The organism is Nitrospirota bacterium (genome assembly GCA_040755395.1).
GTDB lineage: Bacteria > Nitrospirota > Nitrospiria > Nitrospirales > Nitrospiraceae > DATLZU01.
The window spans coordinates 115344-228592 of the sequence record JBFMAX010000005.1 but is presented as its reverse complement, the minus strand read 5'-3'; the positions used below and the strand labels follow the sequence as shown (position 1 = coordinate 228592).

Annotated in this window: 111 protein-coding genes, 2 tRNA genes and 2 pseudogenes (2 of these 115 cut by a window edge); 51 read left to right on the top strand and 64 right to left on the bottom strand. The window is 62.0% G+C overall.

The genetic code is table 11. The features are described 5' to 3' along the window. The 5 genes from AB1555_10725 to AB1555_10705 all read right to left on the bottom strand — a co-directional run. Window positions 1–84, bottom strand: partial view of a hypothetical protein gene (locus tag AB1555_10725; GenBank protein ID MEW6247170.1) — the start only. Its footprint begins 144 nt before the window's first position; only the first 84 of its 228 coding nucleotides appear in the window; its start codon is at window positions 82–84; its stop codon lies off the left edge, out of view. Window positions 85–163: 79 nt separating this feature from the next. Continuing rightward, entirely contained in the window at window positions 164–1195 is a 1032-nt protein-coding gene (gene ltaE / locus AB1555_10720; protein MEW6247169.1) for a low-specificity L-threonine aldolase, read from the bottom strand. A gap of 137 nt (window positions 1196–1332) precedes the next feature. Further along, window positions 1333–2577, bottom strand: coding sequence for a hypothetical protein (locus AB1555_10715; GenBank protein MEW6247168.1), 1245 nt, complete (start codon window positions 2575–2577; stop codon window positions 1333–1335). Between the two features lie 212 nt (window positions 2578–2789). Then, complete coding sequence (locus AB1555_10710; protein ID MEW6247167.1) at window positions 2790–3686, bottom strand: formylglycine-generating enzyme family protein; 897 nt, start codon at window positions 3684–3686, stop codon at window positions 2790–2792. Then, on the bottom strand, window positions 3686–4435 hold the full coding sequence (locus AB1555_10705; GenBank protein MEW6247166.1) for an iron-containing redox enzyme family protein: 750 nt from the start codon (window positions 4433–4435) through the stop codon (window positions 3686–3688). The genes AB1555_10710 and AB1555_10705 overlap by 1 nt, the downstream gene beginning before the upstream one ends. A gap of 82 nt (window positions 4436–4517) precedes the next feature. On the opposite strand from AB1555_10705, the gene AB1555_10700 reads away from it, so the two are divergent. The 3 genes from AB1555_10700 to AB1555_10690 all read left to right on the top strand — a co-directional run bounded on the left by AB1555_10700 (window position 4518) and on the right by AB1555_10690 (window position 5758). After that, on the top strand, window positions 4518–4802 hold the full coding sequence (locus tag AB1555_10700) for a hypothetical protein (protein MEW6247165.1): 285 nt from the start codon (window positions 4518–4520) through the stop codon (window positions 4800–4802). A gap of 165 nt (window positions 4803–4967) precedes the next feature. Next, a complete protein-coding gene (locus AB1555_10695) occupies window positions 4968–5408 on the top strand; it encodes a DUF1499 domain-containing protein (protein MEW6247164.1) in 441 nt (146 codons plus the stop codon). A 110-nt stretch (window positions 5409–5518) separates the two neighbouring features. After that, complete coding sequence (locus AB1555_10690; GenBank protein ID MEW6247163.1) at window positions 5519–5758, top strand: DUF2007 domain-containing protein; 240 nt, start codon at window positions 5519–5521, stop codon at window positions 5756–5758. 12 nt (window positions 5759–5770) lie between these two features. Here AB1555_10690 and AB1555_10685 read toward each other — a convergent pair whose 3' ends face one another. Beyond that, a complete protein-coding gene (locus AB1555_10685) occupies window positions 5771–6271 on the bottom strand; it encodes a hypothetical protein (protein MEW6247162.1) in 501 nt (166 codons plus the stop codon). 55 nt (window positions 6272–6326) lie between these two features. Between AB1555_10685 and AB1555_10680 the strand changes: the two genes are divergently transcribed. Beyond that, on the top strand, window positions 6327–6686 hold the full coding sequence (locus AB1555_10680; GenBank protein ID MEW6247161.1) for a hypothetical protein: 360 nt from the start codon (window positions 6327–6329) through the stop codon (window positions 6684–6686). A 42-nt stretch (window positions 6687–6728) separates the two neighbouring features. On the opposite strand, the gene AB1555_10675 is transcribed toward AB1555_10680, so the two are convergent. The 6 genes from AB1555_10675 to AB1555_10650 form a co-directional block, all read right to left on the bottom strand. Beyond that, window positions 6729–7499 (bottom strand): hypothetical protein, encoded by a 771-nt coding sequence (locus AB1555_10675; protein ID MEW6247160.1) that lies wholly within the window; start codon window positions 7497–7499, stop codon window positions 6729–6731. Window positions 7500–7572: 73 nt separating this feature from the next. Continuing rightward, entirely contained in the window at window positions 7573–8988 is a 1416-nt protein-coding gene (locus AB1555_10670; protein MEW6247159.1) for an efflux transporter outer membrane subunit, read from the bottom strand. 2 nt (window positions 8989–8990) lie between these two features. After that, window positions 8991–12182 carry a multidrug efflux RND transporter permease subunit gene (locus AB1555_10665; GenBank protein ID MEW6247158.1) on the bottom strand — a complete coding sequence of 1064 codons (3192 nt, stop codon included), beginning with the start codon at window positions 12180–12182 and terminating at the stop codon, window positions 8991–8993. Then, on the bottom strand, window positions 12179–13390 hold the full coding sequence (locus tag AB1555_10660) for an efflux RND transporter periplasmic adaptor subunit (GenBank protein ID MEW6247157.1): 1212 nt from the start codon (window positions 13388–13390) through the stop codon (window positions 12179–12181). Before AB1555_10660 ends, AB1555_10665 begins: the two co-directional genes overlap by 4 nt. Window positions 13391–13572: 182 nt before the next feature. Further along, the gene (locus tag AB1555_10655) at window positions 13573–13884 is read right to left on the bottom strand and encodes a hypothetical protein (protein ID MEW6247156.1); all 312 of its coding nucleotides are present in this window, start codon (window positions 13882–13884) and stop codon (window positions 13573–13575) included. 220 nt (window positions 13885–14104) lie between these two features. Continuing rightward, window positions 14105–14473, bottom strand: a complete 369-nt coding sequence (locus AB1555_10650) for a hypothetical protein (GenBank protein MEW6247155.1) — start codon at window positions 14471–14473, stop codon at window positions 14105–14107. A 495-nt stretch (window positions 14474–14968) separates the two neighbouring features. Between AB1555_10650 and AB1555_10645 the strand changes: the two genes are divergently transcribed. After that, a complete protein-coding gene (locus AB1555_10645) occupies window positions 14969–15520 on the top strand; it encodes a hypothetical protein (GenBank protein MEW6247154.1) in 552 nt (183 codons plus the stop codon). A 435-nt stretch (window positions 15521–15955) separates the two neighbouring features. Next, window positions 15956–17593 (top strand): tetratricopeptide repeat protein, encoded by a 1638-nt coding sequence (locus AB1555_10640; protein MEW6247153.1) that lies wholly within the window; start codon window positions 15956–15958, stop codon window positions 17591–17593. Between the two features lie 45 nt (window positions 17594–17638). Here the strand turns inward: AB1555_10640 and AB1555_10635 are convergent, their stop codons facing one another. Then, on the bottom strand, window positions 17639–17896 hold the full coding sequence (locus AB1555_10635; GenBank protein MEW6247152.1) for a hypothetical protein: 258 nt from the start codon (window positions 17894–17896) through the stop codon (window positions 17639–17641). 68 nt (window positions 17897–17964) lie between these two features. On the opposite strand from AB1555_10635, the gene AB1555_10630 reads away from it, so the two are divergent. Next, complete coding sequence (locus tag AB1555_10630; GenBank protein MEW6247151.1) at window positions 17965–18435, top strand: DUF2269 family protein; 471 nt, start codon at window positions 17965–17967, stop codon at window positions 18433–18435. 210 nt (window positions 18436–18645) lie between these two features. Here AB1555_10630 and AB1555_10625 read toward each other — a convergent pair whose 3' ends face one another. From AB1555_10625 to AB1555_10550, 16 genes are all read right to left on the bottom strand, one after another. Further along, window positions 18646–19035: a DoxX family protein gene (locus AB1555_10625; protein ID MEW6247150.1), complete on the bottom strand. Its 390-nt coding sequence runs from the start codon at window positions 19033–19035 to the stop codon at window positions 18646–18648. Window positions 19036–19572: 537 nt separating this feature from the next. Further along, window positions 19573–19803 (bottom strand): BrnA antitoxin family protein, encoded by a 231-nt coding sequence (locus AB1555_10620; GenBank protein ID MEW6247149.1) that lies wholly within the window; start codon window positions 19801–19803, stop codon window positions 19573–19575. Window positions 19804–19873: 70 nt separating this feature from the next. After that, window positions 19874–20101: a type II toxin-antitoxin system MqsA family antitoxin gene (locus tag AB1555_10615; GenBank protein ID MEW6247148.1), complete on the bottom strand. Its 228-nt coding sequence runs from the start codon at window positions 20099–20101 to the stop codon at window positions 19874–19876. Next, window positions 20098–20370 carry a DUF4258 domain-containing protein gene (locus AB1555_10610; GenBank protein MEW6247147.1) on the bottom strand — a complete coding sequence of 91 codons (273 nt, stop codon included), beginning with the start codon at window positions 20368–20370 and terminating at the stop codon, window positions 20098–20100. Before AB1555_10610 ends, AB1555_10615 begins: the two co-directional genes overlap by 4 nt. A 654-nt stretch (window positions 20371–21024) precedes the next feature. Then, a complete protein-coding gene (locus AB1555_10605) occupies window positions 21025–22242 on the bottom strand; it encodes a Spy/CpxP family protein refolding chaperone (GenBank protein MEW6247146.1) in 1218 nt (405 codons plus the stop codon). Window positions 22243–22424: 182 nt separating this feature from the next. After that, window positions 22425–22796 (bottom strand): VOC family protein, encoded by a 372-nt coding sequence (locus AB1555_10600; GenBank protein MEW6247145.1) that lies wholly within the window; start codon window positions 22794–22796, stop codon window positions 22425–22427. A gap of 17 nt (window positions 22797–22813) precedes the next feature. After that, complete coding sequence (locus AB1555_10595) at window positions 22814–23338, bottom strand: dihydrofolate reductase family protein (protein ID MEW6247144.1); 525 nt, start codon at window positions 23336–23338, stop codon at window positions 22814–22816. A gap of 112 nt (window positions 23339–23450) precedes the next feature. Next, on the bottom strand, window positions 23451–24197 hold the full coding sequence (locus AB1555_10590) for an MBL fold metallo-hydrolase (protein MEW6247143.1): 747 nt from the start codon (window positions 24195–24197) through the stop codon (window positions 23451–23453). Between the two features lie 18 nt (window positions 24198–24215). Further along, a complete protein-coding gene (locus AB1555_10585) occupies window positions 24216–27296 on the bottom strand; it encodes an efflux RND transporter permease subunit (GenBank protein ID MEW6247142.1) in 3081 nt (1026 codons plus the stop codon). Window positions 27297–27328: 32 nt separating this feature from the next. Beyond that, the gene (locus AB1555_10580) at window positions 27329–28456 is read right to left on the bottom strand and encodes an efflux RND transporter periplasmic adaptor subunit (protein ID MEW6247141.1); all 1128 of its coding nucleotides are present in this window, start codon (window positions 28454–28456) and stop codon (window positions 27329–27331) included. Between the two features lie 361 nt (window positions 28457–28817). Further along, window positions 28818–29411 (bottom strand): DJ-1/PfpI family protein, encoded by a 594-nt coding sequence (locus AB1555_10575; GenBank protein MEW6247140.1) that lies wholly within the window; start codon window positions 29409–29411, stop codon window positions 28818–28820. 107 nt (window positions 29412–29518) lie between these two features. Then, the gene (locus tag AB1555_10570) at window positions 29519–30562 is read right to left on the bottom strand and encodes an NAD(P)-dependent alcohol dehydrogenase (GenBank protein ID MEW6247139.1); all 1044 of its coding nucleotides are present in this window, start codon (window positions 30560–30562) and stop codon (window positions 29519–29521) included. Between the two features lie 40 nt (window positions 30563–30602). Continuing rightward, window positions 30603–31466, bottom strand: a complete 864-nt coding sequence (locus AB1555_10565) for a pirin family protein (protein MEW6247138.1) — start codon at window positions 31464–31466, stop codon at window positions 30603–30605. Between the two features lie 24 nt (window positions 31467–31490). Next, the gene (locus AB1555_10560) at window positions 31491–31754 is read right to left on the bottom strand and encodes an SDR family oxidoreductase (protein ID MEW6247137.1); all 264 of its coding nucleotides are present in this window, start codon (window positions 31752–31754) and stop codon (window positions 31491–31493) included. A gap of 174 nt (window positions 31755–31928) precedes the next feature. After that, on the bottom strand, window positions 31929–32258 hold the full coding sequence (locus AB1555_10555) for a hypothetical protein (protein ID MEW6247136.1): 330 nt from the start codon (window positions 32256–32258) through the stop codon (window positions 31929–31931). A gap of 256 nt (window positions 32259–32514) precedes the next feature. After that, window positions 32515–34590, bottom strand: coding sequence for a sigma 54-interacting transcriptional regulator (locus AB1555_10550; GenBank protein MEW6247135.1), 2076 nt, complete (start codon window positions 34588–34590; stop codon window positions 32515–32517). 237 nt (window positions 34591–34827) lie between these two features. Here AB1555_10550 and metH point away from each other — a divergent pair, with 237 nt between their 5' ends. Further along, a complete protein-coding gene (gene metH, locus AB1555_10545; GenBank protein MEW6247134.1) occupies window positions 34828–38496 on the top strand; it encodes a methionine synthase in 3669 nt (1222 codons plus the stop codon). Window positions 38497–38624: 128 nt separating this feature from the next. On the opposite strand, the gene AB1555_10540 is transcribed toward metH, so the two are convergent. Continuing rightward, complete coding sequence (locus AB1555_10540; GenBank protein MEW6247133.1) at window positions 38625–39137, bottom strand: hypothetical protein; 513 nt, start codon at window positions 39135–39137, stop codon at window positions 38625–38627. 129 nt (window positions 39138–39266) lie between these two features. Then, window positions 39267–40406 carry an HD domain-containing phosphohydrolase gene (locus AB1555_10535; protein ID MEW6247132.1) on the bottom strand — a complete coding sequence of 380 codons (1140 nt, stop codon included), beginning with the start codon at window positions 40404–40406 and terminating at the stop codon, window positions 39267–39269. 500 nt (window positions 40407–40906) lie between these two features. On the opposite strand from AB1555_10535, the gene rph reads away from it, so the two are divergent. From rph to AB1555_10505, 6 genes are all read left to right on the top strand, one after another. Beyond that, the gene (rph, locus tag AB1555_10530) at window positions 40907–41632 is read left to right on the top strand and encodes a ribonuclease PH (GenBank protein MEW6247131.1); all 726 of its coding nucleotides are present in this window, start codon (window positions 40907–40909) and stop codon (window positions 41630–41632) included. Between the two features lie 91 nt (window positions 41633–41723). Further along, window positions 41724–42323: an XTP/dITP diphosphatase gene (locus AB1555_10525; protein MEW6247130.1), complete on the top strand. Its 600-nt coding sequence runs from the start codon at window positions 41724–41726 to the stop codon at window positions 42321–42323. A 90-nt stretch (window positions 42324–42413) separates the two neighbouring features. Further along, a tRNA-Pro gene (locus tag AB1555_10520) sits at window positions 42414–42490 on the top strand. Between the two features lie 318 nt (window positions 42491–42808). Then, window positions 42809–42885 (top strand) — tRNA-Arg (locus AB1555_10515). Window positions 42886–43058: 173 nt separating this feature from the next. Further along, window positions 43059–43418, top strand: a complete 360-nt coding sequence (locus AB1555_10510; GenBank protein MEW6247129.1) for a hypothetical protein — start codon at window positions 43059–43061, stop codon at window positions 43416–43418. Between the two features lie 381 nt (window positions 43419–43799). Then, on the top strand, window positions 43800–44435 hold the full coding sequence (locus tag AB1555_10505) for a peroxiredoxin (GenBank protein ID MEW6247128.1): 636 nt from the start codon (window positions 43800–43802) through the stop codon (window positions 44433–44435). Window positions 44436–44489: 54 nt separating this feature from the next. Here AB1555_10505 and AB1555_10500 read toward each other — a convergent pair whose 3' ends face one another. After that, window positions 44490–46688 carry a radical SAM protein gene (locus AB1555_10500; GenBank protein ID MEW6247127.1) on the bottom strand — a complete coding sequence of 733 codons (2199 nt, stop codon included), beginning with the start codon at window positions 46686–46688 and terminating at the stop codon, window positions 44490–44492. A 64-nt stretch (window positions 46689–46752) separates the two neighbouring features. Further along, entirely contained in the window at window positions 46753–47898 is a 1146-nt protein-coding gene (locus AB1555_10495; protein MEW6247126.1) for a RuBisCO large subunit C-terminal-like domain-containing protein, read from the bottom strand. Between the two features lie 142 nt (window positions 47899–48040). On the opposite strand from AB1555_10495, the gene AB1555_10490 reads away from it, so the two are divergent. Beyond that, window positions 48041–48454, top strand: a complete 414-nt coding sequence (locus tag AB1555_10490) for a response regulator (GenBank protein MEW6247125.1) — start codon at window positions 48041–48043, stop codon at window positions 48452–48454. A gap of 173 nt (window positions 48455–48627) precedes the next feature. After that, window positions 48628–49410: a cyclase family protein gene (locus AB1555_10485; GenBank protein MEW6247124.1), complete on the top strand. Its 783-nt coding sequence runs from the start codon at window positions 48628–48630 to the stop codon at window positions 49408–49410. Window positions 49411–49416: 6 nt separating this feature from the next. On the opposite strand, the gene AB1555_10480 is transcribed toward AB1555_10485, so the two are convergent. From AB1555_10480 to msrB, 3 genes are all read right to left on the bottom strand, one after another. Continuing rightward, window positions 49417–50103, bottom strand: coding sequence for a hypothetical protein (locus AB1555_10480; protein ID MEW6247123.1), 687 nt, complete (start codon window positions 50101–50103; stop codon window positions 49417–49419). A gap of 146 nt (window positions 50104–50249) precedes the next feature. After that, entirely contained in the window at window positions 50250–50633 is a 384-nt protein-coding gene (locus AB1555_10475) for a hypothetical protein (GenBank protein MEW6247122.1), read from the bottom strand. A gap of 127 nt (window positions 50634–50760) precedes the next feature. Further along, complete coding sequence (gene msrB / locus AB1555_10470) at window positions 50761–51198, bottom strand: peptide-methionine (R)-S-oxide reductase MsrB (protein ID MEW6247121.1); 438 nt, start codon at window positions 51196–51198, stop codon at window positions 50761–50763. Between the two features lie 549 nt (window positions 51199–51747). Between msrB and AB1555_10465 the strand changes: the two genes are divergently transcribed. Further along, entirely contained in the window at window positions 51748–52317 is a 570-nt protein-coding gene (locus AB1555_10465; protein ID MEW6247120.1) for a DNA-3-methyladenine glycosylase I, read from the top strand. A 73-nt stretch (window positions 52318–52390) separates the two neighbouring features. Here AB1555_10465 and lon read toward each other — a convergent pair whose 3' ends face one another. Both lon and AB1555_10455 read right to left on the bottom strand, forming a co-directional pair. Then, window positions 52391–54793 carry an endopeptidase La gene (gene lon / locus AB1555_10460; protein MEW6247119.1) on the bottom strand — a complete coding sequence of 801 codons (2403 nt, stop codon included), beginning with the start codon at window positions 54791–54793 and terminating at the stop codon, window positions 52391–52393. A gap of 186 nt (window positions 54794–54979) precedes the next feature. Further along, a complete protein-coding gene (locus tag AB1555_10455; GenBank protein ID MEW6247118.1) occupies window positions 54980–56992 on the bottom strand; it encodes a hypothetical protein in 2013 nt (670 codons plus the stop codon). A 243-nt stretch (window positions 56993–57235) separates the two neighbouring features. On the opposite strand from AB1555_10455, the gene AB1555_10450 reads away from it, so the two are divergent. Next, entirely contained in the window at window positions 57236–58093 is an 858-nt protein-coding gene (locus tag AB1555_10450) for an MBL fold metallo-hydrolase (GenBank protein MEW6247117.1), read from the top strand. 10 nt (window positions 58094–58103) lie between these two features. On the opposite strand, the gene AB1555_10445 is transcribed toward AB1555_10450, so the two are convergent. Then, window positions 58104–59276 (bottom strand): THUMP domain-containing protein, encoded by a 1173-nt coding sequence (locus AB1555_10445; GenBank protein MEW6247116.1) that lies wholly within the window; start codon window positions 59274–59276, stop codon window positions 58104–58106. A 124-nt stretch (window positions 59277–59400) separates the two neighbouring features. Here AB1555_10445 and AB1555_10440 point away from each other — a divergent pair, with 124 nt between their 5' ends. Then, on the top strand, window positions 59401–59940 hold the full coding sequence (locus AB1555_10440) for an NUDIX hydrolase (GenBank protein MEW6247115.1): 540 nt from the start codon (window positions 59401–59403) through the stop codon (window positions 59938–59940). A 16-nt stretch (window positions 59941–59956) separates the two neighbouring features. Here AB1555_10440 and AB1555_10435 read toward each other — a convergent pair whose 3' ends face one another. From AB1555_10435 to AB1555_10425, 3 genes are read right to left on the bottom strand one after another with little or no spacing between them, the layout of a single operon-like run. Next, window positions 59957–60268, bottom strand: a complete 312-nt coding sequence (locus AB1555_10435) for an iron-sulfur cluster biosynthesis family protein (protein ID MEW6247114.1) — start codon at window positions 60266–60268, stop codon at window positions 59957–59959. Window positions 60269–60302: 34 nt separating this feature from the next. Beyond that, window positions 60303–60569 (bottom strand): type II toxin-antitoxin system RelE/ParE family toxin, encoded by a 267-nt coding sequence (locus AB1555_10430; protein ID MEW6247113.1) that lies wholly within the window; start codon window positions 60567–60569, stop codon window positions 60303–60305. A 5-nt stretch (window positions 60570–60574) separates the two neighbouring features. Next, a complete protein-coding gene (locus AB1555_10425; GenBank protein MEW6247112.1) occupies window positions 60575–60793 on the bottom strand; it encodes a hypothetical protein in 219 nt (72 codons plus the stop codon). A 218-nt stretch (window positions 60794–61011) separates the two neighbouring features. Between AB1555_10425 and AB1555_10420 the strand changes: the two genes are divergently transcribed. From AB1555_10420 to AB1555_10410, 3 genes are all read left to right on the top strand, one after another. Continuing rightward, window positions 61012–61731: an SDR family oxidoreductase gene (locus AB1555_10420; protein ID MEW6247111.1), complete on the top strand. Its 720-nt coding sequence runs from the start codon at window positions 61012–61014 to the stop codon at window positions 61729–61731. Window positions 61732–61825: 94 nt separating this feature from the next. Then, entirely contained in the window at window positions 61826–62032 is a 207-nt protein-coding gene (locus AB1555_10415; GenBank protein MEW6247110.1) for a hypothetical protein, read from the top strand. Then, complete coding sequence (locus AB1555_10410; protein ID MEW6247109.1) at window positions 62013–62567, top strand: nucleotidyl transferase AbiEii/AbiGii toxin family protein; 555 nt, start codon at window positions 62013–62015, stop codon at window positions 62565–62567. The genes AB1555_10415 and AB1555_10410 overlap by 20 nt, the downstream gene beginning before the upstream one ends. 353 nt (window positions 62568–62920) lie before the next feature. Here the strand turns inward: AB1555_10410 and AB1555_10405 are convergent, their stop codons facing one another. Together AB1555_10405 and AB1555_10400 are read right to left on the bottom strand one after the other, a co-directional pair. Continuing rightward, window positions 62921–63688 (bottom strand): hypothetical protein, encoded by a 768-nt coding sequence (locus tag AB1555_10405; GenBank protein ID MEW6247108.1) that lies wholly within the window; start codon window positions 63686–63688, stop codon window positions 62921–62923. A gap of 216 nt (window positions 63689–63904) precedes the next feature. After that, entirely contained in the window at window positions 63905–64588 is a 684-nt protein-coding gene (locus AB1555_10400) for a site-specific DNA-methyltransferase (GenBank protein ID MEW6247107.1), read from the bottom strand. A gap of 115 nt (window positions 64589–64703) precedes the next feature. Between AB1555_10400 and AB1555_10395 the strand changes: the two are divergent. Continuing rightward, window positions 64704–65599, top strand: a pseudogene (locus AB1555_10395) (transposase). Here AB1555_10395 and AB1555_10390 read toward each other — a convergent pair. The 3 genes from AB1555_10390 to AB1555_10380 all read right to left on the bottom strand — a co-directional run bounded on the left by AB1555_10390 (window position 65515) and on the right by AB1555_10380 (window position 67681). Beyond that, window positions 65515–65832 (bottom strand): type II toxin-antitoxin system RelE/ParE family toxin, encoded by a 318-nt coding sequence (locus AB1555_10390; protein ID MEW6247106.1) that lies wholly within the window; start codon window positions 65830–65832, stop codon window positions 65515–65517. The pseudogene AB1555_10395 and the gene AB1555_10390 sit on opposite strands and share 85 nt — an antisense overlap. Next, window positions 65819–66091, bottom strand: coding sequence for a type II toxin-antitoxin system Phd/YefM family antitoxin (locus tag AB1555_10385; protein MEW6247105.1), 273 nt, complete (start codon window positions 66089–66091; stop codon window positions 65819–65821). Before AB1555_10385 ends, AB1555_10390 begins: the two co-directional genes overlap by 14 nt. A 300-nt stretch (window positions 66092–66391) precedes the next feature. After that, a complete protein-coding gene (locus AB1555_10380) occupies window positions 66392–67681 on the bottom strand; it encodes an NAD(P)/FAD-dependent oxidoreductase (GenBank protein MEW6247104.1) in 1290 nt (429 codons plus the stop codon). Between the two features lie 197 nt (window positions 67682–67878). Between AB1555_10380 and AB1555_10375 the strand changes: the two genes are divergently transcribed. The 4 genes from AB1555_10375 (at window position 67879) to AB1555_10360 (ending at window position 70320) form a co-directional block, all read left to right on the top strand. Further along, entirely contained in the window at window positions 67879–68505 is a 627-nt protein-coding gene (locus AB1555_10375) for an A/G-specific adenine glycosylase (GenBank protein ID MEW6247103.1), read from the top strand. Between the two features lie 36 nt (window positions 68506–68541). Beyond that, window positions 68542–68967, top strand: coding sequence for an 8-oxo-dGTP diphosphatase MutT (gene mutT / locus AB1555_10370; GenBank protein MEW6247102.1), 426 nt, complete (start codon window positions 68542–68544; stop codon window positions 68965–68967). Next, window positions 68964–69509 carry a GNAT family N-acetyltransferase gene (locus tag AB1555_10365; GenBank protein MEW6247101.1) on the top strand — a complete coding sequence of 182 codons (546 nt, stop codon included), beginning with the start codon at window positions 68964–68966 and terminating at the stop codon, window positions 69507–69509. The genes mutT and AB1555_10365 overlap by 4 nt, the downstream gene beginning before the upstream one ends. Window positions 69510–69603: 94 nt before the next feature. Continuing rightward, window positions 69604–70320, top strand: coding sequence for a 3'-5' exonuclease (locus AB1555_10360; GenBank protein MEW6247100.1), 717 nt, complete (start codon window positions 69604–69606; stop codon window positions 70318–70320). Window positions 70321–70345: 25 nt separating this feature from the next. On the opposite strand, the gene AB1555_10355 is transcribed toward AB1555_10360, so the two are convergent. The 4 genes from AB1555_10355 to mtaB all read right to left on the bottom strand — a co-directional run bounded on the left by AB1555_10355 (window position 70346) and on the right by mtaB (window position 74731). After that, a complete protein-coding gene (locus AB1555_10355; protein MEW6247099.1) occupies window positions 70346–71323 on the bottom strand; it encodes a hypothetical protein in 978 nt (325 codons plus the stop codon). 84 nt (window positions 71324–71407) lie between these two features. Next, entirely contained in the window at window positions 71408–71536 is a 129-nt protein-coding gene (locus tag AB1555_10350; protein ID MEW6247098.1) for a hypothetical protein, read from the bottom strand. Window positions 71537–72000: 464 nt separating this feature from the next. Then, a complete protein-coding gene (miaB, locus tag AB1555_10345) occupies window positions 72001–73371 on the bottom strand; it encodes a tRNA (N6-isopentenyl adenosine(37)-C2)-methylthiotransferase MiaB (protein ID MEW6247097.1) in 1371 nt (456 codons plus the stop codon). Beyond that, window positions 73364–74731, bottom strand: coding sequence for a tRNA (N(6)-L-threonylcarbamoyladenosine(37)-C(2))-methylthiotransferase MtaB (mtaB, locus tag AB1555_10340; GenBank protein MEW6247096.1), 1368 nt, complete (start codon window positions 74729–74731; stop codon window positions 73364–73366). Before mtaB ends, miaB begins: the two co-directional genes overlap by 8 nt. A 152-nt stretch (window positions 74732–74883) precedes the next feature. Between mtaB and AB1555_10335 the strand changes: the two genes are divergently transcribed. Together AB1555_10335 and AB1555_10330 are read left to right on the top strand one after the other, a co-directional pair. Next, window positions 74884–75291, top strand: coding sequence for a hypothetical protein (locus AB1555_10335; GenBank protein MEW6247095.1), 408 nt, complete (start codon window positions 74884–74886; stop codon window positions 75289–75291). A gap of 161 nt (window positions 75292–75452) precedes the next feature. After that, the gene (locus AB1555_10330; GenBank protein ID MEW6247094.1) at window positions 75453–76736 is read left to right on the top strand and encodes an MFS transporter; all 1284 of its coding nucleotides are present in this window, start codon (window positions 75453–75455) and stop codon (window positions 76734–76736) included. A gap of 3 nt (window positions 76737–76739) precedes the next feature. Here the strand turns inward: AB1555_10330 and AB1555_10325 are convergent, their stop codons facing one another. After that, window positions 76740–77033, bottom strand: coding sequence for a hypothetical protein (locus AB1555_10325; protein ID MEW6247093.1), 294 nt, complete (start codon window positions 77031–77033; stop codon window positions 76740–76742). A gap of 163 nt (window positions 77034–77196) precedes the next feature. On the opposite strand from AB1555_10325, the gene AB1555_10320 reads away from it, so the two are divergent. The 10 genes and pseudogenes from AB1555_10320 to AB1555_10275 all read left to right on the top strand — a co-directional run bounded on the left by AB1555_10320 (window position 77197) and on the right by AB1555_10275 (window position 87970). After that, complete coding sequence (locus AB1555_10320; protein ID MEW6247092.1) at window positions 77197–77577, top strand: DUF4359 domain-containing protein; 381 nt, start codon at window positions 77197–77199, stop codon at window positions 77575–77577. A gap of 373 nt (window positions 77578–77950) precedes the next feature. After that, window positions 77951–79363 (top strand): annotated as a pseudogene (locus AB1555_10315) (LAGLIDADG family homing endonuclease). Between the two features lie 120 nt (window positions 79364–79483). Further along, the gene (locus AB1555_10310; protein ID MEW6247091.1) at window positions 79484–82558 is read left to right on the top strand and encodes an adenosylcobalamin-dependent ribonucleoside-diphosphate reductase; all 3075 of its coding nucleotides are present in this window, start codon (window positions 79484–79486) and stop codon (window positions 82556–82558) included. A gap of 22 nt (window positions 82559–82580) precedes the next feature. Further along, window positions 82581–82988 carry a hypothetical protein gene (locus AB1555_10305; protein MEW6247090.1) on the top strand — a complete coding sequence of 136 codons (408 nt, stop codon included), beginning with the start codon at window positions 82581–82583 and terminating at the stop codon, window positions 82986–82988. A 22-nt stretch (window positions 82989–83010) separates the two neighbouring features. Next, entirely contained in the window at window positions 83011–83988 is a 978-nt protein-coding gene (locus AB1555_10300; protein ID MEW6247089.1) for a DNA methyltransferase, read from the top strand. 15 nt (window positions 83989–84003) lie between these two features. After that, window positions 84004–84615 carry a hypothetical protein gene (locus tag AB1555_10295; GenBank protein ID MEW6247088.1) on the top strand — a complete coding sequence of 204 codons (612 nt, stop codon included), beginning with the start codon at window positions 84004–84006 and terminating at the stop codon, window positions 84613–84615. Window positions 84616–84937: 322 nt separating this feature from the next. Beyond that, window positions 84938–85213 carry a cupin domain-containing protein gene (locus AB1555_10290; GenBank protein MEW6247087.1) on the top strand — a complete coding sequence of 92 codons (276 nt, stop codon included), beginning with the start codon at window positions 84938–84940 and terminating at the stop codon, window positions 85211–85213. Between the two features lie 105 nt (window positions 85214–85318). Further along, window positions 85319–85729: a hypothetical protein gene (locus tag AB1555_10285; protein ID MEW6247086.1), complete on the top strand. Its 411-nt coding sequence runs from the start codon at window positions 85319–85321 to the stop codon at window positions 85727–85729. 1 nt (window position 85730) lies between these two features. Continuing rightward, window positions 85731–86411 carry a septal ring lytic transglycosylase RlpA family protein gene (locus tag AB1555_10280; protein ID MEW6247085.1) on the top strand — a complete coding sequence of 227 codons (681 nt, stop codon included), beginning with the start codon at window positions 85731–85733 and terminating at the stop codon, window positions 86409–86411. A gap of 284 nt (window positions 86412–86695) precedes the next feature. Beyond that, complete coding sequence (locus AB1555_10275; GenBank protein ID MEW6247084.1) at window positions 86696–87970, top strand: hemolysin family protein; 1275 nt, start codon at window positions 86696–86698, stop codon at window positions 87968–87970. Here AB1555_10275 and ligA read toward each other — a convergent pair. From ligA to AB1555_10260, 3 genes are read right to left on the bottom strand one after another with little or no spacing between them, the layout of a single operon-like run. Further along, window positions 87967–90003: an NAD-dependent DNA ligase LigA gene (ligA, locus tag AB1555_10270; protein MEW6247083.1), complete on the bottom strand. Its 2037-nt coding sequence runs from the start codon at window positions 90001–90003 to the stop codon at window positions 87967–87969. The genes AB1555_10275 and ligA overlap by 4 nt on opposite strands. 9 nt (window positions 90004–90012) lie before the next feature. Further along, complete coding sequence (locus tag AB1555_10265; GenBank protein MEW6247082.1) at window positions 90013–91887, bottom strand: hypothetical protein; 1875 nt, start codon at window positions 91885–91887, stop codon at window positions 90013–90015. A 55-nt stretch (window positions 91888–91942) separates the two neighbouring features. Further along, window positions 91943–92896, bottom strand: a complete 954-nt coding sequence (locus tag AB1555_10260) for an AAA family ATPase (protein ID MEW6247081.1) — start codon at window positions 92894–92896, stop codon at window positions 91943–91945. Window positions 92897–93169: 273 nt separating this feature from the next. Between AB1555_10260 and AB1555_10255 the strand changes: the two genes are divergently transcribed. The 10 genes from AB1555_10255 (at window position 93170) to AB1555_10210 (ending at window position 102462) form a co-directional block, all read left to right on the top strand. Continuing rightward, window positions 93170–93748, top strand: a complete 579-nt coding sequence (locus AB1555_10255) for a LysM peptidoglycan-binding domain-containing protein (GenBank protein ID MEW6247080.1) — start codon at window positions 93170–93172, stop codon at window positions 93746–93748. 102 nt (window positions 93749–93850) lie between these two features. Continuing rightward, window positions 93851–95347: an anthranilate synthase component I gene (gene trpE, locus AB1555_10250; protein MEW6247079.1), complete on the top strand. Its 1497-nt coding sequence runs from the start codon at window positions 93851–93853 to the stop codon at window positions 95345–95347. Window positions 95348–95454: 107 nt separating this feature from the next. After that, window positions 95455–96018 (top strand): aminodeoxychorismate/anthranilate synthase component II, encoded by a 564-nt coding sequence (locus AB1555_10245; GenBank protein ID MEW6247078.1) that lies wholly within the window; start codon window positions 95455–95457, stop codon window positions 96016–96018. Between the two features lie 98 nt (window positions 96019–96116). Further along, a complete protein-coding gene (gene trpD / locus AB1555_10240) occupies window positions 96117–97136 on the top strand; it encodes an anthranilate phosphoribosyltransferase (protein ID MEW6247077.1) in 1020 nt (339 codons plus the stop codon). 100 nt (window positions 97137–97236) lie between these two features. Continuing rightward, window positions 97237–98058, top strand: coding sequence for an indole-3-glycerol phosphate synthase TrpC (trpC, locus tag AB1555_10235; GenBank protein ID MEW6247076.1), 822 nt, complete (start codon window positions 97237–97239; stop codon window positions 98056–98058). 40 nt (window positions 98059–98098) lie between these two features. Next, a complete protein-coding gene (locus AB1555_10230; GenBank protein MEW6247075.1) occupies window positions 98099–98410 on the top strand; it encodes a hypothetical protein in 312 nt (103 codons plus the stop codon). Window positions 98411–98433: 23 nt separating this feature from the next. Further along, a complete protein-coding gene (locus tag AB1555_10225) occupies window positions 98434–99066 on the top strand; it encodes a phosphoribosylanthranilate isomerase (protein ID MEW6247074.1) in 633 nt (210 codons plus the stop codon). 103 nt (window positions 99067–99169) lie between these two features. Then, window positions 99170–100363: a tryptophan synthase subunit beta gene (gene trpB, locus AB1555_10220; protein ID MEW6247073.1), complete on the top strand. Its 1194-nt coding sequence runs from the start codon at window positions 99170–99172 to the stop codon at window positions 100361–100363. Between the two features lie 135 nt (window positions 100364–100498). Beyond that, window positions 100499–101326 carry a tryptophan synthase subunit alpha gene (gene trpA / locus AB1555_10215; GenBank protein ID MEW6247072.1) on the top strand — a complete coding sequence of 276 codons (828 nt, stop codon included), beginning with the start codon at window positions 100499–100501 and terminating at the stop codon, window positions 101324–101326. 68 nt (window positions 101327–101394) lie between these two features. Further along, window positions 101395–102462: a GAF domain-containing protein gene (locus AB1555_10210; protein MEW6247071.1), complete on the top strand. Its 1068-nt coding sequence runs from the start codon at window positions 101395–101397 to the stop codon at window positions 102460–102462. A 9-nt stretch (window positions 102463–102471) separates the two neighbouring features. Here AB1555_10210 and AB1555_10205 read toward each other — a convergent pair whose 3' ends face one another. The 7 genes from AB1555_10205 to lnt all read right to left on the bottom strand — a co-directional run bounded on the left by AB1555_10205 (window position 102472) and on the right by lnt (window position 110666). Next, window positions 102472–103080 (bottom strand): hypothetical protein, encoded by a 609-nt coding sequence (locus tag AB1555_10205; protein ID MEW6247070.1) that lies wholly within the window; start codon window positions 103078–103080, stop codon window positions 102472–102474. Between the two features lie 22 nt (window positions 103081–103102). After that, on the bottom strand, window positions 103103–104245 hold the full coding sequence (traF, locus tag AB1555_10200) for a conjugal transfer protein TraF (GenBank protein MEW6247069.1): 1143 nt from the start codon (window positions 104243–104245) through the stop codon (window positions 103103–103105). Between the two features lie 21 nt (window positions 104246–104266). After that, entirely contained in the window at window positions 104267–104929 is a 663-nt protein-coding gene (locus AB1555_10195; protein MEW6247068.1) for an ABC transporter ATP-binding protein, read from the bottom strand. A gap of 114 nt (window positions 104930–105043) precedes the next feature. Beyond that, window positions 105044–106321: a lipoprotein-releasing ABC transporter permease subunit gene (locus tag AB1555_10190; protein ID MEW6247067.1), complete on the bottom strand. Its 1278-nt coding sequence runs from the start codon at window positions 106319–106321 to the stop codon at window positions 105044–105046. Window positions 106322–106323: 2 nt separating this feature from the next. Next, window positions 106324–107805 (bottom strand): lysine--tRNA ligase, encoded by a 1482-nt coding sequence (gene lysS, locus AB1555_10185; GenBank protein ID MEW6247066.1) that lies wholly within the window; start codon window positions 107803–107805, stop codon window positions 106324–106326. A gap of 88 nt (window positions 107806–107893) precedes the next feature. Further along, window positions 107894–109001 (bottom strand): peptide chain release factor 2 gene (gene prfB, locus AB1555_10180; protein MEW6247065.1). Its coding sequence is split into 2 segments (ribosomal slippage): window positions 107894–108931 and window positions 108933–109001, totalling 1107 coding nucleotides; the frame shifts between segments, so codons are not numbered across the junction. Between the two features lie 60 nt (window positions 109002–109061). After that, window positions 109062–110666, bottom strand: coding sequence for an apolipoprotein N-acyltransferase (gene lnt / locus AB1555_10175; GenBank protein MEW6247064.1), 1605 nt, complete (start codon window positions 110664–110666; stop codon window positions 109062–109064). A gap of 164 nt (window positions 110667–110830) precedes the next feature. Here lnt and AB1555_10170 point away from each other — a divergent pair, with 164 nt between their 5' ends. Further along, complete coding sequence (locus tag AB1555_10170; GenBank protein ID MEW6247063.1) at window positions 110831–111217, top strand: exosortase system-associated protein, TIGR04073 family; 387 nt, start codon at window positions 110831–110833, stop codon at window positions 111215–111217. 38 nt (window positions 111218–111255) lie between these two features. Here AB1555_10170 and def read toward each other — a convergent pair whose 3' ends face one another. Beyond that, window positions 111256–111756 (bottom strand): peptide deformylase, encoded by a 501-nt coding sequence (gene def, locus AB1555_10165; protein MEW6247062.1) that lies wholly within the window; start codon window positions 111754–111756, stop codon window positions 111256–111258. Window positions 111757–111762: 6 nt separating this feature from the next. Further along, the gene (locus AB1555_10160; protein MEW6247061.1) at window positions 111763–112311 is read right to left on the bottom strand and encodes an ACT domain-containing protein; all 549 of its coding nucleotides are present in this window, start codon (window positions 112309–112311) and stop codon (window positions 111763–111765) included. Window positions 112312–112670: 359 nt separating this feature from the next. Here AB1555_10160 and AB1555_10155 point away from each other — a divergent pair, with 359 nt between their 5' ends. Next, window positions 112671–113249, top strand: partial view of a WYL domain-containing protein gene (locus AB1555_10155; GenBank protein ID MEW6247060.1) — the 5' portion only. The gene runs 405 nt beyond the window's last position; only the first 579 of its 984 coding nucleotides appear in the window; it begins with the start codon at window positions 112671–112673; the stop codon falls past the right edge of the window.

Sequence of the window (113249 nt, the reverse complement as noted above, 5' to 3'; positions counted from 1 at the left end):
CACCCACTCTCGGCTCAATCCCAAACGGTCGGTCATCTCGAGAATCCGGCTGATCTGTTGAAAAGAAACGACATCCAGAGGCATTGCCCGGCTCTACGCAGCCAACAGCATATTCATCAGGGCATTCTAAAGAGCGCCGAAACGACCTGTCAACGACGTGAATTCAGCGCCCGAGGACGCGGGCAAAGATCTCGCCGGCGCGGTCGATGTCCTGAGCGCTCACGTCCAAATGGGTGACTGCGCGGAATGCGGTCCCTCCGACGGCGTTGATCAAGACGCCTTCGCGTTTCAGCGCCGCCACGATCTCCGCGGGTTGAAGGCGATGGCCGATCACGTCGAACATCACGATGTTGGTCTCGACGTGATCCGGGTTCAGAGTCACGGCGGGAATCCTCTGCAGGAGACGAGCCAGGCGCTTTGCGTTGTCGTGGTCCTCCTTCAGACGGGCGATGTTGTGTTCGAGCGCATAGATGCCGGCGGCGGCCAGGATGCCGGCCTGCCGCATGGCGCCGCCGTACATGCGGCGGAAGCGGCGCAGCTTGTCGAGCAAAGCCGTCTCGTTCGTGACGATCAGCGATCCGACCGGTGCGCCAAGGCCCTTGGAGAGACAAAAGGAGACGGTCTCGAAGTGTCTCGCGTAGTCGGCGGCCGAAACTCCAGTGGCGGCTACGGCGTTGAACAGCCGCGCGCCGTCCAGGTGCATCGGAATCCCGTGCTTCAGCGCGATGGCGCGGATCCGCTCGACCGTGCCGAGAGGATAGATCGACCCGCCGCCGCTGTTATGGGTGTTTTCCAGGCAGATCAGCGCGGTGGGAATGCTGTGAGGATCGTTCGGCCGGATGGCGGCCTCCACCTGCTCGGGCGTCATGATGCCGCGGTCGCCGACTACCCAGTGCAGTTGCACCCCGGACAAGGCGCCGGCCGCCCCTTGCTCGTACCGCACGATGTGGGACTTGCTTTCGACGATCACTTCCTGCCCCGGCTGCGTCAGGACGCGGATCGAGAGCTGATTGGCCATCGTGCCGGAAGGCACGAACAGCGCCGCGGCTTTGCCGAGCAGCGCCGCGGCCATCTCCTGCAGCCGGTTCACCGTCGGGTCTTCGCCGTACACGTCGTCGCCGACCGGCGCACAGGCCATGGCCTGGCGCATCGCCGGGGATGGTTGCGTGACGGTGTCGCTGCGGAGGTCGATCATAAAAACCGTGATGCGTCACACCCATTGCAATCTTCGGAGGGCATCCATTGCTCTTGGGGATGCAACGGGTCCCCGGGCCCGGTGACGCGTGACGAGTAACACCTCAGAATCATAGGCTATTCGCTGCCCGCTGTTGGCTATTGGCTGTTTGCTTGTAGCGTCCGGGCGTCTTCGAACCGATAGCTTTGTTTGTTCAGGACCGGATAGATGGAGAAAATCGGCGTATTGAACGGCACGAAGGCCGATTCCCTCCCTTCCGGAAGCTGCACATGCATGTTCACGAAATTGAAACTGAGTCCGTCCTGCCAGGGCTTGCGGTTGGACGGCGCGTAAGCGTGGATCTTCTCGGTGGCGTAGCTCCGCGTGAGCAGGCCGGCGCCGCCTTGCAATCCGTACTCGTGCAGATCGGGCGCGCCCTGGATCAGCAACGACATCGCATCCGCGTCGAACCAGACTTTGAAATTACAGACCAGTTGAATGAACGGCCCGAGGGCGTGGGACCCTTCAAGAAAGGCGCGCGGGAGGCCGACCTCCATCGGCACGTCGTTCGGCAGGGGACGCTCGACGACGCCCAAGTCTTTCTCTTTGACTTCCGAGACGGAGACGAACAGGAGGTGGGGATCATCCATCCGAATGTCCAACACCTGGTCGTCGTAGTAGCTGCACAGCTTGCCCAACTCGTACCGCAGCGGGAACGAATAGCCCATCTTGACGTACCAGATGCGCAGTCCCGCTTCCAGCGGGTCCTCCGGCGTCCGGCTGATCTTCAGATCGAACGGCAACATCAAATGGACGGCGGTGGTCCGAACCGCCATGAACGGGGCGCAGGCCCCGGCGAATTCCTTCTGCACGGCCGGATTGTCCGGTTCGAACTTGCGCGTCTGGCTCGAGAAATGCTGCGCAGCTTTGGCGTCTTTGGTCAGCTTGTACTTGTTCTGGTAGTACGCCGCCGCCCGCTGCTGCGCGGTCTTCAGAAAATAGTCGGGGAGGTCGGTTTCGACGATGATGCGATGCCGGTCCGCGGCCGGCGCCGGAGCGCGCTGAGGCCGCATGGCCTCGTTGTAGATCTCCATCTCCGCCGTCGTCTTTTGAATATCGCGCGCAATGTGCTGGGACAGGCCGGGATCATAAAACTGAGTCCGGCGCAAAATCTGTTGGGCCTTTTGCAGGCATTCCAACTTGTGGGTGTAGCGTTTCGGTTCGGCGGCGAAGACGTCGGCCGTCGCCATGTAGAGATTGAACTGCTCTTCCGGCGTGAGGCCGAGTTGGTCGAGGTTCTGTTCCTTGATAAAGGTATAGGCCAGCGGGCCGAACGCTTCTTCCTTCCTGATGCACAAGGTCAGCAGGTAGTTGTAATGGGCCCGCCCTTCCTGCGGCGTCACGAACAACCTCGTCGGTGAAAGGCATTCTAAGGGAGTGTGGTGGAGGGGAACAAGTCCCGCGGGAACGCTCCGGCCTCCTCCGCTCACACCCCTCGCGCCAAGCCAAGTCAGGCCATGGGGCGCAGACAGTTGTAATCCGGTGTATGCCGCGCCTGATCGCGGACGAGAAGGGAACGGTGAGCGGCGTCCGGAGTCCTCCGGCGGGTCCTGTTTTAGACTCCGTCTTTTGCGCAGCGAAATCCCGTCCCGCTGGGGCGGCTGTCGATGGTGCCCCAGTCGCGGTCGCTGGTGCGGAGGCTCTTCGCCGGCTTGAGCCAGGAGCCGCCGCGCATGGCTTTGATCGCGCCTCGGGACGGTCCGGGCGGATCGGACAGGGGCGCATGCCGGTAGTAGTTGGGATCGTACCAGTCCTGCACCCACTCCGCGGCGTTGCCGGCCATGTCGAGCAGACCGTAGGGGCTGGCGCCCTCGGGAAAGCTGCCGACGGGCAGCGTGAGCACCTCGCCCTGCACCCCTTTCTCCTGCGAGATTTTCGCGCCTTCGCCTCTGATCCAGAAGGCGTCCCATTCGGCGCCGCTGGCAAACTCAATGGTCCGTCCGGCCCAGTAGCTGGCGCTGTTGGCTTTCTTGAAATCCCAGTCGTTTCCCCAGGGGTAGCGGCGGCCGTCGGTCCCGCGCGCCGCTTTCTCCCACTCGGCTTCGGTGGGGAGTCGTTTGCCCTGCCAGCGGCAATACGCGAGGGCGTCTCCCCAACTGACGTTGACCACCGGATGCCGCTCGATTCCCGGGAGCGGTCTGTTTTGCTCCCACAACGTGACCGACGGTTTCCTGTTGGCCGGCGCGCGGTGTCCGGTGGCTTGGACGAAGCGTAGGTAGGCTTCGTTGGTCACTTCGAGGCGGTCGATCCAAAATGCGCTCACGTACACGCGCCGGAGGGGATGTTCGTCTTCGAAGCCGTCGCTTCCGGCCGGACTGCCCATGGTGAACTCCCCGGCCGGGATCAAGACCATGTCGTCCGAAAGAGTTTGGCTGATAGCTGATGGCTGATAGCTGATGGACAAGAACAGGCAGGCAAGGAAAAAAGCGACTGTGAACAGTCTGAACGCCATCAGATTTTCTTGAGCCCGCAGGCGCGCGCGACGGCGTCCCGATAGGATTGCCAAAGCCGGAGCGATTGCTTCAAACAGGCGAGCACGGCGTCCTGCCGTTTCCGTTCCGTAACATGGGCGAGGACCATCGCATAGGCGTCATGGCGGTGGCCGGCTTCGACCATTTGATGAGCCCGGATGAGGTTCATCTGCTCGGGGGACAGGCCGTGGTATTGCACCAGGGGATGCTGCCGGATGATTTCCTCGATCTCGGCCGCGCTCTTGGGCTTGGACGGTTCCAAAATCTCCTGCCGGTCCTTCACGCTGCCTTCGACGAAGATCGTGAGCGCGGCCGCGCCGATGACCCAATCGCGGTTCTTCGAGACCTGATCCAACCAACGCCGGTAAGTGCGGGCGGCCGGCAGCAGCCTGACGCGCTCGAAATCCCGGGCCTCGTATCCCAGCCCGCGCATCATGTCGTGAAACAACTCCGGATGTGAGCGGCCCAGCGAGAGCCCGCCGGTGTCTTCCTCGTAGATGTTCTCGGCCAACATTCTCCGGACGTCGGAGGGCGGGTTCTGGCCGTGGATGCGGGCGAGGAACACCGGGAAATCCCGCACGTACACGGCATATTCCTGCTGGAAATGGATTTTGAGCTGTTCCTTGGTGAGAGCGCCTCCGCTGAAATAGGGCCAGGCCCAGTGGTGCTTGCGGTCCATGAAGGCGAGCAACTGCTCGCGGAATTGGATCATCGTGAGCGCTTTTTTCACGGTCGCCTCATCTACGCGTTCCCGACACCTTGTCTTCCTCCGGTCCCGCCGTTAGAATCCGCCGCGGTAGGGAGGCCGCCGCATGGAACCGATCACGATTCAGAAAACCGACGACATCCTGAACCTGTTGGCCGAGGTCTCGCTCCGCGGCAAGGGGTTCACGAGCGAATGTCTGCTGGACTACGTGCTGGACGAAGGGTTCACCGAACCGATCTATCTCAACGCCAGCGGCGAAGACCCCGACGCCTTCTACAAAGGCCGGCCCAACGCCTGGGCCATCTATCAGGTTCGCGAATGGAAGCGCGTACTGACGATCTCGGGCGGTCCGGGCAAAGAGCGTCGCGTTCAGATCACAGAAACACCATAACGCGTGGCCGCAGCGGATTCCATTCGCGCCTTCCGTTCGCTTTCCGGCCTCAGTGTATGGGCCAACCGCGGAAAATGCAACGACCGGGACGAGTTCGGTTGCAGCCGTCACGACCGGCTTTTAAAATACGAGCGAGATTGTCGAGCGGAACGGACGGAGCGCGGGGTGTCCAAGCGCATGACCATGGCGGCGATCGGCGGTCTGGCGATCCTTGTGTTGGTCACGTTGCTGCGAACCTGGCCGATGATCAACGTCGTCGAGACCGGCCGGACGCCTGAATACCCGGACCTCCAGCCGCGTCGGTATGAGGCCGGCGGAGAGCGCGTCTTCGATGCCGCGATGCACGCCGTGAACCGGCTGCCGCGCTGGACGCTGATCTCCTATGAACCGGAGTCGGGCGAGATCAGGGCCGAGGCGAAGACGCCGGTGTTTCGATTCGTGGACGACGTCCGCATTCGCGTGGCCGGGCGGGACGGCGCGACCGTCGTGTCGGTGCGCTCCGCATCGCGGATCGGGCGCGGAGACTTTGGACAGAACGCGCGGAACATTCGGGCGTTCTTCGACGAACTGGATCGCCAGATCAAGCGGGATTCCGGACATGCATAACTGTAATCCATGGCATCCCCCTCACCCCAGCCCTCTCTCGCGAGGGGGGAGGGGATGAAAGGGCAAACTTTTCACACAAGGCGTGGACGAGCTTTTCGACAAGGATAGGCATGGCGCTGGTCAAATTGGCGGAGCCGACCGACATCGGGGAACTGGCCCTCATCAAGAGCCTGTTGGACGGAAACGGGATCGCCTACGTGGTGCATAACGAACACGTGAGCAGCCTGTATCCCGGCGTGCCGTTCCTGACCTGCTCGGTCATGGTGGAGGAAGCGGAGGCCCAGCGGGCGGAGACGTTGTTGAGCAAGTTGGCGTTGCCGGATCGCGGGGAAGGGCCGCGGCCTGCGTGAACCGGAGCCGCGTCAGAGCGGCCGTTGCGGGAACTGCGGAGGCCCGGCGGGCGGTTTGGTGGGAATCCGCTGGTCGGAGCCTTTGTACCAGCCGCCGACCAGCTTGCCTTCCTCGAAATAGAGATAGCGGTGTTTCACCACGGCCGCGCTTTCCCAGTCCTCAAAGATCCATTCCTCCCGCCGGATGCCGTCCTGTGTGAAGCTGACGTTGATCGTGTTGGGCGAGCCCCAGGCCTGCAGGACCTGTTCGCGGGACATCCCGACCATCACCCGGTGACTCTGGATGTGCTTCTCGAACGTCGGGTCCAGCAACGGCGGTACGAACTGAGAAGCGAGCAGCGCGGTCAGGAACAGCCCGAGAAACGCATAGATCGTGATGCGCACCGGCTTGCGGCAGAGGAAAGGTTTGGCCTCCGCCCGCTCCGGGGAAGCTGTCTCGACGGGGTCCGAACCCGGCGCCGCCGGCACGCGGGTGTACGCGGTCGATTGTGGGGTGGAGGGTTGTGAACTCATCGGCAAGGTTGCATGCTAACAACCGTCTTTCGGGCGAGTCAAGGGAGCCGCCGCGATGTTCGTAGAAGTGGAGAGCAATCCGAATTGCGAGACGAATGTGTTCGCCCGCTTCAAAGAGGCAGGACCGGCCAGGCGAGTGATCCAGCTCAAGGCCTACGAACGGACGTCCCGGGGGGAATGGTGTTGGGTCACCGGTTGGTCCGATGATCCGGAGCGGCCCTGCTGCCCCGCCTACGCGCAGCTCGTCGAGGATTCGGGCGCCGGGTTAGCGTATCTGGTCTTCGGGGGCATCTACGGAATCAGGCTGAAGCCGGTCGCGCTGCAAGAAGAATGGAGCCTCGAGAGCCGCAACCAATGGGGCGAGCCCTATCTCTCTCTGGCCGATGTGCGCGATATCCGCTTCGAGGATGAGTGACAGGCCGTCGACTTCCGGTCCTGCAAACGTACGGAGGGATGGTCAGTCGGCGTACTTCGGGACGGGGATCTTTTTGACAGGTTTCGGCGGAGGAACCTGCTGCGCGAATTCCTTGGAGAAGGGGTTGAGGATCGGCTCGTGCGTCAGGCGCTGGCGCTGTCTGACCAGTTGCAGGCTCTGCGCGCTGATTTCCATGCGATCCACCAGCGCCTGCGTCGTCAGCGGATCCGGCAGTCCCTGCAGCGAGAACATCTGAAAGGCGAGGGTCCAATCCATGCTCTCCTTGGCTTGCTCGCGGATGATGAAGCGGGCTTGCGAAGAAGGCTCGCCTTTGAACAGCAGGAGCCAGATGTTCGAGCGAAAGACCGGCGTGTTCGGATCTTCGGACGGTTTGAACTCGGGAACCAACTCAGGCACCTTGGCGATGGGAACCGGCGGCGAGAATTCCACGTCTACCAGACGCACATAGAGGGTCGGGAAATCGTTCTGGTCCCTGGGGTCCTGGATATAGCTGAACGAATAGCGGACGTTCACGCCGTCTCGCTTGTAGGTGTACACATCCTCGCCGTTCTGGGGCGCCACCAGTCCTTTGAAATATTTGTCCCAGTCCGCCAACGAGTAGTAGTTGAAGACGCGCAGGGCCGCTTTGCGGTCCCGCACGGCCTGCGGAGGGCCGAGTTTTTCGCGCAGCTCGGTTTGCGTCAGTCCGAGGAAGCCGTCTTCGAAATAGGGGGCGGCGGTCGCGGGGATCGGCGCAGAGAGAGTGAAGAAAGAGAAGAGCAGGAGAGCCAGGCGAGTAAAACGCTGTGCCATACGCAGGAACAACGTGCATCTCCGGCAAGTGGAATTTATCGTACTGAGCGGATAGGGCAATGTCAAGGCAAGTTCAGGACGGCGCCTGGCTCGCGTCGGGCATGCCCTTCGGCGACCAGCCTCCGCCCAGCGCTTTGTAGAGCTGGACGATTGAGACGAGATGCAATCGATGGGTTCCTGTGAGCGCCAGTTCGGCTTCGAAAAGATTCCGCTGGGCGATCAGCACGTCAAGATAGTTCGCGAGCCCGCCCTTATAGCGGAGGTTCGCCAGCCGCAGCGCCGACCGTAACGCTTCCACCTGCTGGGCCTGGGCCTCCCGCTGCTCGCGGGCCGTGCGGACCGCCACCAGCGCGTCCTCCACCTCCTTGAAGGCCACCAGGATCGCCTGCTCGTATTGCGCTAACGCCTGGCGGGCTTGGGCTTCGGCCGCCTCCTGTTGGAATCCCAGAATCTGCGCATTAAGCAAAGGAGCGGCGACGCCGGGACCGACGACGCCGAATGCCGTCTCGTTCGCCACCAGTCTGGACAACTGGGGACTGGCGACCCCGAGAATGCCGGTGATGCTGATCTTGGGGAACCGGTCCGCCTTGGCGACGCCGATGCGCGCGGTCGCCGCCGCCAGATCCTGCTCAGCCTGGACGATATCCGGACGTCGCTGGAGCAATTCCGACGGCAGGCCGGGCGGGACGTCGGGCGGCATCACCTGCTCGGTCAAAGAGCGCCCGCGCGGAATCCGGAATGGATGGCGCCCCAGCAACACGCTGAGCTGATTTTCTTTCTGAACCACCTGCCGTTCCAGTTCGGCGGCGCGCGCGGCCGCGTTCGCGCGTTCGGCTTCGAATTGATCCGCGTCCAGCTTGGAGATCACCCCCTGCCGCAGACGGGCTTGCGCGATCCGCACCGACTCCTCCCAGGACTTGAGCGTGCGTCTGGCGATGTCGAGCTGCATGTCGAACTGGAGCAGGTCGAAATAGGCTTCCGCCACGCCGCTCACGAGTTGCAACACCACCGCCCGCCGGTTTTCCTCGCGGGCCAGCAAGTCGGCCTGAGCCGCCTCGTTCGATCGACGGAGACGTCCCCACAGGTCAAGCTCCCACGCCAGGTTCCCCTGCAGGTAATAGTTGAACGGATTCGGAAAGCCGGGGAAGAGAAACTGGGCCTTCCGCCCGAAGGACGGGGCGTTGCCCGTCACCGTCATCTGAGGCGCAAAGTCCATTTTCGCGATCAACGCCCGGGCCCGAAACTCGTCGACCGCGGCCACGGCCCGCTGCAGATCCTTGTTCTCGTCCAAGGCGATGCGGATCAAATTTTGAAGTTCCCCGTCGCGGAGCAGTTCCCACCACGGCAGATTGGCGATCGAATTGGGGGCCGCCGACTCCTGCATGCGGAACGAGTCGGGAGTGGAATTCACCGGGCGTGAATAGTCCGGTCCTATCGCGCAACCGGCGGCGAGCAGGCACGACAGCAGAGAGAGACTGAACCGGCGCATCCTCAGACCTCCTCCCGCGCCCCGACCGGCTCGGGTTCCTCGAACGACTCGATCGGCTCCCTCGGACCGCTCGGCTTGGCCGGCCGGCCGGGGATCATCCTTCTGACCGCCACGTAGAACAGCGGGACGAAGAAGGTCGCCAGGAAGGTGGCCGCGAGCATCCCGCCGAGAACGCCGGTTCCGATGGACTGGCGACTGGCCGCGCCTGCGCCCGTCGCGACGACCAGCGGCAGCACGCCTCCGATGAACGCCATCGAGGTCATGACGATGGGCCGGAACCGCAGGCGGGCCGCCTCCATGGCGGCGCGCATCAGCGGGTGCCCGTTCAGGTACCGGTGATTGGCGAACTCCACGATCAGGATCGCGTTCTTGGCGGCGAGGCCGATCAGGGTCACCAGGCCGATCTGGACATAGATGTCGTTGGTCATCCCGCGGACCCAGACGGCGCTGAGCGCGCCGAATACTCCGAACGGCACGGCAAGGATCACCGCAAACGGCACGGCCCAACTTTCGAACTGGGCGGCGAGCACCAGGAAGACCATGAGCAGGCCGAAGCCGAACGCCAGGACCGACTGGCTGCCCGCTTTGGCTTCCTGGTACGAGATCCCGCTCCAATCCAACGCATACCCCTGGGGCACGAGCACCTCCTGGCCGACCCGCTCGAGAGCCGCCAGGGCTTGTCCCGAGCTGTAGCCCGGTGCCGCGGCGCCCAGCACGAGCACCGTGTTGTACCCGTTGAAGTGCGTGACGGGGTCCGGCCCGCTTCGGTATTCCGTGCTGACCACGGTGTCGAGCGGAATCATGTTGACGCCCTGCGGCCCCTGGGCGCGCACGTAGATCTTGGAGAGGTCCTCGGGCTTGGCGCGGTATTGCGGCTCGGCGTCGGTAAACACGCGGTACACGCGGCCGAACTTGATGAAGTCGTTCACATAAAAATTCCCCCAGAAAGCCTGCAGGGTATCGAAGACCTCCGAGATCGGCACCCCGAGGGCCTTAGCCCGCTCCCGATTGATCTCGGCGTAGAGCCGCGGCGAACCGACGCGGAAGCTCGTCCCGATCGCGCCGATCGCCGGGTCCTGTCGGGCCTTCGCGATGAACTGCTGCGCGACCGCGGCGAATTTGTTGAAATCCCCGCCGGCCGGGTCCTGAATCTGGGCCGAGAATCCTCCGGTCGCGCCGAGACCGCGGATCGACGGGGCGTTGAACGCCAGGATCAACGCCTCCGGGATCTTCGCGAATTCGCCGAAAGCGCGCCCGATCAGCGTCTTGACGTGCCCTTCCGGCCCCGAGCGCGTATCCCAATGGCTCAGCGGGGTGAAGATCGTCGCCGCGTTGCCGCCGCGAGTGCCGAAGACGAAGTTCTGGCCGATCAGGGCGTCGGTGCTGTGGATCGCGGGAATCGAGAGATAAAAGCGTTCGAGCTTGCCGACCACCTCGCGGGTGCGCTGTTTGGACGCGCCGTCCGGAAGCTGGACGATCGTGATGAAATATCCCTGGTCCTCTTCAGGCAGGAAGCCTTGCGGCAGCGTCCGGATCAGGCCGAGTGACACCACGACGAGCACCCCGAACACGGTGAAGGCCAGCCCCATGCGTCCCAGCACCCGTCCGACGCCTCCCAGGTACCGGTCGCGCGTCCAGTCGAAGAGGCGATTGAACGCGACGAAGAAGCGGTTCGGAGACTCCACCGTGCCGGGCGTGAACAACACGGCGGCGAGCGCGGGACTCAGCGTCAATGCGACCAGGCCGGAGATGACGACCGAGATCGCGATCGTGATGGCAAACTGCTGGTAGAGCTGCCCGGTGATGCCTCCGAGGAAGCCGACCGGCACGAAGACCGCGCAAAGGACCAGCACGATCGCGATGACCGGCGCCGTCACTTCTGCCATGGCCCGTTTCGCCGCTTCTTTGGAGGAGCAGCACTCCTCGCGCATGTGCCGCGCGACGTTTTCCACGACCACGATCGCGTCGTCCACGACGATGCCGATCGCGAGCACCAGACCGAACAGCGTCACCGTGTTGATCGAGAAACCGAGCGCCGCCATGCCGGCGAAGGCGCCGATGAGGGACACCGGAACCGCGACGGCCGGGATGATCGTGGTCCGCCAGGACTGCAGGAAGAGGTACACGACCAGGATGACCAGCACCAGCGCTTCGAACAGCGTCTTGACGACCTCCTTGATCGAGACGTCGATGAAGCGGGTCGTGTCATAGGGAATGTCGTAGTGCACGCCGGCTGGGAAGATCTTGCTCAGCTCCGCCATTTTGGCGCGGATGCGTTGGGCCGTTTCGAGCGCGTTCGCCCCGGGCGCCAGGAAGGTGATCAGAAAGGTGGTCGGCCGGCCCTTGAACCGGCCCTCGAGGTCGTAGGATTGGGGACCCAGCTCCACCCGCGCGATGTCTTTGAGCCGGACCGTGGAGCCGTCAGGCAGGGCGCGGACGATCAACTCCTCGAATTCCGACGCCTCCGTGAGACGGCCTCGGGTGATCACCGGAATCGTCAACTGGGTTCCGGGGGGCGCGGGCTCGCGGCCGACCATGCCGGCCGGGAAGTCCCGGTTCTGTTCCCGGATCGTATTGATCACGTCGGTCGGCGTGAGGCTGAGTTGCGCCATGCGGATCGGATCCATGATGATCCGCATGCTGTAGTCCTGCCCGCCGAAGACGAAGGCGTCGCCCACCCCCTTGAGCCGCTTGATGTCGTCGAGGACGCGCAGGATCGCGAAGTTCGACAGGAAGAACTGGTCGTAGCGCGGGTCCTGCGACTCGATCGTGACGACCTGCAGGAGGTCGGGCGAGGTTTTCTTGATCGAAATGCCCCGACGCATGACCTCCGTCGGAATCTGCGGTTCGGCGAGCTTGACGCGGTTCTGCGTCTGAACCTGCGCGATGTCCACGTCCGTCCCGATCTCGAACGAAAGCTTGATGGTCACGTGACCGTCGTTCGTGCTCGTGGAGTCGTAATAGAGCAGGTTGTCGATTCCCGGAAGCTGCAGCTCGATCGGGCGCGCGACGGACTCCGCCGCGACCTCCGCGCTCGCGCCGGGATAGTCGGCGTCGATCTGAACGACGGGCGGGGCGATGTCGGGGAACTGGGCGATGGGAAGGGTGAGCATCGCCACCAAACCCACGACCACGATGATCATGGAGAGGACGGCCGAGAAGATCGGTCGCTCGATGAAGAAGTTCACGCTCACGTGGCCCGCTCCTTGCCGTTCTCGGGCTTCCCCGGCGCTCCGCCCGGAGCGGGCGGAGTCTCGCCGTTTTCGCTTATCGGGACCGGCCGGACCGGCTCGCCGGGTGTGACCCGTTGGATCCCGTCCACGATGATCCGGTCGCCGGGCTTCAGACCCTCCTCGATCAGCCACTGGTTGCCCTGCCAACTCGCGGCCCTGACTTCGCGGGGCTGGGCGATGTTCCCCTCGCCGACGACGAACACCACCGATCCGGTCGGCCCTTGCTGAACCGCGCGCTGCGGGACCAGGACCGCGTCGGTCTTCACGGCGCCCAGGAAGCGGACCGTGACGAACTGCCCGGGCAGCAGCACACGGTCGGGATTCGGGAAGACGACGCGGACCGGCCGGGACCCGGTTTCGGTTCTGAGGGCCGGGTCCAGCAGGTCCAGAGCGCCCTCATGCGCATAGACGGACCCGTCGAGGAAGATGAGCGTGGCGCGCAGCTCGCGCAGCCCCGGATCTTTGATCCGTTTCGCCTCGATGTCGCGGCGCCGCTTCAGCAAAAAGCTTTCCGGCGCATTGACGATTACATACATGGGGTCCACCTGATGGATGATCGTCAGGAGATCGGTCTGGGCGGAAATCAATCGTCCTTCGTAGACCCTGGTCCGCTCGATCAGCCCGTCGATCGGCGCAACAATGAGCGTATTGTCGAGATCGAACTTCGCCTTCACCAAATCGCCCCTGGCCGCTTCGAGCGCCGCCTTCGCCGCCAGCTCTTCGGCCACCGCGTCATCAACGTCTTTCTGGCTCACGGCCTGTTCCGCCAACAGCGGCTTGACGCGGGCCAGGTTCTGCTTGGCCTGCACCAGCCGCGCTTCGGCCTGCGCGACTTTCGCTTTGGCGCTGAGCATCGCCGCCTGGAATGGAACGGGATCGATCTGATAGAGACGGTCGCCTTTCTTGACGTCGCGGCCTTCCTGAAAGAACCGCTCTTTCAGAATGCCGGTGACTTGGGAGCGGATTTCGACAGGCCGGGAGGATTCGGCCTGGCCGATGAATTCCGGTTCGTCCGGTACGGGTTGGGTGGTGACCGTGACGACCTGGACCTCGGGAATCGGACGAGGCGGCGTCGAGGCGGCGTCTTCCTTGCAGCCGTGCAAGCCCGCGGCGGCCATTCCCGCCAGAACGACGGCGGCCAGTCTCAGCGATCCGGTGAGGAACGTCATGGCGCTATCCTCTGGTTGCCCCGCTGTGTCAGTCGACGAGGCAAACGGTTCGTTCGCGAGCCCGGTGATTGTACCGATTTCCGTGCCTGCCCAACAAGGTCGATCGCCAGCAGCGCGACTAGGAGCAGGGGAAAGACGATCGTCATATAGAGGACCGACCACGACATGGATGCCTCCTGCTCTCACGTATTCGGTTCGGGACCTTGCATCGAACAGCCGGTCCGTCCCCCTCGCGTGATCTCCTCCACGATGCACCGGGTCAGACAACCGGCCGCCTGCAACACGGCGCCTTTCCGCCAGAGGTCGAGAAGCAGCGCCTTGCCGTCTTCATCGATGAAGGTGACGTCCTTGAGATCGACCGAGACCTGGCCTGCGCGCGAGGGCTCGATCTGGGCCCAGCACCGTTTCAGCTCCTCCACCCACGGCCCCGCCAGCCGGCCGGCCAGCTCCAGGGTCGTCCTTGTCGCATCCTGATGGATAGAGACTTTCAGCATCCCGTGTTCTCCCGTCCAGAGGTTTGATGCCGAACCGGGGCCGCCCTCAGCCTCGACGACCGTTGGATTCCTTCAGCAGCCAACAGCAGTGCAGCAGGACAACGGGCAGTAGGTACGATATAAACACAACCAGCCAGGACATAGTATCCGTTCCCTTCCGATTCAAAATCCGAGATGGAATCGAGCGATCGCCGGATCGCTCGGCTGCAGCCGGGAAGGATCACACCGATCTGCCGAGAACGACCTGAGAGCCGGGTGTCGCGTCGTGGTCCAGGTTCGCGCCCACCGCTCTGGCGATGGCGATGATTCGACGATTGACCTTCTCCTGAAACTGAACCTCCGCCGGCGTGTCGTCGCGAAGCTCTTGCCTCGTCAACGCGACGATCACCCGACCCATGACCCACTGGGAAGCCAGCCCCGCACTGAGGTCGGCCCGATGGGCGCCCCGCGACCTCACGTTCGTCGAGAGCGTCGTGCTGGCGAAACGCCGCCCGTATCGCTGCGTGAACAACGTATCTTCGACAATGGCTTGTCCCACTATCGGCTGAACCCAGCGCATGGCGATCTGAATGTCCGACGAGTCGTTCACCGTGCCGCCGGCCAGGCTCGCTCCGAAGCTCGGCGGTCCGCACAGAATCCAAACCGCGATCGCAATGACCGTCGAGGCTCATGCGACCGAGACTGCCGAATCGATGAACTCGAGCGTCCGGTCCATGGCGTCCTCCCTTTCGTCTTGTGCCTTCACAATAGCCTTCAGCAATCGCTGTTCCAGAGAATCTCGACCATTGACCAGAACGTGCAAGCCAATGAAAAGTTGGAGAGAATCGATCGTGGTAGGTCGAGGACTGGTGAAGACGATCGGAGAGTGACGAAGAGGGTTTTGCCGGTATCTCGGCGGATGCCGATATATCGGCAGAGGCGGGTCTCCAGTACGAAGTGATACGCCCATGTGCCTATTCCGACTCTGATTTTGCCTCGCTCTCTCGATTGCCGAGACCCCCTTGATTTCGGTCTTCTCTGAGGTGGATGATTTTGCGATAGTCAGTCATTCCAGACCTGATACATGATGAAACGAGCTCTCTTCATGGGGATGCTTCTCCTGGCGCTGGGCGCGAGCGTGCCAGCCTTCGCCGAGGAATCCCTATTGTTCGAGACCTGGTTCCGATCTTACTTCCAACCTGACCGGCTCGATGAGTTCGTAGAAGCGCGCAGGGCTCAGTACACGGACGAGTATTTCCGATGTTCTCAGGAGGCCCAACGCTTAATCCGCGAAGAATCCAGAATACGCGACAGGCAGTGTGATTTTTCGCCCGATTCCGGCGGGCGCAGTCGCTGTAGGAAAGAAAACCAATTCCGCGGCTTGGACAAGCATCTGGCAGACTTGGATCAGGCGATTCAGCAGCACAAGGCCTGGCTCGATCTGGAGTCCGGCCGGGACGCCGCTGCCGCTGTCCGAGCCGCTGAAGAGTTCGAAAAGTCCTGCAAGGCGCTGGCCTGCGACATCGCAAAAAGAAAAAGGAACGAACTGCTGCGAGACCTCAAGCCTTTTCTCCAATGCCCGCCGATTGTCGACCGTTCCATCGATGCGGACCCGAACTTCAAGACATTCCGATTTCCTGAGGACCCGGGCGCGTAAGGCTCCGGCTCGTCCGCCCGCCCGCGAGGGTGGCGGAAATACTGCTCCCTCACCCTCCCCCTCGGAAGGGAGGGAAGGGTGGGGGTGGGATTTCCGTCACGCCGAAGCGCGAATACATGAAGAGCGCCGCCGCGAGGCGCGAATCCTTCTCTCCTGCTCCGGCTCTAACCGGACGGGCCGCGGGTCGTTCCGGCCTTGCTCGTCTCCTCCTGAACGGAGACCTTCAAACTGAAAGAGGCGGCCTGGTATCGAGCAACAAGCGCTGTGGTCGGTTTCATCGGTACGTGGCTTCCTGATAGAATTCACCTGACCCAAAGAAAGTCGAGCCTGCTCATGAGGCGATATTCTCGGCTGCGCATGTGCGAACTGGTGGTTTGGTCAAGCTGTCGTGACGTCGCGATGCGCCTTGGTGTGCTACTCGTGTTGACGTTGACGATGAGCTCTGGAGCGTTTGGCGGTGATCCTCAATTCCTTTCAGAGGAGGAAGCGGCCGAACGCGCCAAAGGCGTGTGGGAGAGCGGTGCTGTCGACCTTGCGCTGGATATCCTGGCCCAAGGGATTCATGACAATCCCGACGCGCTCACACTGCGCAAATTACGCGGAGATGTTCTCGCCACATCCCGTCGTCTGCAGGAAGCGGTTGGGGCCTACGATGCGGTTCTCACAAGGACACCAACGGCGTTGGACGTCCGATGGGCAAGGTGGGGAGTGTTGGTTCGCTCGGGACAAGCGGAGGAGGCGATCGCCGAATTACGGCGCATTGCGCGAGTCGACGGCCGGAACCCGCTTGTTCATTTGCGGTTGGCGCAAGAACTCCGAAAATTCGATCGCCTTGAGGAATCGCTGGAGTCTTATAAGAAGGCCGTGGAACTCGTTCCGGATTTGCTCGGTTGGCGGTTGGCGCTGGCTCGGGCGCGCTTCGACGTCCTGGACTATCCGGGCGCGTATCGCGAAGTTCAACAGGTTTTGCAGAAGATGCCGTCCGGTTCTCCGCTGGAGATCCCCGCCAAAAATCTGCTGTCCGTGATCTATGGCCCCACCTCCGAACGAGGCCGGCGCTCGAACATTGTTCTGACTCCGGAAGGGACAGGGGCGCAGCGCCAGGAATGGGCTTCCATTCGCGCGGACGCATGGAGGCTGTTCGCCGCGGGTCGTTATCAGGAGGCCGAGCCGATTTATCGGAGAGTCCTGGACCTCAACCCCAATGATTCCACAGCCGCTCATCAGTTGGGGTTGATCTTGATGGAACTCGGCCGGTGCGAGGAAGCTCTGACCATGTTCCGAACGATGTCCAGCCTCGATCCAAGCGACGAAGAATATGCGGATGCGGTGTTTCGCATGGGCCAATGCCTCGTGGAGTTGGGTCGATGGTCGGAAGCGTTGGTCCATTTTCAAATCCTCTATGAGGCGGCCGTCGAATTTGAGGAAAGCAATAAGAACGTCGCGATCCCGCCCGGAACGCGCGTGTTGGACAAAAAGAAACTGGCCCGATGGATCGAGAAGGTTCGCCCCCATGTTCCCGAAGCGGACCGTCCTCCATCCGGAGAACCATCCGGTTCGGCGGGTGCTTCGGAGGAAGACCTGTACGCAAAAATAGCGGCCGAGCCGCTTCAGCCGCAGAAGCCGTTGGACACGCGGGCATCGCTCATGGGCAGAGACGCCGATTTCAGTTGGTTTCGATTCGTCATCCCGGCGAGTAAGGTGATGCGGGATGATTCTCCCACCGGTGCGCACGAATTTATTCCGATTGACCCGTCGGATAGCTTTCCCACCACTCAACAAGAGATCTACTTGGTGTTTGGACTGGTGTCGGCCTCTTATGATGCAGTGCCGCTCACGGCGCAATGCTTTTTGGAAACATCGGAAATAGCCGGACAGCAGCGCGCCTTAGCGCAGGACCGGGTCATCATGTCTACGAACGATCAGTCCGGCTACTTCCTATTGTCCCGTCCTGAAGCCGGATGGACGCCGGGTCTCTACCGCTGCGGGTTGTTCGAGGGCGAACGGACGTCCGCCTATGCGCATGTCGATGAAGTCAGGTTCCGGATCATTGAGCCGGGCCAGTCGTCGTAATCCCTCCGTCAGGGGTCGGAGCTAATAGCCGACAGAGCGCCGCCACTAAATTTCCGGGCTGGATTGCTCGCTCAGCCATGCTTCGAACGCTTCGCGGAGAAGTCGTCGATAGCGCGGATGGTACCCCGGGATGCCGGAATAATCTTCGGACTCCAACATCTTCTGAATCATGCTCACGGTATACGACCCACCCTCAGCCTCGTGATCCTTGTGGTGCACGACAAGACGACGCTCAGCCTCACCTTCGTTGGTCTCCTCGAAGACATGCCAATCACAGTCGCGCGAATAGCGAAGGTAGGCCATAGAGACGACTCGCCTGATAGCCCTCTCTTACGCTTTTCCCGTCCGTTGAACAAGCGCATACTTGGCCCATGACCTATTCGTTGCTCCGCTTCGTCCATCTGGTCGGCGTGATGCTCATGGGAGCGGGCCTGATCGGCGTGTGGCTGTCGGATCTGCGCTCGCGCAAAGTACGCGATCTTGCCCTCTTCGCCGAAGCCGTTCGCAACATCGCGGTGTTCTATGACGGAGTCGTCGTCCACGGCGCCGTCATCCGCTTCATGTCAGGCGTGTGGATGACCGCACTTCATGCGCCTCCGCCGCCGCACGAACAAAGCGCTGGCCCAGGGCGCCGCGACGCCGGAGCTCACCCGCGCCAGGCAAGCACAGATCCCGACCTTCACGCACTTCCTAGCCCGGATTATTCACAAACACTTCTACTGCCTGGGCCCATTGCAACAGCGATGCGCAATGGGCGCCCCGATTACGCTGTTGGGCACCCATTGCATTCCCGGAGCAATGGGTCCCCGGCGTGCTCGCCACTTAGTCGGTCAACGTACTGACCACCCGTTGCACGAAGCCGGGCAACGGGTCCCCGGTACGCCTCAGTCCTTCGCGGCTGTGCTTGGGGGTACCCATTGCTCTGCTCCGTGCAATGGGTCCTACGCGACGCGACTCCCGGGCACCCGTTGCTCGGGGCGCCCATTGCTCTGCCAACTGCAATGGGCCAAAGCAACGGGTGAAACGCGACGAACCGTCATGAATTATGCGGGTTAACCGGTTTTGCGCGCCGCGTCCACGCTCCAGATCCCGGACCCGTGGGCGGAGATGCACAAGAAGACAAAACAATACAGGGCGGCCAGCTCTCCCATGTTTTGGATCGGCAAGAGCGCCTGCGTGCCGTGCGCCATCCAGTAGGCGAACGCCATCAGCCCGCTGCAGAGGAACGCCGCCCATCCGGCGAACAGTCCGATCATCACCAACGTGCCGCCCACCAGTTCGATCGGCCCGGCAATGGCAATCACAAAGGACGGCAGTTGGGGTGGAGGAGGCATGGGCATGCTGAACAACTTCTGCGTCCCATGCCAGAGAAACAGAAACTTGGCGACGATGCGCATCAGCGCATAGGTATGCTGGGCATAGGCATGCATGAACGGCGGCATAGAATCCTCCTTGTATGGGTGGGATTGCCCATGGGGACGGGATGCGGAACGGCAGCAGGTTATTCACCTAGGGCGGATGTGCCAATGGGAGAGCAAGACAAAAGGATTTCCGGGGTTGCTTTCTGTCTGAGCAGCGCTATCGGCCCCGACCGTCAGAAAAGGGAAAAAGGGAATCTTTGTTTCAAGCAATTAAGACTCCCGACCCCTTTTAATCCCCTCCGACCCCTTTTAATCCCCTCGCACTAACGATCACCCGCCTCCGCACATACATGTCGAGATTCCCCCCGGTCGCGACTTCACTCGGCTCGAGTGGCCCACCCTCCAGCCTTACCAGGTGATCCTTCGCACTCGGGGAAACAACGAAAGTCCCTCGACGACTACTTGTCGAAGTACAGGGAGCGAATTGACCAGAAAATCCACCAGGTCTATCAGTCTGCGGCCTAACCCATCACTCAACCGGACGCGTGCAACAACGAGCAGAGCAGGAAAAAGGGGTCGGAGCAGGAAAAAAGGGTCGGGAATCTTTGTTTCATTTGCTCACGCAGCTCGAAAAGCGGCTCGCTCCAGCAGTTCGTGAAGGAGCGTCTGATACGGTTTCCCTGGCTGGCCGGCCATCTTCCGCAACTGATGCAAGAGACGTGGTGACAGACGAATGGCGATGAGCTGTTTCGCTATTCCACTGGATGGCCTGCCAACGCGGCGCATGCGTCTCAATTTTGCATCCGTCGCTTCCGGGATATCGAAACAATCAATCTGCGAGTCGGGCATCTTTCCGGCTCGCTTGTCTCGCGCTGATGATCCGGATCGTTTCTTTTTCATCGTTTCTCTGGATTCTTCATTATGCTGCCTCAAACAAGCGCACATCCACCTGAACTCCGGCCCTTGCAGCTTCCTCGGCTGTTCTCAGTAAACGGGCGGTGGTTTTGTCGTCCACGTATTCTTCGCCGCAGTTCTCGCACACCTCGGCAGGAACGCCTTTGATGACGAGGGTTGTCTCCTCTCTTTCCAGCGTGACTGTCGCTTTCCCCGCCCGGGTTGTTCCATTCTTGCAGATGACGCATTTCATCGTCGCCTCCTTCTCAAACCGTCCTCCCATTCCTGAGGATCAGGCTCGTACACTGTAATGGTTTCCTGATTCTCGCTATTCTCTGCGACCACGACATGCAAAGGGCGTTTGCCACACCATCCCAACACGAGTTTGCTGGGATACGGTTTGTCATTCTGATATGTCTCAATTGTTTCACCGTTTTCCAGCGCATCCTTCACATCGATCTCGGAAATGTGTCGCTGAAACATGCGCTTAATCGCGTGAACACGGAAGACGAGTCTATTCAACCAGAACTCCTCACTAGTGGTACCTATCAGAGATCAAGCGCTGCCGCTCTGTACTGATACGGCAACAGCCGAAGACAGGCTACTTTTTGCTGGAGTCGGTGTCAACCTATGCTGGATCAGAAATCCCATCTGTGCGGCGTGTCAGTCAAAATCTTTCTGACACCGCCGTCCCCGGCGACGCCGCCCCAATTAGTAGGAAGGCCAGAGCCAAGGGGCAAGGGGCGAGGAGCAAGCAAGGGCAGTCTATCTGGTCTGTCTGGTCTATTCGGTCTCTCTGACAAGGAAATGGGGACAGACTACTTATCAGTAGCTACGGTGTCAACCCATACGAGGGAAGCAATCCCACCATTTCTGAAGCTCACTTGCCAAAGGTCCACTGACATCCCCAGCGGTTCCCAGCAGCGTCGCATAGAGGGAGGAGGAGCGTATGGCGTATATGCTTATGGCACATGCGGAAGGCAAGCGAAGATGGTCTGTCTCGTCTATCTGGTCTATCTCGTGCACAGAACCAAACAGACCAGATAGACCCAACGAACCAGATAGACCCAACGAACCAGATAGACCAAGAATCACGCTTCACGAACAACGAGATAAGATCGTGCGGGCGCCGTGGAGGACCAAACAGCCAATCCCGGAGCGAATGCCGGCAAGCTCCTACCTGCCGTCCTCAAGCGTCTGCGGAGGATGCACGCGTTGTTGCTGCTCTCGGGTGAGGATCTGTCGCGCGTTGAGATAGCCGAGCGCCTTCACGTGGGTGATCCTGCTCCGCACTTCTTCAAGGCCATGAACGGCGGTCGCGATCTTCTCTTCGGACACCGGTGTCCGCGAATCCTGATCACGAAGAAGGTTCATGAGTTTCAGTTCGGCCCCCTTGAGCTTCGCCTGCTCGATCAAGACCGTTTTTCTCGTCTCGTTTTTCACAGCCACTAACGCTGCGACCTGTTCCGGCGTAAGCCCCAGGCGCCCGATTTGATCGAGAAAGTAATCGAAGCCGAGGAAGCCCTGGCGCTCTCTATAACCGGTCCCCGCATGACCCGTCGGCTCCCTGCCTGCGGCCTGGCGTTGGGAGGTCTGTTTGAGTTCGGCCAGCTTTTTCCGCTGCTCCTCCGTCAACTGCGCGTTGATCTGGTCCGAGACCGCGAAGAGCTTGTTGAAGAGCACGCCTTCCGTCTCGCCGGTCTTCTGCATTTTGGCGCGAATCACCTCGGGATCCACGTCCGGCCGCATCACCAGCTCATCGGCTTCCACGCGGCTGAGATCGATCTCCGTGCCTAATCGCAGCACCTCGCGCCGGGCGCTTTCGAGCAGGGAGTGAACGGCTTGCGCCTGAGCCTCGGTCAGGCGCAGCTCGTCGCGGTAGCCGTTGTAGACCCGTCCGATCCCTTCCAAGGACATCAAGCCGATTTTCGTGTTGAATCCCTGCGAGAGACGGAACCCCATCGTCGGATGCGACGCCGCGCGAAGCTTGGCCTGTTGATCGGCCGTCAGCACGCCGCGCAGGGCGGCGAGCGTCTCGATGAAGAGATTGAGCTCATCGGTCTCGATGCCTCCGGTCAGCGCATTAGCAACGCGGTACTCACTGTCCTGCAACAACCCGTAGCGGCGCTTCTCCTCCAACTCCTGGAACATGCCGACCAGCACCGCCTCCTTCATCCACATCTCGGTCTTTATCCGCTGAACGAGCCCGGCCATCGCCTCCTTCTGCTGCGCCGTCAACCCGAGATGTTGGCCGAGGTGCGCATAGGATCCGGCCAGTTGCTCGATGGCGCGGATCATCCGCGGACCCGGCGTAAACTCTATCTCCTGTGGCTGGGCCGACGCGTAGCTCGACATGACGCCGACCATCACGATCGCCAACATGAGTGTTTTCATCGGTGAACTCCTTGCTGTCGAGGAAAAGGGGAAACTTTGTTTCATTTGCTCACGCAGCACGTCCAGCAGTTCGTGAATGACCGTCTACTACTGGGGGAATTGTCCGGTTTCTCTCGTTACTCGAACCAAACAGACCAGACAGACCAACAATCATGCTTCACGATCGGCGAGAGACGATCTCTTTATCCCACGGTCAGCAGTTCGAGGATATGCCCGTTCGGGTCGCGAAAGTACACCCCGCGTCCGCCGCCGCGATGGTTGATGTCCATATTCTCCAAGGCGCGCGGCTCGCTGCCGTAGGGAATGCCTTCGGCCTGGATACGGCCGAAGATCGCGTCGAACTCCTCTTCACTGACCTTGAACGCGCAATGATGGACGTCGAACCGGTCGACGTCGTCGTCGAAATCGAGCGTCAGCGTCTCGTTGACTTGCACGGGCGCAAAATACCCGACTGCGCTCTCGTCGAACGGCAATCCGAAAATCCTCGCGAAAAACTTCGCCGCCGCGACCTTGTCTCGCGCCGGCACGATCGTATGGTTCAGAGTGATCGCCATGGATAAGAAACTCCCTTTCATCCTCGGGCATATATGAGCTGAACCAACCCCTTATCGAATTGCCTCACCCGGCGCAGCGAGAGCTCAATGCGCTCATGAGTTTTCCCAAACAACCGGATTCCGTCTCCGAGGATCACCGGAACTACCGAGAGTACGATTTCATCGACAAGCCCTCTCTCGAGGAACTGCTGCGCCACGTTGGCCCCACCTTCAATCCACACATCTTTGCTTGTCAGTTGTTTCGCGTTCTTCAGAACCTCTGCAATATCATCGGCGGTAAAGACCACGTCTTCGCGTTGCGGCTTACGCTCCGGCACATGATGAGAGAGAACAAAAATAGGAACGTTGTGTGCGAACTCCCACCCGTGTTGGACTTCGATATCATAGGTCAGCCTGCCTTGAATGATTGCGCCGATGCCGGAGAAGAAATCATCGTATCCGTAGTCGACGTCGTTGTATCGGAAGAGCCAGGAAATATCGTCATTCTTTCCTGCCACGAAACCATCGAGCGACACAGCGATGTACAAAATGGTTTTATTCACCTCTTACTTTTCACCGGCAACTCGGATCATGGATGCGACGTTCAGGCCGCCGAACCAACACGGTTGCTGCAGTCTGCCTGCGCGACATAACAAAACGGCTGCAGCAACGTGCTTACGTTCTCTCCACGCCCGGCCCCAGAACCTCTCGCATGGCGGTTGCCAAGTTTCGCAGCGCCCGTTCGCCATCCCCAGCGAACGCCGATCCATGCATGACCGCCAACTGGTTCGGCCGGAGATCCGCCAACCCGAGCAGGATCGGTTCAGTCAACGGTGTGTAGGGATATGCGTTCGCGAACGGTCCTTGCTGCCCCTCGATCAACGCGCGCTTCGCGCGATCAACTATGTCCGACTCGGTGATCGCCTCCACCTCTCCTTCATGGGTGAACAGATCCGAGCACAGCAACGTACGCGTCACCTCCTCGAACAAGAGGCTTGCTTCCCAGTTATGCGGGACATGCGGGGTCTGACGAAGCCGGAAGCGATACTTGCCGGTCTTGAGAATCTCGTCATGCGCGAGCACGTGCGCCTGACGGACGGCGAAATCATTCACGCTGACGAGCGCCCCGACCAGACCGCACACCGGCTCTGCCCGTGGCGCCAACGCCAACCATTCATTCAGCGCCCCACATTCGTCGGCTTCAAAATGGCTGAACGAGATCCAGCGCAATGTGGAAGGATCAATGATGCGCGCGACCGCATCGCGGACAAGCGGGAACATCTGTTTCATGCCGGTGTGAAACAACAGCGGCTCCTCGTCCTTGATCAGGAAATGGTTAAATCGGAGGTTGAATTCCGGGACATAGACCGAGATGACATAATGGTCGGGGGCAATCTCCGCCACCCTGGCGCTGTTCTGCATAGGACCTCCTCAATCATTTCATCCCCTTGCTCCTGCCATCACCGGCTTCTCTTCCTCGATTTCCTCGTATGACGGGCTCGGCTGACGCTCCGCCGCGATCAGCGAGTAGAACACGGGCACCACGAACAAGGTGAACAGCGTCCCGACCGTCATGCCGGTGACGAGTACGGTCCCGATGCTGTTGCGGGCCGCGGCTCCCGGCCCGGAGACCAGCACCAACGGGAGGTGCCCGAAAACAGTGGCCGCCGAGGTCATCAGCACCGGTCGCAGCCGCGTGAGCGACGCCTGGCGCAGCGCGGCCGCCTTCGAAAAACCGCGAACTTGCTGCGTATTCGCGAACTCCACGATCAGGATGCCGTTTTTCGCGATCAGCCCCACCAGCGTAATCAGCCCGACCTGAGAGTAGATGTTGATCGTGGTCAGGTCCAGGAAACTGAACACCAGCGCGCCCGAGACCGCCAGCGGCACCGAGCCGAGCAGGACGATCAGCGGGTCGCGGAAGCTCTGAAACTGCGCCGCGAGCACCAAATAGATGAGCACGAGCGCGAATCCAAACGTGACGGTCAGCGCGGATCTCTCGTGGCGGATTTGCCGCGATTCGCCCGCATGGTCGAGGACGACGTGAGGACCGCCCGCCGCCGCGGCGGCTTCGAGCACGCGAAGCCCCTCCTCCTTGGTGACGCCCGGTCTGACCCCGCCGAAGACCCGTGCGGCGTTGCGCTGCTGGAAGCGGTTCAAGGTGCGAGGCGCGACGCCTGTCTCGATGTGCGTGAACGTCGACACCGGTACGAGTTGGCCCCCCGGCGTCTTGATCTTGAGGTCGAGTAACGGATCGACGGTGGCGCGGTCTTTGTCGCCGACCTGGGGGATGACCTTGTAACTGCGGTCGAAAAAGTTGAAACGGTTCACATACGCGCCGCCGAGCAGCGTCCCAAGCTCTCGGCCGACGCCGGCCAGGTCGAGCCCGAGGTCGGCCAGACGCTCACGGTCGAGGACCACGCGCGCCTCCGGCAGGTCGATCTTGAGATCGGTGTCTACGTATAGGAACTTGCCGCTTTGCCATCCGGCGCCCAGCACCGCGGCGGTTGTCTCGAGCATCTGCCCGACCGGTGCGTCGCTCTGCAGTACCAGCTCGACGTCGTATTGCCCTGGAGTCGGTAGAGGAGGGTCAAGGCGCGGGAAGACGCGAAGGCCTGGCACCTGCGACACCGCGCCGTATACCTCGCCGAATATGTCCTCCGTCGAGCGCTCACGCTCCGTCCAGTTCTTCGCGACCAGGCCGCCGAAGCTGCCCCATGCCGCCGTCAGCGACCACGTGAAATCGGTTTCGGGAAACGAGGTGAGGGCGTTCACGACCTGCAGGTGCTCGCGGTTGGTCGCTTCGAGCGTAGAGTCGGGCGAAGCTTCGAAAAACAGGCTGATGTGGCTCTGGTCCTCGACCGGCGCGAGTTCCTGTCGCGAGAACGTGTACAGCGGCCACGCCGCGACCATGACGAGCAGCGAAGCCGTCACGATCGCCCAGCGCATCTCCAGCGCGGCGTCGAGCAGCCTCGCGTACGCGCGGCGCACCAGCTCAAAGCCGCGGTTGACCAGCGCGGTCAACCGGCCTTCCTTGCCCTGCGGGTGCACGAAGCGCGAGCTCATGACCGGCGAGAGTGTGACCGCCACGATGCCCGACAGGACCACCGCCGCGGCGAGCGTGATTGCGAACTCCAGAAAGAGCGAACCGGTCAAGCCCCCCTGGAAGCCGATCGGCGCGTAGACCGTGGCCAAAGTGATCGTCATGGCGATGATCGGGCCGATCAGCTCGCGCGCGCCGATCAGCGCCGCCTCGGTCCGCGATCTGCCCAGACGCACGTGCCGCTCGACGTTCTCGACGACGACGATCGCGTCGTCGACGACCAGGCCCACCGACAGCACGATCGCCAGGATCGTCAGGAGGTTCAGGCTGAAGCCGAAGGCGAGCATGAAGATCGCCGCCCCGACCAGCGAGACCGGCATGGCGACGAGCGGCACCAGCGCGGTGCGCACGGACCCCATGAACAGGAATACGACGGTCGCCACGATGAGGATGGTCTCGCCGAGCGTCTTGGTGATCTCCGTCAGCGCGCTCCGCATGAACATCGTGCCGTCCCAGACGAGCCGCATGTCGATGTCCTTCGGCAGCGTCGGCCGGATGCGTTCCATCTCGTCGCGCAGCCGGCGGGCGACCTCGATCTCATTCGAGCCGACCTGCGGCCAGATTCCGAGGTAGACGCCCTCCGCGGCGTTGTACTTCGCCACCATGTCGGCCTCTTCCGCCCCGTGCTCGACGCGCGCCACGTCCCTCAGACGCACGATCGCGCCTTCGCGGTCCGCGACGATCAGATTCTCGAACTCCTCGGCGGAACGCAGGTCGGTGTTCGCGAGCAGGTTGACCTGCACGAGGTTGCCCTTCGTCCGGCCGACGGCGGCCAGGTAGTTGTTGCGCCGCAGGGCCGCCTGTACGTCGCCGGGCGAGAGATTGAATGCGGCGAGGCGGTCGGGATCGATCCAGACGCGCATGGCGATCTGGCGGCCTCCCTCGACGGTCACCCGCTGGACGCCGGACAGTGTCGCGAATTGCGGTTGCAGCGTGCGCACGAGCCAATCGGTGATAGCCGGCACGCTCCGCTCAGGGGACGTGAAGCTGAGATAGAACGATGCGTACGGCCGATCGGCGCGTTGCACCTCGATCACGGGAGGCTCGGCTTCCGGAGGCAGCTCCGAACGAACCTGCTGGAGCCGCGCCGTGACCTCGGCCAGCGCCGCCGTGCTGCTGTGGTTGAGCTTCAGATGGACCGTCACGGTGCTGAGGCCGGCGCGGCTGGTCGACTCGATATAGTCGACGCCGCCGATCGCCGAGACGGCGCGCTCGATTGGCGTGGTCAAAAAGCCGCGAACGGTCTCGGCGCCGGCGCCGTAGTAGACCGTCATGATCACCACCGATGAACTCTCGATCTTCGGGTACTGCTGCACCGGCAGAGTCGTCAGCGCCCGCCATCCCGCGAGTACGATCACGAGATTGACGACCACCGCCAGCACGGGGTGCTTGATAAACACATCGGTGAAGGAGCGCATGTCTGTGTCCTCGTCGCCTCGTTGCGGTTCGCTCAGCGTCTGCTGATCACCTGGTCCTGTCCGCGCGCATCCCCTTCGTCTTTGGCGACCGCAACGAGCGCGCCGTCGCGCAATTTGAAGGACCCCGAAGCGGCCACCCGCTCGCCGGCCGACAACCCGGCGTGGATGACGACCTCGTCGCCGAGCATCGCGCCGCTCTCGACGTGCCGCACGCGCGCTCGGGTCTTGCCGTCCTTCTCCAGCGCGATCATGAACACTTGGTCGCCGCCCGGACCCTTTCGCAACGCGCTCACCGGGACTGCGACGGCTTTGCGCGCAGGGCCGATCGGAACCCGGACGCGCACAGAAGCGCCAGGCGCCGGCGCGTTGGCAACGCCTTCGATTCTCGCGCGAGCCATCGCGTTGCGGGTCGTCGGGTCGACGCGCGCGTCCAGCGCGATGATCTTGGCGGCGATCGGGGAAGAGTCGCCGGGGACGAACACGTCGACGCGGTCGCCTTCCCGCAGGGCGGCGGCCACCTGCTGCGGAACCGCGAAATCCACATGGACCGCATCCTCGACGCCTTGCAGCGTGGTGAGGTGAGTGCCTTCGTTGAGGTACTGGCCGGGATGCACGTCCGCCAGGCCCACCCGGGCGCGGAACGGCGCGCGGATCGTCTTGCGGGCGATGATCGCCTTGGTGCGCGCGATCTGAGCCAGCGCGACATCCAGGTCCGCGCGGGCCCGATCCACTTCCTCCTGCGCTGTGGCGAGGTCCTTCCTCAAGTTCTGCCTGCGGGCGAGCACCGTCTTCGCGAGGGCGGCCTGCGCCTGCTGGGCCTTCAGGTCGGCCTCCTCGACGGACACGTCGAGCGCCACGAGCACCGTTCCCGCTTCGACGACTTGCCCGGGTGTGAATCTGACCTCGCGGACGGTGCCGGACAGCTCGTTGCGGAGGGTGATCGACCGCAGCGCCAGGACCGTCCCGATCGAGGTGGCGATCGGGCGGTGCTCAACTTCCCGCGCGACCGCGACCGTCACGGATTCCATCGGCTCGGGTTGGTTCTCGGCGGCGGCGTGGGTTTCGTGGATGGACTTGTACTTCCATCCGGCTAGTCCCACACCGACCGTGACAACCATGAAGAGAAACAGCAAGGATCGGATCAAACGATAACCTTCCATGCGCTTCGCCTCCCCGAGTCGTTGTAGACGATAACCCTTGTCGAACCTTGAACATATGAAAAACTATCCTGGAGTCAAGCAACGATAATTCCAGACGTGTACCGGACAGGAGGGAAAGTCTAACTACTGAATGAATTGAAGGATTGCTTACTGAGGCAAATTGTGAAGGGGGAGAAGAAAACGCGAAATGCCGGAGTCACAACGCCGTCCTATCGGCGCGTGCCGAAATGTCGGCGCAAGAGCAGGGTAGAGAAGGGCTCAGGTTTTCAAACGGAATCGCCTCCGTGATGCCGGACATGGATGTCCGGAGGCGTCATGTCTTAGGCTTCCCATCTCGAATGGAACGAAGAAACACCGACCCCTACCGGGCCGCGACCGCTTCGCGCTCGCCTATGGGCGCCTTCTGCTTCAGCAGCCGGACGAATTCCCGCATCCACGACGGATGATCCGGCCAGGCCCGAGCCGAGACCATCGTCCCGTCGACCACTGCCTCCGAGTCGACGAAGTGCGCGCCGGCCGCTTTGACGTCCGGCTCCAGCGCCGGGTAGGCGGCGGTTCGCCTCCCGTTGAGCAGACCGGCGGACGTCAGCGCGAGCGCGGCGTGGCACAGGTGCGCGACCGGCTTCTCCTGCTCGAAGAAATGCCGGATGATCCGGATGCAGGCCGGGTTGTTGCGGATGTATTCGGGTGCCCGCCCGCCGGGAATCACGAGGGCCGCATAATCGGCCGGGTCGACATCGCCGAACGCCAGGTCGGCGTCCCAACTGTAGCCCGGTTTCTCCGTGTACGTGTCGTAGCCCGGCTCGAAGTCATGCACGACGAAGCGCAATTTCTTCTTGCTGGGCGCGGCGATGTGGACCTCGTAACCTTCCTCTTTCAATCGCTGGTAGGGATACAGCACTTCGAGCGACTCTGCGGCGTCACCCGTCAAGATGAGAACCTTGGGCGTTGGCATAGAGCACCTCCGGTTAAACCATGACCCAGTTCCCGGTTGATCGGCGGCATGAAGACGACGGAGCCCGGCTTTGTTGTCTTCCGTGGCGCGACGCGGCGCCTGTCCGGTTACAGTGTTTTCATATCGATGACGAAGCGATACCGCACATCGCCCTTGATCGTCCGCTCGTACGCCTCGTTGACCTGCTGGATGGGGATCACCTCGACATCCGACGCGATGTTCTGTTGGGCGCAGTAATCGAGCATCTCCTGCGTCTCGCGGATGCCCCCGATGACCGAGCCGGCCAGTCTTCTTCTCTTGAGGATGAGCGAGAAAGCTTGGACCTCCAACGGCTTGGCCGGAACGCCCACCAGCACCAGCACGCCGTCTCTGCGCAAGAGATTCAGATAGGCATTGAGATCATGGGGCGCGGAGACCGCGTCAAGGATGACATCGAACCGATTGGCGCAGGCCTCGAGGTTCTTCGGCTCGAGCGACACGACGAAGTCCTGCGCGCCAAGGCGGCGCGCATCCTGCGCTTTCGTCTTGGATGTGCTGAAGACGGTGACTTCAGCGCCCATGGAGGCGGCCAGCTTCACCGCCATATGGCCCAAGCCGCCTAGCCCGACGACTCCGACTCGCCGGCCGGGACCGGCGTTGAAATGCCTGAGCGGCGAGTAGGTGGTGATCCCTGCGCAGAGCAGAGGGGCGACGTTCGCCAGCGGCAGGTTCGGGGAAATCTTGAGCGTGTAGTTTTCGTCCACCACGATCTGAGTCGAGTAGCCGCCGTACGTCGGGGTCCTCCCGTCCTTCTCGGTGCCGTTGTAGGTCCAGGCGACATGGCCTTCGCAGTACTGCTCCAAGCCGGCTCGGCAGCTTTCGCACGTGCGGCAGGAATCCACGAAACAGCCGACGCCGGCCAGCTCACCGACTTTGAATCGCTTCACCTCTGGTCCGACCTGCGTCACGCGCCCGACGATTTCGTGGCCGGGGACCATGGGGAAGATCGCGCCGCCCCACTCGTCCCGGGCTTGGTGGATGTCTGAGTGGCAGATCCCGCAGTAGAGAATTTCGATGAGCACGTCGCGCGGGCCCGGCTCGCGCCGCTCAAAGTTGAAGGGTTCGAGAAGAGAGGTGGGGCCTCTGGCTGCATATCCTCTTGTGGGTAGCATGGGCGAACCTCCTGTGTTCGGGCTCTCCGCGTTCCTTCGCTCACGTTGCGACGAATGTTCCTCGACGGAGATCGAGCAGCGTCTGCTCGATCTCTTCTTGCGTGTTCATGACGAACGGACCGTACCGCGCGATGGGCTCACGCAGCGGTTTGCCGGACACCAGCAACATGCGGGCAGGGCGATCACCGGTGACCACTCTCACATCGTCACCGTCCCCCAACATGACAAGCCTGGGGTGCGATACCCAGGTACCGTCTTCCCGCGTCTCGCCGGTAAATTGTGCCTCCCCCTCGAACACATAGGCAAATGCCGTGTGTCCCCGTTCGATCGGCTGGCTGAATGAGGCGCGGGCGGGGATGGAGACGTCCAGGTAGGTGGGATTGGCGGCAATCCCGGTCACCGGACCGTTGACCCCGTCGACGGTTCCCGCGATCACCCGAATCTTGACTCCGCCTGCTGTGGTGATTTCCGGGATCTGGGCCGCCCGGATATCCTGGTAGCGCGGCTTGGTCATCTTGAGCTTCGCCGGCAGATTGACCCAGAGCTGGAATCCGGCGATCCCTTCCGGGCGTACCTGCGGCATTTCCTCGTGCATGATGCCTCGTCCGGCGGTCATCCACTGCACGTCGCCCGCTCCGATGGAACCGGAGTTACCGAGGGTATCCTTGTGTTGTACTTCTCCCCGCAGCACGTAGGTCACGGTTTCAATGCCTCGGTGGGGATGCAGGGGGAATCCGGCTTGATAATCGCGAGGATCGCTCGATTCGAAGTGATCCAACAACAGAAATGGATCCAGATAGTTCAATGTCTGGGTCGCGATACTCCTCTTGAGACGTACGCCCGCGCCTTCAATCACCGGTTCGGGCTCGATGATCGTTTCGATGTGACGAGGTAACACGTTCATGGCAGCCTCCTTTTGATCGGCTGATCACATCACCACACCGCCGCCGGCATGGATATTCTGTCCCGTCAACCACCGCGCCTCTTCGCTGACGACGAAGGCCACGACGTCCGCGATGTCTTCCGGCGTGCCGAGCCGCTTCAGCGGCGAAGCCTGTTCGCCCATACGGCGGAAAGCGGGATCGGCGGGGAGCATGTCGGTGATTGTATACCCCGGGGAGACCGTATTCACTGCTTTGAATAGGCGCGAGGCTAGAGGCCCGCGGCTAGAGGTCGGAGTCTCTTCCCACATTGCCCCGAGTCCCTTGCCTCTTGCCGGCTCCTGATTTTCATCATGCGTGGGCCTGCCTGTGCGTCGCACGCAGACAGGTGAGCCATCGCTCATGAAGACTGTGAGCAAGCTCATCGTTCTTTTCTCCTTTCTCCTGGCTTCACCCGCTCCCACTCCTTCGAACCGGCGTCGGCCTCAAGCGACTCTGGTGAAACTCTTCGGCTTGGTCTCGTCGACGCTCTCCTTGGGCGATCGGCTTGCAACAGAGGCCGCGTCTTTGGCCTGCCCGCCCAGCCATCCGACAAGCCACCACAGCGCGGAGGCGAACACGCCGACGGCGCCGAGAACGGAGGACCAGAAGGCCAGAAAGACAGCCAGAATCATGGTGCCCGCGCCGGTATCCGCCGGCGCATGTTCCGCGAAGCTTTCCAGCGCGGCACTGATGAGCAGCAGGCTGACACTGCCCGCCATCCATTTCATGTTCAGTTTTTGGGACCGGCTGTTCCGTCGAGTCTTGTTTGTCATAAGACCACCATGTGTCCGATCAATAATGATGAGCATGCACCAACGCGTGCCCGTTGGGCTGCGATCACATCGCGCACCTCCGATGCAGCCTAAGATGGCAATGACCGTTCCACTTCGGTCATGAGCGGAGGAACATCGGGATCATGCAGTGAAAACGAGGAAATGTTGGAGTTCAGGGAAAATCGGTGAGGAAACGCGCGGTGTCGGTGACGAGCATGTCGCGCCGAGGGATAGGCACGGCGCCGAAATGTCGGCGCTACTGCGGACGGGCAATCCCGAGCTTCTGCATTTTCGATTGGAGGGTGGTCCGTTTCATGCCGAGTTTGGCCGCGGCGCCGGACGGACCGCCGATCACCCAGTTGGCTTCGCGAAGCGCGCGCAGAATGTGCTCGCGTTCGGCGGCTTCGAGCGTCGCAACCGGCTCGGCGTTCGGCACGGTCGAGGGTTTCAGCTCGGTCAGGGGCACACTGAGCTCAGGGCCTGTAGACAGAATCACCGCTCGTTCGATCAGATTCTCCAGTTCGCGGACGTTGCCCGGCCAGTGATACCGGGTGAGCGCCTCCATTGTCTCAGTGGGGATGGTGTCGATCCGCTTGTTCATCCGCCGGGCAAACTTCTGGGCGAAGTAGCGGACGAGCAGGGGGATGTCTTCGCGCCGCTCGCGCAGCGCCGGCACCGTCAGCGGAAACACGTTGAGCCGGTAATACAAGTCGCTCCGGAACTGCTTGTCGGCCACCATTTGGGCAAGGTCCCGGTTCGTGGCGGCGACCAGGCGGACGTTGACCTTGACGGTTTTGTTGCTTCCGAGCCGTTCGAATTCCTGCTCCTGGAGGACGCGCAACAGCTTGGACTGAAGTTCCGGCGGAATGTCGCCGACCTCGTCCAGAAACAGCGTGCCGCCGTCGGCGAGCTCGAATCGACCGATCTTCTGGGCGATGGCGCCGGTGAAGGCCCCCTTTTCGTGGCCGAACAGTTCGCTTTCTAACAGACCGGAGGGAATCGCCGCGCAGTTCATCTTGACGAAGGTCCGGTCGCGCCGCCCGCTCAGATTGTGAATGGCGCGGGCCAAGAGTTCCTTCCCCGTGCCGGTCTCGCCGAGGATCAACACCGTCGAGTCCGTCGGCGCGACGATCTCGACCTGTTTGAGCACCTTCTTCAGCGCGGGGCTGTCGCCCACGATCTCCTCGAAGTTGTATTCGGTCCGGATTTCGTCTTCGAGGTAGAGCTTTTCCTTTGCGAGCTTCTCTTGGAGCAAACGGAGCTCCTCGTGTACGAGCGCGTTGTCGATCGCAATGGCGATCTGGCTGGCGGCTTGACCGAGCAGTTCGACGTCCTCCGGCGTGAACGGCTCGTCCCGGAGCCGCGCCACGTTCAGCGTGCCGAGCTTCCGCTCGCCGGAAATCAACGGGAGACAGCAGGCGGTCTTGAGCCCTTCGGCGGCGGCGCGCTGGCCGAAATCCGATTGGCACCGGCTCACCTCTCCCGGCGCGACCACAAACGGCTGACCGGCGCGGAACGCCTCGCCGGCCGGCGTGTCGAGCGTGGTGCGCAAGCCCTCCGTGATGAATCCCTTGCCGCCGGGGAAATCCAGCGCGTACACGACGAACCCGTTCCGCTCGGGCTCGTACAGGGCGAGGCTGGTGTAGTCGTGGGGAATGACCTTGCGCAAGTACGTCGCGATCGCTCCGAACAGGTCCTTGAAATTCAGGCGGGACACGACCGCGTTGTTGATCTCGAGCAGCAGCCTGAGACGGTCGCGTTCGCGCGTGAGGTGCTGTTGCGCGGTCTGGGCGCGTTCGTAGTTCAACACGTTGTCCACGGCGACGGCCACTTGCTTGGCGACTTGCTGGAGGAAGTCGATCTCCTCCTCGCCGAACGCGCACGGAGTCAGGCTGCCAAACCCCATCGCGCCGAGTCGCCGCAAGGCCGTAGTCAGCGGGACCATGACGAACGAAGCGACGCCCATTTGGCGAAGAGGTCCGATGGCTTTCGGGAAACGCTGCTCGTCCTGCGTGCACGGGACGACCAACGGCTGCTGATGGGTCCACACCCAGCCGCCGGCGGATTCCTCGACCGGCAGTTCCATGCCAAGCGCGATGCGCTGGGCCTCTTCCGTCGCCTCCAACACGTGGACGCGCATCACGTGACGATCAGGATCGTGGAGGATGAGGCCGATGAATTCGAACGGCACGACCGAGGGCAGGCGCTTCGCCAGATCATGGAACAAGGCACTGAGGTCCCGGTGCGCGGCGATCGCTTCCGAAACTCCCAGGAGGGCGCAGTACCGCGATACGGGAGTGTCGGTGCAGGGCTGGTTCGACGTCTTCTCCATCGTCAATTCGCGGGCTTCATTTGGCTGGTTAGCGAATAGCGAGTAGCCAACAGCTCATGACAACGGTGTCATACCTGTCGAAGTGCCGCGAGCAAAGTGTGGGCATCATAGGGCGAATATGGGGCCGGGTGCAAGTTACCGCTTAAGGCGGGCGACTTGCCCGTCTTAAGTCCTTCCAAGTATTATGGCCCAACATCTGAGCGGGCATCAGCTAGGCGCGTGGCAGTAGGGTCCACAATGGAACTGGAACAGATTCTCCGGGAGCGGATCGTCGTCCTCGACGGCGCGATGGGGACGATGATTCAGGCCCGCCAATTGGACGAAGCGGCGTTCCGCGGGGAGCGGTTCGCGCGGCACCCGTCCGACCTCAAGGGCTGCAACGATCTCCTCTGCATGACGCAGCCGGAGCTGATCGAGGCCATCCACGTCCAGTATCTGGAGGCCGGCGCGGACATCATCGAGACCAATACGTTCAACTCCACCGTGATCTCGATGGCCGATTATCGGCTGGAGCCTTTCGTGTACGACCTTAACCTGGCCGGCGCCCAAGCGGCCCGCAGGGCGGTCGAGGCCGTGACGGCCAAGGGTCCGTCGCGCCCGCGCTTCGTCGCCGGCGCCATCGGCCCGACCAATCGCACGGCCTCCATGTCCCCGGACGTGAACAATCCGGCGTTCCGGTCGGTGTCGTTCGACCAGTTGGTGGAGGCCTACACGGAACAGGTCCGCGGCCTGATGGACGGAGGCGTGGACGTCCTGCTGGTCGAAACCGTCTTCGACACGCTCAACTGCAAAGCGGCGCTGTTCGCGATCGACCAATACTTCGAGCGGGTCGGCCGTCGCGTGCCGGTGATGGTATCGGTCACCATCACGGACCGGAGCGGCAGAACCCTCTCCGGCCAGACGGTGGAAGCGTTCTGGAACAGCGTGTCCCACATGCCGCTGCTGAGCGTCGGGATCAACTGCGCGCTCGGCGCCAAGCAGATGCGGCCCTATCTTGAAGAGCTGGCGACCGTCGCGCCGGTGTTCATCAGTTGCTATCCGAATGCGGGACTGCCGAACGCCTTCGGCGGGTTCGACGAGACACCGGAGATCATGTCGGCCGATCTGAAGGAGTTCGCGTCCAACGGCTGGCTGAACATCGTCGGCGGCTGCTGCGGCACGACGCCCGCGCACATCCGGGCCATCGCCGAGGCGGTCAAGCCGTTCCCGCCCAGGGTGCGGCCGAGCGTCGAGCCCTACACGCGCCTGAGCGGCCTGGAGCCGTTGACCATCCGGCCCGAGACGAACTTCGTCAACATCGGCGAGCGCACGAACGTCACCGGGTCGCCGGCCTTCGCCAAGTTGATCCTTGCGGGCGACTACGAGTCCGCCCTCTCGGTGGCCCGCCAGCAGGTGGAAGGCGGCGCGCAAATGATCGACGTGAACATGGACGAGGGCATGTTGGATTCCAAGGCCGCGATGGAGACGTTCCTCCATCTGATCGCCTCGGAGCCGGACATCGCCCGCGTGCCGGTCATGATCGACAGCTCCAAGTGGGAAGTGATCGAGGCCGGGCTGAAGTGCGTCCAGGGCAAGGCGGTCGTGAACTCCATCAGCCTGAAAGAAGGCGAGGCGAAGTTCGTCGAACAGGCTCGTCTCATCCGGCGGTACGGCGCGGCGGTGATCGTCATGGCCTTCGACGAGCGGGGGCAAGCCGACACCTTCGAGCGCAAGATCGAGATCTGCGCCCGCTCGTACAGGATTCTCACCGAACAGGTCGGCTTTCCGCCGCAGGACATCTTCTTCGACCCGAACATTCTGACCGTCGCCACGGGGATTGAAGAGCACAACAACTACGCGGTCGATTTCATCGAAGCCGCCCGGTGGATCAAGCAGCACCTTCCGCTCGCCAAGGTGAGCGGCGGGATCAGCAACATCTCGTTCTCGTTCCGGGGGAACAACGTCGTCCGCGAGGCGATGCACGCGGCCTTCCTCTACCATGCGATCCGCGCCGGTCTGGACATGGGCATCGTGAACGCCGGCCAGTTGGCCGTGTACGAAGAGATCCCCAAAGACCTGCTGGAACTGGTCGAGGACGTCCTGCTCAATCGGCGGCCCGACGCAACCGAGCGGCTGGTGGCCTTCGCCGAGACCGTCAAGCAGAAGGGCAAGGCCGCCGTGAAGGACGACGAGTGGCGGCGCGGCACGGTGGAAGAGCGGCTGTCGCACGCGCTGGTCAAAGGCGTTGCGGACTATATCGAAGCGGACGTCGAGGAAGCCAGGCGGAAATACGCCAAGCCGCTCGATGTGATCGAGGGACCGCTGATGGCGGGCATGAACGTCGTCGGCGACCTATTCGGGTCCGGCAAGATGTTTCTGCCGCAGGTGGTGAAGAGCGCGCGCGTGATGAAGAAGGCGGTGGCCTATCTGTTGCCGTTCATGGAAGCGGAGAAACGGAAGTCCGGGGGGCGGCAGGCGGCCGGTAAGGTGGTGCTCGCGACCGTGAAGGGCGACGTGCACGATATCGGCAAGAACATCGTCGGGGTCGTGCTGGGCTGCAACAACTACGAGGTGCTCGACCTCGGGGTCATGGTGCCGTGCGAGAAAATTTTGGCGACCGCCCGCGAGCACAAGGCGGACATGATCGGCCTGAGCGGGCTGATTACGCCGTCGCTGGACGAGATGGTCCATGTCGCGCGCGAGATGACGCGCGAAGGGTTCCAAGTCCCGCTGCTGATCGGCGGGGCCACCACGAGCAAAGCCCACACGGCGGTGAAGATCGCGCCGGCCTATGCCCACCCGGTCGTGCACGTCCTGGATGCGTCGCGGGCGGTGGGGGTGGTCGGGAGCTTGTTAAGCTCCGACCAACGGCCCGCGTTTGTAGACAAGCTCCGGCTGGAGCAGGAGCAGATCCGGCAAGCCCATCGCGACCGCGGCCCCAAGGCCCTTAAACCGCTAGCTGATGCGCGGGCCAACCGGCTGCCGACCGATTGGGCGGCCGTCGATATTCCGACGCCCGGCTTCCTCGGCATCAAAGTCCTGGACCGCCTGCCGCTCGAGCAACTGGTGCCGTTCATCGACTGGTCGCCGTTCTTTCACACCTGGGAGTTGAAGGGACGATACCCCCAGATCCTCGACGATCCCACTCTCGGTGCAAAGGCGAGGGAGCTGTTCGCCGATGCGCGGAAATTGCTCGGCGAGATCGTGGCCAAACAACTCCTGACGGCACGCGGCGTCTACGGCTTCTACCCGGCCAACAGCGTGGGGGACGATATCGAACTGTACGCCGACGAGTCCCGGAGGACGGTCCTGACGACCTTTCATACGCTCCGGCAACAACTGGAGAAACCCGAAGGCCAGTACAACCTGGCGTTGGCCGACTTCATCGCGCCCAAGGACTCGGGGCGGCTCGATTACCTGGGAGCCTTTGCGGTGACGGCGGGAGGCGGGATCGAGGCGCTGTGCGAGCGTTTCGAGCGGGACCATGACGACTACAATTCGATCATGGCCAAGGCTCTGGCCGATCGGCTGGCCGAGGCCTTCGCGGAATGGCTGCACAAGCGAGCCCGCGAGGATTGGGGCTATGGGAAGTCCGAACGGTTGACGAACGACGATTTAATCCGTGAACGGTACCGCGGCATCCGCCCGGCGCCGGGCTATCCGGCCTGTCCCGACCACACCGAGAAACGGTTGCTATTCGACTTGCTCCAGGTCGAGAAACACGCCGGCATCTGCCTCACCGAGACCTTCGCCATGTATCCGGCCGCGTCCGTCAGCGGCCTTTACTTCGCGCATCCGCAGGCGAGATACTTCGCGGTCGGCAAGATCGGGCGAGACCAGGTATTGGACTATCAGGCCCGCAAGAAGATGCCCCTCGCCGAGATCGAGCGCTGGCTTGCTCCCAACCTGAACTACGATCCGGCTTAGTCGCTGCTGAGAAAGCAGCGAACAGCGAGCAGCCAATAGCGTTCAGCAATCAGACGTCAGCTATTAGCGGTCAGCCGTCTGAGGAATTGCTTGAAGAATCGGTGGCGCGGGGCCTCGGGAGGAGAGCGTTACGCCGTCACGTCCTGGGCCGCGCACGGCGACAAGCGGGGATTGGTGATCGCCGCGGCCAGCGCCGTTTTGATCCAGCGATACCGTTCTTCCGCCCAACGGTTGAAGCGGTCTTCGTCCGGAAACATCAGGTCCCAAGCCCGGACCGCGTCCAACAACAGCAACTGATGCGGAAGATTGTGCCCCGGGAAATAGACGACCAGTACAGCCGAGTTGCCGGTCAAGCTGATGTCCAGGAAGGTATGCAGCATCGTAGAAGAGGGGAGTGGCACGTCGCGGGAGGCGGCCTCGACGATGGGCCTGTACAGGCGGTTCAGGAATTGCGAGATCGTCTCATAGGGAGTTTTGGTCTCCAGCAGGTGCCGGTTCGGCGCCTCTCCGATGAGATGCTCCGTCAGATAGTCGACGGCTTCCCATGCCGGCATTGCGCCGGACGCGACGATGGCTTCGCAGACATAGCCGAGCCAGTTTCGGGTGATGTCCGCCCGCTGTTCGATGGACGTTCGTTCCACGCTCCGCTCCTCTTCCATCCGACGGCCGATCCGCTAGGCGGCTGCAGGTCAATGCCCGTAGCGGTTCATCGACGAGAGCGGCGGGATCATACCGATCTGCGAGCCGATGGTCAATGCGAAATGGAAACGTTATTGAGGAAGAATGGGCCGGTTGGCGAGATCGGCATACCGCTCGTGAATCTTTTTCACGTCCTCCATAGATGCCAGGAAGACGTCCAGGAGATCGGGATCGTAATGTTCCCCGCGGTGTTTCAACATCAGATCGACCGCATGATCCATCTCGAAGGCCGGTTTGTAGACTCGCTCGGTCGTCAGGGCGTCGAAGGCGTCGGCGATCGCGGCGATCCGGCCCTCGATCGGAATCCCTTCGCCCCTCAGCCCGCGCGGATAGCCGCTTCCATCCCACCGCTCGTGGTGAGTCCACGCAATGACGGCGGCGACTTTCAGTAGCTCCGCATCCGACCCGCTCAGAATGCGGTAGCCGATCTCCGCGTGTTGGGCGATGACGTTGAATTCCTCGGGCGTGAACTTGCCGGGTTTGAGGAGGACATGGTCCGGCGTCCCGATCTTTCCGATATCGTGCATGGGACTGGCCGTGCGGATGAGGTCGCAGCGTTCGGCCGATAGGCCGATCTTGCGCGCGAGAAGCTCGCAGTAGTGGCTCATCCGTTGAATGTGTTTGGCGGTTGAACTGTCTCGGAACTCGGCGGCGATGGCCAGTCGTTGGATCGTCTCCTCCCGAGACAACCGGAGCTCCTTTTCGCTTCGCTCCAGCCACTCGAGGGCTTGTTGCAACGCCATGGTGCGGGTCCGCACAATGTCTTCGAGGTTCTGGCAATGAGCCCGGTTTTCAATCTCTAGTCGTCGGCGCCGGAAGGCGTTGGCGACGTTGATGAGGACCTCGTTCGCTTCGAAGGGCTTGATGATATAGCCGAAAGCCCCCATGTCCAGCGCGGCGTTCGCCAGGACCGGGCTGTCGAGTCCGGTCACCATAATCGCAGCGGTGTGGGGATATTCGGTCAGCACATGCTGCAAGAGATCCATGCCGGATTCCCCCGGCATGTTCACGTCGCAGAGGATCAGCGCGAACGTCCGCTCTTTCAACTGCCGCCGCGCCTCACGGGCGTCGGCGGCCAGGGCGACCGGGTAGCCGTGGGTCTGGAGCATGTATCCCAACAGGCGGCGGATCGGTTCCTCGTCGTCGACCACTAAAATGTTCTTTTCATCGATCAGAGACTGGTAACCGTTGAAAGGGATCGACGTTGGCATACGGCTTCCGTTCGGTCGGTCGTGCGAGTTGGATCAGGGATGACGGTCTGCCCCGTTATCGGTCTTGCGGACGAAGCCTTGAGCGTGAAACCCCGCCGGATGGGTCAAATACAGGTGCACCTTTTGTGCCAGTATAGAGATTGCCAATTGGTTTTCAAGAAACTTTTGAGAGTTGTCGGCAAGCCTGTGCGAACGTCTTCAAAACGCGAGACGGCAGATTGGTTCTTGCTTCTTCCCGCCGAACAAACTACTCTGGCGTATGCCTTATGTGTTCCCGCATGAAGACCTCTTTGTGTACACAATTAGCCTGCTGATCGCCGGTCTCGTGTACATCCGGGTACGGCTTGTCCGCAGCCGTCGGGCGCGGACGGATCGGCGCCGGTCGCGTGGCTAGCGGGTCTCATTTGCGCCGCCGGTTTCGTTGCTCTTTCTCCGATCCTCTTCTATAATCCGCTTCCTTGAAACAGGAAGGGGTGCCGGGTATGAGCGGGGGCATGGGGTTGATCCGCATCGACGGGCGGGGGAAAGACCAGGTCCGGCCCGTGACCATCAACAGAAACTTCAATAAATATGCCGAAGGCTCGGTGCTGATTCAGATGGGGGAGACCAAGGTGATCTGCACCGCATCCGTGGAAGACAAGGTCCCTCCTTTTCTCAAAGACAAGGGCAGGGGCTGGGTGACAGCCGAATACGCCATGTTGCCGCGCGCCACGCATGAACGTTCTCCTCGAGAAGCGGTGAAGGGCAAGCAAGGGGGCCGCACCCTGGAAATTCAACGGCTGGTCGGGCGGGCGCTCCGCGCTGTCACGGATATGACGCAAATGGGGGAGCGCACGATCTGGATCGACTGTGATGTCATCCAGGCCGACGGGGGGACCCGCACCGCGTCCATCACCGGATCGTTCATCGCCCTGGCGGATGCGTTTGCGGTGCTCAAGAAGCAGGGTTTGATCAAGAAGTGTCCGCTGCTTGATTACCTGGCGGCGGTCAGCGTGGGCAAGGTCGGCGGGGAGATCATGGTCGATCTGGCCTATGAAGAGGATTCGCTGGCCGAAGTCGATATGAACCTCGTTATGACCGGGCAGGGACGGTTCGTGGAAATCCAGGGAACAGCCGAACGGACCCCGTTCGAGAAGAGCGATATGGATGAATTTCTGGCGCTTGGCTGGAAGGCCATCCAGGGCCTGGTCGAAATGCAGAAGGAATTGGTGGGGAGCCTGGAGTAACGGGAAGGACGTCATTGGTCAATGGTCATTTGTCAATCGTGTGACAAGAACACCCTTCTTCCCATTGACGAATGACGTTTGACCATTGACGATGATCAAGGAATTGGTGCTGGCGACGCGCAATAAAGACAAAGGAAGGGAGCTCACGGCGTTGCTGGCCGATTTGGGTGTCGTGATCAGGACTTTGGTTGAATTTCCCGATGCTCCCGAGGTGATCGAAGACGGGGAGACTTGCGAAGCCAACGCTGTGAAGAAGGCCGTCGCCATCGCCCGCTACACAGGGCTGCCCGCCGTGGCCGACGACACGGGATTAGAAGTGGAGGCATTGGGCGGCCGGCCGGGGGTCTATGCGGCGCGGTATGCGGGCGAGGATGCGACGTATGAAGACAACTGGCGCAAGTTGCTGCGGGAATTGGAGGGTGTTCCTCGGGAGAAGCGCTGGGCGCGTTTCGTGACCGTGGCGGCTCTGGCCGAGCCGAACGGCTCGGTCCGCACCGAGACCGGATCGCTCGAAGGGTTCATCGCGGAGAAGCCGGCCGGGACCGAGGGGTTCGGCTACGACCCGGTGTTCTATGTGCCCGAACTGGGAAAAACGCTGGCCGAACTCTCCAGCGACGAGAAGAACCGAATCAGCCATCGAGCCCGAGCCTTCGCCAAGGTCCGCGAAATTCTCATGAGGAATGTGGAATGAGGAATGTGGAATGGCGGAACAGAACAGCAAGGAATTTCGCATGGCTCATTCCTCATTCATAATTTCTCATTCCTAATTTGCGGAAGACGTCGGGGCGTAGCGCAGCCCGGTAGCGCGCCTGCTTTGGGAGCAGGATGTCGGAGGTTCAAATCCTCTCGCCCCGACCAAACCGCACTTCGTGCGAACCGCGCGCGGATAAACGCCCCCAAGTGTTCCGGTGCTTGCTCGACCCGGAGCCCTTGTGATGAGTCTTGGCGACGGGATAAACACCTCAAGTGTTTCCGAACCGGCCGGGCCAAAAGGCCAAATCCTCTCGCCCCGAGCAAGCGTTGCAGGCAGCGAGTTGTGAATTCTGAATACTGAGTTCTGAATGTTGAGTTAAAAAAGGCCGGCCCGCTCTGTCTTGCGCCTTTCACGGTCATCATCTTTCGGGTCCGAATTACAATTCAGAATTCATCATTCATTCATAAGTTTTCAGACAGTCCGCGCCCGTAGCTCAGTCGGATAGAGCAACAGCCTTCTAAGCTGTGGGTCGCAGGTTCGATTCCTGCCGGGCGCGCCAACCTTTCTTCGACTTCTCTTCAACGGCTGGCCTGGTGCACTTGCTCAAGGCAGAGGCCACGTCCTCCGGCATACAGCGAGCGCCGTTCGCGGGCCGAGACACGACGCCATTGATTTGACCGTGGCCGAGGCGTAAGGTAATGGCTATTCCCGTCGCGCACAGGGAGGTAGGGTATGGGACCGACCAAGGTGATCATCAAGGGCGACGCCCTCTACGACGCAAAAACCGGCAAGTTGATTCAAGGCGGGCTTGCCGACCGCCGAGCGATGGAAGCGTACGCGGCGCGCCATTACATCGTCCTGCCGGAAGTGGACAAGGCGGGTAAGCAGTGGGAATGGGAAGGCCGGCCGGTCTACTGTCTGCGCGGGGTACGCTACGAGTCGCTGGATGATCAGCCGCTCCACCTGGCCCGTTGCCCGGACTGCGGAGGTATGGGCGTCAGGATCGACGAGATCACTGTGGAATCCGATTGCATCCGCTGCGTGGCCTGCGGGCATGAATTTGACGCCCGACTGGAAATGATGGAGACCTGATCGGTTCCGCCGGCGCCGGAGTCCGCCTCACATCCGTTCCTCGTCCAACTCGATAATGTCCGCCAAAGTAGTCGCAGGGGGAGATGCTCGACCGGCACCCCGCGTTTGGCGGCCGCTTCGGCCAAGCGTGACCGGAAGCGCTGCCGCGCCGAGTCGTCTTTTGGTCCGGCCGTGAGACTGCGGGGGTACCGCGGTATGCTTACGAGCGCTCTCTCTGCTTGATGCAGGAGGCACTGTCTCATCGCCCGCGCGGGGGCGCTACCTGCGCCGGTTCCCGACCCTTGAACTTGCCCGTAGAGGTCAGTATGGTAAAAGGCGTTTCCACCTCAAGGGTACGATCCGTTCATACACCTGTGATCCATAGAGGAAGGAGGGAGAGTTATGGGACTGCGATTGGGAGATGACGCGCCGAATTTCACGGCGGAGACGACCGAGGGCAGGATCAATTTCCACGAATGGTTGGGGAACAGTTGGGGGATTCTCTTCTCGCATCCGAAGGATTTTACACCGGTCTGTACCACCGAACTGGGCTACATGGCGCGGATCAAGTCCGAGTTCGAGAAGCGGAACGTCAAAGTGATCGCGATCAGCGTGGACCCGCTGGACGCGCACAAGGGGTGGACCAAGGACATCAACGAAACCCAAAACTGCACGGTCAATTTCCCGTTGATCGCCGATCCGGAGAAAAAGGTGGCGATGCTCTACGACATGATCCATCCCAACGCGCTGGACAATATGACGGTGCGGTCGGTGTTCGTCATCGGACCTGACAAAAAGATCAAATTGATGATTACCTATCCCGCTTCGTGCGGCCGGAACTTCGACGAATTGTTGCGGGTGGTGGATTCGCTTCAGTTGACGGCCAAATATAAGGTGGCGACGCCGGTCAACTGGAAGGACGGGGAAGACTGCATCATCACGCCGGCGGTGAACGACGAGGAGGCCAAGACGCTCTTCCCAAAGGGTTTCCGCGCCGTGAAACCCTATCTGCGCTACACGCCGCAGCCAAACAAGTGAAATATTTCGTCCTTACCCGACCCTCCCCATTCAGGGGGAGGGTCGGGGAGAGGGTCAGACGAGCAAGAGGCCGACCGCTCTGGCTTTCTGCCAGGCGGTCGAGCGTAGCAGCGCATCAAAGACCCGAGGCCCGCCGAAGGGGAAGCGGGCCCGCACGTCGCGGAGCAGAGGATAGCCCTCGCCGCGTTTCGTGCGCGCGGGCGTCGCGGTCCGGATCAACGTCGCTAGCCACTCGGCTTTGCCGGGCGAAAGTCTGACGTCGGCATCTTCGACTCGATTGGGCAGGATCAGCCGGGAGCGAGTGCGACCGCGTCGCTCGATGACCGGCTCGCCTCCGACCCAGACAAGCCGCCGCTCGGCGGTCGGGTCATCTTCTTCGCGCGATCCTTCCGCAAGGGCCCGGTCCACCCAATCCCACGGCACCTTGGGCCGCGGGACCGGCCGGTCGAACCACCGGCGCACATCGGCGGTGAGTCCCCGTCCTTCCATGTAGTTGAACAACGCGTGGCGCAGTCCTTCGCCCAGCCAGGCGGGCGCCCGGCCGGTCCGATCTTCGTGCGTCAGATCGTTTTCCGCAAACCCGCCGAAAGACGGACCGGTGATGCGAATACCGTGGGCTTCCGGAGCCAGCCCGATCGGGCTATGGGCCGTCGCGGTGAACTTGTGCCAGAAGGCGGACTGAATCAGTCCGGCGGCGAACAGTTGGCGGACTCGCTCGAGGCTCTCCACGGTTTCTGCGACGGTTTCTCCCGGGCAGTCGTACATCAGGTAAGCATGGACGAGGACGCCGGCCTGCCGAAACGCGTCGGCCACACGGGCCGCCTGCGCGACGGTGATGCCCTTCTTCATCGCCTCCAGCAAACGGTCCGAGGCGGCTTCCAGGCCGGCGCTGACGGCGACGCAACCCGAGGCCGCCAACAACCGGCACAGATCGAGTGTAAAGGCTTCCTCGAATCTGATGTTGCCCCACCACGTGATCGTGACGCCTCGTTCCAAAAGCGTCAACGCCAGCGCCTTGAGACCGGCGGGCGGCGCCGCCTCGTCCACGAAATGAAACCCGCGCCGGCCGGTTTCCGCGATCAGCGCCTCGATCCGATCGGCGAGGACCTTGTCCGGCGCGGCTTCATACCGGCTGATGTAGTCCAACCCCACGTCGCAGAACGTGCATTGTTTCCAGTAACAGCCGTGCGCTACCGTGAGCTTGTTCCAGTGCCCGTCGGACCAGAGCCGATGCATGGGATTCAGCGTGTCGAGGATCGAGAGATACCGGGTCAGCGGCAAGCCGTCATAGGTCGGCGCGCCCGTTTCCGCCATCCCGAAGTCCGGTTCGCGGTTTCCGTTTCGGAAGACCACTCGATCGCTCGACCGCAGGAACGTCCGGCAGAGTTCGGCGTCTTCGCGCTTGCCGGCCAGATGTTCGAGCAGGCAGAGCAGCGGACGTTCGCCGTCGTCCAGCGTGACATAGTCCAGATACTCGAACACGCGGGGGTCTTGGAGCCGTCGCAACTCCGTGTTGGCATAGCCGCCGCCGAGCACCATCGTGACAGATGGGCGGCGCTGTTTGAGCGTCTGGGCGATGCGAAACGCCCCGTAGAGATTGCCGGGGAAGGGGACTGTAAGCCCGATAACCGCCGGGTTTGTCTCTTCAATGTGGCACCAGAGCGCGGTGAGCATCAGTTCGTCGGTCAGACTGGGCGGCGCGGCGAGGGCGTGGAGAATCGGATCGAACGACGAGGCGGACGTGCCGACCTGTTCCGCATAGCGGCTCAAGGCGAATTGCGGAGCGACGGTGGCGCGGACCAAGTCGGCCAGGTCCTCCAAATACAGGGAGGCCAGGCGCCGAGCCCGATCGAAGGTCGGCACGGTCTGCGGCGACGCGACCTGGTCGAGGCCGGCCGAGAATCGAGGACCCTGCGGGAGGAAGTGACCTTGACAGATGCGTGACGCGAGAGAAGGGTCGCGGCCTTGGAGAAAGCTCACGACTGGGTCGATGGAATCCAGATAGGCCCGCTCCAGGGCGAGCATCTGTTGGGCTTCGCCTGGCAAATCGGAATGTAACAGGCGAATCCGATCGAAGACCTGTTCGAGACCGGCCCGTGAGAACAGACCCAGCACCATTTCGAGGCCGATGTCGGCCTGCGCAACCGCGAACCCGCGAGATCGGAGAAAACCGGTCAGATACGCGGTCGAGGGGTACGGGGTGTTGAGTTGGGTCAAGGGCGGAATGAGCAGAAGGAGAGACGGGGTGGTCATGGAATCGGAATATCACATCGATCAGCCTGGCCGCCAGGTCACATCGGGATTGCGCCGGCTCCGACTACACCTGTCCTCCGACTGCTTGGATGAACCTGCGACAAGCTTTCACCAATCCATCCGTATCACGCTGGATGCTGCTTCCCAAGATGAACAGCACGTCGTCGCCGTAAAGGTCGCGCATGTCCTTGATCCGATCGAATCCCATCCGCCCTGCGGCGGTCGGGAAGATCGGCTTGAGACGGCCCCACGGAACGGCGGTCACGGCGGCGATGTGCCGGCACTCGTCCCGGGTGATGGGAAAGTCCAGCCCGAAGGTCGGGTAGATGCTGGCGTCGGCGCCGGCGAGGCGGGGCAGTCGGCCGAACAATACCGGAGGCGCGATGCCGCTGTCGGGATCAACGTAGTACGTGCCCAACATCGCGGGGTGACTGAGGATGGGCAGCCCGATCCCGTCGTCCTGCGCGATGAGGCGGAGCCCGTCGTACCCGGTCAGTCCCGGACAGATCAGCAGCCCGCCCGCCCCGGCTTTTTCGGCGATCAAGCAGCGCTCATGCATCGTCTCCCACGGTCCGCTTACATGGGGTACGTAGAGGCAATTTCGTCCGGTTTCTCGATTGGCTTTGGCGACCGCCTCGGCGCAACGTTGCACTCGTTCGCGAAAGGGACAGAACGGCTGGTCGCCCAGGCTTTGGTCGTCCTTAACGAGGTCGAGCCCGCCGAGCGCAAACTGATAGGCCAGGTCGGCGAGGGCGGCGGGTGAAAGGCCCAAGGGTTTCAGTACGCCGCAGACGAGAGGCCGGTCGGGAACGTCGACCAACACGCGCAAGCCGATCCGGCCGAAGCGGGGGCCGGGCCGTCCTTGCAGGACTTGTTCGGGGAGCGAGATCTCTGTCACCCGGACGCCCGGCTTCAGGCTGCTGATTCCAAAGACCACGTTGAGAAGTTGCGAACAGTCGTCGGTCAGCAGCTCAACGGGAAAGCTGATCACGGCCTCGTGCCGGTCGGCGCCGAGAGAACGGAAACCTTCGATCCGTCCAAGAATCTCGTCGCGAATCGTGCCGGCCGGCAGGATTTCCTCCGGCGCTTCCACCGTCTGATCGATGCAGATCAGATCCGCCTTGGCCCGAGCTTCCGCCTCCGGACCTCGCACGTGGTAGGCGACATGAAAGCGTGTTCCGGAGAGTGTTGTCTGCGGATCGGAAGTCATGGCATTGTGCCTCAGCGGTCGCGTCAGTCGCGAAAGCTGGGACGGATACGCCAAGCGTACCCTGGAAACGGGGCGGATGTCAGCTTTTGACGGTTCGAAGTTTGGGTGCTACACGTTAAACTGGGTGATGCGGGAGGCGACGATGGCTGCTTTATCGAAAGAGCCGCAGGCTTCGACCGGGATGCATGCTCCCTCCACAACGGTTCTGGTGGTGGATGACGAGCGGGCGATCTGCTGCCTGACCGGATGGATGCTGGAAAAGCAGGGTTACCGGGTCCTGCGGGCGGTTGATGGAGAGGAAGCCATCCGAACGTTTCAGGCTCATGCAGGAGCTGTTCATCTCCTGGTGGCTGATATTGTCATGCCCCGCATGAGCGGCCCCGTGCTGGCCCAGCAGCTTCGGGTCCTGTGCCCGACCCTCCCGGTCCTCTTTACGTCAGGGATCGTCTCGGCGAAAAACTTCGAAGGGATCATGGGCGGCTGGTTTCTTCCGAAGCCGTACACGCAAGAGGTGTTGGCCGAAAAAGTCCACGAAGTCATCAAACGCTCCGCGTAATATTTTCCCATCGCTCCTGCCTTTGGATCCATCCTAACGGCTGTTTCCCGGTGTCTCCCCGACAAGCTTGGCATTGCTCCTCTTCTTGAATACCTCCGCCAGCAAATGAGCGGTCCGGCTGGTCGCAAACCGCGCGCCGTGCTATAGAAGTGAGCCAACGAACGGAGGCGGATATGCAAATGAAGGGCATATGGCTCATTGGGTTGTTCATGATGGCATGGCCTTGCATGGTGTCGGCGCAGATCGACGAGAGCAAGCTGGTCGATCTCACCCATCCTTTCGACGAACACACCGTGGCCTGGCCGACGAATAAGCCGTTCTCATGGGAGAAGACGTCGTGGGGCATGACGCCGGGCGGGTACTGGTACGCCTCCGCCGACTTCGCTACCTCGGAACACGGCGGGACGCACATCGATGCGCCGATCCATTTCGGCCAGGGCCGTCTGCCCGTGGACGAGATTCCGCTGCGGAAACTGGTCGGTCCTGCTGTGGTGATCGACGTCACGAAGGTTGTCGAACAGGACCGGGACTACCGGTTGACGGTGGCGGACATCGCGGCCTGGGAGCGGCGTCACGGGCGCATCCCCGACGGCGCGATCGTTGTCCTGCGAACCGGGTGGGCCAGGTATTGGCCGGACCGGAAAAAGTATTTCGGGACCGACACGCCGCATGATCCCGCGACGCTTCATTTTCCCGGTTTCTCGAAGGAAGCCGCGGAATTTCTGCTCACGGAGCGAAGGATCGACGGTGTCGGCATCGATACGGCCAGCATCGACTATGGGCAGTCCCGCGATTTCATCGTGCACCGGATTCTCAACGGCGCCGACGTATATGGCCTCGAAAACATCGCCAACCTCGACAAGCTGCCGCCCACCGGGGCCATGCTGATCGCGCTGCCGATCAAGATCAAGGGCGGCACCGGCGGGCCGGTGCGGATCATCGCCATCCTGCCGTAGCGGGGGCTAAGATCCCCGTGCACGAGCCGCCCGGACGTGAAGTCGGCCGGCCAGGTCGATGAACGGGGCGGTCATGGCCACGACGGCCAACAGGAAGAGCGGCCAGTTGAACCCTACGGGCCTCACGGTGTTTATCGCTTCCATCCCCTCGGCCGCTACGCTGATCGCGTCAGCCATAAACACATAGAGTGCCAGAGCCACGCCGAAGAGGCTCAGGCCCCAGGTCCAGCGCCGGGGTCTGAGCGCCGGTTCCACTTGCTCGGCCCGGCAAAGCAGAGTCCCGCCCGCGATCATGACGAGCGCGATGGTCGCCGGCGCCAACACCGGCCCCCACCAAGGCAGAGGGATCAGGAACAAGATGTCCCAGTCCAAGGGTGACCGGGGCCAGCCGCTGATCACGTGCAGAAAGACATAGTACAGAATGTCCCAGATTCCGAAAGCGATCAGGAAGCAGCCGAAACGACTTCGGCTCGTTCGGCCGGCCAGCCATGCGACGGCGGCAAGCATCACTAACGTGGCGGCTTCCCTGACGAACTCGACCCAAAGCAGATCGGCGCGCACAGGAATCGGGTGCGGCCGGTATGGGTCCACGCGACCGACAAGGGTACGCAGATAGAACACCGTCGCCGATTCGGCCCACGCCATTCCGGCTGTATAGAGAGCCAGCATGATCCAGCGTGGCCGGGTATCCATGGCAGGCGCACATCCAACGGGAAGCCGCACAAAAATTCTATCCTACTGTTGACTGGCAGTGCAGAGCCTGCGATTCGCGACGCGCGTTCGCCTCTTACGGGTCGCCCGGCGTAGATGGAGTCTGAGGGTTCGGTGGCGCCGGACGGTCAGATGGCGTCATCCGGAAGCAGGCGCGGCTTACCGGTGGAATCTTTTGAGGATTTGAACTCGAAATGCAAGGACGGGTGATCGGGATCGATAGAAAAGCGGAACGTCGTCTCGCCCGTGATGTGCTCGCCGGAGCGGGATTTGCCTTTTGGATAAAACTTGAACGTGAGATGTCCGCGCCGCTCCTGCGTCTGGTCGTCGGATTCGACCGAGCCCTGCAGATCCAGGTGGTCGTGAAACGCGTCCAACGCCCTTCCCGCCAGCTCATAGAGCAAGGTGTCGGCGATGTCCGAATCAAAGTGCAACGAGTTCGGACGGTCATCAGCCCAGGCGGGCAGGGCGGCGAAGCAGAAGGCGGCGAGAAAAATCAGCTTGATCGGCATGGCGGCAGTCTAGTCCTCCTTGCCGGGCACGGTCAAGAGAGACGGCTAGGTTGGCTCTACGGTCGACCGGCAATCGCGGGAAACTGTTCCTTTCGGTTGACCATTGACGAATGACGATTGACGAAGGTTACGCCGGCACGAACTTCAGCGCCGCCGAGTTGATGCAATACCGCAGCCCGGTCGGCGGCGGGCCGTCTTTGAACACGTGTCCCTGGTGGCCGTCGCACCTTGCGCAGTGGACTTCGGTCCGCGGCACGAACAGTTTGAAATCGGTTTTGGTCCCGATGACGTGGGGCGCGATCGGCTGCCAGAAGCTGGGCCAACCGGTGCCGCTGTCGAACTTGTGTTGCGACGAGAACAACGGCAGGTCGCAGCCCGCGCACAGATACACGCCGGGCTCCTTGTTGTCGTGATAGGCGCCGGTAAACGCCCGTTCCGTCGCCTCGTGCCGCAGCACCTGGTACTGCTCGGGCGTGAGCAGTTTCCTCCATTCGTCGTCCGACTTGACCACCTTGACGATCTGCGCCGGAATCGACACCGCTTTCACGGGTTTCTTCTGATCCATCGCCGGGCCCTCCTATTTTCTGGCTCTTCCGGATCTTGTGTGGGTATAGAACTCTGGGACATCCCTCGCCCCCGCTCTGCGGGAAAAAGGGTGCGGGTGAGGGGGAGATCGGCATGGGGCCGTGACCTGTTCAGAAACATCGTGGGCCTCCATGGGCATCACAGTCTTGTCCACCAACCCCGGCGTTCACCCTCATTCTCCCCTCTCCCCTCAAGGGAGAGGGAAAAAGAAAGACCCACACGATTTCCTGAAGAACCTATTTTCTTATGGAAAAGCATGGTGCTGCCGGTTTGGTTCCGTTGATTCTTACACGGTCTTTTCGAGCGTACGGCCGCGACCTGCTGAAAGGATAAAGCGACAGGCTCGCACCTTAGGCAAGTCTCGCGACTCGCGCGAACTGCCCGACGCGCGGTGTCCCAGATGTGAGTAGCTTACCGATTTGTTCATTCTTTTGCCAGACCGATCGGATCGGGTTTTTGTCAAGCGGAGCGTCGCTTGACTTCGTCGCAGGCAAGTGGCACCAGTATTGATCCCTGACTGGAGGAGCCAATGAAAACCCGCTGCGAGTGGGCGAAGACCGAGCTGATGACTCGGTATCACGACGAGGAATGGGGCATGCCGGTCCACGACGATCGGCGGCTGTTCGAGTTTCTGATTCTTGAAGGCGCTCAGGCGGGATTGAGCTGGGAGACGATTCTGAAAAAGCGGGGCGCGTACCGCGCCGCCTTCGATGGGTTCGACGCCAAAGCCGTAGCCGAGTATGACGGGAAGAAAATCCGGCGGCTGCTGACCGATCCGGGCATCGTCCGCAACCGGCTCAAGATCGCGGCTGCGATCGACAACGCCAAAGCCTTCCTGCAAGTGCAACGGGAGTTCGGCAGTTTCGACGCCTACGTCTGGCAATTCGTCGGCGGCAAACCCAAGGTCAACCGCCGGCGGTCGCTGAAGGAGATTCCCGCCCGTACGCGTGAATCGGACGCGATGAGCAAGGACCTCACACGACGAGGATTTCGATTCGTCGGCTCGACCATCTGTTATGCCTTCATGCAGGCGGTCGGGATGGTCAACGACCACACGGTCCGCTGCTTCCGGTACAAGCAGCTACGTTCCCGGGTGTGAGACGACGCCGACGGGGATGGCTGGGAACGGCTGAGCCTGGTCATGACAGCGCATGGCCGGGCTCTGTGTTCCGTCACGCCGGCAGACCGACCGCCGGTTCGACGCCTTCCGTCGGTTCGCGAGCGGCGGAGGTGTCAGGCCGCGACGCGAACGCGGCCTGCAGCACTTCCTCGATCTTCTCCACCAGAATGAACTCAAGATCCTGCCGCACTTCTTCCGGCACGTCCTTCAGGTCCTTCTCGTTGGCCTTGGGCAGGACGATGCGCTTGATGCCGGCCCGGTGCGCCGCCAGGATCTTTTCCTTGATCCCGCCGACCGGCAGCACCAACCCGCTCAGGCTGATCTCCCCGGTCATGGCCGTATCGCTGCGGACCGGCGTGCCGACGTAGGCCGACGCCAAGGCCGTGGCCATCGTGATGCCGGCGGACGGGCCGTCCTTAGGGATCGCGCCGGACGGCACATGAATATGGACCCCGTTCCGCTTGAAGCGGGAGATGTCCAGCCCCATCGCCTCGGCATGGGCCCACAGGTAGCTGCGCGCCGCTCGCGCGGATTCCTGCATCACGTCGCCCAACTGTCCGGTCAGCGTCAACTCGTGACTGCCCGGGAGCAGGCTGGTCTCGACGTACAGCACGTCTCCGCCGGTCGGCGTCCAGGCCAAGCCCGTCGCCACGCCGGGCGGAAGCTGCTTGCGCGCCTCTTCGGGCATGAACCGTTCGGAGCCGAGCCAGTCGTTGAGCTGCTCCTTTACAATCGTGACCGGCTCGCGCGGGTGGTCGTCCGGCTGATCGGCGAACTTCAACGCCACCTTCCTCGTCAACCGGCCGAGCATCTGCTCCAGTTGCCGCACGCCCGCCTCCCGGGTGTAGCGGCTGATGATGTGCTCGATCACGTCGTTCGGCAACGCGACGAGTTCCGGTTGCAGGCCGGCTTCCTTCAGCCGCCTCGGCCAGAGATAGCGGACCGCGATCTCCAGCTTTTCCCGTTCGCTGTAGCCCGGCAGGCGGATCACTTCCATCCGATCCAGCAGAGGCTGGCTGATCGGATCGAGCGTGTTCGCCGTCGTGATGAAGAAGACCTTCGACAGATCGAACGGCAGATCCAGGTAATGATCCCGGAACGTGTGATTCTGCGCCGGGTCGAGGATTTCCAACAGCGCGGCCGCCGGGTCGCCCCGGAAGTCGCGGCCCATCTTGTCCACTTCATCCAGCATCAGCACCGGATTGTTCACGCCGGCCCGACGGATGGCCTGAATGATCCGGCCGGGCAACGCGCCGACGTAGGTCCGACGGTGGCCGCGCAGTTCGGCTTCGTCGTGGACGCCGCCGAGACTGAACCGCTCGAAAGTCCGGCCCATCGCCCGCGCGATGGACTGGCCCAGGCTGGTCTTGCCCACACCCGGCGGGCCGACCAGACAGAGGATCGGCGCTTTCGCGCCGGGATTGAGTTTCAACACCGCCAGGTGCTCGACGATGCGTTCCTTGACCTCTTTAATCCCGTAATGGTCCTCATCCAGGACCTGGCGCACGCGGGCAAGATCGAGGCTGTCTTGCGACGCCTTTTTCCAAGGCAGCTCGAGGACCAGCTCCAGATAGCTGCGGATCACCTGATGGTCCGGCGAAGCCGGCGGAATCTTTGCGAGCCGCGCGACCTCGCGTTCTGCTTCTTTCCGCACGTGGTCGGGAAGATCGGCCTCCTGGATCTGCTTCTTGAGGTGCGCGACCTCGCTTTCTTCGCTCTCCGATTCGCCCAACTCCTGCTGGATCGCCTTCAACTGCTCGCGCAGGATGTACTCGCGCTGCGTCTTGCCGATCTTGGCCTGGGCTTCGCTGGCGATTTTCTCGCGCAGTTGGAAAATCTGAATTTCCCGCGACAGAGCGGCGTAGAGTCCGCGGAGCAAGTCCGACCGGGTCTGCGCTTCCAGCAACTGTTGCTCCCCTTCCACGGTGAGGTTGAGGAACGACGCGATACGATAGGCGAGCGCCACCGGGTCGTCTTCATTCCGTAGCGCCGTGACGGCTTCCTGAATCCCGGGCGATTGGATGAGCTTCGGCAGATCCGTCATGAGGTCCTGGATGGCCCGATGCAACGCCTCCACCTCCGTGCCGGAATCCTCCGCCACCGGCGAGTGCCGGACGCGGGCGAGCATGAAGGGCTCGGTCTGTTCGAGTTTCAACAGCACGGCACGGTCGAGTCCCTGAACCAGCACATGCAGGACGCCTTCCGGCGCGCGGCCGACTTGCTTGATGACCGCTTTCGTCCCGATGGGATAGAGATCGTCGAGACCGGGCTCTTCCGTCTGCGGATCGCGTTGAGCCACGATCAGAAGCGTCTTCTCTTCCGTCTTCATGGCCGCTTCCACCGCGGCGACGGACCGCGCCCGCCCGACCGTCAGAGGCATCATGACGCCGGGAAACAGGACGGTGCGTTTGATCGGCAGGACGGGCAATTGCAGCAGGACCGCTTCATCGTTCATGGGTTTCCCTCCGCGTGGCTGTCAAGTATTGAGACTGCCGACAACGGCACACATGTGACGCGCTCAGCAGCAATGAACATCAGATAGCCACCGGTTCGCGTGAGTCAAGTTGAGCTCAATTTCAGCTTGTCAGCCGGCGATGCGTGCGAGCGGAGCGCCGCGGGATTCTGCTCTTCAGCCGGTCGCTCAGCGGTCGATGAAAAGGCCGCCAGCCCGATCCAAAATGATCCGCCCGTTGCCTCGCCGTTCCCGGTCTATGGAGGGCGGCGTGGGGATCAGCATGTACTCGTCGTTCCCGGCCAGATCGAAAAAGCCGCTCACGCTGTGATCCGAGACCATGCCCATGCCGTCGGGAACGGCATAGCGATCGCGTCCGCCCTCTTCGACGAAGAGACTCCACGAACGGTGGTCGGCGCGGCCGAGGCCGGTTGATCGGCGCAAGTCGTAGACGTCGTTGCCTTGGCCTGCGTCGATGAACAACGTGACGCTGCGGTCCCAGGCCGCGCCGTTGTTGTAAAACGGCCCGGTGGAGTCGTAGCGGTCGTCCCCGTGCGAGTCCAGGAACAGCGCGACGCCGTCGTGCGCGCCGGCTGCGTGGCCGTAGCGCGCGGCCGCGTGTTCATCGTCGCCGTCGAGATCCAATTTGATCCCGACGCCGAAGAAGTAGCCGGCCCCTTGCGAGAAATTCGAGCTGCGGTAGCGGTCGTGGCCCTCCGAGTCGATCAGCAAGCCCCAGCCGCCGGCGAGGCTGAGCGCGTGGTGCTCGGTCTTTCTGGAAAAGATCCGTTTGCCGGATCCTGCACCGAGCCCGAAGCAGTCGTACTGGAAAGCCGGATCGCCGGCCTTGGCGTTCGGCGCGTCGGTCGCGTTGTACTCGCTGGGATGCTTCTCGCCGCACTGATAGAAATCGTTCCCGGCCACGTCGAGGACCGCGCCGACACCGGACGGCCCGCCGAACCCGACGGCGTAGCCGTAACTGGTGTAACGATCGTCGCCCGCTTCGTCCAGGAGCAAGCCCAGCCCGCCGATCGCCGCTCCCTGGGTGAAGCGGCTTCCCATGTACACGTCGTTCCCGGCCTTGTCGTAAAGGATGCCCAGACCGGCGAAGCCGGCCCCGCCCGACCCATCGGCCAATTGGTACACATCGTCCCCTGCCAGGTCGACCAGCAGGCCCACGCCGAGGCGGCCCGTGGCGAGCCCCAACGGCGCGGCGCTATAGGTGTCGTTGCCCGCCGCGTCGATGACGACACTGTTGCCCTGTTCGGCGTCTCCGGCCGAGGCGATTATGCCTCGGTACGTGTCGTCGCCGCCGAGATCGAGGATGAGGCTGATGCGCGCGTCCACATCGTAGGTGTTGGGTCCCGGTCCGCCGACCACGATCATGCCGTAGGAGGTGGGCTTAGCCAGCAGCACATCTCCCGTCACTCCGGCGGGCGGCGTCGCGAGGGGCCGGCTGTCGCGAACCGCGAGCCGCACCTGTTCAAGCCAGCGGTCGTTGGCCAGTCGGGTCAAGGCCTGGGCCGCCGCGATCAGCGACGCATAGTCCACCTGTTCTTCGAGCAGGCGGACGAAGCGGTAATCTTCCTTGGCTTGCGTCAAGATAACCTCGTTGACCGACGCCACGTGCGGTGTAAACTGTTCGACCGATCGGCCGGCGTGCGCGAAGAGGAATTGCCGGTCCTCCTGGCTGAGATTCCGCAGCGCCTTCTCCCGCAAGTCGGACGCTTGCGCCAAGGCGTCGGTCAGAAAGGTCAGAAGACCGTCAAGGCTGGTTCTGCCGGGAAAGGGCAGGGGATTGAAGAACGCCGCCGTCCGGTCCATCCCAGCTTCCATGACGTCGATCAGCGCCGGCAGGCTTTCCATGCCGGACTCGGCCAGTTCCGCAATCAGGAGCCCCTGGCGCTCCAGGTTGGCAAGGCCCGACCAGGGGTCGGTCAAGCTTATGAGCGTCAGACGCCGCCGGAACGCGCCGGGAACCGCATCGGTGTCGGCCAGCGCCTTGAGCGCTGCGGCTTCTTGGAGGGGAAGATACCGCTCGATGTCGGGCTGAATCTGAAGTTGGACGCGACGCACGACCGATTCACGCATCCGGCTGGCGGGGAGAGGATGGCTCGACGGCCAGGCATGTTGAAAGAAGTTGCAGCCTGTGAGCGTCAGGACTAGAGCGGCGAGGCAGATGCGCCGGATGCTCGAACTCATCTTCCTTCTCGGTTGATCCGCGTTCTGAAAAGAGCGAGTAGCTCGTAGCAAACAGCAAATAGCTTTGAGCTATTCGCTGCTAGCTGTTGGCTAGTTTCGTGCTGCACGGGAAAGCCAATGGCTCATAGGGACTGCTCAAAAAACCGCGGTCAGCCATCAGCAGTCCGCTTACTGCGGTTGACGCGATGCGGGCGCGTGCGTAGCATCGAGCGTTACCATAGCGAATATCACAGGAGACGTCTCATGCGTACACTAACACAACTTTTTACGGGCTTTCTCTGTGTCTGGATGTTTCTGGTTCCTGACGCCGTGGCGGCGCAGGAATCCAAACCGACCGACGAACTGACGAAGCTGGCCGAGGACGTCTTTCTCTTCCGGCACAAAGCGCACAAGGCGCTGGTGGTCGTGACGGCGGACGGCGTGATCGCGACGGACCCGATCAGCGTAGAGGCCGCGACCTGGCTCAAGGCGGAACTCAAAAAGTTCACGGCGAAACCGGTGCGCTATGTCATTTACAGCCACGACCATGCCGACCACATCACGGGCGGCACCGTGTTCGCGGACACGGCCGTTTTCGTCAGCCACTGGAGAGCCAGGCAGGATATTCTGGAAAAGAAGCAAGCCGATACGCCCGTGCCGGAGTTGACCTTCACCGACCGGCTCTTCATCGATCTGGGCGGAAAACATGTGGAGGTGATCCACGTCGGCCGGAACCATTCGGACAACAGCGTGGTGCTCTTGCTGCCTCAGGAACGGTTGCTCTTTGCCGTGGACTTCATTCCGGTGGAAGCCGTCGCCTATCGGCGCATGCGCGATTCCTATCCCGAAGAGTGGATCGAGTCGCTCAGGCGGGTCGAGCAGTTGGATTTCGATGTCCTCGCTCCGGGTCACGGCCCGGTCGGCCGCAAGGAGCATGTGCAGATGTTCCGGGAATACCTCGAAGACCTGTTGAGGGAGGTGCGCCAGGCGGTGTTGAAAGGGATGACCCTGGAAGAAGCCAAACAGACCATCCGCCTGCCGAAATATGAAAAGTGGAACGGCTATCCAGACTGGTTCCTCGAGAACATCGAGGCGATGTACCAGTACCTCTCCATACACTGACGGTCAAATCTCATCCGGCTGGCAGGACGGCTTTCCGTCTGTTGGTGCCACGCACCAGTTTGAATTCGTACATCCGGCATTCGAGGGCGCCGTTGAAGAGCGGGATGCGGCGGGAGGGGGCGAGCCCGATCAGTTTGGGCAGGCGAAGATCGCCGGAAAAGAGATAGGCGGTCCAGCCGGGAAAACGGCGCTTCAACGCGTCGCCGAGCCTCGGATAGAACGCGGCAAGCCGACCTTCATCGCCTATCCGCACTCCGTAGGGAGGATTCGTGACGATCAGGCCGGTGTCGGCCGGTGCGCTTAGGGCCAGGATGTCCGCTTGGGCAAGCCGGACGGAGCCGGCAAGACCGGAGGCTTTCAGGTTGGCTTCTGCGACCCGAACGGCCCCGGCGTCGCGGTCGCTGGCAAAGATCGCCGCGTCAGCCTTGTCACGTTGCTGCGCCCGCCTGTCCTCGCAGAGGCGACTCCAGAGCTTGCCGTCGTAGTTCTGCAGCCGTTCGAAGGCGAAATGCCGGCCGAGGCCTGGCGCGATATCGCGCGCCATCATCGCCGCCTCCATGGGAATCGTCCCGCCGCCGCACATCGGGTCGAGCAAAACCTGCTCCGGCGTCCAGCCGGCAAATTTCAAAATCCCCGCCGCCAGATTCTCCCGCAGCGGCGCCTCGGTCGCGCTCTGCCGCAGGCCCCGCTTGAAGAGCGGCTCGCCGGATGTGTCCAGGTACAACGTCAAGGTCGTCCGGTCGAGAAACGCGTCGATACGGACATCCGGCTGTCGGGTCTCCACGCCGGGCCGTCCTTGACCGATCGCTCTGAATCGATCACAGACGGCGTCTTTGATACGCAGCGTGACGAAGTCGAGGCTTTTGAGAGGGCAGTGTTGGGCGCTGACTTTGACCTTGATCGTGCGGCGCGAAGAAATCCAATCCTCCCAGCGGACCGCCGATGCGGCCTCGTAGATGTCCTGCTCGGTGTGGTAGGGGGCGTCGCAAATCCGCCACAACATGCGGCTGGCGATACGGCTGTCCAGATTCGCACGGTAACACAGCGTGAACGGCCCCGTAAAGCCGATACCGCCCGGCGTCTGAGTCACAGATTGCGCCCCGAGTCCTCGCAATTCTTCCGCGAGCACCGGTTCGAGTCCTCGCGGGCAAGGTGCAAAGAATCGATGGATTGTGCTATCCATGTTGAGCGCGGCTCAGCGGGACGAGCGGGACGTGCGCGACGGACGAGATTGGCCGGTCTTGCGAGTCTCGCTTTTCCCGCCAGTCTCGCAGGCCGGAGCGTTTCGTGGGCAATAGCGGGTCATTATGAAGTACTGCAGTCAATGCGGCGCGCCGGTCATCCGGAAAGTGCCGCCCGGCGACAACCTGCCCCGGTTCGTCTGCGAGGCCTGCCAGGCCATCCATTATCAGAACCCCAAGATCGTGGCCGGCTGCATCCCGGAGTGGAACGGGTCGATTCTGCTTTGCCGCCGGGCGATCGAGCCGCGTTCCGGCCTGTGGACCTTTCCGGCCGGATTCATGGAAATCGGCGAGAGCACGGAGCAGGCCGCGCTGCGGGAAACCCTCGAAGAGGCCCATGCGGACGTGGAGATCGCGTCGCTCTACGCGGTCTTCAGCCTGCCCCATATCAGCCAGGTCTATGTGGTGTTCCGCGGACGGATGAAAAACCCGGAGTTCAAGGCCGGGGCCGAGAGCCTGGAGGTTCAACTGTTCCCGCCTGAAACCATTCCCTGGGACCTGTTGGCCTTTCCGGTCATCCGCGAAACCCTGGCTCGCTATGTGCGGGATCTGGAGCAGGGGTGTTTTACGCTCCATGTCGGCAGCGTCTTACCGCCGATGCGATAGGCATGTTCCATGCCTGCTAATTCAGATTCGGCAAGGTCAGCGTAAACTCCTCCGTCTGGCCCGGATGGAGGAACTTGAAGCCCTGCGGCTCCCGGTAATCCAGGACGATCCCGTCCATGCGCGGCGCGTTCTTTCCTTCCACCGCGACGGTCAGGCCTTCGATGGTCTGAACCTCATCATCCGGCCGTGGGGCGTTCTCCAGCGTGATGCTGAATGCCAGCCGGTTTTCATCGACGTCGCGCAGCGTCAGGCGGACGACGGGATCATCGGGATGTTCGACGATCAACGCCTTGAGCTTTTGAACGGCGGACCAGGTGACGGTCACCATCTCTCCTCACCCCTCACGCCTCACCCCTTACCCTTTACGGTTCGGTCAGGTCTTTGCGGTGCGCGATACAGTGGATGTCGAGTACCTGTTCGGCGCGGTCCACCGAATAGAAGATACGCCAGTCGCCGACCGCGTACTTGGAGAGGCCGGGAAGATCCGGCGTTGCCTGTTCATGGCGCAGGTTCTCGACGTTGGAGGCGAGCCATTTGGTCTTGTCGAACAACCGCTGCGCCATCGGCTTCTCCAGTTCGGCCAGATCGGCGACGACCTCCGGTTTGAAGGCGAGACGGTACCAGGCCATTTCCATCACCACTTGAGGCCGAGTTTGTCCGCGATCTCATCCCCGCTGATCCGCGCCGTGGAGGCGAGAGATGCCTTCAGTCTGGCTCGAACGGCCTCGCCCAGTTGCAGGCCGAGGTCCGGATCGCCGAGCAACTCGCGCAGCCGGTCGTCCACCAACCCTTGCACGAGTTCCTTCAGCTCGACTAGAGTCAGGTCTGATAGTTTGAGCGAAGGATCGGACACGACGACTCCATTTCCGCGTCACAGAATAAGGGGCTGATCGGACCAATTGCAAGAAGCCTCGTGAAGCGTCGGCTTGCCGGCGTCGATCGTAACGCGCGACCGAAGCTACCAGCTATCAGCTCTTAGCTCCGACCTTATCGAGATACGCTTCACGGGATACGGTATTCAGTGGGTCAGAGACCGTTCAGGAGGTCAGAGACCGGTCAAGGGGGAGCAACATGAAACGGTTGCACGGGAAAGTCGCGATCGTCACCGGAAGCAGCAGCGGGATCGGGAAAGCCATTGCGCTGCGCTTCGCCGAGGAGGGGGCCAAGGTCGTAGTGGCCGCGCGGCGAAAGAACCTCTGTGACCGAACGGTGGCGCAGATCCAGGAGCGAGGCGGGAAAGCGGTGGCGATTCCGACGGACGTGACGGATGAGACGCAGGTCGAACGGCTCATCGGCGAAACCGTCGCGCGGTACGGGCGGCTGGATATTCTGGTCAACAACGCCGGCATCGGGGGCGGCGGCCGGATCGCGGAGACCAAAACCGAGGACTTCGATCGCGTGATCAACACGAATCTGCGCGGCACGTTCCTCTGTTGCCGGGCCGGCTTCCGCCAGATGATGACGCAAAAGGGCGGGACGATCATCAACATGTCCAGCGTGGCCGGCGTGCAGGCCTGGGCCGGCACCGGCCCCTACAGCGCGTCGAAGCATGGGGTCATGGCGCTGACCAAGTCGCTGGCGGACGAGGGGCGCGCGTACAACATCAAAGTCAGCGCGATCTGTCCTGGCGGAGTGGCGGACGACCTGGTCGATGCGTCGCCGAAGGAGATCGAGCGGAGCGAGAAGATCAGCCCCTACGACATCGCCGAGACCGCAATCTACCTCGCCACGCTGGGACGGTATGCGGTCGTGCATCAAGTGATCGTGGATCGATTAGGAGCTGACTGGTAAGCTACACCGCCTATCGCGTCATATCCGGGGGAAGAGGGAATCGCCGGCCGATTGTGTTAGAATCTGCACCTACCCTGAGCTTAACAGAGGAGCTATGGTTAGGCCGGATCCACTTCTTGAGGAATTCGAACGAAGCCAACAAACCGGGGGGACCGGGGGCCATCGTGAGAATTTGCGCATCGTCGAGGGCCTCTATGAAGAAGCCAGGGCCCTTGGTATCTTCCCGCTCTCCGATCCCCTCGACGGGATCGAGGTCGATCTCCGCCTCGCCAAGGCGCTCAATGTTCACTCGCCTACTTGAACGGCTCGCCCTGGCGCTCGATCGAGCCCGTATTCCCTACATGGTCATCGGTGGGCAGGCGGTGTTATTGTATGGGGAACCGCGCCTCACCAAAGATATCGACGTCACGCTGGGACTGGATGTCTCCCATCTGGCAGATCTACAAGCGGTTGCGGCCGACCTTCGATTGAAGGTGCTCGTCGAGGCCGAGACCTTCACGCGCCAGACGATGGTCTTGCCCTGCGAAGATCCTGACTCAGGAATCCGCGTGGACTTCATCTTCTCAAATTCACCTTACGAGGCCGTGGCTCTGAAGCGTGCCAAGAGCGTGGCGATAGGCGACGCCCAGGTTCGCTTTGCTGCGCTTGAAGATCTCGTGATTCACAAGGTCGTGGCCGGACGTCCCCGCGATCTGGAAGATGTCGCTCGCCTGCTCCGGAAGAATCCCAAGGTCGATCGGGCGGAAATCGAACGCCGGCTGGAAAATTTTTCAACGGCGTTGCACGAACCCTTCCTCGACCGATGGAAACGGATCGTCGAGCCAGGTCAGCGTTAACCCTCGGCGAGACGACGATCTACCTTGCCATGCTGGGGCGACATGCGGTCGTGCACCAGATCGTGGTGGATCGATTGGAAGCGGAGTGGTGAGCCCTGGTTGCTCCGGCGCCGGGGCACTCATTGCCAGCCGCGTGCAATGGGTCGTACGACCGCACTAACCTTCCCATCCGCTCGGCTGCGCAACTTGTTCCATTCCGAGCTTTGCTCGAACGGAACTTCGAACAGTGCTCGCCGTCGCCAAGGGCGACCGCGTCCGCTCAGGAAGTGCGGGCCCTGAGCCTCCACGCAAGTCGCAAGGCAGGGCTCATCATTCCGCTTTTGTTGGGGTCAGAGTGGGTGGGGAGCGGCTTGTTAATAATCCCCGATGTAGAGGCTGACGGCGAACTTTTGCGGGCTCTCACGAACCAGCAGTTCGAGGAAAGTCCGGATAGGGGTCAGCTCGGTCGAGAGGGAGAAATGCATATCAATCTCGGCGTTGCGAAACCGCCTTGTAAACCCTTTCAGGCTAAGGGCGTGGACTCGTTCGAAGAGCCTCTCGGTCAGAAGTCTGTAGGCTTTCTTGGCAGAAATGATGCGGAACTGGCCCTCCGGCATGCGCTCGAAGATCGGACGAAAGCGATCCAAGTAATCAGGTGAGCGCAGGTGATCGACGATGGCTTCCTCCAGAGATCTCTTCCCTTTCAGCACCGCCAGGGCCCACACGTAGTCGTCGGGAATCAGCTTTCCCACATCAGCGGAACTGAGGTCAGGAACACTCAGGACGAGAAAGACATAAGGCAGTCGTTCTGAATCCTGCCGCTTGAGCGCGTTGTTGATCTTATAGGTGACCAAAGCGAAGCAGTCTTGAGGTTCCAGCCAGACGTAGCGTGGCGCGTCTCGGAACAACGTGCCGTGGAACTTGATGTTGAGCCGGCAGATCGGGCTGTCGTTTCCGTTCAAAAGCCTATAGTCGGTGTCGGTGCGAGAGGGCCGATGGTCTTCAATTTTGAGAACTCTTCCTCCTGTGATGCTTTCGGTCAGCTCCTCAAAGCGTCGCTCGGCGAGTGCCCCGAGGAGCATCTGAGAAATCCCCTGCCGCCTGCCGGCCAAGATTTCGGCGCTGATCGGGTATTCAGCCACTGAGAATCCATGAAGGTCTTTTGCACGCATAGCGGCCGCTTGGCTCTCGACCACACGAGGCTGGAGCCGAAGTTCTGCACTAACAGTCTCCGGTTGGTCCCCATGGAGGACTCTTCCGACTGCGAGGACCAGACGGATTTCGCGGACACTGGGCGCCGAATCGCCGTAGATGTCGCGGAGGATACGGTAGAGACGCTTGAAGTTCCTCAATTCACGTCAGGCGCGGGCTGCGCCCTTCCGGGAGGATCCATTCTTGTGCATGAGGGCCAAAAGCGGCGGCTCGACGAACCTGAACTTGGAACCCTCCAAATAGTCCCTCACGAGCTCGATGGCAATCCAGCGACGCCCGAGGCGCTCGGCTGCTTCACCCGTGACGTTCGACCCAGCGAACGGATCGAGGACCAGGTCCTTGGGGTCGGTGCAGAGTTTGATGAAAAACTCGGGCAGACCGCGGGGGAATCGCGCAGGATGCACCGGGAGCCCCGCTTCGAGGCAGCGCTTCAAGTACTCGCCGTTGGAGTCATTGTTGCCGAGTTCAATCAAATTGGGAGGAATGGCGCCGCCGTGATTACGGTTAAACTTCGGAGTGATGTTATGGCCGCTCGGGCGAGCCTTCACGCGATACCCACGAGCCAGCAGACGCAGCATGTCGTCACTGTATTCTTTCAATACGTTTCGGTTATTGGCCTTGGGCCAAGGCGTCTTGCTCAGCCACCACACTTGGTTCACAGCGCATTTGACGCGAATGCGCCGGACGTTCACCCACTCGGCCGGGGCAGGCAGGGAGCCGGGGTTGTACCAGTAAAAATCTTGCGCGAAGTGGAAGCTGAGACGCTCACAGAGCGCGAGCAACAGGTGATACTGATAGAGACTTCTCGTGGGAGTGCCCTTGTTCCACACTCCACGGATGTCGATCAGGTGGTGTCCCCCTTCTTGTGGACATTAAAAAGGCGTATTCTCTCAGCGCCACAACACTTGGCCCTGGGGAGCGCCATAACCGAGGAGGAATACGCCTATGGGCAGCAAGTCTACACGAGGTTCTGGAGCAGTGGAAGCCTGTCTTGGGCCTGATCTGCTGACCGCCGCGCTGCGCGAGCAGGTCCGCGAGATGATTGTCACCGTGGTGGAGACCGAGCTGACCGAAGTGTTGGCAGTGCCGTATGAGCGGAATGGAGCACGGCGCGGATACCGGCATGGGCGAACATCACACAGCATCGCGACCGGCTTGGGGAGAGCACAGATCGCACTGCCGCGTGCTCGGTTGCTGGAGGACGGACGTGAAGTGGAATGGCGGAGCCACTTGCGGCCGCGGTATCAGCGTCGCGCCCGAGCGGTGGACGCCGCTCTGCTCGGCGCCTATCTAACCGGTGCGAACCAGCGCCGCATCCAGGGGGCGCTGGCCCCATTGCTCCGACATGCGCCGCTCTCCAAGAGCGCCATCTCCCGTCTCGTGGGGCGGCTGAAATCCCTGTTCGAGGAATGGCGTCGGCGCTCGCTGTGTGATGAGCAGATCGTCATGCTGTACCTGGATGCGATCGCACTGCGGGTGCGGGTGGCCCAGAAGGTCATCTCGGCTCCGGTCCTGGTCGTCCTCGGCGTGCGGGCGGAGGGGCAGAAGGTGGTGCTAGACTGGAATTGCTCACCAGCGAGTCGACGTCCGCCTGGGGTGGACTGCTGGAGGGCCTGATTACGCGAGGGCTCCGGCGGCCGCCGTTGTGCGTGATCGATGGGAACCCGGGCCTGCGCGCCGCGCTTGAGGAACAGTGGCTGGGGATCGCCGTGCAACGGGTACCGTCCACTTCTCTCCGGGTTCCACTGACCCATCATCACAGTTCCTCCAGAAGACTCGGCAGATCCCGTGTGCCGTGGAGGATGCGGTGGACCAGGAGGGTCTTGCCCTTGATCTTGTAGAAGACCAGATAGTTCTCGATGACCAGGACCCGGTAACCCAGAGCGGCGAGCCGCTCGTCGTTCGGGATCTTTCCGAGGTAGGGATGGCGCGCGAGGCGATGTAAATCGTTCTCGATCCGATCAGCCAGGGCGACCGCCGGCGGAGGGTTGTCGGCGGCGACAAAGGTCACGATGTCCAGAAGATCCTGTTCGGCGATGGAGAGGAGCCGGACCGCGTCCTTACCTGTGTTCACGGATCCGTTTCCGCAGGGTCTTCATGACCTGACTGAGCGGCCGGCCTCGCTCTCCGGCCGCCACCCGCGCTTCGGCCGCCGCCAGCTTGCCGTACAGCTCGAGTTTGCGCTGCAGCTCGGCATACTGCGCCAGGGACATCAGCACCATATCCCCTTCTCCGTTCTTGGTGATGAAGACCGGCTCACGGCTTTCGTGAACCAGCGCAGACAACTGGTTGGCCTTGTTGCGCAGATCCGAAATGGGTTTGATGATCGGCATTAGGCTTCTCCTATCACAATTGTGAGACAATTTTGATAGAGGGGAGTCTACTACGATCGCGGTCCAGAGACAACGGAACTGTTTCCCATATGGTTCCGATGAACCTGCGGCTCTCTCTGCTCGTGAAAATGTCCCCCCACCCAACCCTCTCTCCCATTCTAGGGGAGAGGAGACAGGTAAGGGGGAAGCTGATGGCTGACGCTGACAGCTATTTTCCACACGGGCAAGGAAGAGAGGACGCGTTCATGGACGAACGGCATGGCAGGGGACATGATCCATGAGACCCTTTGCGAACCGCGCTCAGTCCCGCTTCTCTTGTTTCCAATAGATCAACCGCGCGCCGGGGCGGAAGGTCAGGTAGTACCAGATCCATTCGGACATGACCCGGAAGCGGTTGCGGACGCCGATCAGGAAAAAGATGTGGACGACGCACCAGATGAGCCAGGCGGGCAGGCCGGACAGTTTGAGCGGCCCCAGTTGCGCGATGGCTTTGGCCCGTCCGATCGTCGTCATCATGCCGCGATCGACATAGCGAAACGGCTCGCGCCGGTCCTGAGGAACGCCCTTCGCGATCACCCGCGCGACGTAGCGCCCCTCCTGCATGGCCACCGGCGCGAGGCCGGGCAGAGGTTTGCCGTCTGCTCCGAGGCAGCAGGCGGCGTCTCCGATGACGAAGATCCAGGGATCGTCCGGGATGGTGAGGTCGGCGCGCACGATGGCCCGCCCGGCGGAATCGACCGGGGTCTTGAGGGACTGGATGAGCGACGAGGCGGTGTTGCCGGCGGCCCAGATGACGTTGGCGGTTTCAATGAACTCGCGGCCGGTTGAGACTCCCTGCGGCGTCACGTCCACGACCTTGGTGTTCAACATGACCGTGACGCCCATGGCCTGCAGCGCCCATTGCGCCTTGGCGCTCAACAGCGGCGGATAGGCCGAGAGGATCCGTTCGGTTCCTTCGAGCAGCAGAATTTTCAGATTGGCTGAGCGGAGGGAGGGATAGTCCGGCGTCATGGCCTTGCGCCCGATCTCCGCCAGGGCCCCAGCCAGTTCCACGCCGGTCGGGCCTCCTCCGACAATCACGAAAGTCAGATACCGTTGCGCTTCGGCCGCGCCTTTCAGTTGTTCCGCCTTCTCGAACGACAGCAGCAGCCGCTCGCGCAGTGTCAGAGCATCGGTCAATGTCTTCAATCCCGGCGCGTGAGCCTCCCACTCGTTGTGTCCGAAGTAGGAGTGGCGTGAGCCCGGCGCGACGACAAGCGCGTCGAAGGGAAGCGCCCCGCCTTCCGCCAGGACGACCAGTCGACTGATCCTATCGATGGCCTGGACCTCATCCATGACGACCTGCACGTTCATTCGCGACCGGAAGATCGTGCGGAGCGGCCAGGCGATGTCGCTGGGGGAGAGCGCGGCGGTGGCGACCTGGTAGAGCAGCGGCTGGAACAGGTGATGGTTGGTCCGGTCGATCAGGACGACGTCGAGTCCCGATCTGCGGAGCGATTGCGTGGCCGTCAACCCGCCGAAGCCGCCGCCGATGATGACGACGCGGGTCCGCTTCTTCGCTCCGTCAGGTTCTGATCGAGATCGGCCCATTCGTACGGGGAGTGTAGGGGCTGCTGAGGAAGTGGGTCAAGAAGGGCGTTTGCATTTCACGAGGCGGGCTCCTAGAATGCCGCCAATCCGCCATGCCGCGTCGCTCTCGATCCAACGAGAAATCGTCGTCTCGATCCGCCCGCCCGTCCAAGTCCGCGAGCTTTCCCATCTCGCCGGGATTGAAACGGCGATTCCAGATGCGTCTCTTGAAATGGTACAAGCAGCACGGGCGCGACCTGCCCTGGCGGAAGACTTCCGATCCCTACAAGATTCTGGTGTCCGAAGTGATGCTGCAGCAGACACAGGTGGATCGGGTCATTCCCAAGTATCACGAGTTCCTGCAGCGCTATCCCACGTTGACTCATCTGGCGGAGGCGCCGGTCGAGGAAGTCTGCAAGACCTGGTATCCCCTCGGATACAACATCAGGCCGCACCGGTTGCACAGTATCGCGCGCGAAACCGTCGCGCGTTACGGCGGCGCGGTGCCCAAGGAACCGGAGGAACTGTTGTCGTTCAAAGGCATCGGCCGCTACACGGCCGGTGCCATCCGGGCGTTCGCCTTCAACGAAGATGCGCCGATTCTGGACACCAACGTCATGCGGGTGTTGTATCGGGTCTTTGTCGGCGAGGGCGATCCGAAGAGGCAAAGGAACAAACTCTGGGCGCTGTCGGAGGCGCTGATTCCCAAGGGCAAGGGGTACGACTTCAACCAGGCGTTGATGGATTTCGGCGCGATGGTCTGCACCGCGAGAAATCCCTATTGCCTGCTGTGCCCGATGAAGGAGTTTTGCAAGGCCTACCCGTTCGATCCGAACGGCGTCTGACGCGTCGTTCCGGTCTGCGGCTCAGGACGCCGATTCATGAGCAAGGAAAAGACCGTCCCGGTCATCCAAGTGGCGGCCGGGCTCATCTGCCATGAAGGTCGTTATCTGATCGCGCGCCGGAAGTCCGGCGTTCACCTCGGAGGGTTGTGGGAGTTTCCGGGCGGGAAGCGAGAGGCCGGTGAAACGTTGGAAGATTGTCTGCGGCGCGAGTTACGCGAGGAACTGTCGATCACGGTGACTGCTCCGGTCCACTTTCAGGTGATCCGACATGAATACCCGGAACGAACGGTCGAGCTGCATTTCTTTCGTTGCGCGATTGCGGAGGGACAGGTGAAACCGGTGGACTGCGCGGAGGTCAAATGGATTGCGCCGGAGGAATTCGGACAGTTCGCCTTTCCGCCGGCGGATCGGCCCGTGCTCGAGGCGCTGCAGCGCCGACAAGGCGAAGGTTCGGCGGAATGAGCGTTCGCTTTCCCGTCGAGGCGAAACTCAAAGACGGTTCGCCGGTTCAGTTGGTGCTGGCCGACGAACGTGACGTGGAGCCCCTGCGACGGCTGTACCGGGTGATCGTGGAGGAGGGGACTTCGTACCCGCACGAACGGCCTCCGGATCAGGACGACTTCATGGAGTACTGGTTTCGCGGCAAGAGCACCGTGGCAGCCTACGCGCCGGATCGCTTGCGCGCTTCGGACATGGCGGGAGCGTTCTACCTCAAACCGAACTGGCCCGGACGGGCGAGGCATGTCGCCAACGCCGGCTTTATCGTGGCGCCGGAATGGCGCAACAAAGGCCTGGGCTGGCTGTTGGGCGCGACGATGCTGGACTACGCTAAACAGCTTGGGTATCGGAGCGTGATCTTCAACCTTGTGTTCGCGGAAAACCGGGTCGCGCGCCGTCTCTGGGAAAAGCTCGGCTTCCATGAACTGGCCGTCATCCCCGGCGCGGTGCGGAAGAACGACGGGACGTATCAGGGTGCGGTGATCATGTTTCGATCCTTGATCTAAGCGAGACGGGCGGGAATAGCGAGAGTAGCGCGAATCGTAGAAGCGACAGCGCCTCCCGCTTTTCGCGCCTGTCTCGCTTGTCTCGCGTTGAATTATGAAAATCGTCCTCGACATCGAGACCGTGCAGGCGCCGCGCGAGGAGTGGGCCCGGCTCGTCGGCGTCACGCCGGCCCGTCCTGATGACGTGCTGGCCGAGGGGGATTGCGACCTCTTCACACTGGGCGAGGCCCAGGATCGGAAGCGGATGGAGGATGAGCTCTATGAAAAGTCGGCTTTCGACGGCACCTTCAGCCGGATCGTCTGCATCGGCCTGATCGAATTCTCCGACGCGATGGAGCCGCGCGGCGGGATCGCCTGGTACGGGGCAAACGAGCGGGAATTACTGCGGCAGTTCTGGGCCAGGCTGGGGCAGGAGCGTCCGAGCCTATTCATTACGCATAACGGGCTGGGTTTCGACCTACCGTTTATCAAGAAACGGTCCGTCATTCACCAGGTCAGGCCCAGCATCGACATCAACCTGGCCAAGTTCCGGACCGAGCCGGTGTACGACACCATGGCGGTTTGGAGCAACTGGGATTCGCGCGGCTGGATCAAGCTGGATGTGCTTGCCCGCGCGCTGAACGTCGAAACCAAATCCGGCAGCGGGCTCCAGGTCGCGGAGATGTGGGCGAAGGGCCAAGGAAAAGAAATCGCGCTGTATTGCCTGCAGGACACCTACGTGACCTATGCCTGCTACTGTCGGATGAATTTCCGGCCGCCTCTGTCCAAGGAAGTGGTGCTTCTCCAGCCCGAGTTGATCGAGGTGGCATAGACGTTCATCTCCGGCCGGCTCTTGCCTACTTTTTCGTCACCTTCGCGGCCTTCTTTTGCGGCAACTTGGCCGATACGCCCTTGGCTTTCAAGACCTTGATCTCCGTTTCCCGTTCGATCAGTTGACGGCGGAGCGAATCGACTTCCTTCTTCATCGCCTTGATTTGACCGTCCTTCGCGTCGAGCGCTTCCTTGGCCTGGCGCAATTCTTCCAGTTTAAGGGTCAGGAATTCCACATCCTTCTGGTCTTGTAGCGGTGCGGCCGCCGGCGGCGCCGGCGGGGGCTCCGGCATGCTGACGGGCATCGCCGCGGCGACGGGCATCGGTTCAGGTTTGGCTGGTGCGGCCTTGGCCGGTATGGCTGTGAGGGGGGCATTTTTGGCCAGGAAGCGATAATCGATCGCCAGACTGGTCAGATCGGGTTGTCCGATCGCAGCGGCGGTCTCGATGCGGGCCGCCGTCTCCGGAAGAAACCCGATCGCGCCAATCCGGGTTTGTACGTCCGCGGACTTCCATTTTTCCCCGTGATAGTGGGTCAAGGCGAGATAGAGGGATCCCTTCTGCACATACAGGACGCCGGACGTCGGTTCCGCTCCCGAGGACGTCGGCTGGTTCACGCGAAAGACGACGAGATGTTCGGGTTTGGCGTGCAACAGGCCTTGCGCCAAGAGGGGAGCGAGGAACGCGACGTCTTCGTCGCTGAACACGCGGGCCGGCTTCGTCGCCCTGGCCGATCCTCGATGGGATACGGCTGGGGGAGCTTCGATCACCACGCCGCGCAGTGTGGCCGCGATGGTGGCCGGGTCGATCACGGTCGGATGGCCCGCTTCGAACGACCAGTCCGAAGCTTCTTCGAGATAGACGGTTCCTTGCGAACTTTGATGAATCTTCGTGCCGGGGCCGCCCAGCGAGGAGCAGCCGAGCGGACCGACGCCGATCAGACCGAGCATGAGCCCGATCGTCAACCAGCTCGAAACGGGCGAATAACGGCCGTGGACGTTCATGGAATGTCTCCTTTTGAAAAGAGCCGAGAATTGGGTTGAGTCGTCGAGAAACTGTGGCGGGAAAGATGGGAGCGTGAGATCCGTCTACCAGATTCCCAGTCCCATCAAGACCATACCGATCGCCAGCCAACCAAAGACGCCGACCGAGATCATGGTTTCCAGACTCATACCGCTTTCCCTCCGATCGCGTTGTGCTTCCGTCGGTCGCTCCACGATGATCGCCCTCTTGATCGCTCAAGGAGATGCTGATCTCGTTCGGCCACGCGTGAGAAGTGATTGCTCAATTTTTGAAGCAAAGGTTATGCCCCTAAGCTCCGCGTTTCCGTTCAACAAGTTGTTAGGTTTTTCGCTGCCGAGACATTGTGTCGTGGCGGAATGATCACCAGGAGTGTTTGCTTCGAGAGGCACTTCAATGAAAGCATATAAGATGTTGAGAATGCATTGTTTTTATATCTGCAAAGAATGCCTTGCGTTGAAAACACGGATGTCTTTTCTGAGAAGTCGTGCTTCCGCCCTTACTTACACAGAACGAGGCGATTGAAAGGGCGAATGTCCAGATTGGGAAAAGCGGTGTGCAATATTGTTTGCTTGTCCCGCCAGACAGCCGACAGAAGGATGTCGTCGTGTCAAATCGGCGGGCAGTGATGGAATCGGTTGAAAAAGGAAGGGGAGACGGATCAGGCTGGTCTGCCGCACAATCCGGTCCGGGAAACCGGCCGGCCGAACAACGTAGTGGCCGAGGCATCTTGAATCACGATCGGGAGCAGGTCTCCCGGTTTGGTCTGGCTGTCATCCTTCTCCCAGACCACCGTGATGTTACCGTCGGTCCGTCCCATCCACTGGCCGGATGACCGTTTGGCATTGCCTTCGACCAGGACTTCCACCGTCCGGCCGAGCAGTTCCCGGTTCTTCCGGAGCGAAATCCCCTTCTGGATGTCGACCAGTCGTATAACCCGGTCGGCCTTGACCGGGTCCGGCACGTCGTCGGCATATTTTCGGGCGGCGATCGTGTTCTTGCGTTCGGAGTACTTGAAAATGAACGCGGAATGGAATCCGACCTGTTCGACGGCTCGGTAAGTGTCCTGGAATTCGTCTTCCGTTTCCGAGCAGAACCCGCAGATGATGTCCGTTGAGAGGGCGATCTCCGGATTCCGGCGCCGGATCTCCTCGACGAGGGTGAAGTATTCCCGTCGCGTGTAGGTGCGGTTCATCAAATCCAGGATGCGGTCGTTGCCGGATTGCAGGGGCAGATGGATGTGCTTGCAGATCTTCGGGTGTTCCGCCACTGCGTCCAGCAGAGCCGGCGGAAAATCCTTCGGATGGGGCGAAGTGAAGCGGACCCGCTCGATTCCGGCAAGGTCGGCCACGGCGGTGATCAGCCGAGCGAAGTCCCAGTCTCCGAACCGATAGGAATTGACGTTTTGTCCGAGCAGCGTGATCTGCTTGAATCCCTGCGCGATCAACTGCTCGGCCTCCCGAATCACGCCCTGCGGATCGCGCGACCGTTCCCGACCTCTCGTGTACGGCACTACGCAGAAGGTACAGAAGTTGTCGCAGCCCCGCATGATCGCGATCCACGCGTTCACGCCTTCGGCGCGTTCCGGCAGGATGTCCTCGTAGGTCTCGTATTCGGACAGGTCGACCGCGATCCCTTTCCGTCGGAGTCCCTGCTCTTGAGATTCGACGGCCCGGTTGATCAAGCCCGGGAGTTGGCGATAGGCGTCTGGCCCGACCAGCACGTCCACGATCGGTTCGGCCTCGGTCAACTCCTTCTTCAAATTTTGCGCCATGCAGCCCAGGACACCGACGACGAGCGGACGCTGCTTCTTGATGGCTTTCAGTTCGGCGAGGTGGCCGTAAACCTTGTTGTGGGCGTTCTCCCGGACGGCGCAGGTGTTCATCAAGACGATGTCGGCCCGTTCCTTATCCTCGGTGAAGTCGAAGCCTTCTTTCCGGAGGATCGTTCGAACCAGTTCGCTGTCATACTCGTTCATTTGACAGCCGAACGTTTCGATGTGCACGGTCTTGAAGCGCGTTGGGTTAGTCATGGGCGACCAATCGGATCTCCCGAAGGCGCGGACGCAAGGTGGCGCCGGTCGGGGGATCGAGATGTCCGACCGCGAGACCGTCCATCGCTCCGGTGATGACCACATTCCTGATGACGTTGGTGAGGTCGGCATCCGAAGAGACCCCGACCTTCGTGAAGGTACTCGTCAAGCCGGTCCACAGCCCGTCCTTCTGTTTGGTTTCGAACAGCACCCGGACCGTCCGGCCGATCTGCTTTTGGTAAAAGGCCAGGCGTTTCGCTCGGGAGAGTTCCGAGAGGATCCGCGTCCGCGTCTTGACCGTCGCCGGGTTCACGGGATTGGTCAGACGGGCCGCGGCCGTTCCGGGACGCTTGGAGAAGCTGAAGACATGAAAGTAGGAGAACGGCAGCTCTTCCGCAACCCGCAGGGTGTTCGCGAATTCCTTCTCGCCTTCGCCCGGAAACCCGACGAGAAGATCGGTGCCCAGCCCCACATCGGGGATCGTCCGGACCGCTTTGTCGATCAGGCTCGCATAGTCGCCGACCGTGTAGCGCCGGTTCATGGCCCGCAGGATGCCGTCGTCGCCGCTTTGGAGCGGAACATGGAGATAGCGGCAGAGCTTGGAGGACGAAGCCATGTAGTCGAGCAACTCGTCCGGGATCGTCGTCGGCTCGATCGACGAGATACGGATCCGTTCCAGGCCGGCGATGCCTTCCAAGCGGCGGATCAGGTCGATCAGCCCGCGCCCGTCCCGGTCGTATCGTCCGATGTTCACGCCGGTGAGCACCACTTCACGGTGGCCTTTTGCGACCAGTTCCTCGGCTTCACGGACGGCATCGTCGGTTTGGCGGCTCCGCTCGCGGCCCCGCGCAAACGGAATGAGGCAAAAGCTGCACATGAAATTGCAGCCGTCCTGGATTTTCAGGGGCGCCCGCACCGTGCCGCACTCGCCGGCGCCGGGCAGCAGGAAATCCTCACGTGCGATCGCTTTCGTATGAAGCACCTGGGGGGCCGGTTGTTTCTTCAGGGCGGCCGGCGCCGGCAGGTAATCCGGCAGGTTCATCTTGTATTGGGTGCCGACGATCAAATCGATCCCCGGCAGATCGCGCAGGACCTGCATGCCGGTTTGCGCGTAGCAGCCGGTCACGGCCACGAAGGCATGGGGGGAATGGCGCAGGGTTCTGCGCACCGCATAGCGACAATCCTTCTCCGCATTCTCCGTGACGGAGCAGGTGTTGAGCACGAGCAGATCGGTCGGCCGGCCGAACTCGACCAGCTCGTATCCGTCGCGTCGCAACCGGTCGGCCAGCAGAGCGGTCTCCGCCTGGTTGAGCCGGCAACCGAGCGTGTGCAAGGAAGCGCGGGGACGAGATGTTCGCATAGCGGCGTCATTATAGGGAAGGCCATAGTGCGACGGCAAGCCGGGGAGCGTCGCCCGGCGACTCGAGAGTTCCTGTTGAACAAGCGATATTCTCGTGGTACGATTTTCGAAATTTTCCGTCGCGCTGCTGTACAACGTAGGAGGATGATCCTATGGCCACGTTGCGGCTCGCCCTCGGTGTTGCGCTTCTCCTCACGGTGCTTCTGCCGGCTCAAGCCGGATGGACCCGTGAATCCCTGCCGGTCGAACCGGATTTCAATACGCGAATCGATGAACTGTATGACCACGAGGCCCGTCTCTTTCTCATCCTGTACTCGTTGCAGGGCAACGGCGTGGTCGATTACGTGACGGGACGCCTGGTGGAAGAGTACACGCGAAGCAACTACGGCAATCCGGTCTACTACACCGAGAGCTATCCTCTGTTCTATTGGTGGAACCACACGATGTGGAACGATCCCCAGCGCGACGGCGTGAACGGGAACGAACTGGTGTACCAAGAGAACATCGATTTCGACGTCACGCGTTACAAGCCCTGTCTCTTCAACGGCCAGCCTTGCTGAACTGACCGGGAACGCGCCTTTTCCGCCGGCCTCGCTCGAAGCCCAACGATCTCGTCCTATTCGGTCGGACCGGTTCCTTCCCTGTTCTTGGGAATCTGCTCCCGCCGTGCGTGGAATGGTGGTATGCTGCTCCGTATCACGCTCTCCTGGATTGCCGCCGAATGATATCCCGACATCTGTGGACCGCGCTCGCTAATCGTCGCGTCGCCGTCATGCTGCCGCTGGGGTTCGCCTCCGGCTTGCCCTTGGCCCTCACGTCTGGGACGCTCCAGGCCTGGCTGACCGTTGCGGGAGTCGACCTGCGGACCGTCGGGATTTTCACGCTCGTCGGGCTGCCCTACGCGGTGAAATTTCTCTGGGCGCCCCTCATGGATCGTTTCGTGCCCCCGTGGCTCGGTCGCCGGCGCGGCTGGATGGTCGTGACCCAGCTCGGCGTGGCAGCCGGGCTGGCTGCCATGGCGGTGACCGGACCAAGCGATCATCCCTGGGCGCTCGGGATCCTGGCCCTCGCCGTGGCCTTCATGTCGGCGTCGCTCGACATCGTCTTCGACGCCTACCGGACGGATGTGCTGCAGCCGCAGGAACGGGGTTTTGGCGCGGCGGTCTGGGTAAACGGATATCGACTGGCGCTGGTCGTCGCCGGGGCGCTCGCGCTGATCCTGGCGGATTCGATCGGCTGGCGAGGCACGTATTGGCTGATGGCCGGTCTCATGACGGCGGGGGTGGCGACGATCCTGCTCAGCCCGGAACCGGCGGACCCCGGGGTCATTCCGCGGAGCCTCTCGGAAGCGGTCTGGGGACCGATCACGGAATTCTTCTCCCGCCCGGAAGCGGTCGGCTTCTTGCTGCTGATCGTGCTGTATAAAGCGGGTGATGCCTTCGCGGCGACGCTCTCGACGGCGTTCCTGATCGGGGGGATCGGGTTCACGGCCACCGATGTCGGCCTGATGAAGGGCGTGGGGATCGCCGCAACGTTGCTCGGCGCCTTGGCCGGGGGCGTGGCCATGGCGCGCATGGGCCTCTTTCGCGCGTTGCTGGCTTTCGGAGCGCTGCAGGCCGTCTCGAACCTCTCGTTCATGGCGCTGGCGTGGGTCGGGAAGAATTACACCGCGACGGTGGCGGCGGTCGTCTTCGAAAATTTCTCCGGCGGGATGGGAACCTCCGCGTTCGTCGCCTTCGTGATGTCCCTGTGCGACCACCGCTATACCGCGACCCAGTTCGCCTTGCTGTCGTCGCTGGAAGCCCTCGGCCGCGTGTTGCTCGGCCGGCCGGCGGCGGAATTGGTCGAAACCTTGGGCTGGGGGCAATTTTTCCTAGTCACGTTTCTGGCCGCTTTGCCGGGCCTCCTGCTGCTCTGGAGATTGCGTGGGGCGCTGGACAATCACCGGTCGCCGGAGTCCCGGCGGAGCGCGGGGCTCTCTCCGGTCTCTCCCGCGGTGGAATAACCTTCACGTCTTCAATCGGCGCTGAAGGAAGAGCACGTAGAGCATGAGAACCGGAAGCGGCGCGAAGAGAAACGGAACGAACCACAGCCAGACATTTTTCCCCCGCACCCGGGCCTGGTCGATCATCCATACGAAGACCCAGATCACGAGCCCGGCGTAGTTCATCGTTATCCAGCGCGTCGTGTGGATTTTGAGTCCGCTCGCGGCGTCGGGCGTGCCGTGAAGTAAAAAAATCCCCAGCAGGATGAGAAACGCGCCCAACAGTCCGGCGACCAGACGCTTGCTCCAGACATACATGACATCCTCCTAATCTATGAGTTGGCTCACGGCGCACGGGCGGTTCATGTGACGGCGTGACGGCGGGCTAGGCTAATCACCGTATGGTGAATTGTCAACGCGCGGGTCGGCAGCCGGAGGTGAATCGCACGGCCGATTCCTGAACCCTTGCCCGGGGTGAAGCTTGGACGACACGAAGACCCTCGCCTTAGCTCTTCTGACCGCGTTCCTGGGCGTCTGCGTCGCGTTGGCGGCGACAAATCCCACCACCGACGACTACCTCCTCTTCCTCGAGGCGAAACTCTCCCAGGCGCTCGAGCGCATGGATCAAACTGCGCCGAGCCGAGAACAGAATCTCATCCGCTCTGTCTTCAGAACGCAGGGCAAGCGGCTGATCGCGGGTGTGGTGCGTCCGAACACCGTCAGGCGAAACTGGGGGCTGGTGAGCCTGTTCGAAACGCGGGTATTGGACGTTCGGGTCGTGGTGCTGGGCGTGGCGGGCCGGTTTGTACCGATTGAGGGCGTTGAGGAGGCGACGCTGAAACTCGGTCGCGCCGTGTTCTGAGCCCACATCACTCGTGAAATGACGGTTCAGTCGACCAAACCGCTCCTGGGTGTAACCTTCCCCGCTGTGGATAACCTCGTGAACAAATCGGTCTGAGCCAGAGCCAATCGGCTGATTTCGCTATCCCCAGGTTTTCCTCGTTTTCCCCAGTAAACCCACAATATTTAGTATTGACAAAAAAATCGAATCGCTATATGTAGCTGCATCCCGGACAGGCTTACTGAATCGGACAGTCGGTTTTCCAGCCGGATGGCTTCAAAGTTCTAGTCGAGCACAGGCGGTCGGGACCACCTTTATCGGCAGCTTTCCAGGGAGGGATATCGTGAGAATTGAACGGAAATTCACGCGGAGCGGGCAGAGCCCTTACGAGGGGATGAAGTTCGTGAAGCGGTCGTCGGAAATCCGCAACCCCGACGGGTCCACGGTCTTCAAATTGGACAACATCGAGGTTCCGGAGCGGTGGTCTCAATTGGCCGTCGACATTCTGGCGCAAAAGTATTTCCGTAAAGCCGGCGTGCCCCAAATCGGGCCGGACGGGAAGGTACTGACCGGACCGGATGGAAAGCCGGTTCTCGGCGGAGAGCGCGATGCGCGCCAGGTCTTCGAACGGCTGGCCGGGTGCTGGACGCATTGGGGCAAGAACTACGGTTACTTCAAGTCGGCCGAAGACGCCGCCGCCTTTCATGACGAAATCTGCTACATGCTCGCGCGCCAAATGGCGGCGCCCAATTCGCCCCAATGGTTCAACACCGGGCTCCATTACGCCTATGGTCTGACCGGCCCCGCCCAAGGCCACTACTACGTCGATCCCAAGACCCGCGAAGTGGTCAAGGCCGCCAACGCGTTCGAACACCCGCAACCCCACGCGTGCCAACCCTACCACGCTTTGGTCTCGACGCCGCAGGGGCCCATGCCGATCGGAGACATCGTGACGAAGGGCCTGGTCGGGCTGGAAGTGTTCGACGGTCGCCGCTCCGACGCGGGCAAGGGTTCGGGGACGACAAAGGTGGTCGCCGTCAAGGCAAACGGCGAGAAGCCCGTCTTCAAGATCGTGCTCAAAAACGGCGTCTGCGTCGAGGCGACAGGCGATCATCTCGTCTATGCGCTCGAGGCGCGGCGTTCAACCGGCGCCTGGCGGAGGGTGGACGAACTGGCTCCGGGCATGCGGCTCACGCTGGCGACCGGGACGGCGGTGACCGAGCAGTCGAAGCCGCATGACGTGGACGAGGCCGCGCTGGTCGGTTGGCTGCAGGGAGACGGCTTTGTCGGCCGGTACGAGCGGGGCACCAACCGCGGTCTGACGCTTGAATTCATGACCATCGACAAGGCCGAGTTCAATTTCGTTCTGGAACGGGTGTTGCGCGTCTTCGACGGGGTGCACTACCACGTTCGGTCCGTGGAGACCCGGACCGCCGGGCTCGATGTCCGCTGCATCCGGCTGTACGGCGAAGCGCTCAGACCTTTTGTCGAGAAATACGAACTGCTGAGGGAAAGCGAAGAGTGGTCCGTGCCGAAGGCGATCCAGTCTTCCGGACTGCAAGTGCTAGCCGCCTATCTCTTGGCTTTGTTCCAGGCGGATGGCACGGTCCGTCTCAGATCCCGCGCCTCCCGGACCGCCGATATCGTTCTGACCACGACCTCGGCGCCGCTGGCCCTCGGCATCCAGGCGCTGTTGCTGAACCTGGGCGTCTATGCGCGAGTGCAGCGAGGCGTCGAGACCCGGGAAAATCGGAGGACGCCGTACTTCGTTTCGATCGGCTATGCGGAAGCGCGGGCTCGTTACCGGGACCTGATCGGGTTCGTTTCGGAAGACAAGCGTGAAAAGCTTGAGGCGGCCTGCTCCGATCGGTTTCCGGGTAAGACACTGCCGGCATTGCGAGAGGAAGTCATTGTCCGGATCGAGGCGATGGGAGTGCAGCCGGTCTTCGACATTCAAACGGAAAGCGGACAGTACCTCTCCAACAATGTCGTCGTGCACAACTGTTTCATCCAGTCCATCGAGGACGATCTGGTCAACGAGAACGGCATCATGGACCTGTGGGTCCGCGAGGCGCGCCTCTTTAAGTACGGAAGCGGAACGGGGACGAATTTCTCCAGGCTGCGCGGCGACGGAGAGCCGCTGTCCGGCGGCGGCCGGTCGTCGGGGCTGATGTCGTTTCTGAAGATCGGGGACCGGGCTGCCGGCGCGATCAAGTCGGGCGGGACGACCCGGCGAGCGGCCAAGATGGTCTGCCTGGATTTGGACCATCCGGATGTCGAGGAGTTCATCGACTGGAAGGTGATCGAAGAGCAGAAAGTGGCCGCCATGGTCACCGGTTCAAAAATATGCGCACAACGATTGAACGCGGTGTTGAAGGCCTGTCATGTGGTCGGCGGCGACGGCCAGATGAAAGTGGAGATCGATCCCAAGAAGAATCCGGCGCTCCAGGAGGCCATCCACGCGGCTCGGCGCGACCACGTGCCGGAAGCCTATATCGACCGCATGTTCGCTTATGCCCAGCAGGGCTTCACGCATTTCGTCTTTCATGAATACGACACGAATTGGGACGGCAGGGCCTATCAGACCGTGTCGGGGCAGAACTCCAACAACAGCATTCGTATCCCCAATGCGTTCTTCGAGGCGCTGGAAAAAGACGGCGACTGGCAGCTCAAGCGGCGGACGGACGGCAAGGTCTGCAAAGTCGTCAAGGCGCGGGAGCTGTGGGACAAGATCGCCTGGGCCGCCTGGATCTGCGCCGATCCCGGCACGCAATACGACACGACCATCAATGAATGGCATACCTGCCCGGAGGACGGGCGCATCAACGCGTCGAATCCCTGCAGCGAGTACATGTTCCTGGACGACACGGCGTGCAACCTGGCGTCCATCAACTTAGCCGAATTCTTCACGCCGGACGGACGGTTCGACCTGGAGACCTTCCGTCACGCGGTGCGCCTTTGGACCATCGTGCTGGAGATCAGCGTGTTGATGGCCTCGTTCCCCAGCCGCGCGATCGCGGAAAAGAGCTACATCTTCCGGACATTGGGGTTGGGGTACGCCAACCTGGGCACCATCCTGATGCGGCAAGGCATTCCCTATGATTCGCCTCAGGCTTTGGCGATCTGCGGCGCCATCACGGCCATCATGACCGGCGAAGCCTACAGCGCTTCCGCCGAGATGGCTGCCGAGCTGTGGCCCTTCCCCGGCTACGCGAAAAATCGCGAGCACATGCTGCGGGTGATCAGAAACCACCGCCGCGCAGCCTACAATGCGCCGCCGGAGGAATATGAAGGGCTGACGATCAAGCCGATGGGCATCCAGCCGGAACATTGTCCGCCCGACTTGCTGCTGGCGGCCCGGCGGGCATGGGATCGGGCATTGGAACTGGGCACGGCCTACGGGTTCCGCAACGCCCAGGTGACGTGCATCGCGCCGACCGGCACGATCGGGTTGGTGATGGATTGCGATACGACCGGCATCGAGCCGGACTTCGCGCTGGTCAAGTTCAAGAAACTGGCGGGCGGAGGCTACTTCAAGATCATCAACCAGAGCCTTCCGCCGGCGCTGAGGACCCTCGGGTACACGGAGACACAGATGCAGGACATCGTCCATTACTGCATCGGGCGGCAGACGCTCAAGGGCGCGCCGTTCATCAATCACGAGACGTTGAAGGAGAAAGGGTTCGACGACGCGGCGCTGGAGCGGCTGGAACACTCGCTCAAGCAGGCGTTCGAGATCCAGTTCGCCTTCAACAAGTTCACGCTGGGCGAGGAGTTCTGCCGCGAGAAGCTGGGCTTCACGGACGCGCAACTGAACGAGCCCAACTTCAACATGCTCAAAGCGCTGGGCTTCACCCAGGAGGAGGTCGCCGCGGCCAACGACTATTGCTGCGGCGCCATGACCGTGGAAGGCGCGCCGCACCTCAAGGCGGAACACCTGCCGGTGTTCGATTGCGCCAACCGGTGCGGCCGGATCGGGCAACGCTACATTCCAATCGAGGCCCACATTCGCATGATGGCGGCCGCGCAACCCTTCATCAGCGGAGGGATCTCCAAGACCATTAATATGCCCGCCGACGCCACGGTGGAGGACGTGAAGGCCGCGTACCTCCTGGCGTGGAGGAGCATGGTGAAAGCCGTCGCGCTCTATCGCGACGGGTCCAAGCTGAGCCAGCCGCTGAACGCCTCCTCGGACAGCGGAAAGGCAGTCGAACCGAGCGCCGACGTGTTGAGCGCCGCCGAAAAAATGACCGAGCGGGTGCTGGTGCGCTACCGGTACCTGGCGAAGCGGAGGCCGTTGCCGGCGCGGAGGAACGGTTACACGCAGAAGGCGATCGTCGGGGGCCACAAGATCTATCTCAGGACCGGCGAGTACGAAGACGGGACGCTGGGCGAGATCTTCCTCGACATGCACAAGGAGGGGGCGGCCTTCCGGAGCCTGATGAACTGCTTCGCGATCGCGATCTCGCTGGGGCTGCAGCATGGGGTGCCGCTGGAAGAGTTCGTCGAAGCCTTCGTCTTCACCAGGTTCGAGCCGAACGGACCGGTCAAGCTCAACGACCGGATCAAGATGGCTACGTCGATCATCGACTACATCTTCCGCGAGCTGGCCGTGACCTACCTGGATCGCTACGACCTGGCGCAGGTGCAGCCCGAGGACCTGCGGATGGATTCGGTGAAGAAGGACGACCAGGACCCGGAGTGCACCGACGAGGAGGCGGACATCCAGGCGCTCCAGTCGGCCTCGATCATCGCAGACAAGTTTCCCTCCCGGCATGACGCGGGAAACGGTGCGAGAGGGAACGGCCAAGGGAACGGGCATGCCCTGGCGCACCAGGTGGAGATCACGCGCGAATCGCTCACCGTCACGGCGATTCGCGACACGGCGCGGCTGAAGGGCTATGAGGGCGATCCCTGCCCCGAGTGCAAGCAGTTCACCATGGTCCGGAACGGGACGTGCCTCAAGTGCGTGAACTGCGGCGCCACGAACGGGTGTTCGTGAAGCGACGAAAAAGGGGTGCGCCATGAGTACAATTCTTCGCGAACCGGGCATCGAAACCTTGCACGACCAGGTGGTCAGCCTGCTGGCTCAACGGTGGTCCAAAGCCTTTCAGTGTCGGGTTACGATCAAGACAGGCCTGAAAGAAAACCGATGGGCAGGGATCGATCAGAAGGCGGACCTCATGGGGCGGAAGGTCAACCCGCGAGGGGACCGTATTCTGTGGATCGCCGAGGTTGAAACCGAAGGGTCACTGGCCGAATCTGAAACCGTAGTCAGATGGAAGCAAGGTGCGGAATTAGGCGTGCCGTTCTATCTGTTTGTTCCGCGCGGCGGCAGAGAGACGGCACAGAAGCTGGCCGCCGTTGCCGAGATCACCTTCAACGGTGTGTACGAGTACGGATTCGTGAACGGGGTGTTGCAGTTGCTGTGAGAAGTCCGTGAGGGAACCTTTCATGAATGCGCTTTTACAAGCGGCGAGCAATGGGCGGCACGGTGTGTCCGGCCGCATCGGCGGAGTGCCGTACAGCCTTGCCTGTGTCGATTGCTTCGAATGGATGGACCGCCGTCCCGAAAACTCCGTTCATGCGATCGTGACCGATCCGCCGTATGGGTTGAAAGAATACACTCCTGAGCAGACCGAAAAGCTACGAAGGAGAAAGGGAGGCGTCTGGCGTATCCCCCCGTCGTTCGACGGCTGCGAACGGAATCCGCTCCCCCGCTTCACCGTTCTTACTGATGCGGAAAGGGGGCGCCTGAGAGAGTTTTTTGCGGCGTTTGCCAAAAGGGCATTTCGGATTTTGGTTCCCGGCGGTCATGTGTTTATCGCCACCAACCCTCTGCTTTCGCATCTGGTGTATCTGCCGCTCATCGAAGCGGGCTTCGAGAAGCGGGGCGAGATTATCAGGCTCGTCCAAACGCTGCGCGGCGGGGATAGACCGAAAAATGCGCATGAAGAGTTCTCAGAGGTCACCGTCATGCCGCGATCGTGCTGGGAGCCCTGGGGGCTCTTTCGAAAACCCTGTGAGGGACGGGTTCAGGATAATCTCAGGAAGTACAAGACGGGCGGACTCAGGCGTCCTTCCAGAGATCTGCCCTTCGCGGACGTGATTGCATCTGCACCGACACGACCCGAGGAGCGGGCGATTGCGGACCATCCGTCATTAAAGCCGCAGGCGTTCATGCGTCAGATCGTGCGGGCAGCCCTGCCCTTAGGCGTTGGAGTGGTGCTCGATCCCTTTATGGGCGGCGGCTCGACGATCGCGGCAGCACTCTCGGTCGGCTACGAAAGCATTGGCCTGGAGGTCGATCCGATCTACTGCCAGATGGCCCTGCGAGCAATTCCCAAGCTTGCGGTCTTTCCCGTGAATCGAAACGGCCACATGCCCAGCATCCGAACGGAGACCGACGTGGTCCCACTTCCGTTCATCTAGGAGACTGTCGAGCCAGTGCCTTTCGACTCTGACGGATTCGACCGATCAGTTTCGCTCCCTCCGAAGTTGACCATCGCCCACATTCGTAATGCCATCGACTACATCGAAAAGGAAGCAAAGGAGTTTGTCGATGTGTATTTCGAACAGAGCAACGTCTTCAGCGGCCTGATCGGTATCCTTGGTGTGCGGGCATTGAATGCATTCGGTCCGTACAAGAAACATAAGCACCCGGATATTGCCCAGCAAAGGTTTCCAGATCTTTCACTAAATGGTAAGTTAAATCCGCCGCCGGAGCATGCCCTGGAGTCAAAAGGTAGTACGCGTCCTTGGGCGATTCAGTCTCACTATAATCATCCAGGATGGTACATCGTGTGGCGATATGCAGAGGATCCCACCAGGCGGATGAAGCGCGGGCGGGAGGTTTTGATCTGGCGGGTTGATGTCGCATTTCTTCAACGCAATGATTGGAAGTATGAAGGGAGTCGGGCAGGGGAAGGTCAGGGCGGAAGAACACATACCTTCGGTGTGAAAAATCCGGCGGAACGGCTTAAGGGATGCCTCGTCTATTTTGCTCCGAGGATCGTTCTCCAGCATGGCAGACCTACGTTGGCCAATCACAGTAGCTAGCGGACTGTCATCGATGGTTAGCGGGCGCCGGTTGGGGCTGTTTGCGATTGTGTGTAGGTGAACGTATGAAAAAAGATCACTAAGTGTGTACCGCCAGCATGGGCTCTGGGAAGTAGTCTTGGAAAGCGAGCCGTATGGCCGTGAAGTTGTACGAAGAGACATCTCTGGACCTTCGGCTGTTGCGTCGTACCGCAGACTGATTTCGGCGGCCCAGAAGGAATATCGGAAGGATAAAATCCATCGGGAAGTGTCCTTGGTCTACCGCATCGGAACCGATGAGTAATCAGCATGGTTAGGTCCATGTAGTTCAAGGGCAGCGGGCTTGATAGATCGTAAAAAGGTTCAGCAACTCTGGCATTCCCGCGGCTTTTCCTGCGACCTGTGGGTTGATCCGCCGGGGCAGGTATGGGAGGATTATGTCCATTCCGTAGATGAACTCCTGATGGTGGTCGAGGGGGAGTTGGAGCTGGAGATGCAGGGCCGGACGTTCAGGCCCAAGCCCGGGGAGGAAGTCTTTATTCCCGCCAATGTGGTACATTCTGTCCGGAACGTGGGCGGGACCACCGCACAGTGGCTGTACGGATACAAGAAGGGGTAAGGGGTAAAAGGGGTAGCGGGGTAATGTGGAACAGGGCGCTGGCTGTACAGGAGTCAAGTATCCCGAGACCCCGATATCCCTTTATCCCGTCTATCGAGGGAAAGTATGCCGACGACGACGCAGTTGGTGATCAGCGAGCGCAGTAAGCCGGGGGTGCTGGCGCAGGTGGCTTCGGTGCTGGGCGGCGCCGGGGTCAACATCAAGGCCTTTTCCGCCCCGGAAGTGACGGGCACCGGGAACCTTCGGTTGCTGGTGGCGGATCTGGAGGGAGCGCGGGCGGCCTTGCGGGCGGCGAAGATCCGCTTTCGGGAAGAAGTGGCCCTGGTCTTGAGCCTGGAGAACAAACCCGGCGCCTTGAAGGAGGTCGCCGATCTGCTGACCAAGGCCAGGATCAACATCAAGTGCGGCTATTGCACGCCGTCCCGCGAGGGCAAACGCGCCATCGTGGTCTTGACCGTTTCGAACACCCAAAAGGCCTTGGACGTTCTGCGCGATAAGTCCCTCGACGAATTCTGACATGCGAGCAGGCCTCCATACGCCTCTTGCTCGGTTGGCTATTTCTGTTCCGTTCTTCCTGGGTGCCTGGGCCTTATCCGGCTGCGCCGGCGCTCCATCGCCCCGCGCGTATCCACCCGGCTATCCCATCGGCTACGTCGAACGCGGAACCGCCTCCTGGTACGGGCCGGGCTTTCATGGGAACCACACGGCCAACGGGGAACGGTTTGATATGCACAAGTTCACGGCGGCGCACCGGACCCTACCTCTTGGCTCCGTGGCGGTCGTCCGTTCGCTGACGACCGGCCGGCAGGTGACCGTGCGGATCAACGACCGGGGGCCGTTCGCGAGGGGCCGCATCCTCGACCTGTCCTACGCCGGAGCAAGGGCGCTCGGGATGACCGGTTCCGGAACGGACGAGGTCGAGCTGCGTGTGATCGGCTATGAGGGCAGGCCGGACGGCATGGGGTTTCTCCGTGTCCAGGTCGGCTCATTTGCCGATCCGGCGAATGCTCGGGCGCTGATCGATCGGTTGAAGGACCGCTATCCGGATAGCCGGATCGTGATGGTCGAGCTGCCGGAAGGCAAACGATACCGCGTCCAGGTCGGTCGATTTACCAGCGAGACTCAGGCTGAGGCGGTCGCCGGGCGGTTGGGGAGCATGCTGGACGTTGATCCTTTTGTCGTGAGAGATGACACGTAGCTGTACTTCCCTTTCCCTATCCGGTCCGCGACTTTCAGAGAGCACGCCTTCATCGAGATTGGCAACCCGTTGATTTTATGTCAGGAATTGCTGTAACGCTTGATGAGTCGCCTTGCCTGTGGTAAATGTACTGCGCAATGGATGACGGCGGCCCGATAGGAGCTCACCAGGTCATTCTGTTCCTCAGTACCCCAATCACACTGCTTGCCAGCCCGGATCGGGCCTCGGCAGAGCGTCTTGTCCGGCTTCTTGAGCCGGTTATTCGTCTCTAATTTTCGATTTTCATGGACATTTTTATCCTGCTGTTTCTCATTCTGTTGTCGGCCATTATTTCAGCGGCCGAGATCGGGTTTTTTTCGGTCAATGAAACCAGGCTTCGGGCCTTGGCCGAGGGTGGCGGGAAGCGTGCCGCCATAGCCCTCTACCTCCGCAGCAATCCCCAACGACTGCTCTCCACCATCATGATCGGGGACAACCTGGTGAATGCGGGCGCCGCCTCGTTCGCGACCATCATCACCATCCGGCTCTTTGGCTCAGAAGCTCTCGCGGTTGCGATCGGTATCTTGACCTTCGTCTTGATGATTTTCGGCGATGTGGTGCCCAAGACTCTGGCTGCTAAACATGCCGTTCCCCTTGTGCTGGCGATGGCCTACCCAGTCTATTGGATCGAATGGGTGCTGCAGCCGGTGTTGTTCGTCCTGGAGCCGATGATCGATAAGATCACGGGCGGGAAAGGTCTGACGGTGCCGTTCGTGACCGAAGAAGAGCTCAAGATCATGCTGGATGTCGGCGGCAAAGCCGGTGCGATCGAGTCCGAAGAAGTGAAGATGATTAAGAACGTCTTTCAGTTGAACGACATCACAGCCGAAGACGCGATGACCCCGCGCATTTATGTCTTTGCGTTGGACGGCAATTTGCGCCTCAAAGACGCCCAGGAGCAGCTCTTTAAATCCAAATACTCACGGATCCCGGTGTACGACGGCACACTCGACAACATCACCGGCATCCTCTACAAGACCAAGGCCCTGACGGAGCTGGCCCAAGGGCATTGCGATGTCAGGCTGAAGGACATCGCCCATCCGGCGCTCTTCGTCCCACGCGGCAAGACAGCCGATGATTTGATGAAACAGTTCCAGCAGGAAAAACGGCACATGGCGATCGTGGTGAACGAGTTCGGCGGCGTCATGGGTTTGGTGACGCTGGAGGATCTGCTGGAAGAAGTCGTCGGCGAGATCATGGACGAAACGGACATCACCGAGGAATTGATCAAACGGATCGGCAAGAACCAGATTCTTGTTCACGGCCGGACCGAGGTGCGCAAGGTCAACGACTTCCTGAAGGTGGACTTGGGCGACGAGGCTAACACGATCAGCGGGTTGATTCAGGAGGAACTGGGCCGGATTCCCGCCGTCGGCGAGGAACTGCGCCTGGGAAACTGCCGCCTCGTGGTGCATGAGGCGGACCCGAAGTCGATCAAAAGCGTGCACATCTTCAAGGAGGAGAAAGCCGGCGTGACGGTCGAGCCGCCGGAAGCGGCCAGGGTGGATGTGGCGAGCTAGCCGCCTAGGGAGTCTGAAGGTTTCTTCACCAGCGCCGAGAATTCGTCTTCGGTCAGCAGCGTGATCCCCAATTTCCTGGCCTGGTCGAGTTTGGATCCGGCTTCTTTCCCCACCACCACATAGTCGGTCTTCTTGCTGACACTGGACGTCACTTGCCCCCCCAGTTCTTCCACCAGCCGTCTGGCATCCTCGCGGCTGTATCTCTCCAGACCGCCGGTGAAGACAAAGGTCTTGCCGGCCAGCGTCCTGGCCATCTGATCGCGTCGGGCGAAGTCGGCTGGGGCCTCGAGCTGTAATCCCAATCGCATCAAACGTTCGATGACCTGCCGGTTACGCCCTTCCTTGAAGAAGGACTCCAGGCTGGCGGAGATCTCCGGGCCGATTTCGCGGACCTGCAGGAACTGCTCGCGGTCGGCCTCCATGATGGCGTCCAACGCGCCGAAGTGTCTGGCCAAGATCCGTGCGATGTGTTGGCCCACTTGTCTGATGCCCAACCCGAACAGGAAACGCTCGAGACTGACCTTTTTGCTCCGCTCGATCGCCTCCAGCAGCAGCGTGGCCGATCGATCGGCAAAACCGTCCAACGTCAGGAGTTGTTCCTTGGTCAGGGTATAGAGATCGGCCAAGTTCTTGACCAGCCCGCGATCGACCAATTGCGCGACGGTCTTCTTGCCCAGACCGTCGATGTTCAGCGCGTGCTTCGAGGCGTAGTGCTCCAATGCCCCCTTCAATTGAGCCAAACAGACGGCCTGGCCGGTGCAGTAGTAATAGGCGCCTTCCCGCGCGACCGCCGATCCGCACACCGGACAATGGCCGGGCATGCGGAAAGGCTCTGAGCGGCGCTCGCCGGAGACGGGCACGCGTTCGGCGATTGCTGGGATGACGTCGCCGGCCCGCTCGACTTTGACGGTGTCGCCCACCCGGATGTCTTTCCGCGCCACTTCGTCCGCGTTGTGGAGCGTCGCCCGGCTGATCGTCACGCCGCCGACTTCGACCGGTTTCAACAAGGCGATCGGGGTCAGGGTGCCGGTGCGTCCGACCGAGACGACGATGTCCTGAACCATGGTGATCTCTTTCCGGGGCGTAAACTTGTAGGCGATGGCCCAGCGCGGGCTGCGGGATTTTTCGCCGAGCCGTTCCTGCCAGTCGCGACGATTGACCTTCACGACGATGCCGTCGATTTCGAACGGCAGGTTGTCGCGGACGGCCTCTGTCTCGTGGTGAAAGGCAATGACGTCTTCGATGGTCGGGCAACGGCGGCGATGGATCGGGACCGGCAGGCCCCAGCGGGCCAGTGACTCCAGCTCCTCCCAATGCATCGGCGGCGGCTCGGCGGACAGGGCCATGATTTCGTAGCAGGTGATGACGAGCGGCCGTTCCGCCGTGATGCGGGAATCCAATTGCCGCAGGGAGCCGGAGGCGGCGTTGCGGGGGTTGGCGAACGCCTCTTCGCCCCGTTCCGTCATGCGCCGGTTGAGCGCCTGGAAGTCGTCGAGCCGCATGTAGACTTCGCCCCGCACGACGAGATGAGCGGGCAGGTCTGGTTCAGGCAGAAGTTGCAGCGGCAACGGCTTGACGGTGCGCAGGTTCACGGTGACGTCCTCGCCGGTCACGCCGTCTCCTCTGGTGGCGCCGCGGGCGAAGCGGCCGTTGTCGTACACCAGTTCGACCGAGAGCCCGTCGAACTTGGGCTCGGCCGTGTACTCCACGGTCTCCACGCCGAGCTCCCGCTTCATGCGCTTATCGAAGGCGAGAACGTCCTCCTCATCGGCGACTGAATCGAGGCTGAGCATCGGCTTCTCATGCTCGACCTTGTTGAGTTCGTCGAGCGGCGGCGCGCCGACGCGTTGGGTGGGGGAGTCGGGGGTGATCAGGTCCGGATAGGCCGTTTCCAGTTCGACCAGTTCCCGGAACAACCGATCGTATTCGGAATCGGAAATCTCCGGCCGGTCTTTGACGTAGTACAGATAATCGTGCCGGCGGATCTCTTTCCGCAAGGCCTCGATGCGCTTCCGGGCTGCTTCGCGGGACAATCCCATTTCTCATTCCCTGATGAATCTTGCCGCATAGCTTCTGATGTCGTGTCCGTTCAGCACATGGAAGCGGCGCAGGCGATCGATCGTCTGGCCGGAGAATCGGCTCAAGGGAATCGGAACCAGTCTCCGTCCGAAATGTCGGACAATCCGTCGCCATGTCACGCGCGGGGGGATAGGAGAGACCAAGGCGATATAGGGCTCGCGGGAATGCAAGGCGGCGGCGGCAATAAGGCGATCCTCCAACGTCTTGGCGAAATCGAAGCTCGGGTCGGTCCAGATGTCCGGGATGGGCCGGGGAGGGAAAAGAAACATGGCGCCGCCGTAGCGGGACTGGGCGATGCCCGGTCCGACCATGTTGTCCTCGAAGGGGGTGGCGTAGAAGCACAGCGTGGATTCTTCGGCATGTTCCGCATACCAAGTCGCCCGCCAGCGATATTCGTCCGGATCGGCCGGCGTGTCGAAGAGAAAGACTACGACCTCGACATTGCCCCTGGCCGGGGGGATTTCCTTCACATAAATGTCCATACGGGGTCGGCGCTCCGTGGAAACCGGTACTGCCGCTCCGGCACCCCGCTGACTCGCGCACCAATGGCGCAGGCTTTCGCGGAGATCGATCCCGTCCTTGATGGACGAGGTGAACCTTTCCACTTTCGCCAGGTCGGCCCCGAGAATGGCCCGCGCCTGTTCCCGCACGTGGCTGGTGAAGCTCTCGATCTTCTCGTCTTCCGGCGGCCAGGAACACTGGCGAAAGGGATTCCACAAGAGCGCCCATCGCCGGCTCTTCGCCCGCGTCGGTTTGGGGCGGAGGGACAGGGACCTCCATACCAACGGCGGACCTTGGAGCCGGTTCTTCGCCCGGACGATCTGGCCGTCCGGCAACTCCAACTGTTCGATCCCGGCAGCCACGGGCGGGAAATGCTCATGCTCGATGTCGGTCTGAAACGCATAGCTTTTGGCTGTCTCCAAGAGCTTGATCGCGAACTCATCGCCGGCGGTCTGCTTGGCCGCCAGCACCAGCGTGTACAGGTCCGGCGTCAGGCGCCGTTCCAGCAGCGCGAGGTTGCGGACGTATTGCAGGTAAATCTGGAGCAACTGAGGGGTCACCCAGTTCGCCACCGAATGATGACCGTCGGTCTCATGCTCGGCCTTCCAGCGGCTGCGTGTTTCCAGGAGCAATTCTTTGATGCCGTCCACGGCGAGGTGGCGGTCCGAACGAAGTTCCGCCCGCCGCCGCTCGTACAGGTCGGTGATGAACGGCAATTCCCCCAACACAAAGTACAGGCTGGAGGGGGTGACGGAATACAGGGAGGGAGACGCCGCGGTCGACTCGGGCGCCGTGTACGGTCGCCGCTCCCGGTACGCGTCCCGCAGCCAAGGCCAATCGGCCACATGGCAGAGGCAAAGGATCGACTCGTAGTCCAACTCCAACTCGTGCAGCCTGAACGCCATCCAGCAGATACGCTCCCAGCGCTGCGTGCCCGGTGTCGGCGGCGGCAGCGACGGCAGCACGGCGGCCGCAAAGGCGGCCAGCGGGACGCGCTTGAGACTGTAGGGATCGGGCGAGGCGAACGGCGAGGGTTCAAAGACGCGGACTTCGCGGTCGATATAGGCCCGCGCGATGCCTTCGACCATCGCTACCCGGGCTCCCATGACGACGGCCTGGCAGGGATCGACGGGCACGAAGCTGGCCGCCGCGTCCCCGTCTTGATCCGGTTCCGGCAGGACCACCAGGCCGATGCGGGGCAACCGGTCGATCGCACGTTCGAACGGTTCTTCGACGGACGGGGGGAGGGGCAGAGCCAGGCAATCGTAACGCCGACTGATCAGCCGTTCGCGCACTTCCTGCGCGACGTCTCCGCTCGCGTGCAGGATGGGGAGCATCTCGATCCTAGCGGAGAGCCTGAAGATCGCGTCGTCGTTCATCACGGCAGGGTGATTAACGGCCCGGATGCAGGGGGTCGTCGCTTTCGAAGAAGAAATCCCCCAGGCCTTTCGGCAACGGCTGATCGCCGAGCGCCCGTTTGCGCCGGCGTGCCAGGGCTTGCAGGTCCAAGGCCTCGTCGCTCAGCACCTTGACCAGGGCCTCACGCCAGGCTTCGTCTTTCGAGAGCGGATGAGCGGGGTCCTGAGCCAGGCGCTTGAGCGCGTATTGCAGGATGTGGATGCCGTCCCGGACCGAATAGTCCAGATTGAGCTGATGCGCCTGTTGGAGGAACTCCACGGTCATGGCCAGCATCTCGGCCGGCGCGAAGGGGAGATGGTACCGGAGGATGGCCAACTCATCCTCCTTGCCGGGAAAGCCCATGTTCAACGTCGGCTGGAGCCGGGACAGGATGTAATCCGGCACTTCGTATGTGGACGCGTCTTCGTTCATCGTGACGCAGCAGCGGAACTCGGGATGGGCCGTGACGAGAATGCCGGCGACGATCGATTCCACGCATCGGCGATGGTCCAGGAGCGAGGCGAGCGACGCCCAACTCTTTTCGTTCATGCGGTTGCCTTCGTCCAACACGCAGACGGCGCCGGTCAGCATGGCGGTGACCAGCGGCGACGCGTGGTAGGCGATAGACCCGGACTCCGCCAGGACGGGCGTGATCAGCAGGTCTTCGGGTCTGGTGTCGGCCGTGCACTGAAAGATGTAAAGGGCTTGTTTCCGCTCACGGGCGCCGGACATGGCCAGCGTCGTCTTGCCGATGCCGGGCGGGCCCGTGATGCGCGGCGAAAGCGGCAGATCTTTCTCGTCGACGACCAGCCAGCAGGCCAGCAGTTGCCGCAGAATTTCCCGCTCGCCGATCCATTCCTGCGAACTGGCGATCGGTTGCGCCAGGTGGAGCGTCACTCCGTCGACGACCACGGTCCGACCGGCGCTGATTTCCGGTTTCTTTCGCATTGAAGTTCGAGTCCGGTGTGCGGAGTCTGGCTGGGGCTGCCGTCGGCGAAGCCAACCGTAACACAGCCTCAGGCAACGGGTCAAACCGGCCGGATCGGCCCTTTCCGCTTTGACTTTCGCTGCATGCCTCTCTATTCTTAGGCTTCCGGCCGTCGGAAACGTCGGGTCGTGGCGTTCTTCCCGGGCGTCACGGGTCGGCGAGCATCGACACCGTCCGGCGGTGCATCGTCGGAACGGCTCGAGCCGGATCAATCGGATGGGAGGGTGATGAGAATGATCAAGACAGTACGCTTGGCGACGGCGCTGGTCGGGCTTCTCTTGCTGACCGGCTGCGTCATGGCCGAAAAGTACGAGGCGGAAAAGGCCAGGAGCTTGAACTTTCAGCGGTTGCTGGCGCAGGAAGAAAAGCGGACGGCGGAGCTGGACAGCGAGGTCAAGCGGACCAAGCGCGAAGCGGCCGAGTTGGAGGCGAAGAATCGGGAACTGGCCGCGCAGGTGCAGGCGTTGCGGGAGCAAATGGCGAGACTCCAGGAAGAGGCCGACGCGATGAAGGAAGCCGCGCTCCTCGAACGCAAGGCCAACGAGGAAATGCGACGGATGGCGAAGCCGTCCGGCAAGCCGAAAAAGGTGGAAGTGCCGGGGATGGAGTTGGAGACGGCCGAATCGGTCGTCAAACCGGACGCCTCTCAGCTCTCGAAGACGACCCCGATCTATCACCAGGTGAAGCCGGGAGAAACGCTCTTCCGCCTCAGCCGTAAATACGGCGTGTCGGTCGACAAGGTCAAGGAATGGAACAAGCTCCCGGACGACATCATCGAAGTCGGCCAGCGGCTGATCGTCGGCTATGAATGAGCCCATCGCTCGCCGTGGTCGTGCCCTGCCGACCGACAGCGTCCGGCGACCCGCGCCCGGTCGGCGGCCCGTCAGGGAGCGAAGCGTGCCGGGGATCGCGGCATGAACAAACCTGCCTATTCCCTCGATCTCGATGAATTTCGGGCCCTCGCCGGCCAAGGGAACCTGATTCCGCTCTACCGCGAGATCCTGGCGGACTACGAGACGCCGGTCTCGGCCTTCGCCAAGATCGACCACGGCCCGTCCGCCTATTTGCTGGAGAGCGTCGAAGGCGGAGAGAACTGGGCGCGGTACTCGTTCCTCGGCAGCGGCTCGCCCGTGGTCATTCGCGAAGATCGCGGCGATCTCCTGATCTCCCGAGGGACCCGCCTGCGCCGGGTGGCGAGCAGGGGCCGGCCCCTCGAGCGGCTGCGGGAGTTGATGGACCAGTACCGGCCCGTCACCGCGCCCGGGCTGCCGCGGTTCGTCGGCGGCGCGGTCGGCTATCTGGGGTACGATGTGGTGCGCACGTTCGAGGAGATTCCGGCCGGACGCAAGGACGGCCTGGGCCTGCCGAACTTCGCCTTCCTCCTCACCGACACGCTCCTGATTTTCGACAATGTGTCGCAGAAGATCAAAGTCGTGGCCAACGCCCATGTGAGGTCCGCTCGCGAAGCGGACGTCCGGCGCGCCTATGCGGAGGCAACCGCGAGGATCGAGAAAATGATCGCCCGCCTCAAGCGGCCGTTGCGCCGAACGCGTCCCAAGCATCGGCGCAAGCCGATCACGTTTACTCCGAACATGAGCCGGTCGGACTTCGAAAAGATGGTGATGCGGACCAAGGAGTACATCAGGGCCGGCGACATCGTACAGGCGGTGCTCTCGCAACGCTGGGAAGCGCGCATCCAAACCAGTCCTTTTCAGCTCTACCGCGCGCTGCGCGTGATCAATCCCTCGCCCTATATGTATTACCTGCGGGTGGCCGGCGTGGAGTTGGTCGGGTCCTCGCCGGAAACGCTGGTGCGGTGCGAGGACGGGGTGATCTCCGTGCGGCCGATCGCGGGCACGCGCCGGCGCGGACAGACGCCGGAGCAGGACCGGCAGTTGGAAGTGGAACTGCTGGCGGATGAAAAAGAGCGGGCGGAACACGTCATGCTGGTCGATCTGGGGCGGAACGACGTCGGCCGGGTGGCGCGTTTGGGATCGGTGCGGGTGGAGGCGTTGATGCAGATCGAACGCTACTCCCATGTCATGCACATCGTCTCGCAGGTCACGGGCCGGTTGGCTCCCTCGATGACGGTCTACGACGTTTTGCGGGCCTGTTTCCCCGCGGGCACCGTCTCCGGCGCGCCGAAGATCCGGGCGATGGAGATCATCGAGGAATTGGAGCCGACCCGGCGGGGACCGTATGCCGGCGCGGTCGGCTACTTCAGCTTCTCCGGCAACATGGACATGTGTATCAACATCCGCACCGTCGTGATCAAAGGCAAGCAGGCGTACATTCAGGCCGGTGCAGGCATCGTTGCGGATTCCAACCCCGAGCATGAGTACGAGGAGACCTGTAACAAGGCCCGGGCCATGATGAACGCGATCGAACTGGCGGAGCTGGGACTGGAGTGACGCCGCGAGCGGCGTCGTTAATTGTGAAACGTTCAACGTTAGACGCAGGAATGGAGTCGATTGGTTCCACGATTCACGGTTAACGATTAACGAATAACGGCCTCATCGTGTTGTTGATGATCGACAACTACGACTCGTTCACGTACAACCTGGTTCAGTATTTCGGGGAACTGGGGGAGGATGTGAGGGTCTATCGCAACAATAAGATCACGATCGAGGAGATCGAAGCGCTCAAACCGAGCCGCATCGTGATCTCGCCGGGACCTTGTACGCCGAGGGAAGCCGGTATCTCGGTGGACACCATCCGACATTTTGCGGGGCGTCTGCCCATTCTCGGCGTCTGTTTGGGGCACCAGTCCTTGGCCGTGGCGTTCGGCGGCGAAGTCATCAGGGCCCAGCGGCTCATGCACGGCAAGACTTCGATGATTCGCCACGACGGCAAAACCATCTTTCGCGAATTACCCAACCCCTTCGAAGCGACCCGCTACCATTCGCTGATCGTCAACCGGGCGAATCTGCCGGCCTGTTTGGAGATCTCCGCCGAGAGCGAAGAAGGGGAAATCATGGGATTGCGGCACCGGACTTTGGCGATCGAAGGAGTGCAATTCCACCCGGAATCGATCCTGACCGCGGCGGGTAAGGATTTGCTCCGGAACTTCTTAAAACTCTAGCGAACCGCTCATAGCTGATAGCGAGCAGCCGGGGAAACAGAACTATGCGGTGAGTATCCAGCTATTCGCTACCCGCTGTTGGCTGTGAGCTTATGACCATGATCAAAGACGCCATCGCCAAATTGACGGAGCGGGTGGATCTCTCGGAGAAGGAAGCCGAGGAGGTCATGCTCGAGATCATGAACGGCGAGGCCACGCCGGCGCAGATCGCGGCCTACCTGATGGGCCTGCGCATGAAGGGTGAGACGGTCGACGAAATCGCCGGCTCGGTGCGGGCCATGCGGGCGAAAGCGGTCCGCATTCGCGTCGGGAACCCGTTGGTGGTCGACACCTGCGGAACCGGAGGCGACCGTTCCCATACGTTCAATATCTCGACGACCGCCGCCTTCGTCGTGGCCGCCGCCGGACTGACGGTAGCCAAGCACGGCAATCGGTCGGTGTCGTCCAAGTCGGGGAGCGCCGACGTGCTGGCCGCCCTGGGCGTGAAGATCGATCTGCCGACCGAGCGGGTGGCCGATTGCATCAACGAAGTGGGCATCGGATTTCTCTTCGCCCCTCTTTATCACGGCGCCATGAAGCACTGCGCCGGACCGCGGCAGGAGATGGGAGTCCGGACCATCCTGAATATCCTCGGGCCTCTGACCAACCCGGCCGGCGCCACCGTTCAGGTCATGGGCGTCTATGACGCGGGGTTGACGGAATTACTGGCGAAGGTGTTGGTGCACCTGGGGGCGCAGCATTGTTTTCTGGTCCATGGGATGGACGGATTGGACGAGGTGACGCTGACGGACCGCACGAGAATCTCGGAAGGCAAGGCCGGGGTGGTCTCCAGTTATTACATCGAGCCCGCCGAGTTCGGACTCAAGCGGGCGGCGCTAAAGGACCTGGTCGGAGGCACGGCTCAGGAGAACGCGAACATTACACGCGATATTCTCCAGGGGCGAAAGGGACCCAAGCGCGACGTGGTGTGTCTGAACGCCGCGCCGGCGTTGGTGGCCGGACGAAAGGCCAAGACGCTTCAGGAGGGCTATCAGTTGGCGGAGAGGGTGATCGATAGCGGCGCGGCGGCGGAAAAGTTGGAGCGGCTCATCGCGTTTACGAATAGGCGTGATAGGTGACACGTGATGCGTGACGAGGAAAGAAGGTGCAGACGGCGCAGCATGTCCTAGCTGCTCGTCACGTGTCACGTGTCACGCGTTACGCGTCACGGTTTCTGTCATGATTCTCGATCGAATTTTAGAACATAAGCGGGCGGAGTTGAGACACAAGCAGAGCCGGGGGTACTTGGCCGACTTGAAGGCGAAAATTCGCGATGCGGAGCCGCCGGTGGAGTTTGAGGCGGCGCTGGACGCGACGCGGCGGCCGGACAGTCCCGCGCTGATCGCCGAAGTCAAGAAGGCTTCACCCAGCCTGGGCCTGTTGCGGGAGGAATTCAAGGACAAGTTCGAGCCGGTCGAGATCGCCAGGCAGTACAAGGAGCACGGGGCGTCGGCTGTGTCGGTGCTCACGGACAAGGACTATTTCCAAGGCAGTCTGGACGACCTGCGGGCGGTGAAACAGGCCGTGGGACTTCCGACCTTGAACAAGGAATTCATGATCGGCGAGATTCAATTCTACGAAGCGCGGGCCTGCGGTGCCGACGCCGTGTTGCTGATCGTCGCCGCGTTGGAACGCCGGCAGTTGATCGACTTTTTCGCCTTGGCGCGCGAACTCTCGCTGGACGTGTTGGTCGAGACTCATCGCGAGCGCGAACTCGATACGGTGCTGGAATGGCTGCCCGATGTGCGGATGATCGGTGTCAACAATCGGGACCTCAAGACATTCTCGACGGACCTGGGAGTGACGCTCAGACTGGCCAAACGGATACCCTCGGACAAATTGATCGTGAGCGAGAGCGGCATTCACAAGCGGGACGACGTGCTGCGGTTGCTGGAGGCCGGGGTGCACGCGATGCTGGTCGGCGAGTCGCTGATCAAGGCGGACGACATCGGCGCGAAGATTCGAGAACTCACCGGGGTTCGACAGAACGCAGGTCGGTGAGTCGCGGCGATTCGGCGGAACGGTCGAAGGAGGGATTTCCATGCTGCTGCGCATGGCGTTCGCGGTGAGCCTGTTGCTGGGACTGGCCGGGTGCGCGGGCCAAACGTTGGATGACGCGTCCAAGAAATGGGATGCATGGATCGGAACGACCAAAGACAACCGGGTGCGCGAGTTGGGCATTCCGACGCGGTGCCATGCGTTTAAAGGCGGCGGCGAAGTGTGCGAATGGCCGGTCAAATGGGCCCCCGACACCACCGACACGCTGGCGCTCACGTTCGATTCAAGAGGGATGGTGTGCCAGTGGACCTTTCGCAGCCTGTACGGGGACCGGCACAGTCAAGGATCGTGTTGAGTCGCGCTGAAGAACGGCGGCGCATGGCATGCAAAATCAAAATCTGCGGCATCACCAACGCGCCGGATGCGCTGGCGGCGGTCGAGGCTGGCGCGGATGCGCTGGGATTCGTCTTTCACCGAAAGAGCCCGCGCTGGGTGGAAACGAAGGTCGTGAAGGCGATCGTGTCGGAGCTGCCGCCCTTCGTCCTGCCGGTCGGGGTGTTCGTCAATGAGGACGCGAAGGTCGTGCGCGATCTCATGGATGAGTGCGGGCTGGCGCTCGCGCAGCTTCACGGGGATGAAACCGCCTCCTATTGCGAGCTGTTGGCCCGGCCGGTTTTGAAAGCGATCCGCCTCAGGGATCGCGGATCGTTTCTGGCCTTGGCGGAATTTCAAGGACGGGCGCATGTGCGCGGCTTCGTGGTGGATGCTTTCTCCGAAGAGGCCTATGGGGGCACGGGGCAGACCACCGATTGGAACCTGGCGGCTGAGGCGGCGAAGGCCGCGAAGATCTTGCTCGCCGGCGGACTCACACCGGCCAACGTCGGCGCGGCGATCGAGAAGGTTCGGCCCTATGGCGTCGATGTGAGCAGTGGCGTGGAGGCGAGCCCTGGAAAGAAGGACCCTGAAAAGGTCCGCGCCTTCGTCCGCGCCGTGAGGCGTGCATCCTGTTAGCGCTCACGACACTCCCACCTTTCCTTCCTCTTGTTAAGGGGGAGGTTTCGTGGGGGTTCGCTGATAATTGACGGCCGATAGCTGACCACTGAGAACTCTTGGTATGTCCTCACTTCCCGACAAACGCGGCCGGTTCGGTCAGTACGGCGGCCGGTATGTTCCCGAGACCCTCATGCCGGCACTGCTGGAACTGGAGGACGCCTATCTGAAGGCGCGAACAGACCGCCGGTTCCAGGCCGAATTCAATCACTATCTGAAACGCTATGTCGGTCGTCCGACTCCGCTGTATTTCGCGGAACGGCTGACTCGGAAACTCGGCGGCGCGAAAATCTATCTCAAGCGCGAAGATCTCTGCCACACCGGCGCGCACAAGATCAACAATTCGATCGGGCAGGCCTTGCTGGCGAAGCGGATGCAGAAGCCGCGCGTCATCGCCGAGACCGGTGCCGGCCAGCACGGGGTGGCGGTGGCGACGGTGGCCGCGATGTTCGGGCTCCAGTGCGAGATCTACATGGGCACGGAGGACATGCAACGCCAGGCGTTGAACGTGTTCCGTATGCGGCTGCTCGGCGCCACGGTAACCGGAGTCGATGCCGGCAGCCGCACGCTGAAGGACGCCATCAGCGAGGCCATGCGGGATTGGACGACCAACGTGCGCACGACCCATTACATTCTGGGCTCGGTGTTGGGCGCCCATCCCTATCCCATGATGATCCGCGACTTTCAGGCCGTGATCGGGCGGGAGACGAGAAAACAAATTCTGGCGGAAGCGGGGCGATTACCGGATTATTTGGTGGCCTGCGTCGGCGGCGGCAGCAACTCCATCGGACTGTTCCACGCGTTCGTCGGCGACGCCAAGGTCAAGATGGTGGGTGTTGAAGCGGGCGGGTTGGGCATCGAGAGCGGAAAACATGCGGCCCGTTTTTCCGGCGGCCGGCCGGGCGTGCTGCACGGCACCATGACCTATCTGCTGCAGGATGACGACGGGCAGATCAGTCTGACCCATTCGGTGTCGGCCGGCCTGGACTACGCCGCCGTCGGACCCGAGCACGCCTTTTACCACGACGCCGGCCGTGTCCGGTACACCTACGCGACGGATGAGGAAGCATTGACGGCGTTCGACCTGCTCACGCGCGAGGAAGGCATCATGCCGGCGCTGGAAAGCGCCCATGCCATCGCGGAGGTGGTCAAGCTGGCGCCCAAGCTCAAGAAGAGCCAGATCGTGATCGTGAACCTGTCCGGCCGAGGGGACAAGGACGTGCAGCAGGCGGCGAGAATCAAGGGAGTCACGCTCTAAGGCAGGTGAAGCGTGATCCGTTATGGGTGATGCGTGAAGAGGGTGTCTGAGGCACGGAAGAGCCGTGTGTCTGCGGTTCAAACTTCGGCATTGTCGCGGTACCGTCACGCATCACGCGTCACGCATCACGCGCGGGTGAATCGCCTCGATGCGACATTTCGTCGGCTCAAGGATCGGGGCGAAAAGGCGCTGATCGCCTATCTCATGGCCGGCGATCCATCCTTGGCCGAGACGGAACAGCTCGTTCTGGAATTGGAGCGGTCCGGCGCGGATATCATCGAACTCGGCGTGCCCTTTTCCGATCCGATCGCGGACGGACCGGTGATTCAGCAAGCTGCCGAGCGGGCCTTGCGCAGCGGCACGTCGCTGCGCAAGATCCTTGCGACCGTCAAGGCGCTGCGAACCAAGACGCAAATTCCCCTCGTGCTGATGGCCTACTACAACACCATCCATGCGTGCGGTGAAGCCGAGTTTTGTCGAAACGCCGTCGAAGCGGGCGTGGACGGCCTCATCGTGCCGGATATGCCGCCGGAGGAAGCCGGGCCGCTGGAGGGACCGGCCGAGCAGGCCGGTCTGGCGCTGATCTTTCTCCTGGCCCCGACCAGCACCGAATCCCGCCGCGCCACGGTCGCCAGACGGTCGCGAGGGTTCGTGTACTACGTCTCGCTGACCGGCATCACCGGGGCGAAGCTCACCGACATGAACGAGGTCGGGCGGAATGTCGCCAAGATTCGCCGTATAGCCGAAGCGCCGGTCGCCGTCGGGTTCGGCGTCGCAACGGCCGACGATGCCGCCCGCGTCGCACAGATGGCGGACGGCGTGATTGTCGGCAGCGCCATCGTCCGGCGGATCGGCGAGCGCCTGCAGGATCCGCGGTTGGCCCCAGAGATCGGCACCTTCGTCCGGTCGTTGAAGGCCGCAATGAATCACGCCGTGCACGCCCCACGCACTGCCGAGGGCTAGTCTCTTCCGACCGCTCGTTTCCCATCTTTTGCTTTTCTTTTGCAGACTCTCCTGGTAAGGGAGATGTCATGACCTCGTCTCGACGTTCGAAATCGACAATCGTTCGACCGCGCAAACGGGTGCCTCCCTCAAAGGCGTTGAAGCATTCCTCTCGGCAGGCTCGTCCGTCCGCCGCCGCTCTGGCGGTATCGGCCAAACTCATCGTCACCCTCCAACGACGATTGCTGGAGACCATCAGCAGCGCCGAGGAACGACGGCGCTCTCCGGCCGGTGTCGCCGACATGTTCGTGCGGCTTTTCCACAATCTCACCAAGGTCGGCGGGATCGCCGTGTATCTTCGAGACGAGCAGACGCGGGAGATGCGGGGATTGGCCGAGGCCGGGTGTCCTCAAGGTCCGTTGGCCGAGCAGTGGAGAAGCGTCTTGGAGCGTATCGAGCGCGGCGGTCGCGTGGTGACCAGCGATCCCTTGCTCGTCTATCCGATGAAGCAGATCGGCCGGCTGGACGGACTTTTGGTCGTTCAAAACGGCCAACCCGGCAAACTGTCAGCTCGCGCGATCATCGGTCTGCTCGACGCCGTGGCGCCGTGGCTCGCCGTGGCCTTGGACCATGCCAGGCTGGCGCAGAAGTACGCGCAGAAGATCATCCGTATTCAGTGCCTGGAAGAGGTGAGCGATCTTCTCAACTCGATTCTGGACGAGGATGAAAAGCTTCGGCGCGCCCTCGAAGCGTCGCTCCGCCTGGTGGACGGGGAGGCCGGCGCGCTGTTCCTGGCGGAGAGCGCCGGTCACACCTTCACGGCCGCAGTCGTGGCGGGAGACAAGGCGTCAGCCGCCAAGGGGATACGGTCCGGCATCGCCGAATCCGTCATGCGCGACGGCAAGTCGGTGCTGGTGAAGGATGCGCGACTGGACCCCAGGGTCATGGAGTCGAACGGGTGGGGGGCGCTCTTTCCTGTTCGAACCGTGGTGTCGGTCCTGGTCCGCGTCGGCACCAGAAGCCTGGGAGTCTTGGAAGTCGTGAACAAACGCGGGAACAGGCCGTTCAGCAACTGGGACCTACTGGAACTCTCCAGCCTGTCCAACCAACTGGCCTTAGCGTTGGACCCTGCGCGCCTCAGCCGCGCAGGGTCGTAACCACTCCTCTCACCGCCGTTCCGGCGGCATGAAGCGGATCATCTCCTGGCCGAGTTCCATCGCCACCTCTTTCATATTGGGGCGAAAAAAGATGTAACTCTTGACCACCTGGTGGCGGGCTTTCCACACGATGGCGCCGGTGGCGGCATCGACCAGGCGGAGCCCCAGTCCGACTTTGGCGATGTTGTCGCCGTCCTGGCGGGTGTATTCCCACGCGTTGACCTTCACCACGAGCAACGCGTCCGCTTTCAACGCCTGGCCGATCTTGACCGCCGCCTGCTTGTCCGACTGCCCGGTAGTCTCCATCTTGGTGAAGTACACCACGAGCGCGTCGAACGCGTCCTTGGTCGCCTGGAAAATATCCGTGACATCCTCGGGCGGAACCACCCGCTCGAATTTGTTGCTTCTCATCAGCGCGGCGGCGAGCACTTCCTCCACGTCCTCCCGGGCGGCATCGTATGGACCGGCAAGTTGCAGGATCGCGATCGACTTCGGATGAAACCCTTTTGCGGCCGGGCCTTCCCACACTTCCTGCAATCCGCCGCATCCGGCGAGCGTCATGATCGCCAGCAGCAGGCTCAAACCGAGCCGATGCGACCTCCGTCCGTTCCTATTCATGAGCATCACTCTATCAAGTCCGTTAAAACGTCAGCGACAGCGAGCCAGAAGCCAGTGCGCCGCGCTCGCGAAAATCATATCCGCCGCCGATGTCCACCCGCAAGGCGAAGATCTTCAGGCCGAAGCCGGCGGTGGGCGTGATCGGGGATGCCGCGTCCTCCACGTTTTTCAGGGCGCCCACGCGGAGCGAAAGAAATTCCGAGAACAGCGTCTGTTCGGCGCCCAGACTGAGTACGCGACTTTTGACTCCCGGCAGAAGAGTCGTATTGGAGAGAATATCGCCGTCGAAGCTGATCGTCAAAGAGGGATACGGATTCACCGCCAGGCCGCCGCGGACCTGCCGGGCCAGCTTGAATTCCTGCCCGTTCGGCGCGTCGAAACCCGGTTCGTTGATGTCCTTTGCGACCACGCCCAACCGCAACCAGGACGCGGGACGATAGATGGCCCCCACGTCGATGGCGTAGGCCGTCGAGATCTTCGCCCTACCGAAGTCCTCGAGGACATCGAAATCCGTCTCGGCCCCGCGGATGTTGGTGACGGCGGCGTAGGCCGCGCCTTGAATGAGTTTGCCGGTCACGCCGATGGCGAACGTCTTGTCGGCGAACGCATAAGCATAGGAGAAGGCCGCCTGGCGGGCTTCGAGGCCGTGGAGGGCGAACTGGCCGTTAACGGTGAAGGGAGTTCCTCCTCCACCGCTGATCGAGGCCGGCGTTGAGACGAACGCGCCTCCCGTGGCCACATCCGACACGTTGAATCCGAAGGCGTGATTACCCAAGTTGCCCTTGACATACACTCCCCCGGCTCCGATCCCCGAAACGGTCGAGCCCGGTTTGTTGATCCGGTCCGCAAGGCTTTGCAACCTGGCCTGGTTGCTTGCTGATGTGTCGTTGAGATTGATGTCGTTGATGTCCTTGGCCGTGTCGATGACACCCAGCCGATCGATACCTTGGGCGCTCCCTTGGACGCGAATGTCGAACGTCTTGCTCATCGCCAATCCGGCCGGGTTCCAATACGTCGCCAACGCATCGGTGGTCACGGCGACGCCGGCGCCGCCCATCCCGACGGCTCTCGGCCCGACAATCGCGAATTCCACGGCGGGTGCGCGCAGCGGAATCGCCGCAAGCAAGAGCACGATAGCTCCGAGAGTAAGGAAGGTCCGCTTCATGACCATTCAACCCTCTTTCGCCTAAATAATCATCCCGTCTTCCATGTGAATGATCCGGTCCGCCTGCGCGGACAGTTTTTCATTGTGGGTGACGATCACGAACGTCGTGCCGCGGGCCCGGTTCAGTTCCCGCAACAGGGCGAACAGCGCCTCGCCGGTATGCGTGTCCAGGTTGCCGGTCGGTTCGTCCGCCAGCACCAGGTCCGGTCGCTGCATCAGCGCGCGGGCCACCGCCACGCGCTGTTGTTCGCCTCCGGAAAGCTCGCCGGGTTTGTGGTGCAAGCGATCGCCCAGGCCGACGTCCTTGAGCAGCGTCGTCGCGTCGGCGACGACCTCGGTCTTGGGCCGCTTCTGGATGAGCGCGGGCAGGTACGCGTTTTCCAATGCGGTGAATTCAGGCAGCAGGTGATGAAATTGAAACACGAACCCGATGCGCCGGTTCCGGAACTCGGCTTGCTCTTGTTCCGAGAGGCGAAACACATCTTCGCCTTCGAACAGCACCGTGCCTCGGGTCGGCCGCTCCAACGTCCCCATGATGTGCAGCAGGGTGCTCTTGCCCGCGCCGGACGCGCCGACGATCGCCACCAACTCGCCCCGGCGCAGGTCGAGATTGATGCCTTTCAACACCTTCAACTCGCGCCCGGCCATGGGGAAGGATTTGTGAAGATCGACGACTCGTAACATGAGTAATTGAGTGATTCAGTGATTAAGTGATTGATCAGATCGACGGCGCAGTCCGGCGTCCTCTTGGGAGCACTGCTTCACAATCACTCAATCACTTAGTTACTGAATCACTGGCTATTCATACCGCAGCGCCGCCGCCGGATCGAGTTTGCCGGCTTGCCACGACGGGTACAGCGTGGCGGCGAAACTGATCAGAATGGCCGAGCCCGCCACGAGGATCACATCCACCGCCTGCACGTGAACCGGGATGCGGGAGATGTAATAGACCGTCGGGTCGAAGGTCCAGTACGTCTGGATGAGCCAGAGAAACGCATAACCCAGCGGAACGCCGATGACGGTGCCGGTCAATCCGATGATCAGGCCGTTCAGCATGAAGATGCGCATGATCGCCTTGCGGGTCGCCCCCATCGCTTTCAGGATCGCGATTTCCCGCTGCTTCTCGGTCACGATCATCGTGAGGGTGCTGACGATGTTGAAAGAGGCCACGATGGTGATGAGGACCAGCAGCAGGAACATCATGGTCTTCTCGAGCTTCAGCGCGGAGAACAGATTGCGGTTGAGTTGCATCCAGTCGCGGGCCCAGTAGGGGAAGCCGAGCGCGTGCTCGATATTGCGGGCGATCTCGCCGGCCCGAAAGATCTCGGTGACCTTGACTTCGATCCCGCTGACCGTCGGCCCCATGTTGAAGAATTTCTGGGCCTCGTCCAGCGCGATGTAGGCGAGGGATGAGTCGTATTCGTACATGCCCGATTCGAAGATCCCGACGACGGCGAAGGTGCGGATCTTCGGAATCATGCCGACCGCGCTGATCGAGCCGACCGGCGAGACCACGTTGACCGTGTCGCCGATGAACGCGCCCAAGCGGAGCGACAGCTCCTTGCCCAGAATGATGCCGGGCCTGGCCGCCACCTCGGTGTCGCCGGTCCGGCTGCCTTCCATCGGCTGCGTCACCTTGACCGGGGTGTTCAGATCGAGCAGGTTGCCGCCTCGGAGGTTCTTGGCCAGATCGGTCACACGGGCCTCCCGCTCGGGGTCGATTCCCCGCAAGATGATGCCTTGCACGCCGGTCTGCGAGGTCAGCAGCACCTGCCGCAGCACGAACGGCGTCGCGGCGACGACCTGCGGGACTTCTTCGATGCGTTTCACCTGCGCATCGTAGTCGGCGATCCCATCTTTGGTCCGGTCCTGGACGATGATGTGGGCGGTCGTGCCCAGGATCTTGGCCTGCAGGTCCTCCTTGAACCCGGTCATGATGCCGAGCGTGCCGATGAGCGCCGCCACCCCGAGCGTGATGCCGGCGACCGAGACAACGGTGTTCAGCGAGATGGTTCGGTGGCGGCGCTTGGCCCGAAGGTACCGCAGGCCGATGAAGATCTCGTAGGGGAGCGCCATCGTCACTTCTCCGGCCTGAGTTGGGGGAACAGCACCACGTCGCGGATCGACGCCTGGTCGGTGAACAGCATGACGAGCCGGTCGATCCCGATTCCCTCTCCCGCGGTGGGGGGCATGCCGTATTCGAGCGCGCGCAGAAAATCCTCGTCCAACAGGTGCGCCTCTTCGTCGCCGGCCTCCCGCTGGGCGAGTTGCGCCTCGAACCGTTGGCGCTGCTCGAGCGGATCGTTCAACTCGGAGAAGGCGTTCGCGATTTCCCGGCCGGCGATGTACAGCTCGAACCGATCGGTCAAGGTCGGATCGGAATCCTTGCGGCGGGCGAGCGGCGAAATGTCGATCGGGTAATCGGTGATGAGGGTCGGTTGCTGGAGATGGGGTTCGACCGTCTCCTCGAACATCTCGTTCAGGACCGTCACCAACGGCGCGTTCGGATCGACCTCGACGCCCAGCCGCTTCGCGGCGGCCAGCGCGGCCGCCCGATCGCGCAGGACGGACTGGTCCAGCTTGTTCACCTCCAGGATCGCCTGGTGGTACGACCAACGCCTCCACGGGGGCGACAAGTCGATCTGCCGGCCCTGGTACTCGATCGCGGTCTTGCCCAGCACCTCCCGCGCGAGGCGGACCACCAATTCCTCGGTCAGCGCCATCAAGTCGGTGTAGTCGGCGTAGGCGACATAGAATTCCAACATCGTGAATTCCGGATTATGAATCGTCGAGATGCCCTCGTTCCTGAAGTTGCGATTGATCTCAAACACCCGCGGGAAGCCGCCGACGATGAGTCGCTTCAGATAAAGCTCCGGCGCGATCCGCAGATAGAGGTCCACCCCCAGCGCGTTGTGATGGGTGACGAACGGCTTGGCCATTGCGCCGCCGGGGATCGGGTGCATCATCGGCGTCTCGACTTCCAGGAATCCCCGTTCGATGAGGAACGAGCGGACGCCGGCGATGATGCGGCTGCGGGCGGCGAAGATCTCATGGACGGACGGGTTGGCGATCAAGTCCACGTACCGCTGGCGGTAGCGGGTCTCCACGTCGGTGAGCCCGTGCCACTTTTCCGGCAGGGGCCGCAGCGCCTTGCTGAGAAAGGCCAACGAACGGACTTCGACGGTGAATTCGTCGGTCTTGGTGCGAAACAACCTGCCGGTGACACCGATCCAGTCGCCGAGATCCAACTCCTCGCAGATCCGGTAGGTGTGTTCGCCGAGGAGATCCTTCTTGAGATAGACCTGCAAGCGGTCCGCGCCGTCCTGGAGCACGGCGAAGGCGGCCTTCCCGAAGCGGCGCAGGGCCACGATGCGGCCGGCCAGCGTACAGTCGATGCGCTCCTGCTCCAGCGCCTCCTTGGATTTCCGTCCGTGGCGACGAATCAGGTCGCCGGCGCGGTCCTTCACCTCGAACCGCGAGCCGTAGGGTTGCACCCCGAGCCGGCGGAGCGTGTCGAGTTTCTTGATCCGCTGGAGTCGCTGTTCGTTGAGTTCGTCCATCAATACAACCGTGAGAGGTGATGCGTGACGCGTGACGGATCGGAGATGAAGAAGGTTGTGTCTTGCGCGTGACGTGTCACGCGTCACGTTACTTTGCGCTTGTCATCTGTTTCTTCAGATACGCTTCGATGAATTCGTCCAGATCGCCGTCCATGACGGCCGTGACGTTGCCGACCTCGACGTTCGTCCGGTGGTCTTTCACCATCTGATAGGGTTGGAACACATAGGAACGGATCTGGCTTCCCCAGGCGATTTCCTTTTTCTCGCCGACGATCGCCTGGAACTCCGCCTGCTTTTTCTGTTGCTCGAGCTCATAGAGGCGCGCTTTCAGAATCTTCATGGCGCCCATCCGGTTCTGCAGTTGCGATCGTTCGTTCTGGCATTGCACGACGATGCCGGTGGGGATGTGCGTGATGCGGATGGCCGTTTCCACTTTGTTGACGTTCTGCCCACCGGCGCCGCCGGAGCGAAAGGTGTCGATCCGCAGGTCCTTCTCGTCGATCACGACCTCCACGTCCTCTTCGATCTCCGGATACACGAACACGGAGGCGAACGACGTATGCCGCCGCTTGTTGGCGTCGAACGGCGAAATCCGCACCAGGCGATGCACGCCGGCTTCGGCCTTAAGGTAACCGTAGGCGTACGGACCGGTGATCGAGAGGGTCGCGCTTTTGATGCCCGCTTCGTCGCCCGCCTGCAGGTCCAGCGTTTCGACCTTGAACCCTTTGCGCTCCGCCCAGCGGACATACATCCGCAAGAGCATCTGGGCCCAATCCTGCGATTCGGTGCCGCCGGCGCCGGGATGGATCGCCAGGATGGCGTTGCTGGCGTCCCGTTCCCCGGCCAACAGCAGCTCGATGCGCAATGCGTTGACCGCCGCTTCAAATTGATTCAATTCGGCGGAGAGCTCCCGTTCCAGCTCGGCGTCGCCCGTTTCCTCGGCCAGTTCCACCATGGCGCAGAGGTCGCTATGCCGGCGTTCGATCTCGCGCCAGCGGTTGATCTCCCGCTCGATGGTGGCTTTTTTCCGGCTGAGTCGCGCGGCGGCCTGCGGATCTTTCCAGAAGTCCGGATGCGCCGATTGCTCGTCCAGGGCTTTCAACTCGGAGGTCAATCGAGGGAGGTCAAAGATGCCCCCGCAGTTCGCTCACCTGTTCCCCGATGGTTCGGACTCGCGCACGGACTTCGTCAAGCATATGTTCTCCAATGGCAAGGGGCGAGAGCCAAGGGGCAAGGGACTAGGGGATCGCTCGCCGCTAGCCTCTCGCCGCGCGCCGCCGTCGCCGCTCTGCGGCGACGGCTAAAAGTCCGGTGATTATAACACACCCGTACGCGAACACATCACCGTATCGCGTGTAAAACGTCGGGCGGCGTTGAACGGGAATTGCGCCCGTCACCGCGTCCTCCGTGAAGATCGGCGTGGCCTGGAGGATGCGCCCGGAGGGATCGATGAAACCGGAGATCCCCGTATTGGCCGCTCGGGCGAAGGCCACGCGGTTCTCCACCGAACGGAACACCACCATCCCGAAATGCTGATAGGGAGCGGCCGAGCGGCCGAACCAGGCGTCGTTGGTGATGGTCGCCATGAACTCGGCGCCGTTGGCGGCGAATTCGCGAACCAGGTCGGGGAAAATCACTTCGTAGCAGATCACGACGCCGAACTTGACTTCCGGTCTTCCCTCTCCCCCTTGTGGATGAGGGGCGACTTGCGGGCGTATGGTCAGAATGGTGGGCGTCGTTCCGGCCTCGAAGTCGCCGATGCCCTCCACGAGTTTGTCGAGAAAGAACAGCAGCGAAGAATGCAGCGGAATGTACTCGCCGAAGGGAACCAGATGCTGCTTGTCGTAGCGGCCCATGATCTGGCCGTCGGGCGAGAGCAGATACGCGCTGTTCAGCAGGTACGGACGGCGTTCCAGGCTGTATCGAAGCGCCGGGCTGCCGAACAGAATGGGTGCGCGCGCCTCTCGCGCCATGGCGGTCACTTCGAGCCGGTACTGCGGTTCCAGCTCAAAGAAAAAAGGGGTCGCCGCTTCCGGCCAGATGATCAAATCGGACCGATCGGCCACCTGCGCCGTCAGACGACGGTAGCGCTCCAGCGTCTCCTGACGGTACGCTACGTCCCACTTGTGGGCCTGGTCGATATTGGCTTGCACCAGTCCGATGGACAGTCTTCGGGTGTCGCGGGAGGCCGCGTGCGCGTCCAACACATTCTGTCCATATGCCCATGCGATCGTCACGGCGAGGACGGCGGCGGCCGGCGCCTGCCAGGCAAACCGCACCCAACCCTGGCGGTGGACGCGGGCGAGGAGCCAGATCATCAGCTCGGTCAACGCAAGGTTCACGAGCACGATCAGGAACGACACGCCGTAGACGCCGGTATGGTCCGCGATCTGGATGATCGGCAGCCATTGGTACTGCGAATACCCGAGCAGGGCCCAGGGCAAGCCGGACAGGAAATAGGTGCGCAGCAGCTCGAGCGACACCCAGAGGCTGGGAGCCGTGAGAAAGAGGAGAGACGGAGCCGCCCGTCTGAGCTTCGCATACCCCACTGCGTACAGCGCGACGTATGATCCGAGGTAAGCGGTCAGCAGGACCATCACGGCATAGCTGGCCGCCAGAGGCATCTTGCCGTAGAGATGCATGGCCGTGACCACCCAGGACATGGTGCCGGTGAATCCGATCAGGCCGGCGAGCCAGCCGATTTGGAATGCCTGGCGCGGGGTCGTCGACTCAACGGCAAGATGGAGCGGGATCAGGGCGATCCAGGCGAGGGCGCCGAGATCGAAATCGGGAAAGCACAGGGGAGAAAGAAACCCGCTCGCGCAGGCCAGGAGAATCTGACGCGCGAGGGCTTTGTCCATCGGGCGTACCTTAGCGAAATGGACTTGCCGATGCAACTTCGCTATTGTGGCTGTCAGCTTTCAGCCGTCAGGAATCAGCTTTCCTCCCCCTTTCATGGGGGAGGGCAAGGGTGGGGGTGAAACTGAGTGCTGATAGCTGATCGCTGAAAGCTCATGAGGCGGCCATGATCAAATGCCGGTTACTCGGGTTGTTTGTGTTTCTGCTGGTGGGAGGCGCCTCCGTCGCCCGTGCCGAAGAGCCTCCGATTTGGCGGCAAGCCGGGATGAAGCTCGCGCGCGGTGCGATCAACTTCAGCACCGGCTGGATCGAGTTGCCCAAGCAAATCTATCTGATAAGCCAAGCAGAGGGTTGGGTGACCGGCGCCCTCCGGGGCCCGATTGACGGACTGGGCATGTTCGTCGTCCGCACGGTCGCCGGCGCGTATGAAGTGCTGACGTTTCCGTTTCCCGTTCCGCCGCAGTACCGGCCCATGTTCGAGCCGAGTTTTGTCTGGGAGCAGGATGAGGTGACTGCCGCCGATGGTCCCTCCTCATCTTCTTCCCTTCCCTAACTGCTCTTCGCAAAGGATCTGCCCCGTCACCTTGGTCCTCAAGAGGAGCGGTTTCTTCTCCTGAACAAGTCCGTGCTCAACGACTGGATGCGGTCCAGAAACAGCGTGCCGTTCAAGTGATCCACCTCGTGTTGAAAGGCGAGGGCTTCCAGGCCTGACGTAATGAGCGTTCTCGTACGGCCCTCCGGGGTCACGCCTTCCACGACCGTCCGTCCGTACCGCAGGACATTGCCGGTATAGTCGGGGACGCTCAAACAGCCCTCCCGGATGATGCGTCGGTCATCCTGATCCACGATCCGCGGGTTCAGCAGCACTACCAGCCCGTGGCCGGTCTCGCCTTTCTTGCGCGTCACATCGACCACGATGACTTGGAGCAAAGACCCGATCTGCGGGGCGGCGAGCGCGACGCCGGGCGACGCCTCCAGAGTGTCGAGCATGTCCCGGATGAGGCCCGGCAATGCCGGATCGTCCAACGAGACCGGCTTCGCCACGCCTTTGAGGATCGGATCGGGGTAGAGCAGGATTGGACGGACAGCCACGAGCGGCTACAACCGAACCTGTTCGATAGGGCGAAACGTCAAATCCACGCCCAGCGCCGGCTTCAGCCGTTCGAGGGCCTGTTCGAGTTCGGCCGGCGGGGAACTTTCAGGAAGCTGGATTTCCAAGATCATGACATACACCGGCCGGTCCTCCGAGCCGATCACCCGGGTGTTCATGTCCGTGATGTTGCCGCCGTGATCGGCCACGGCCCGCGCGACCTGCGCGACGATGCCGGGGTGATCGGCGCCGTAGACCGACAACATGAAGAGCGGCGCGTCGGAAACCGGCGTCCGTTCCGCCGCCTGAGCCGGAAGCTCCCGGCAGAGCACCGTCAACTCCATGTGGAAAATGTAGGGAGCCAGGCGCTCGGAGAGGCGATCTGCTGAAAGCCCTTCCGGCAACCGCACCATGACCATCATCGAGAATTCGCCGCGCAGCCTGGTCATGCAGGTATCTTCGATGTTGCAGCCGAGCCGGTAGAGCCCTTCAGCCAGGCCCGCGACGATGCCCGGCCGATCCTGACCGAACGCGGTGATCATGGCGAAGTCGGGCACGCTCAACCTCTCCGGCGCAATGGAACGGGAAAGCGGCGCCAAACTAACAGGGGGGTGAGGAGCGAGTCAAGGCGAGTCGATCCCGTCGGCACCTTGTCCGGTCAAAGAGAACTGAGTATTCTAGCGCGCATTATTTATGACGGTTCGTCGCGCTGCACCCATTGCACCGAAAGAGCAACGGGTACCCGGTAGACGCGTCGTGAGACAGGCACGCGCAGCCACGAGGGAGGGAGGCAGACTTGCAACAGGATGGTGACCGACTGAGGGGCGAGCACGCCTGTCGGAACAGCGTATCCGCGTTTGCAGCAGAAACGTTCATGTTTAATGCGGGCTAGGTCTCTTCGTACGGGAACGTCGCGATGCCGCGCAACGAGCAATTCACCCGCCAGTGGCTCATCGTGCACAAGCTGGCAGCCTCGCGCGCCGGTTTGACCCTGGAAGAGTTGCGCGAGGCGCTGCTGTCGGACTATCTGAAACATCCGCGGACGCTCCGCCGCGATCTCGAGGCGCTGGAGGCCGCCGGCGTCCCGCTGCTCAACGAGCGCGCGGACGGCCGCGTCCGCTGGCGCCTCATGGACGGCTATCGGAACCTGCCGCTGACCTTCTCGCCGACCGAGCTGATGGCGCTGCTGATCAGCCGGCATCTGCTGAAACCCCTCCAAGGCACCCACATCTGGTCCGCGTTGGACTCTGCAATGAGCAAGGCCGCAGCCGTGTTGCCGCCGAGCAGCCACCACTATCTCGGCCAGATGCGGGACATCTTGTCCGTCGGCATCGGTCCGCATAAGCGGTACCAGCGGCACCGCGAGACTATCGATCGTCTGACCCAGGCCATCGACAAGCACCGCACGGTCCAAATGCGCTACTACTCGGCGTCTCGGAGCCGCATGACACGCCGCGAAGTCGATCCGTATCGGCTGTGGTATGCGTCGGGCGGG

Bases quoted from the DNA above. Each gene is read 5' to 3' on its own strand.
- AB1555_10605 (MEW6247146.1), bottom strand. From the start codon at position 22,242: ATGAAAACACTCATGTTGGCGATCGTGATGGTCGGCGTCATGTCGAGC.
- AB1555_10225 (MEW6247074.1), top strand. From the start codon at position 98,434: ATGGCATGCAAAATCAAAATCTGCGGCATCACCAACGCGCCGGATGCG.
- AB1555_10475 (MEW6247122.1), bottom strand. From the start codon at position 50,633: ATGCCGATCAAGCTGATTTTTCTCGCCGCCTTCTGCTTCGCCGCCCTG.
- AB1555_10430 (MEW6247113.1), bottom strand. From the start codon at position 60,569: ATGGCCTGGTACCGTCTCGCCTTCAAACCGGAGGTCGTCGCCGATCTG.
- AB1555_10480 (MEW6247123.1), bottom strand. From the start codon at position 50,103: ATGGATACCCGGCCACGCTGGATCATGCTGGCTCTCTATACAGCCGGA.
- AB1555_10680 (MEW6247161.1), top strand. From the start codon at position 6,327: ATGTTCGTAGAAGTGGAGAGCAATCCGAATTGCGAGACGAATGTGTTC.
- AB1555_10670 (MEW6247159.1), bottom strand. From the start codon at position 8,988: ATGCGCCGGTTCAGTCTCTCTCTGCTGTCGTGCCTGCTCGCCGCCGGT.
- AB1555_10190 (MEW6247067.1), bottom strand. From the start codon at position 106,321: ATGGCGCTCCCCTACGAGATCTTCATCGGCCTGCGGTACCTTCGGGCC.
- AB1555_10620 (MEW6247149.1), bottom strand. From the start codon at position 19,803: ATGCCCGACTCGCAGATTGATTGTTTCGATATCCCGGAAGCGACGGAT.
- AB1555_10525 (MEW6247130.1), top strand. From the start codon at position 41,724: ATGATCAAGGAATTGGTGCTGGCGACGCGCAATAAAGACAAAGGAAGG.
- trpB (MEW6247073.1), top strand. From the start codon at position 99,170: ATGTCCTCACTTCCCGACAAACGCGGCCGGTTCGGTCAGTACGGCGGC.
- lysS (MEW6247066.1), bottom strand. From the start codon at position 107,805: ATGGACGAACTCAACGAACAGCGACTCCAGCGGATCAAGAAACTCGAC.
- AB1555_10615 (MEW6247148.1), bottom strand. From the start codon at position 20,101: ATGAAATGCGTCATCTGCAAGAATGGAACAACCCGGGCGGGGAAAGCG.
- AB1555_10435 (MEW6247114.1), bottom strand. From the start codon at position 60,268: ATGGTGACCGTCACCTGGTCCGCCGTTCAAAAGCTCAAGGCGTTGATC.
- AB1555_10575 (MEW6247140.1), bottom strand. From the start codon at position 29,411: ATGCCAACGCCCAAGGTTCTCATCTTGACGGGTGACGCCGCAGAGTCG.
- AB1555_10550 (MEW6247135.1), bottom strand. From the start codon at position 34,590: ATGGAGAAGACGTCGAACCAGCCCTGCACCGACACTCCCGTATCGCGG.
- AB1555_10455 (MEW6247118.1), bottom strand. From the start codon at position 56,992: ATGAGTTCGAGCATCCGGCGCATCTGCCTCGCCGCTCTAGTCCTGACG.
- AB1555_10655 (MEW6247156.1), bottom strand. From the start codon at position 13,884: ATGCTGAAAGTCTCTATCCATCAGGATGCGACAAGGACGACCCTGGAG.
- AB1555_10385 (MEW6247105.1), bottom strand. From the start codon at position 66,091: ATGCCGATCATCAAACCCATTTCGGATCTGCGCAACAAGGCCAACCAG.
- AB1555_10580 (MEW6247141.1), bottom strand. From the start codon at position 28,456: ATGGAAGGTTATCGTTTGATCCGATCCTTGCTGTTTCTCTTCATGGTT.
- AB1555_10230 (MEW6247075.1), top strand. From the start codon at position 98,099: ATGCTGCTGCGCATGGCGTTCGCGGTGAGCCTGTTGCTGGGACTGGCC.
- AB1555_10325 (MEW6247093.1), bottom strand. From the start codon at position 77,033: ATGTATGTCTGGAGCAAGCGTCTGGTCGCCGGACTGTTGGGCGCGTTT.
- ltaE (MEW6247169.1), bottom strand. From the start codon at position 1,195: ATGATCGACCTCCGCAGCGACACCGTCACGCAACCATCCCCGGCGATG.
- miaB (MEW6247097.1), bottom strand. From the start codon at position 73,371: ATGACTAACCCAACGCGCTTCAAGACCGTGCACATCGAAACGTTCGGC.
- AB1555_10560 (MEW6247137.1), bottom strand. From the start codon at position 31,754: ATGTGGGAAGAGACTCCGACCTCTAGCCGCGGGCCTCTAGCCTCGCGC.
- AB1555_10365 (MEW6247101.1), top strand. From the start codon at position 68,964: ATGAGCGTTCGCTTTCCCGTCGAGGCGAAACTCAAAGACGGTTCGCCG.
- AB1555_10570 (MEW6247139.1), bottom strand. From the start codon at position 30,562: ATGCTACCCACAAGAGGATATGCAGCCAGAGGCCCCACCTCTCTTCTC.
- AB1555_10505 (MEW6247128.1), top strand. From the start codon at position 43,800: ATGGGACTGCGATTGGGAGATGACGCGCCGAATTTCACGGCGGAGACG.
- traF (MEW6247069.1), bottom strand. From the start codon at position 104,245: ATGAAGCGGACCTTCCTTACTCTCGGAGCTATCGTGCTCTTGCTTGCG.
- AB1555_10445 (MEW6247116.1), bottom strand. From the start codon at position 59,276: ATGGATAGCACAATCCATCGATTCTTTGCACCTTGCCCGCGAGGACTC.
- AB1555_10260 (MEW6247081.1), bottom strand. From the start codon at position 92,896: ATGCGAAAGAAACCGGAAATCAGCGCCGGTCGGACCGTGGTCGTCGAC.
- AB1555_10415 (MEW6247110.1), top strand. From the start codon at position 61,826: ATGGTTAGGCCGGATCCACTTCTTGAGGAATTCGAACGAAGCCAACAA.
- AB1555_10280 (MEW6247085.1), top strand. From the start codon at position 85,731: ATGCGAGCAGGCCTCCATACGCCTCTTGCTCGGTTGGCTATTTCTGTT.
- AB1555_10265 (MEW6247082.1), bottom strand. From the start codon at position 91,887: ATGCTCCCCATCCTGCACGCGAGCGGAGACGTCGCGCAGGAAGTGCGC.
- AB1555_10410 (MEW6247109.1), top strand. From the start codon at position 62,013: ATGTTCACTCGCCTACTTGAACGGCTCGCCCTGGCGCTCGATCGAGCC.
- trpD (MEW6247077.1), top strand. From the start codon at position 96,117: ATGATCAAAGACGCCATCGCCAAATTGACGGAGCGGGTGGATCTCTCG.
- AB1555_10335 (MEW6247095.1), top strand. From the start codon at position 74,884: ATGGCCACGTTGCGGCTCGCCCTCGGTGTTGCGCTTCTCCTCACGGTG.
- lon (MEW6247119.1), bottom strand. From the start codon at position 54,793: ATGAACGATGAAGCGGTCCTGCTGCAATTGCCCGTCCTGCCGATCAAA.
- AB1555_10465 (MEW6247120.1), top strand. From the start codon at position 51,748: ATGAAAACCCGCTGCGAGTGGGCGAAGACCGAGCTGATGACTCGGTAT.
- msrB (MEW6247121.1), bottom strand. From the start codon at position 51,198: ATGGATCAGAAGAAACCCGTGAAAGCGGTGTCGATTCCGGCGCAGATC.
- AB1555_10590 (MEW6247143.1), bottom strand. From the start codon at position 24,197: ATGCAGAACAGCGCCAGGGTGGCGGAGATTGCCCCCGACCATTATGTC.
- AB1555_10310 (MEW6247091.1), top strand. From the start codon at position 79,484: ATGGGAGTGCAGCCGGTCTTCGACATTCAAACGGAAAGCGGACAGTAC.
- AB1555_10690 (MEW6247163.1), top strand. From the start codon at position 5,519: ATGGCGCTGGTCAAATTGGCGGAGCCGACCGACATCGGGGAACTGGCC.
- AB1555_10380 (MEW6247104.1), bottom strand. From the start codon at position 67,681: ATGGGCCGATCTCGATCAGAACCTGACGGAGCGAAGAAGCGGACCCGC.
- AB1555_10205 (MEW6247070.1), bottom strand. From the start codon at position 103,080: ATGAATAGGAACGGACGGAGGTCGCATCGGCTCGGTTTGAGCCTGCTG.
- AB1555_10375 (MEW6247103.1), top strand. From the start codon at position 67,879: ATGCGTCTCTTGAAATGGTACAAGCAGCACGGGCGCGACCTGCCCTGG.
- AB1555_10275 (MEW6247084.1), top strand. From the start codon at position 86,696: ATGGACATTTTTATCCTGCTGTTTCTCATTCTGTTGTCGGCCATTATT.
- AB1555_10635 (MEW6247152.1), bottom strand. From the start codon at position 17,896: ATGGCCTACCTTCGCTATTCGCGCGACTGTGATTGGCATGTCTTCGAG.
- AB1555_10255 (MEW6247080.1), top strand. From the start codon at position 93,170: ATGATCAAGACAGTACGCTTGGCGACGGCGCTGGTCGGGCTTCTCTTG.
- AB1555_10710 (MEW6247167.1), bottom strand. From the start codon at position 3,686: ATGGCGTTCAGACTGTTCACAGTCGCTTTTTTCCTTGCCTGCCTGTTC.
- AB1555_10645 (MEW6247154.1), top strand. From the start codon at position 14,969: ATGGGGATGCTTCTCCTGGCGCTGGGCGCGAGCGTGCCAGCCTTCGCC.
- mutT (MEW6247102.1), top strand. From the start codon at position 68,542: ATGAGCAAGGAAAAGACCGTCCCGGTCATCCAAGTGGCGGCCGGGCTC.
- AB1555_10170 (MEW6247063.1), top strand. From the start codon at position 110,831: ATGATCAAATGCCGGTTACTCGGGTTGTTTGTGTTTCTGCTGGTGGGA.
- AB1555_10510 (MEW6247129.1), top strand. From the start codon at position 43,059: ATGGGACCGACCAAGGTGATCATCAAGGGCGACGCCCTCTACGACGCA.
- AB1555_10675 (MEW6247160.1), bottom strand. From the start codon at position 7,499: ATGGCACAGCGTTTTACTCGCCTGGCTCTCCTGCTCTTCTCTTTCTTC.
- AB1555_10210 (MEW6247071.1), top strand. From the start codon at position 101,395: ATGACCTCGTCTCGACGTTCGAAATCGACAATCGTTCGACCGCGCAAA.
- AB1555_10440 (MEW6247115.1), top strand. From the start codon at position 59,401: ATGAAGTACTGCAGTCAATGCGGCGCGCCGGTCATCCGGAAAGTGCCG.
- AB1555_10585 (MEW6247142.1), bottom strand. From the start codon at position 27,296: ATGCGCTCCTTCACCGATGTGTTTATCAAGCACCCCGTGCTGGCGGTG.
- AB1555_10495 (MEW6247126.1), bottom strand. From the start codon at position 47,898: ATGACTTCCGATCCGCAGACAACACTCTCCGGAACACGCTTTCATGTC.
- AB1555_10700 (MEW6247165.1), top strand. From the start codon at position 4,518: ATGGAACCGATCACGATTCAGAAAACCGACGACATCCTGAACCTGTTG.
- AB1555_10630 (MEW6247151.1), top strand. From the start codon at position 17,965: ATGACCTATTCGTTGCTCCGCTTCGTCCATCTGGTCGGCGTGATGCTC.
- AB1555_10305 (MEW6247090.1), top strand. From the start codon at position 82,581: ATGAGTACAATTCTTCGCGAACCGGGCATCGAAACCTTGCACGACCAG.
- AB1555_10420 (MEW6247111.1), top strand. From the start codon at position 61,012: ATGAAACGGTTGCACGGGAAAGTCGCGATCGTCACCGGAAGCAGCAGC.
- AB1555_10285 (MEW6247086.1), top strand. From the start codon at position 85,319: ATGCCGACGACGACGCAGTTGGTGATCAGCGAGCGCAGTAAGCCGGGG.
- AB1555_10330 (MEW6247094.1), top strand. From the start codon at position 75,453: ATGATATCCCGACATCTGTGGACCGCGCTCGCTAATCGTCGCGTCGCC.
- lnt (MEW6247064.1), bottom strand. From the start codon at position 110,666: ATGGACAAAGCCCTCGCGCGTCAGATTCTCCTGGCCTGCGCGAGCGGG.
- AB1555_10355 (MEW6247099.1), bottom strand. From the start codon at position 71,323: ATGAACGTCCACGGCCGTTATTCGCCCGTTTCGAGCTGGTTGACGATC.
- AB1555_10300 (MEW6247089.1), top strand. From the start codon at position 83,011: ATGAATGCGCTTTTACAAGCGGCGAGCAATGGGCGGCACGGTGTGTCC.
- AB1555_10450 (MEW6247117.1), top strand. From the start codon at position 57,236: ATGCGTACACTAACACAACTTTTTACGGGCTTTCTCTGTGTCTGGATG.
- mtaB (MEW6247096.1), bottom strand. From the start codon at position 74,731: ATGCGAACATCTCGTCCCCGCGCTTCCTTGCACACGCTCGGTTGCCGG.
- AB1555_10490 (MEW6247125.1), top strand. From the start codon at position 48,041: ATGGCTGCTTTATCGAAAGAGCCGCAGGCTTCGACCGGGATGCATGCT.
- AB1555_10660 (MEW6247157.1), bottom strand. From the start codon at position 13,390: ATGACGTTCCTCACCGGATCGCTGAGACTGGCCGCCGTCGTTCTGGCG.
- AB1555_10555 (MEW6247136.1), bottom strand. From the start codon at position 32,258: ATGACAAACAAGACTCGACGGAACAGCCGGTCCCAAAAACTGAACATG.
- AB1555_10640 (MEW6247153.1), top strand. From the start codon at position 15,956: ATGAGCTCTGGAGCGTTTGGCGGTGATCCTCAATTCCTTTCAGAGGAG.
- AB1555_10535 (MEW6247132.1), bottom strand. From the start codon at position 40,406: ATGCCAACGTCGATCCCTTTCAACGGTTACCAGTCTCTGATCGATGAA.
- trpE (MEW6247079.1), top strand. From the start codon at position 93,851: ATGAACAAACCTGCCTATTCCCTCGATCTCGATGAATTTCGGGCCCTC.
- AB1555_10565 (MEW6247138.1), bottom strand. From the start codon at position 31,466: ATGAACGTGTTACCTCGTCACATCGAAACGATCATCGAGCCCGAACCG.
- AB1555_10685 (MEW6247162.1), bottom strand. From the start codon at position 6,271: ATGAGTTCACAACCCTCCACCCCACAATCGACCGCGTACACCCGCGTG.
- AB1555_10195 (MEW6247068.1), bottom strand. From the start codon at position 104,929: ATGTTACGAGTCGTCGATCTTCACAAATCCTTCCCCATGGCCGGGCGC.
- AB1555_10485 (MEW6247124.1), top strand. From the start codon at position 48,628: ATGCAAATGAAGGGCATATGGCTCATTGGGTTGTTCATGATGGCATGG.
- AB1555_10600 (MEW6247145.1), bottom strand. From the start codon at position 22,796: ATGGCGATCACTCTGAACCATACGATCGTGCCGGCGCGAGACAAGGTC.
- metH (MEW6247134.1), top strand. From the start codon at position 34,828: ATGGAACTGGAACAGATTCTCCGGGAGCGGATCGTCGTCCTCGACGGC.
- AB1555_10500 (MEW6247127.1), bottom strand. From the start codon at position 46,688: ATGACCACCCCGTCTCTCCTTCTGCTCATTCCGCCCTTGACCCAACTC.
- trpC (MEW6247076.1), top strand. From the start codon at position 97,237: ATGATTCTCGATCGAATTTTAGAACATAAGCGGGCGGAGTTGAGACAC.
- AB1555_10625 (MEW6247150.1), bottom strand. From the start codon at position 19,035: ATGCCGCCGTTCATGCATGCCTATGCCCAGCATACCTATGCGCTGATG.
- AB1555_10360 (MEW6247100.1), top strand. From the start codon at position 69,604: ATGAAAATCGTCCTCGACATCGAGACCGTGCAGGCGCCGCGCGAGGAG.